This is a genomic window from Parapedobacter deserti, assembly GCF_042646065.1.
Taxonomy (GTDB): Bacteria; Bacteroidota; Bacteroidia; order Sphingobacteriales; family Sphingobacteriaceae; genus Parapedobacter; species Parapedobacter deserti.
Window position 1 is genome coordinate 230,686 of record NZ_JBHRTA010000038.1, and the last position, 115,343, is coordinate 346,028.

Below are 115,343 nucleotides of genomic sequence, written 5' to 3' on the forward strand. Positions count from 1 at the left end.
CCTGCACCCCACCACGCTTTCGCGTGTCAGCAATAGCAGCCTGTATGGCAACGAATATTCGGTAGCTGAGGTGATGCACGATTTGACCGCGAATATTTTTGATGCTGATCTGGCCGGCTCCGTGAGCCTTATCCGCCAGAATCTGCAGACCGATTATGTGGCGGCGCTGAGCAGTATTCTGGAAGCCAAAACAGGGTATGACCATGCGAGCAAAGCTGCGGCACTGGCCACGTTGACAGCGATTAAGGCAAAGCTAAACGGGGCTTCATCAGGTTCGGATCTCCAAACGTCTGCCCATCGCAAAAATTTGCAGTTTTTGATTGACAAAAGCCTGTCCGTGAATAAGGCTTAGTTAGGGCTGAAAAAGATAATCCTTTTCTGCCCACGCATTTACGCGTGGGCATTTTTTTTAACGGCACGTAAAATCATCACCTTTTCTTATTGCTTGTGTGATTCTACAATTAACTAATTCTGGTAGAAATTATTATTCTAATTGTTATGCTTTTTTATGGGCATGTAAAGATTACTTCACGTTTGGGTCAGGTGCGCACACTCATCACGCATGTTGTGTATATTTGGATATCTTAACTCGCTTTTCCTGAACTGTCTTGGGAATGGTTTGTGGTTGAATGAGTAGGCGGATAGGAAGGCCTTAGTCTGCATAACTTCATTTAACAAATAACCATGATGAAACCCTTAACACACCTAACTGTTTTTGGCATTTTGCCGACATTGTTGCTGTCCGCTTGCAAAAGGGATATTCCCATACCACCGATCAATACGGAACATACCGTTACGTTTCGCGTATCCGGCTTTGATGCGAAGATATCACCTTTGGGCGACGTTCAATCGCGGAGTCGCCTGCACGCTGCTTCAGGCGGCGGCACGCAGGCGGTGAAAGGCATTGAGCCAAGCTTGGAACCACAGCATTTATATTACTGGTCGTTTAATGAAGAAACGCTTGAGCCGGATATTGCAGTGGATGAAGTGGGAGCAGGAATTACGTTTGAGGCGAGCAATACAGCGCTGGATTTCGGCGCCGGTTTCGGTCTATCGCCATTTCCCGCGGGCCGGGCATTAAGATTGGTCGGTGCACGATCAATAACGGTCAGCTTACCTATGGGTGCCATTGAATCGTTGACTAACTTTGAATTTGATGTAAGCAGCTCCAATACAGGTCCGAAGGATTTTATATTGTCTTATTCGGCCGACGGTGGAGCCACTTATGAGATATTGAGCTTAACGAACCAATTTGAAAATATGGGGTCGCAATCTCGCAACCGATATATGTTTGATGTCAGTGGGCTTTTGGAATCTTCGGCGAACAATTCCCTGAAATTGAAATTTGAGTTTCTCTCCGGGGACCGCGCCGGGGCAGGGGACTACAATGAAAATGCGGGCGTCGTTCTCCTTGACAACATCCGCCTGTCCGGCGTCTTCAACACGGAGGTGGAACCTGGTGATCCCTTGGTGCCGAGCAAGCTGCATTACTATATATTCTCATCTGCAGACGGCGGCTTGGTCAGCCAAAAGGAAATGTCTTTGGCTGACCTGGGAGACGACGGTTCTCTGGAGGTTAAGCTAGCCGAAGGGCAATATGATGTCGTGTTTGTGGCCTACCGGTCGGACAAGGGAATTCTCCTGCCTGAGACGATGACGAATGCCAATGCGTTTTATTTTGGACAGCATTTCGACGACTATAAGGCGGTTACGTATGCTGCATTGCTGCATGGCGTCGAAGTAGACGGGACAGACCGGGAGGCCGCTGCAACCTTACACCGGTGTTATAGCTTGGTGGAGTTTGATTTTACCGATTTAGCGGACGATTTGCAGGCCGTCAAAAAAATCGTCGTCACGAAAGATCATGACCACTACCTGTACACACCATTTGGATTTCCGGCCAGTTCACCCATATCAGATGCCCAATCCATCACATTCACCGGCTTTACAAACAGGGACGACTACCGGATCGCACTGCACCAGTTTTTCGGTTTGCTTGAGCATACCTATGGTGTAAACTACGTGTTGACAGCATATGGCAACGATGAAGAAATACTCAACACCTTAACCATATCGCAAGACATCCGCAACAACGTCCGCTTGCGCCTCACAGGCCGGTTGCTTGGGAACACCGGAGCCATTAATGGTTTTGCCATTGAACTTCAAACAGCGTGGGATGAAACCCTGACCGATGAGTTCTAATTTAAAACGCTTCGCTGAGGGATAGGTAAAAGCCGCCTTGCCTGTTTTCGCCCGGTCGGCGCTCACCGAACCCGTAATCAAGGCGGATGCTGCTGTTGTGTTCGAGGTCAAAGAAATAGCGGAGCCCGCCGCCGTAGGAAGGTACGAACCGGGCATCGCTTAAGCGGTTGCGATAGGTGGATCCGGTGCCGAGAAACGCGACAGCGCCGATGCGCGGATGGAATCGGTAGCGAAGCTCGCTTTGGGCGGCGAACAGGCTGCGGTCGCGGTACCTGCCGGTATAGTAGCCGCGCATCATCATATCTCCGCCCAACTCACGGTTTACGTAAAAAGGTATGCGCGAACCGAACGATGTCTTAAAGTGGGCATTGAACCCGAGGGTGAGCTGGCTCGTTGCGGGGAAGAAAGCGCGGAGGTCGAGATCCACCGTGCTTCCCTTGAAATGGCTGCCGCCACCGACCCCGGGAGAATAGGCATACTTTGCTCTTACATAGTAACCTTTGGTCGTATAGGTATTGCGGTTGCGCGTATCGTAAAGTTGTGAGATACCAAGCAGGACATGGCTTCCCCCTGCCTGGCCATAAGGGGCCATGGTCTCAAAGATGCCTCCGCTTTCCTTGTCGGAAAAGACAAAACGCTCATAAGCTACATTAACACCAGCATAGTAGTTTGGCGCAAACCGACGTTCTCCTTCCAGCCGGATCCGGATCAGTTGCATAAGCAGGAGGTCTTCATCTCGCTGGGCTGTTTGGTTGCCGAGTCCGTAGAAGTTGAATGGGAAGTCGCGGAAGCGCAATTCGCTGATAAAATGGTAAAGGTTGCCGGTGGTCCATGTGTCGGATTCCAGCTTGATGTTGGTCTGGCGTTCGGTGGTGAATGTGCCGATGAAAGTAATATTGGATGTACGGATGGAAGTATCTGCTTTGTTTAAGTAGAAGTTGTAAACACCGGCTAAACCGAATTCCAATCCCGTTTCCTGGGCGTAGCCCAATGCAGGGACAACAACAAAGCCCGCGGAACGGCTGCTGTCTTTTTCTGGAGATACAAACCGTTTGATAAGCTTGTGATCCCAGAACGTCCTGTTTTCCTGCGCAAATGAGGCAAGTGCTGATGCCCCTGTGAAGAGACAGACTATATAACGTAAAACAGCTCCCATAGTATGTTTCGCGGCGAAGATACGGATATGCGGCGGAATGCAAAGATGCTAAAAAGGCGGGCGAAACGGCAAATTTTAGATTTTTGCAAATAATTTTTGTATTAAAACAAGTTTGTATATCTTTGCAGTCCCTAACGGAAAAGGGGTGATTTTTAAGGGTTTTTGACCTGGTGTTTTTTGAAATATTTTGCCTCCTTAGCTCAGCTGGTAGAGCAACTGACTTGTAATCAGTAGGTCGCTGGTTCGATCCCGGCAGGGGGCTCAGGTTTGGGGGGATTCCAGAGCGGTCAAATGGGACGGACTGTAAATCCGTTGCTTCGGCTTCGAAGGTTCGAATCCTTCTCCCCCCACAATCTGATTTTAGATTGTATAGTTTAGGTTATAGATTTTGCGCTGGCTGTCGGTAAATCTAAGATCACAATTTTTATATCTAAAATCGGCAAGCGGAAGTAGCTCAATTGGTAGAGCGATAGCCTTCCAAGCTATAGGTTGCGGGTTCGAGACCCGTCTTCCGCTCATCGCGTGTTTACTTTAACCCTGTCACACCAAAGGCTGGTGAATTGACAGGGATTTTGGGTTATAAGCGCAAAAGCCGATGTAGCTCAGCGGTAGAGCACTTCCTTGGTAAGGAAGAGGTCATGGGTTCAAGTCCCATCATTGGCTCGTAAGAGTAACATATATAAATTTATATAATACACTAAAATTTTAAATTACTAATTCGCATAAAACATGGCAAAAGAAAAATTTGACCGCAGTAAGCCGCACTTAAACATTGGTACGATCGGTCACGTTGACCACGGTAAGACAACCACTACCGCTGCAATCACAAAAGTATTGTCAGATAAAGGACTTTCTGAAGCCCGTTCATTCGACTCAATTGACTCCGCTCCTGAGGAAAAAGAGCGTGGTATCACCATTAATACAGCACACGTAGAATACCAAACAGCCAGCCGCCACTATGCGCACGTTGACTGCCCCGGTCACGCCGACTATGTGAAGAACATGGTTACAGGTGCTGCCCAAATGGACGGTGCAATTATCGTGGTAGCCGCCACTGACGGCCCGATGCCTCAAACCCGTGAGCACATCCTTCTGGCACGTCAGGTAGGTGTGCCTGCATTGGTCGTATTCATGAATAAAGTGGATTTGGTCGACGATCCGGAATTATTGGATTTGGTTGAAATGGAAATCCGCGAGTTGTTGTCGTTCTACGAGTACCCTGGCGACGAGATCCCAGTAATCCGCGGTTCTGCTCTTGGTGGTTTGAACGCCGAGCCTCAATGGGTAGACAAAATCATGGAATTGATGGATGCGGTAGACAATTACATTCCGATCCCTCCGCGGCTGACCGAACTTCCGTTCTTGATGCCTGTGGAAGACGTATTCTCTATCACTGGTCGTGGTACGGTAGCTACCGGTCGTATCGAGCGTGGTGTGATCAACTCCGGAGATCAGGTTGATATTTTAGGCATGGGTGCTGAGAATTTGAAATCGGTTGTTACGGGTGTCGAAATGTTCCGTAAGATTTTGGATCGTGGCGAAGCCGGTGATAACGTAGGTCTGTTGTTGCGTGGTATTGAGAAAACCGATATCCGCCGTGGTATGGTAATCTGTAAGCCAGGTTCCGTAACGCCGCACACGGAATTCAAAGCTGAGGTTTATGTACTGTCAAAAGCAGAAGGTGGCCGCCATACACCATTCTTTAACAAATACCGTCCGCAATTCTACTTCCGTACCACGGACGTAACTGGAGAGATTGCACTTCCAGACGGCGTTGAAATGGTAATGCCGGGTGATAACGTCACCATCACGGTTAAGTTGATCAACGCTATCGCTATGGAGAAAGGCTTGCGTTTCGCTATCCGCGAAGGTGGCCGTACCGTAGGTGCCGGTCAGGTGACAGAGATCATAAAATAAATTCAACACCCCTTGGGGATTGTGAATTTCCAACCGATTAGCTAATCGGCTTCGAGCTGATTAGCTAATCGTGTCTAATAAATGGATTTCACACGGGCATAGTTCAACGGTAGAATAGAGGTCTCCAAAACCTTTGATCCGGGTTCGAATCCTGGTGCCCGTGCTAATTACAACAGGACAATGGCAAACGTACTTGAATTTATCAAAGACTCCTATACAGAAATGAGCCAAAAGGTCACTTGGCCCACTTGGTCGCAGCTGCAGAGTTCTGCCGTGGTGGTGTTAGTGGCTTCGATCATCATCGCACTGGTTATCTTTGCGATGGATAAGGCATCGAGTAACGCGCTGGAATTGTTCTATAATATTGGGTCTTAATTGTTGGGAAAGAAGAAATGGCAGATCAAGCGCTGAAATGGTATGTGGTACGGGCCGTAAGTGGTAAAGAGAAAAAGGTAAAGCAGTATATTGAAGCTGAGGTAAACCGTTTAGGCATCAACCACCTTGTACCACAGGTGTTGATACCGATGGAAAAATATTACCAAATGCGCGACGGGAAGAAGGTTGCCAAAGAACGCAATTTCTATCCTGGCTATGTATTGCTCGAGGCTGCGTTGGATGGTGAGCTGGAGCACGTGATCAAGAACATCAACAGTGTGGTCGGGTTTTTAGGTGATAAAGATGGTACGCCCATTCCCTTGCGTCCTGCTGAGATCAACCGCATTCTCGGAAAAGTAGATGAAATGTCGGAGCAGGGTGAGCTGATGAATGTACCGTTCTACGTAGGTGAGCTTGTGAAAGTAAACGACGGGCCCTTCAATGGATTCACCGGAGAGATCGAGGAAGTGAACGAAGAGAAGAAGAAATTGAAGGTAATGGTGAAGGTGTTCGGTCGTAAGACTCCGCTCGAATTGAACTATATTCAGGTAGAGAAAGAATAGAAGCATATGCCCTAATAGGGTTTTATTTTTTAGTTATGCTTGTTTTTAGAAATTTTTTTGTACCTTTGCACTCCATTTTGGGGTGCTTGTGCATAAGTTCATAAGGTCTTCAAAATCTAAATGTTACGTTAAATGCTTCCAACTTACTAACAAACATTTATTAATTAAATTCAACATCAAAGATGGCAAAAGAAGTCAGTGCGTTAGTAAAATTACAGGTGAAGGGCGGCGCTGCAAATCCGTCGCCTCCGGTAGGGCCCGCATTGGGTGCCAAGGGGGTGAACATCATGGAGTTTTGCAAGCAGTTCAATGCACGCACCCAGGACAAGCCCGGTAAGGTATTGCCCGTTGTCATTACGGTGTACAGCGACAAATCGTTCGATTTTATCATTAAGACCCCACCAGTTGCCGTGCAATTGATAGAGGCTTCTGGGGTGAAAGGTGGCTCGGGTGAGCCCAACCGCAAGAAGGTGGGTTCGATTACTTGGGAACAAGTGGAAGCCATTGCCAAGGATAAGATGCCGGATTTGAATGCGTTTACACTGGAATCTGCCATGAAGATGGTAGCCGGAACGGCGCGTAGTATGGGTATTACCGTAAGTGGCAGTGCGCCCTGGAACAATTAATTAACGAAATCAGTTTAAGAAAGTGGCAAGATTAACAAAAAATCAAAAAGCGGCACTATCCAAGATCGAAATTGGCAAGGCGTATTCTTTGCAGGAGGCTTCTGCCTTGGTAAAGGACATTACCTCAACCAAATTCGATGCCTCGGTAGATATCGATGTGCGCCTCGGCGTGGATCCCCGTAAAGCCAACCAAATGGTACGTGGTATCGCCACATTGCCACATGGAACGGGCAAAGCCGTTCGCGTGCTTGTGCTTTGCACTCCTGATAAGGAGGAGGAGGCAAAGGCAGCCGGGGCGGACTATGTGGGATTGGACGACTATATCAGCAAGATCGAAGGCGGATGGACCGACGTTGATATCATTATTACCATGCCCAGTGTGATGGCAAAAGTGGGTAAGCTCGGGCGTATCCTTGGCCCTCGCAACCTGATGCCAAACCCGAAGACAGGAACCGTGACAACCGATGTCGGCAAAGCGGTGGCAGATGTGAAGGCGGGTAAAATTGATTTTAAAGTGGATAAAACCGGGATCATCCACACATCCATCGGCAAGGTCTCTTTCCCTCAGGAAAAGATCTATGAGAATGCGCTGGAAGTGTTGCAGACGATCTCCAAGTTGAAGCCCTCAGCGGCTAAAGGGACGTACTTCAAGAGCATTTACCTCTCTTCAACCATGAGTCCGGGCATCCAAGTAGAAACCAAATCAGTAGCAGGAATTTAATCATGAAAAGAGAAGAAAAACAGGAGCTTGTTAAAGCTTTGGCTGAGCAGATTAAATCTTACGGCATTTTTTACATTACCGATACTGCTGATTTGACTGTGGCTGCTGTCAATGGGATCCGCCGTAAATGCAACGATAAAGGCATTGCCATGCAAGTGGTGAAAAACACGTTGATCAAGAAAGCACTGATTGAGGCCGGAGTGGATTCGGAAGAATTGCTTGGTGTACTTAAAGGGTCTTCGACGATGCTGTTTTCTGAAACGGGCAATGCACCGGCCAAATTGATTAAAGAGCTCCGCAAGGGAGGCGATAAGCCGGTCTTGAAAGGAGCTTACATCGATTCGGCTATTTTTATCGGCGACAGCCAGGTTGATGCATTGAGCAAGCTCAAATCTAAAAACGAGCTCATCGGTGATATCATCGGATTGCTGCAGTCACCCGCCAAGAATGTGGTTTCTGCACTTCAGTCCGGAGGCAATACATTGGCTGGATTGGTTAAAACTTTACAAGAACGAGGAGAATAGGGCGACTCCAAATCAAAATGCCCAAAGGATTGTTAATAATTTTTACAAAGTAAATTCAATAATTTAAAATAAAATGGCAGATTTAAAAGCGTTTGCTGAGCAGTTGGTAAACTTGACAGTAAAAGAAGTTAACGAGTTAGCTCAAATCTTGAAAGATGAGTATGGCATCGAGCCTGCTGCTGCAGCAGTTGCTGTTGCTGGTCCTGCTGCTGGTGGTGAAGCACCGGCTGCCGCTGAAGAGAAGACATCTTTCGATGTCATCCTCAAAGAAGCGGGTGGTCAGAAGTTAGCTGTTGTTAAGCTGGTGAAAGATTTGACAGGCCTCGGTCTGAAAGAAGCGAAAGACTTGGTTGACGGCGCACCAAAGGAACTTAAGTCAGGTGTGGCTAAAGACGAGGCTGAGGCTTTGAAAAAGCAACTTGAAGAAGCGGGAGCTGTTGTTGAGATCAAGTAATTTCGATCATACAACGTACCTGAATGGGTTAGACTCTGACGTGGATTTCGTCAGAGTCTATTCCCGTTTATGACTTTTCCTTATACCAATATCCAAGCTGTATATGGATGCCGCCATGGCGGCGAAAACAGCACTGAAAAGCGCAGTTTAAATAGTTAAACTAAATTCTTATTCCCTTGGCTAACAAAAGTATTCAAAACGAAAGAGTAAACTTTGCAAGCAGTAAAAAGGTAATTGATTACCCCGATTTTCTGGATGTGCAATTGGAATCTTTCAGGGAGTTTTTTCAGCTTGAAACAACTTCGGACAACCGCCACCAGGAAGGGCTGTTTAAGGTATTTTCCGAAAACTTCCCCATTTCTGATTCAAGGAACATTTTTGTACTTGAGTTTTTGGATTATTTCATTGATCCGCCGCGCTATGGTATCCAGGAGTGTATCGAGCGTGGGCTGACGTATAGCGTTCCGCTTAAGGCAAAACTCCGCTTGTCGTGCAACGATGAGGAGCATGAAGACTTCGAGACCATCGTGCAGGATGTTTACCTGGGGACCATCCCCTACATGACCCCGAAGGGGACGTTTGTGATCAATGGCGCTGAACGTGTCATCGTATCTCAATTGCACCGTTCGCCGGGCGTATTTTTCGGCCAAAGCCGCCATACGAATGGCACCAAGCTGTATTCTGCACGCGTGATCCCGTTCAAAGGGTCATGGATCGAATTCGCTACGGACGTCAACAACGTGATGTATGCTTACATAGACCGGAAGAAAAAATTTCCGGTAACTACGCTTTTGCGTGCAATTGGCTATGATTCGGACAAGGATATCCTGGAATTGTTTGAGTTGGCTGATGAAGTGAAGGTGAGCAAATCCGGACTTAAAAAATATGTAGGGCGCAGGTTGGCTGCGCGGGTATTGAAAAAATGGATCGAAGACTTCGTGGATGAAGATACGGGTGAGGTCGTGTCGATTGACCGGAACGAAGTGGTGTTGGAGCGGGAGACCGTGTTGGAGGATGATCATATCGACCTGATTATTGATGCCGGCGTGAAATCGATCATTCTGACGAAAGAAGACACCGCTAATGCAGCCGACTACTCCATCATCTATAATACCCTGCAAAAGGATACTTCCAACTCGGAGAAGGAAGCTGTTGAGCACATATACCGTCAGCTCCGTAATGCGGAACCACCTGATGAGGAGACCGCACGCGGCATCATCGAGCGGTTGTTCTTTTCCGATAAGCGGTATGACCTCGGTGATGTAGGCCGTTACCGGATTAACCGCAAATTGCAGTTGGATACGCCAGACGATACCAAAGTGCTTACCCGTGAAGACATTATCGCCATCGTGAAATACTTGATCAATCTGATCAACTCGAAGGCTGAGGTGGACGATATCGACCACCTGTCCAACCGGCGGGTCCGTACGGTGGGCGAGCAGCTGTATTCTCAGTTTGGCGTTGGGCTTTCCCGTATGGCGCGTACCATACGTGAGCGGATGAATATCCGCGACAATGAGGTGTTTACGCCTACGGATTTGATCAATGCACGCACGTTGTCTTCGGTCATTAATTCATTCTTCGGCACGAACCAACTGTCGCAGTTTATGGACCAGACCAACCCGCTGGCCGAGATTACGCATAAGCGCAGGCTGTCGGCATTAGGGCCAGGCGGTTTATCCCGCGAGCGTGCGGGATTTGAGGTACGCGACGTGCATTATACACACTATGGGCGGCTGTGTACCATCGAAACTCCTGAAGGCCCCAATATCGGTCTGATCTCGTCGCTTTGTGTACACGCCAAAATCAACAACTTAGGGTTCATCGAGACACCATACAGGAAGGTTGAAAACGGACGTGTCGTGGTTGAAGAGCCGGTGGTTTACCTGTCGGCAGAGGATGAGGATGGGAAGACCATCGCTCAGGCCAATGCTGAATATGATGATAAGGGTAATTTCATTACGCCGAGGGTTAAGGCCAGGTTTGAAGGGGACTTTCCGGTTATCGAGCCGGAAAAGCTTGACCTGATGGACGTGGCACCGAACCAAATTACATCCATCGCAGCGTCTTTGATTCCATTTCTTGAGCATGACGATGCCAACCGGGCACTCATGGGATCCAACATGCAGCGCCAAGCGGTGCCGTTGCTGCGTCCGGAAGCGCCTGTTGTGGGTACCGGATTGGAGGGACGCGTGGCCCGCGATTCGCGTACGCTGATCAATGCAGAAGCTGACGGCGTAGTCGAGTACGTGGACGCGAATGAGATCAAAATCCGCTATGAGCGCAATGAAGACGAGCGTCTGGTGTCATTTGATGATGACATTAAAACATACAGGCTCATCAAGTTCAAGAAGACGAACCAAAGCACCTGTATTAACCTGAAACCGATTGTTAAGAAGGGGCAGCAGGTGAAGAAGGGGCAGGTGCTGTGTGAGGGCTATGCTACTCAAAACGGTGAGTTGGCGTTGGGGCGCAACCTGAAGGTGGCGTTCATGCCTTGGCAAGGGTTTAACTTCGAGGATGCCATCGTGATTTCGGAACGGGTGGTGAGTCAGGATATCTTCACGTCGCTTCATATCGAGGAATTTGAGCTGGAGGTGCGTGACACCAAACGCGGTGAGGAAGAATTGACATCTGATATCCCAAATGTATCTGAGGAGGCTACCAAGGATCTTGATGAGAACGGTATCATCCGTGTAGGCGCAGAAGTGCGCGAGGGCGATATCCTCATCGGTAAGATTACGCCCAAAGGCGAGTCTGACCCCTCTCCGGAAGAAAAGCTGCTCCGTGCGATCTTCGGCGATAAAGCTGGAGACGTGAAAGACGCTTCGCTGAAGACCCCACCGTCCATCAATGGCGTGGTGATCGACACGAAACTGTTCTCACGAGCCAAGAAGATGGCAAAGGATGAAGAGAAAAAAGCGCTTGATCAATTGGATACGCAGCATGCTAAAGCATTGAAGTCGTTGAAAGATAAGTTGGTGGACAAGCTGTTTGCCATCGTCAACGGCAAAACATCGCAAGGTGTGTACAATGTATACAAAGAGCTGCTGGTGCCTAAGGGAGCCAAGTTTACGCAGAAAATGTTAGCTGACCTGGAATATACGAATATCAATCCAGCAGGGTGGACTACCGATGATGACAAGAATGAATTAATCAAGCAAGCACTTCACTTCTATAACATTAAGTTGAACGAGGAGCTGGGTGCTTACAAGCGGGATAAATTCGCGATCAGCGTCGGTGACGAACTTCCGTCAGGCATTGTGCAGATGGCCAAAGTGTTTATTGCGAAGAAACGTAAGCTCAAGGTAGGGGATAAGATGGCCGGCCGCCACGGAAACAAGGGAATTGTGGCGCGTATCGTGCGCGACGAGGACATGCCATTCTTGGAAGACGGTACACCAGTCGACATCGTGCTGAATCCTTTGGGTGTACCATCACGGATGAACCTGGGCCAGATCTATGAAACGGTGTTGGGCTGGGCTGGCCAAAAGCTGGGCGTTAAATTTGCGACACCGATTTTTGACGGTGCTTCTACCGAAGAGGTGGAAGGATGGGTAGCCAAGGCAGGGCTGCCGGCTTCAGGCAGGACATACCTATATAATGGATTGACTGGCGAACGCTTCGACCAGCCAACGACTGTGGGTGTGATTTACATGCTGAAACTCGGTCACATGGTGGACGACAAGATGCACGCTCGTTCTATCGGTCCATACTCGCTCATCACGCAACAACCACTTGGTGGTAAAGCGCAATTCGGTGGGCAACGTTTCGGTGAGATGGAAGTGTGGGCATTGGAAGCCTTCGGTGCTTCGAATATCCTGCAGGAAATCCTCACGGTGAAGTCAGACGACGTAGTGGGCCGGGCCAAAACCTATGAATCCATCGTCAAGGGCAATAACCTGCCGACGCCGTCCGTGCCCGAGTCTTTCAACGTACTGGTACACGAGCTGCGTGGCTTGGGATTGGATATCACGCTGGATTAATCCAGCAATAGCGCATTAACTTTTAGAAACGAAAGTATGTCTTACAAAAAGGATAATAAAATAAAAAGCAACTTCACCTCAATAACCATCAGCTTGTCTTCGCCCGAGACGATTCTGGAGCGCTCAAGCGGTGAGGTGGTCAAACCGGAAACCATCAATTACCGGACCTATAAACCCGAGCGCGATGGTTTGTTTTGCGAACGTATTTTCGGCCCGGTGAAGGATTACGAATGCCACTGCGGTAAGTACAAGCGCATCCGCTATAAAGGCATTGTGTGCGATCGCTGCGGGGTGGAAGTGACGGAAAAGAAGGTGCGCCGTGAGCGCATGGGGCATATCAGCTTAGTGGTTCCCGTGGCGCATATCTGGTATTTCCGCTCGTTGCCGAATAAAATCGGCTACCTGTTGGGATTGCCAACCAAGAAGTTGGATATGATCATCTATTACGAGCGCTATGTGGTTATCCAGGCTGGCGTGAAGGAAGACGATGGTATCCATTACATGGACTTCCTGACCGAGGAAGAATACCTTGATATTCTGGATACCCTCCCGAAGGAAAACCAATTTCTCGACGATACCGATCCGCAAAAATTCATAGCAAAGATGGGGGCGGAAGCGCTGGAAGAGTTGTTGAAGCGCCTCGATCTGGATCAGCTTTCGTATGACCTGCGTCATCAGGCGGCCAACGAAACGTCCCAGCAGCGGAAAAATGAGGCGTTGAAACGCTTGCAGGTTGTTGAGGCATTCCGGGGTTCGAGAGATCGAATTGAAAATAGACCGGAATGGATGATCGTAAAAATTGTGCCGATTATACCGCCAGAGTTGCGGCCATTGGTGCCATTGGAAGGCGGCCGTTTTGCTACGTCCGACCTGAATGACCTGTATCGCCGAGTAATCATCCGCAACAACCGGCTGAAGCGACTGATGGAAATCAAAGCGCCGGAAGTAATCCTGCGCAACGAGAAGCGGATGTTGCAGGAGGCTGTAGATTCGCTGTTTGACAATTCACGTAAGGTGAATGCCGTGAAGACGGAAGGAAACCGCGCGCTGAAATCGTTGTCTGACATCCTGAAGGGTAAGCAGGGTCGTTTCCGCCAGAACCTGTTGGGTAAGCGGGTAGACTACTCTGCCCGTTCGGTTATTGTGGTTGGTCCGAACCTGAAATTGCATGAATGCGGCCTGCCGAAAGACATGGCGGCTGAATTGTATAAGCCGTTCATTATCCGCAAGATGATTGAACGGGGCATTGTGAAGACAGTGAAGTCCGCGAAGAAAATCGTAGATCGTAAGGATCCGGTGGTATGGGATATTCTCGAAAATGTGTTGAAAGGGCACCCTGTACTGCTCAACCGGGCACCCACACTGCACCGGCTGGGGATTCAGGCTTTCCAACCTACGTTGGTAGAGGGGAAAGCGATCCAACTGCACCCATTGGTGTGTACGGCATTCAACGCTGACTTTGACGGTGACCAGATGGCTGTGCATCTGCCGCTGGGCAACGCGGCTATATTGGAAGCTCAGATACTGATGCTGGCTTCGCACAATATTCTCAACCCAGCTAACGGGACGCCCATCACCGTACCGTCACAGGACATGGTATTGGGGCTGTATTACATGACGAAAGGTCGGATGACCGATGAGACGCGTGTGATGAAAGGTGAAGGCATGGTATTCTACTCCCCAGAGGAGGTGATTATCGCGCTCAATGAAAAGCGAATCGACCTGCACGCCTTCATTAAGGTAAAGACGAAAGTGAAGGGCAAGGACGGCAATATCGAAGAACGTCTCATCGAAACCTCGGTAGGACGGGTACTGTTCAATCAAGTTGTGCCTGAAGAAATCGGATATGTGAACGAGCTATTGACCAAGAAGTCGTTGCGTGACATTATCGGAGAAGTGGTAAAAACCACCGGTATGGCACGTGCTGCGAAATTCCTTGATGATATTAAGGAGCTTGGATTCCAGATGGCATTCAAAGGTGGCTTGTCGTTCAACCTGCAGGATTTGAATATTCCTGATGCAAAGGCCGACCTGATCCAGCAGGCAACGAGGGAAGTAGAAGAGGTGATGAATAACTACAACATGGGTTTCATCACCAACAACGAACGTTACAATCAGATCATCGACATCTGGACACGGATCAACAACCGGTTGACGGCAAATGTGATGGAGATCCTTTCATCGGACAACCAAGGTTTCAATTCCGTATTCATGATGCTCGATTCCGGTGCGCGTGGTTCCAAGGAGCAAATCCGTCAGCTTTGCGGCATGCGGGGCTTGATGGCTAAGCCGCAGAAATCGGGCTCTTCAGGAGGTGAAATCATCGAGAATCCCATCCTTTCTAACTTTAAAGAAGGGCTGTCGGTACTGGAGTACTTCATCTCTACGCACGGTGCGCGTAAGGGACTTGCGGATACGGCGTTGAAGACGGCGGATGCGGGCTATCTGACCCGCCGTCTGCATGACGTCGCTCAGGATATGATCGTAGTGGATGCAGACTGTGGCGGCTTGAGGGGAGTGTTTACCACGGCGCTGAAGGATAATGAAGATATCATCGAGCCGCTGTATGACCGTATCCTTGGGCGTGTTTCTTTGCATGACGTGTATGACCCCGTCACCGGGGAGCTGCTGGTCGCTGCTGATCAGGATATCGACGAGGAAATCGCGAGGAAAATCGAGAACTCAACGGTTGAAGGGCTTGAAATTCGGTCTGTGCTCACGTGTGAGAGCAGGCGGGGGGTATGTGCCCTTTGCTACGGCCGTAACCTGGCGACAGGCAAGCGGGTGCAAAAAGGGGAGGCTGTCGGTGTAATTGCTGCGCAATCGATCGGTGAGCCCGGTACACAGCTTACGCTCCGTACCTTCCACGTGGGCGGTACAGCATCAAACATTGCTGCTGAATCCCAGATTGTGGCTAAGTTTGATGGTATTATCGAATTGGAGAACATCCGCTCGGTGCCGCATGAAGGAGAAACAGGGCCTGACCAGGTAGTGATCGGCCGTTCAGGCGAGGTTCGTATCATCGATGCCGAGTCTAAGAAGGTATTGATGACCAATAATATTCCTTATGGCTCTTACCTGTATGTCAATGCAGGTGATAAAGTGACCAAAGGTGATCGTATTTGTTCTTGGGACCCCTATAATGCGGTGATCATCTCCGAGTTTGGCGGTAAGGTTGAATTTGAGGCGATCATCGAGGGAGTGACATTCCGTGAGGAATCGGACGAGCAAACCGGACACCGCGAAAAAGTGATTATTGATACGAGGGATAAGACGAAGAACCCGGCCATCAAAATATTGGACAGCAAGGGAGCGATTATCCGTACATACAACATTCCTGTCGGGGCGCACGTGGCGGTGAATGATGGCGCTACGGTGAAAGAGGGTGTGATTATTGCCAAGATACCGCGTTCTACCGGTAAAACCCGGGACATCACGGGTGGTCTGCCGCGTGTTACGGAGCTGTTCGAGGCCCGTAACCCTTCAAACCCCGCTGTGGTGACAGAAATCGACGGTGTGGTAACCTTGGGCGGCGTGAAACGTGGTAACCGTGAAATCTCAATCGAGTCGCGCGATGGGCAAATCAAGAAATACCTGGTTCCCCTGTCTAAGCATATCCTGGTACAGGACAACGACTTTGTGAAAGCTGGTATGCCACTATCTGATGGGTCCATTTCTCCTGCCGATATCCTGAATATCAAAGGCCCGTCGGCAGTTCAGGAATACCTTGTAAACGGTATCCAAGAGGTTTACCGTCTGCAGGGGGTAAAAATTAATGATAAGCACTTTGAGACAATCGTGCACCAGATGATGCAGAAGGTCGAAATCGAAGATCCGGGTGATACCCGGTTCCTGGAACGCGAAGCTGTGAATCGGTGGGATTTCGTGGAAGAAAACGACGCAATCTACGACAAGAAAGTGGTGGTAGATGCCGGAGATTCCAACGAGCTCAAACCCGGTCAGATTGTTTCTTTACGTAAACTGCGTGATGTCAATTCGAGCCTGAAGCGTCGTGATCTGAAATTGGTGGAAGTGCGTGACGCCATTCCGGCTACTTCCAGTCCATTGCTGCAGGGGATCACCCGGGCATCATTGGGAACCAAATCGTTCATCTCTGCGGCTTCCTTCCAGGAAACGACCAAGGTGTTGAATGAGGCTGCCATTGCTGGCAAGCGCGACAACCTGCTGGGCTTGAAAGAGAACGTAATCGTAGGTCATTTGATTCCTTCTGGAACCGGTCTGCGCGACTACGAACGAATCATCGTTGGCTCCCAGGAAGAATATGATCAGCTATTAGCTTCCAAGGAGGAAGACTAAGCAGCCATCAGCTTCCAGGTATCAGCAGTCAGCCGCCGGCTATGCCGATACAGTTTTATTCATAACCTACCAGTATAACGCTGGTAGGTTTTTTTGTTTCCCGCATCCGCTGTACAGTGCGAACCGGAGCCGATATCTGAAATCTATCTTGTATCTTTGCAGTATGGGTACCTTGTTGGACATCGGGCAAAAGCCTTACAATCATTACGGTGCATACCTGCGCGCCAAGTATGACGGAAAGCGTGTTTTCAAAATCATTGTGGATGGCAACTTCACTTGCCCTAATCGTGATGGAAGTAAAGGCTATGGGGGGTGTTCCTATTGCAATGTAGACTCATTTACGCCAGATTCAGCCCGTAAGCTGCCTACCATCCGTGAACAGGTAGAAGAGGGTATACAGCGGGCGATAAACGGTTATGGAGCAGAGAAATTCATCATCTATTTCCAGCCAAATACCAATACATATGCACCCACTCATTATTTGAAAGCTTTGTATGACGAGGCATTGAGTGTAGCCCCCGAACATGTGGTGGGCCTTTCGGTAGGGACACGGCCAGATTGCATTGACTTTGAAAAGGTAGCGTTATTGGAAAGTTATGCCGATCGGTATGACGTGGATCTGGAGATGGGCATGGAGTCTATTTACAACGATACGCTCGACAAAATCAACCGGGGATGTTCGCATGAGGAATTAGCGACAGCGCTCGGGTTGGTTCAAAACAGCCCGTTGGATATCTGCGTCCATACCATATTCGGATTTCCCTGGGAGACCCGCGACATGATGCTGCGTTATGCCGATGAAATCAACCGGTTTCCCCAGATTAAGTTTGTGAAACTGCACCACCTACATATGGTAGAGGGATCCATTATGGGAGTGCAATACAAGCGGAATCCTTTCCACGTTTTTACTTTAGAAGAGTATACCGATTTCCTGTGCGAATTTATTCCATTGCTTCGACAGGACATCGTTATCCAGCGGCTATTTGGGCTTGCCGATCAGGAACTGCTGATTGCTCCGAATTGGGGTTTGGGGAAATCAGCTATCCAGACGTACATTGATAAGGAACTGGAACGCAGGGGAGCGTTTCAGGGCAGCAAATTCCAGCCTTGGCCGCACAGTTAGTCCGAGAGGATCCGTTCCAGGTCGGCAGGTGAATAATAAATGGACTTAAGTGTCTTGTGGTCTTCCTTGCGATAAACTAAGAAATGCCCATCGGCTTCTTCATAGAAGCACTCAACACCTTTTTGCTGGTAGTGGGCTACGGTGTCTTCTGCTTCCTGCCGGGTTTTACAAGCTTTGCTCATGTTAGAACGTTGCACTTCATCAAACAGCTGTGCAAACTTATTAGCCAGCCCGAATTCCAGCACTGCTCCGGACAAAACATATTGCAGGTCACATAGCGCGTCAGCCACTTCGGTGATATCCTTACCGGCTATGGCCTCTTCAAGCTCTTTAAGTTCTTCGGCAAGAAGCGCTACCCGCAGACGGCACCGCTTCTCATCGGGGATGGCCGGATTGTCCAATATGGGGTGCTTGAATGTCTTATGAAACTCAGCAACGGATGTAAGTGTGTTCGGGTCTGTCATATTTTACCTTAGTCGTTGTTTTATCGTGGGTGATTCCTGGCTAAGTGAAGATGGCCTTACTTATTTGATGAAATGCTTAAGTTGGATGATTTCTTTTTCTTCGAGGTAGCGCCACCGTCCGCGGGTTAGATCCTTTTTGGTCAGGTTGGCGTAGACCACCCGGTCCAATTTTACCACATTATAGCCCAGATGCTCGAAAATACGTCTTACAATACGGTTTTTTCCACTGTGGATCTGGACGCCTATTTCGCGTTTGCTTCCTCCCTGCACATAACTTATCGCATCTGGTTTTACAAACCCGTCTTCGAGCTCTAAGCCGAAAGCAATTTTGTTGAAGTCGCCCTGATTCAGGTTTTTATCCAATTCTACATTATAAAGCTTGACCACGTTGTTACGTGGGTGAGAAAGCTTTTCGGCCAGATTGCCATCATTTGTCAACAACAGCAGCCCGGTGGTGTTCCGGTCGAGCCTACCCACGGGGTATATCCGCTCTTTGGTGGCTTTAGCTACGAGCTGCATCACCGTCCGCCTTTCCTGGGGGTCGTCTGTGGTGGTGATATAGTCTTTTGGTTTGTTCAGTAAGACGTAAACCATTTTTTCCCGTTTGAGCCGTTCCCCATTGTACCGTATCTCGTCTTTGGAAGGATCCACTTTAACGCCCAGCTCATTGACGACGTTTCCATTTACGGTGACTACGCCGGCTTGTATCAGTTCATCGGCCTTGCGGCGTGAACAAATTCCCGAATTAGCGATATATCGGTTGAGGCGTATTAATCCATCTTCTTCGGGCATCCGAGTGGATGGCTTGGGTGCATCCGCTCTCCGGTCACGTGGTTTCCATGACGAAGGGCGGTCTGATCTTTTGTTGTCGAAAGGCCGTTTATCGGTGCCGAAATGAGCTCTTTTTCCGGCTCCATATTTCCTTTCCCGATTATCGCCTGATTGACTATCGGTGCGTCGTCTATTGTCGTCAGCCTGGCCGCTTCCCTCAACATTGCGTCTTTTTGCAGAACCATATGTTGGTTTTGTTCCCGACCCATATTTCCGTTCCCGATCATCCCCTGAGCGCTGATCAGCCGGTCTTCGTTCGTCGGGTTTATTGCGGTTGCCTGACTTATGGCTGCGGGAGGGAGAATGGTCGGTGGTGGGTTTGCTGAAGCGCTTGGATTTGTCGTCACGACTGTTCCGTTTGTTACTAAATGGCATGATTTTTACCGTAAAATATGTGAACTGCAAAGGTAGCCAAAAATATGGCTTAACGAGTCGGCAGGCGTCGTTTTTTACACAAAAATAACCCGACAAGTTAGGTTAAATTATGTTAAAAGTCAATAGGTATTTATATAACTGTTTGTATATTAACCTTATAATGTTTACTTTTGTCGTCGACTTTTTGGATCAAGTAGTGCATGGTAAAGAATATTGCATCCGTGGGCTACAGAAAAGGTAATGAATGATAAAAAAACAACTGCTCTGTTGTAGTGCGGTTTTAGTCTTAGTGTTGCTTTCGAAACTGTATTCATATCAGGTAGCAGCCCGCGTAGAATCAAAGCACCCACTACCTCAGGACTCCCTATCCCAGGGGGCATCGTTGCAAGAAGATATCACCGGTATCCGCAACACTCCATACTTTGCATCATTGAATTTTGCGGATGAGAACCTGCCGTTGGGCGATAGGCAGATCGAACGCAAAATGATGCGCCATCTTCAAGAATATTCGTATGCCAAGCGGCGCTCACACCTGCTGCATCATAAAGCGGTGAGGGCTTTACCTAGGGTTGCTGCGATTTTGCGGCAGCACGGGGTTCCTGAGGATTTTAAATACATACCATTGGTGGAGAGCGGATTTACCAGCGGCACCACGTCGCACCGCGGGGCTTCCGGTTATTGGCAGTTCATGCCGAGCACAGCGAGAGCGTTCGGGCTGCGTGTCGATCTTGAAGTGGATGAACGGCAGGATATTGAAAAATCTACCGTGGCTGCTGCCAAATACTTAAAGGCGTTGTACCGCGAGTTCAATAGCTGGACGTTGGTCGCTGCAGCGTTCAATATAGGTGAAGGAAACCTTCAGCGTGCAATCAACAGGCAGCGTGAAGATAATTATTTCAGACTTAAGCTCAACAAAGAAACGGGCAGTTACGTATACAAGCTCATTTCCGTCAAGGAAATTATCGAAAATCCGACGCAGCATGGCTATAGGAAACCCGGTGCGCTGATAGCAGAAACACGTACAGAGACATCCTCTCCTGAAGGGCAACATTTTTAGGGGCCCAGGGCACGAAGCGTTACTACCTCAGGTCAACGATTTCCATCCCCGGATAATTGCTTTGCTTGAACGAGAACTTATCCGCGGGAATTTGCGGATTGCCTTTTGTATTTCTGATTGCATAGGTATATTGGACCCCTCCTTTGTCAAAGATTGTCGCATCGTGTATCAGGTTGGTGGTCTTGTTGATACGCAATTTGATCTTGAAATACGACGTACGCGTATCTTCCGGAGAAAGTTCCACTACGGCCAATTGGTGATTGCCCACACGTTCATCGGGCGCCGATATGTATTTGTAACCGGTGTTATAGAACGAAAAGATATTGACCGGGGAAAGGGCTGTCGATGAATTGTCTGCTTCAGTCACTTGGACCTCGTTTTCCTCTTTGAGCACCGTCCACTGCGTTTTTCCGTCGCTGATCAGGTCCTGACTGCCCGTTGTGATATGGTATTTGCCGGTCGGCCTGTCCATGTAAAGGGTCCCTGTTTCCGTATAATTGTTCGTTTGCTGAGGCTGTTTAACCGTAAGTGTAAAATCTGCTTGGATGGTCTTATACCCTTCATAGGTTTTACTCACTTTACTGAGCAGGGCTTTTGCTGCGGCGTCTGTTTGCGCGCTGGCCTGAGTTACATCCGCGAGCAATGCAGAAAAAAATACAAAGCTGATATATGCTGACTTGTTCATTTTGTGTCAATCTTTCTTCAATCCATCCAAAAACTGTTCCAATGAATATTCATCGGGAAACAGCACCTCACGCGCCTTGCTTCCTTCAAACGGCCCTACAATTCCGGCAGCTTCCAACTGGTCGATGATACGCCCAGCGCGGTTATAGCCGAGCTTCAGCTTGCGCTGGATCAAAGATGTAGAACCCTGCTGGTGGAGCACTACTAAGCGTGCAGCGTCCTCGAACATGGAATCCCTATCGCGCATATCGAAGTCTTCAGCACCCCCCTCGCCGTCCTCGCCTACATATTCCGGCAGAAGCATTGCCGACGGATAACCGCGTTGGTTGCCAATGAAATCGGATACGTCCTCTACTTCCGGCGTATCTACGAAAGCACATTGTATTCGGATCAGGTCACTTCCGGTAGCTAAGAGCATATCTCCACGGCCGATCAACTGGTCGGCGCCTCCTGAATCAAGAATCGTCCGTGAATCTACTTTGGACAGTACGCGGAATGCCAATCGGGCAGGGAAGTTGGCTTTAATGGTACCGGTGATGATGTTTACCGACGGGCGCTGCGTGGCAATGACCAAGTGGATACCGACGGCACGGGCCAATTGTGCTAAGCGGGCAATGGGTGTTTCGACTTCTTTTCCCGCTGTCATCATCAAATCCGCAAACTCGTCGATGACGAGCACAATGAATGGCAGGTAGCGGTGACCTTCCTCGGGGTTGAGCCTACGGTTGACAAATTTGGCGTTGTATTCCTTCAAGTTACGTACTTGCGCGTTTTTCAGTAGGTCGTAGCGCGCGTCCATCTCGATACATAGCGAGTTGAGCGTATTGATGACTTTTTTGGTGTCGGTGATGATGGCATCTTCTTCACCGGGCAATTTAGCCAGAAAGTGCCGTTCGATCTTTTTGAATAAAGACAATTCGACCTTTTTGGGGTCTACCAACACCAATTTGAGCTCGGCGGGATGTTTCTTGTAAAGCAACGACGTAAGGATCGCGTTGATACCTACCGATTTACCCTGACCAGTGGCACCGGCAACCAGTAGGTGAGGCATTTTGGCGAGGTCGGCTATGTACACTTCGTTGGAGATGGTTCTTCCCAGCGCAATGGGTAGGTCCATATCGGTATGCTGAAATTTCTCTGTTGCCAGCACGGACCGCATGGACACCATTTCCGGGTGGCTGTTCGGTACTTCGATACCGATGGTACCTTTGCCGGGCATCGGGGCAATGATCCGGATGCCGAGGGCAGCCAAACTTAACGCGATGTCGTCTTCCAGGTTTTTGATTTTAGAAATACGCACACCGGGTTTGGGTATGATCTCATAGAGGGTAACCGTAGGCCCGATGGTAGCTTTGATCTTGGCAATCTCGATGTTATAATTGCCCAGGGTTTCCACGATTTTGTCTTTATTGGCTTCCAGTTCGTGGTTATTAACCGTGATTTTGCCGGAGCCGTAATCGCGGAGCAAATCGAGGGTGGGATGCTGATAGCCGGATAGATCTAATTTAGGGTCGTATTGCCCCACCTTTTCCACCAGCTCGTCCGCCGTGCTGACCTTCTCATCTTTTATGGGCGCGACGGTGAGCTGAGGGGATTTCACTTCATTTTTCGTTTCGGTTTTTTCCCGCATCGTCTCGACGGTAAACGCGGGCGACTCCTTGTCTTCGGCAGGCAGCGGCTTCGATACGCTTACATGCTGGGTTAGCTTTTCCTCATTTTTCGGTTCGGCCTCTTTTACCTTGTTGAGACTGAACTCGACAGGATCGACCCGGTATTCGGATTCTTGCAGGTAGCGCTCATCGTCACGGAAGGCATTGGCAGGTGCTTCATCGATCGGGACCGCCGGACCGTGATCCTTGGCGTGCTGGCGCGAGCCCAGTTTAAAATCTAAATTATAAGCGACAATCAGTATGGTGAGTATGGTGAAAATCAATAGACCTGCGATGCCCGGTACACCTATTTGGGCCTCGAGCAACCGGTTTGTCCAATATCCGAATTCGCCTTCCAGGAAATGCGGATAGTCATTGATAAAACCGTGTATAAAGCCCAACGTCACGGAGATGAGCACCAACGCAAACGTGGCGTATCCAAGGACCTTCCACGTAGAAATAATTTTTATCTTAAACAGTAATCGGTATCCGATGACGAACAATACCGTCACAAACAGAAATGAGGCGATGCCAAACCATTTATAAATAAACTGGTGGGCGAGGAGGGCACCGAATTTCCCCATCCAGTTCTGTACAACGGGTGGATCAATACCAGCAAGGGAGAGTTCTTCACGGGTTCGGAATAAGGTCTGCCACCCGCCGTTGGCGGCGGAGACATAACTCTGGTCTTCCTTCCACGTAAAAAGGTAGGAGATGAAGGCAATGAAAAAATACACAGAAAGTATCAGGAGAAAAAGCCCTGCTATTTTCACCAGCTTGCTGCTCCAGGCGCTGCCGGATGGCGAATTCAATTTTGATTTCCGCTCGCTTTTTTTTCTCAACGACGGCCTGCCTTCGGTTTCATGCTGTACATTTTTTTTAAACGAATTCCCTTTTCCAGACATTTAAAGGCCCCCTTTTATTTGAGACAAACTTACGGATTTTTTGCAGATAATCGGTTCTGGCCATAGCCCGATGGTTTTCACAAAAATAGCCACGGCATGTAGCAATCGGTTTGAGAATGTCGTTTACTAACACAAAGCAGCTGCTAAAGGAGATGGAAGTATAAGCTCACACGGGAATCAGAGATAGAATGGAATGAGACGATTCGAAAGCAAGAGAATAGGTCGGTTGTTTCTGGGCCTAGTGCTAAGTGTAGCAACGTTCAGCGCATGCCTTAAAGATGAGGCGGAAGTCGATCAAATTTCGGCGGTGCGGGCGCTAAATGCGGTGCCGGGATCTGGGCAGTTTGACATAGGGTTAGACCAGAACCAACTGAACTTTGATCGGCATGCCATGAAAGCTGAGGATTTTGCATATGGAGATACGTTGCCCTACAAAAATGCTTGGCCCGGCAACAGATGGGTACGGGTATTTGAAACGGGTAGTGGGGCGAGCACACAGCCTGTGGTCCAGGGGACAGTGCAATTCTTGCCGGGCCGGTTTTATTCGCTGTATGTGGTCGGGCATGAGGAACTTGAAGTGATGATAACGGAGGATGATCTGTCTGCACCGGAGGAAGGGAAAGCAAAAATCCGTTTTGTGCACTTGAGCCCGGACGCACCGGCGTTGGATTTTGGAATTGCGGGAGAGGAGGCATTTATTGCATCGAACAAGGCGTTTAAAGGAGTCGAAGATTTTTCCAGCATAGATGCGGGAGAGACATACAGGTTCAATATACTTGAACACCGCAATGGCAATGTTATCCATACCTTTGAGTTCGCCCCGAGCAAAGGCATGATTTATACCATATGGGCGAAAGGACTAATTGACCACGACGGTGATACTGCACTGGATTTCGGGCATGACATAATCGTTCATTAGACTATAAAAGTTTCTCCATAAAGTTTAGGTTGATTGAAGTCCGTCTGCCAGTCTTGGCGGGCGGATGCCGCTCCCTCCCCGGGAGCGGCTTTTTTAATTGAAGCGAATGCGCGTGAACTGTTATTCAACGATAATGAGGTAGTAGTTCTTCTTACCACGCTGAACAATCAAATATCGATCGTTGATCAGATGGTCAGGCTGGAATTGCTGATCAATGTCGCTGATTTTCGACCGGTTTACGGCCACTCCGCCTCCTTGGATCATCTTGCGGGCTTCTCCCTTTGAAGCGAACACGGATGATGAGACGGCTAATAAATCCAACACATTTATTCCGGCAGCCAATTGATCCTTTGGGATGCGGAATTGAGGCACGCCGTCAAATATATCCAGCACCGCAGCGTGGGGCATACCGCTAAGGAATTCTAATGGTCCATTTCCGAAAAGGAATTCGGAGGTTTTTACCGCTGTTTCGTAATCCGATTCGGAATGAGTGCGTATGGTGATATCCTTCGCCAGCGCCTTCTGAACCACACGGAGGTGCGGGGAGGCATCATGTTCGGCAATGATCGCTTCGATTTCTTCCCTGGATTTTAAGGTGAAGATTTTTATCCAGTTTTTGGCATCCTCGTCGCTAGCATTGAGCCAAAACTGATAGTACCGGTATGGTGATGTTTTGGACGCGTCTAGCCAGACAGCGCCACTTTCTGTTTTGCCAAACTTGTTGCCGTCAGCCTTCTTTATGAGCTGTGTCGTGAGTGCATAAGCCGTGCCACCATCTTTGCGGCGAATAAGTTCTGTGCCGGTGACTATATTTCCCCATTGGTCTGACCCGCCCATTTGCAGCAGACAACCATGGTGCTTCCACATGTAGTAAAAGTCGTAGCCCTGGATCAATTGGTACGCGAACTCTGTAAACGATAAACCGTGCTCTCCGTCCAGGCGTTTTTTGACGGAGTCTTTGGCCATCATATAGTTGACGGTGATGTGCTTGCCGACGTCGCGTATAAAATCCAAGAAGCGGAAATCCTTGAACCAATCGTAGTTGTTGACCATCACAGCGCCGCGCTCAGGGTCTGACACATCAAGGAATTTAGCCAATTGTGCTTTCAAGCAGGATACGTTGTGGTTTAATGTGGCCTCGTCCAACAGGTTCCGTTCCACGGACTTTCCGGACGGGTCGCCTACCATGCCGGTGGCGCCCCCGACTAAGGCTACGGGCCTGTGGCCGGCACGCTGAAAATGGATCAGCGTCATCAGCTGGGTAAGATGACCCACATGCAGCGAATCGCCGGTGGGATCAAAGCCAATATATCCGATTGTTTGCGCTTTAAGTAATTGCTCTTCAGTCTCGGGCATGATGTCGTGTAGCATGCCGCGCCACCGTAACTCCTCAACAAAATTCATTGTTATTCCTTTTTAAAATGGCACAATCATTACGGCCGCAAAGATAGGAGAATATGCCGTATTTGTCAGCGCAATTCGCTATCTTGGCACAATAAGTGTTCACCTGTCCGAAAGTGGGTTTCATGAATTTCCTGTCACATTTTTACTTTGAGCGGTATAGCCACAATCCTGAACTGGTGCTGGGAAGCATTCTACCCGACCTCATTAAAAATGCCGATAGAGATATCAACGTGCTGCCCCATAAATATGAAGATCGTTTCATAACTAATCCTAAGCTGCAAAGCATCTACCATGGTTGGATGCGGCATATGGAAACGGACCGTTATTTTCATAACGCTCCCTTTTTTTATAATCATACCCACGATCTGAAAGTGTTGCTGGCACCGGCTGTTGTGGAGACACCCATCCGGCCCTCGTTTTTATCACACATTGCGCTTGAATTGCTTTTAGATCATTTGTTGTTGCGCCACCAATTGGTGCAAGAGCTCGATTTTTACGAGCACCTTGCGGCGGCCGACCGGGATACGGTTGACCGGTTTTTGAAACGCTGTGAAGTCGAGGACACGCAGTTCTTTTTCACCTATTTCGACCGCTTTATGAGCGCACGGTATGTAGGTGGCTACCGGGAATTTGCACAAATTACCGAGGCGATGATCAGTATTTGCCGCAGGCTTTGGGACGTGCGTCTGAGTGGTGAACAAAACGCATGGGTAACGGCGATCATTGGGGATTATGCAGCGAAACTTGACGGCAGCTTTCACGTAATTTTTGACGACATACGGTTGCACCTTCCGTAAAGCAACCCGGCAGTTCTAAAAAAATCGGGTTGGGAATCCGCTTCATTAGTTTTTTTTTATATGTTTGGCCGGTTGATGGCTTACCCTAACCTGACAGTTACGCATATATGGCAAACAGACTTTTCCGCAAAAAATCCGTAGAACAAATTATTGACGCATCGAGGTCAACCGGTAAAGGAGGGCTTGCCAAGGTATTGGGTGTCCGTGATCTTGTGTCTCTGGGGATAGCGGCAATCGTGGGGGCCGGTATTTTCAGCACCATTGGTTTGGCCAGTTTCAACGGCGGCCCTGCGGTTTCCCTGTTGTTTGTTTTTGTCGCGATCGCCTGTGTGTTTACTGCATTATCCTACGCGCAATTTGCCAGCACGGTGCCGGTGTCGGGTAGTGCCTACACCTACGCATATGTGGCGTTCGGCGAACTGTTTGCGTGGATTATCGGCTGGGCACTTATCCTGGAGTATGCGGTATCCAATATGGTTGTCGCGATATCTTGGTCGCAGTATTTTGTGAGTATGCTTGAAGGCTTTGGTATACGTCTGCCCGGCTGGCTTACCATGGCTCCTGCATACGCATCTGAGGCTTATGCCGAGCTGCAGGCACATGGAATGGCATCACTGTCGAGGGTCGATCAGCTGGCTGCAGCTGCTTACCAACAAGCCCCAAGGGTGGGAGATATTCCCATCATCTTCGATCTGCCCGCCGGGTTGATTACATTTTTGGTCACCTGGCTGGTTTATACCGGTATTAAGGAATCGCGGACGGCAAGCAACGTCATGGTAGTTATTAAGATCGGTGTGATTCTGTTTGTGATTTTCGGCGGGGCGTTTTTTGTAAAGCCGGAAAACTGGGCACCTTTTGCGCCCAACGGTATGGAGGGTGTTGCAAGCGGAGTTGCGGCAGTTTTCTTCGCTTTTATTGGCTTCGATTCGATATCCACTACGGCGGAGGAGTGTAAAAACCCGCAACGGGATTTGCCGAGGGCGATGATTTTATGCCTCTTGATCTGTGCGGTATTATATATTTTAATTACGTTGGTTTTGACAGGCATGGTGAACTATACGGAACTCAACGTAAAGGATCCTTTGTCTTACGTATTTCAGTATATAGGAATGGATTACATGGCGGGGATCGTCTCGGTTACCTCTGTGGTGGCCATTACCAGTGCATTGCTTGTTTTTCAGCTTGCCCAACCGCGGATTTGGATGACTATGAGCCGTGACGGCTTGTTATGGAAGCGGTTTGCCACCATACATCCGAAATATAAAACCCCATCGTTTGCTACGATTGTTGCGGGGGTTATGGTAGCTGTGCCCGCCTTGTTCTTTAAAATGGATTTTTTTGTGGATTTAACAAGCGTAGGTACGTTTTTCGCTTTTATATTGGTGTGTGCCGGTGTTTTATATATGGATTATGCGGGCATTTCCAAACAATCCAAGTTTAGGGTGCCATACATCAACGGGAAATACCTGATTATACTCGGGCTGCTGCTGGCGGTATTTGGCATTTACTTTTATGGGCAGGATACTATTGCCGAATGGCGCCAGTTGTCTTTTCTAGAAATCATTGAACATAAGCTGCTGCTCATTATCTTCTGGCTGGTATGGCTTGTGCTTTGCGTAATGGGGTATATCCATCGGTTCTCTTTGTTGCCTGTGGCGGGAATCCTTATCAATCTTTACCTGATGTCCCAGCTTGGCGCTAGCAACTGGTTTATTTTTCTGGTTTGGCTGGCGATTGGCTTGCTGGTTTACTTCGGGTACGGATATAAACACTCCAAGCTTAACAACCAAGCGCGATGATATAGCCAGCAGTGCGCGATTTTTCCGGTGTGGGTGCGTAATTAGGCTAAGATAAAGACGCGCGGCAGATTGCAACAAATATGTGACAAATTTTTAACGACAGAACCTGTTAAAAATTGTTAAATAAATCAGAAAAAGGTAGATTTGCTCATGTGCATTGGGCACTTTATCCTACCTTTGTAAGAAGGAAATTATTGAACCGGATACTATATGAGGAAGTTTTTACACCAAATCGTCGTTGTACTTACAGTAAGCGCCATGATGCTGATAGGAGGGAGCGCTGATGCTGCATGGGTATCTTCGGTTATGGCGGCAGGGGATAGTACCCGTGTAGTAAAAAGCAGCGATACCCGGACGGGACTCCTTCAGGCATCCTCAACAGAACGGCGGGGGCAGCGTACATTTCTCTCATCATTCAAGAATTTTTTGCCATTTCGTAATAGCCCGCAGGACAACGATAAGTTGCTGAGTAGCGTAAAGGTTTTTCCAAATCCAGTGGTAGATCAAATAAGCCTTTCATACCGGCTTGGCAAGCAAAGTCAGGTATCCATTAAGGTAATGGATGCTTTGGGCAATGAAGTGATGACTTTGTTAAACCAGGAGCTGGAGGCGGGCCCGCAAAGCCATGTCTTCGAAACCAACAATAAACTAACCAACGGCTTTTACTTCATCCGGGTTTCTGCAGGTGCCGAGACGGTGGTGAAGCGGATTTCGGTATTATAACGAACGGTTTTATTCGGGTTCTATCCAACGACCATCTTTGCGTATGATTTCGATCAGTTCGTTTAAAGCGTCGGCTGAGTTGACGTTGCGTTTGACCATTTCCTTGCCTCGGTAGAGCGTAATTTTACCGGGACCTGCGCCTACATAGCCATAATCAGCGTCGGCCATTTCGCCTGGCCCATTCACAATACAGCCCATTATCCCTATTTTAAGCCCTTTGAGATGGTTTGTGCGGCTCCGTATTGCTTGGGTGGTTTCCTGCAGGTCGAAAAGCGTACGTCCGCAGCTTGGGCAAGAAATATATTCTGTTTTAGAAATGCGCGAACGGGTAGCCTGCAAGATCCCAAAGGATGCAGATACCAACTTGTCGGTAGGGGTGGCAGGTGAGTCGACCCATATGCCGCTTCCCATGCCATCTACCAGCATTGCGCCAATATCAGTTGCAGCGTACAGCTGAAGCTTCGACAGCGGTTCTTCGGGGTCCATCAGATTGCCGAAAGGACCGGAAAACGCTTCCGCCGGATACTGACGCCGGATGATAACCGGATTGGTCAGGCCCAGTTCTGACAACGCGGAAAAAAACATCCGCTGATCGGCCATGCCATGTGGTTTGTCGGTCTCCAGTACAAATATAATAGTTTTGTCCAATGGCAACGCCTCGAAAAGGGATGTATTTAGATCGTCATATTCAATCCGCACAAAATTGAGGTTGGCGTCCTTTATGCGCGCCTCCACAAATTCGCCTAATGTATATAAGGGGTGAATATTAGCTTTATCCTTGATGTCTAGCCAAGTGCCATAGCTATATAATTGTTTAAGGTTGCCCGGCATTGAAAACGACGGCAGTTTATCCGCGAGGTAAACAAAATCTACCGATTGCTCACCCATGTGGTACTTGTCGAGCAGGTAGTCATATTTATATCCCACTTCGGTAAGAATGAGCGGGTCTTTCAGATTTTTATGTGAGATATCGACAACTATCCGGGGCACCAGTGCTCCACCGATAAAAGCATTGGTTTCGGCAGAGACGTAAGGCCTGATGGCCGGCTGCACGATTGCAGTAGCAGCCCCGCTGGCTGCCGTTTTCCGCTGGCTTGCTTGCTGCCGTTGGGTGTACCGGTTGACTAAAGCGATGGCTACCGGTGCTTCGTATTCAGGTTCTTCCGTAAGCGATACGCGCACCGTGTCACCCAGCCCGTCTTCGAGCAGTGTACCAATGCCCACAGCTGATTTGATGCGCCCGTCTTCGCCGTCGCCAGCCTCCGTTACACCAAGGTGTAAGGGATAATTCATTCCTTCAGCCACCATCTTTTCAACCAGCAATCGGTATGCACGCACCATCACCTGCGGATTGCTTGATTTCATGGAGATGACAAGGTTGTAATAATTGAGGTCTTCGCAAATGCGGATAAACTCCAGGGCCGATTCTACCATGCCTTCCGGCGTATCGCCGTAGTGGCTCATGATGCGGTCTGAAAGAGAGCCGTGATTGGTCCCGATACGCATAGCGGTACCGTATTCCTTACAGATTTTTACCAGTGGGGCAAATTTGGCGTATATGCGCTCAAGCTCCGCCTGATATTCCGCGTCGGTATAGGTGAGTTGGTTGAACTTCTTTTTATCGGCGTAGTTGCCAGGATTGATACGAACTTTTTCAACGATGCGTGCCGCCACTTCTGCGGCATTGGGTGTGAAGTGGATGTCTGCAACCAAAGGCACATCATAGCCCCGTTTGCGCAATTCCTTTTTGATTTCGGCGAGGTTCTGGGCTTCTTTGATACTGGGCGCCGTGATGCGTACATATTCACATCCTGCATTTGCCATTCGTATGGTTTGCTCCACAGAACCCAGGGTATCCATGGTGTCTACGGTGGTCATGCTTTGGATGCGGATGGGATTTTGCCCCCCCATAGGTATATTACCGATGGGCACTTCGCGGGTCTGCCACCTGGAATATTCTGTAAGAGAATTGCAATAGCCGCCTGGCAGCGTATTTCTTGTTGTCACATCCATAGCAGTGCAAAGTTAGGGATAAATGATTAATATAGAGTAACTATCTTTGCAGGATGGCTGGCATTTATTTCCATATTCCCTTTTGCAAGCAGGCTTGCTACTACTGCGATTTTCATTTCAGTACCTCGTCAAGGCACCGGAGCCAGATGCTGCAGGCCATGCACCACGAGCTTGCGTTGCAAGCCAACTACCTCAGCCAGCCCGTTGAAACCATTTACTTCGGTGGCGGCACCCCTTCGTTGCTTGCCGCGGATGATCTACAGCGGCTTGTTGACAGCGCTGCCAGCCATTTTGATATCCTGCCCGGTGCAGAGATAACCATTGAGGCAAATCCGGATGATCTCGACGATGCCAAAGTACGCGCATTGCGGGGTACCGCAGTAAATCGGTTCAGCATCGGTATACAGTCCTTTTTTGAAGAAGACCTGCGCTGGATGAACCGTGCACATGACGCAGCGGAGGCCCATGGCGCCATCCAGCGTGTCTTAGATGCAGGTTATGTAGCTATTACCGCGGACCTCATCTATGGGTATCCATTGCTTTCCGACGATAAATGGCAGTATAATGTAAACAGACTGCTGGATTTTGCAATTCCGCATGTTTCGGCCTATAGCATGACTGTTGAACCACAGACGGCCTTGGCAGCTTTTGTCCGCAAAGGTATTCAGGCCCCGATGGACGAGACGCAGAGTGCGGCTCAGTTTGAATATTTGATGGATACCCTTATCGCTAAGGGCTATGTACATTACGAAATATCCAATTTTGCCAAGCCGGGTTGCTATGCGCGGCACAACAGCGGCTACTGGAAGGGAACACCTTACTTGGGCATTGGTCCTTCGGCACATTCCTTTGACGGTGATACGCGGCAATGGAATGTGAGAAACAACGCCAGATACATTGCTAAGGTAACAGCTGGTGTCTTGCCTTGCGAAAAAGAAGTGTTGAGTGAGCAAGACAGACTCAATGAATACATCATGACAGCACTCCGGACGATTTGGGGGGTGGATTTGGACCATGTAGCCAAGCAATTCGGACACGCGCACTGCCAGATGCTCCGCTCGGCGCTTCAGCCCTTTCTATTAAGCGGAGACCTTTTTTTATCCGGAAAGATAGCAACCCTTACGAGAAGGGGCAAATTGTTTGCCGATCACATCGCCGCAGAACTATTTGTTAGCTAAATGGCGGAGGATTGCGGCTGTAGCGCCTGCACGCGCTTGCACGTAGTGCCGTGCCGCCCTTCCCGCGGTTTCCCGTTCCTGCTCCCCGGTCAGCCGCTCAAACACGTCCAACAGGCTGCCCGTATCGTTTACGCTATAACCTGCTCCTTTTTCAATCAGGTCCTTAGCTTCCTGAAATTTATTATAATTAGGTCCAAAGATCACGGGTATGCCATATGCGGCAGCTTCCAATGTGTTGTGGATGCCCACGCCAAACCCTCCGCCGATGTAAGCAATATCGCCATAGCCATATAGGGAGGACAGCATGCCAATATTGTCGATAATCATGATACGGGGCCGTTGTTGTTCACTGTCTGTAGTTTGGCGTCTTGCACTGGAAAACCGGACACATCTGGAAAACAGTTTTTCAATGGACGTGATGCGGTCCTCATGTATCTCATGGGGAGCGATGATGAATGCCCAATCGGGATGCTGTTCTTGAAGACGCACAAGTAGCTGTTCATCGGCTGGCCAGGTGCTGCCTGCCACTAAAACCGCTCTTCCTTCAACGATGGGCTCGATCTCGGGGATGAATTTCCATACGTCCGGTAACGTCACCACCCGGTCGAAGCGCGTGTCGCCCGCAAGGCTTGCCTGTGTAATGTCGAGGTGGCCCAGGAGCTTGAGACTTTCCTCATTTTGCGTGAAAAAATGGGTTACGCACTCAAGTGTTCGCCTGAAGAATCCCCCGTACCATTTGAAGAATACTTGATCCGGCCTGAATATGGCGGAAATCAAATATAATGGTATTTTCTTGGAAGCCAGTGATCTGAAATAAAATGGCCAGTACTCATACTTGGTAAATATGGCCATTTGGGGGTTTATCGATTGAATGAACCGGTGCGCGTTGCGCGGTGAGTCGTCAGGCAGGTAAAACACGTGGTCGGCAAGTGGAGTCGTTTTCCTTACTTCATATCCTGATGGCGAATAGAAGGTAACCACAAACGTATTATCGGGCCGTTGCGCCCGGAGCGCTTCAAGCACAGGACGTCCTTGCTCAAATTCACCGAGCGACGCGAAGTGGAACCATATACTGCCCCTGCTACTATCTACCTCACGGGCGATCTGCGCAAGCAAGCCTCGCCGGCCGGAAAGCCATTTTCTGGCCTTGTCGTTGAACGGTGACAATAACCAAATTAGTAACCGATAAATTTTGACACCAACGAGATAAATTGTCCGCATCTTGCCTATAATACTTATATTCGCACCAAACTTAGATAAATTTACGCTATAAAGTTAATTTATCGGTTTCTCCTCCACCTCAAACAGGCGTTCTTTACGGAGGAGATGCGTCAAAAGTATTTTCTTATTGGTTACAACACGTAAATATGTCTAGAAAACGCATACTCATCACCGGCGCCGCAGGCTTCCTGGGATCACACCTATGCGACCGCTTCATTCGGGAGGATTACCACGTAATCGGCATGGATAACCTAATCACAGGCGACCTCCGCAACATCGAACATCTGTTTGAGCTTGAAAATTTCGAGTTCTATAATCATGATGTGTCCACGTTTGTGCATGTTCCGGGCAAGCTGGACTACATCCTCCACTTCGCGTCTCCGGCGAGTCCGATAGATTATCTGAAAATTCCTATACAAACGCTGAAGGTTGGGTCGTTAGGTACGCACCATTTGTTGGGTCTGGCCCGAGCGAAGGGTGCACGGATATTGGTGGCCTCTACCTCTGAAGTATACGGCGATCCCACTGTGAGCCCCCAGCACGAGGAATATTGGGGCAATGTAAACCCAGTCGGGCCACGGGGTGTTTACGATGAGGCCAAGCGTTTTCAGGAAGCCATCACCATGGCCTATCATACCTTTCACGGCTTGGAGACGCGCATTGTGCGTATATTCAACACTTATGGCCCACGGATGCGGCTCAACGACGGGCGGGTACTGCCGGCGTTTATTGGCCAGGCCCTGCGAGGTGAAGACCTCACGGTATTCGGCGACGGTTCACAGACGCGTTCATTTTGTTATGTAGATGATCAAGTGGAAGGCATCTACCGACTGCTGCATAGCGACTATCCCTATCCGGTGAACATCGGCAATCCGGATGAAATAACGATCAAGCAATTTGGAGAGGAAATCATCAAACTTACCGGAACAAACCAGCAGCTGATATATAAAGAGCTACCGGTGGATGACCCTAAGCAGCGACGGCCAGATATCAGTAAAGCCAGGGACCTGCTGGGTTGGGAGCCCAAAGTAGGGCGCGCTGAAGGATTGCGGATAACCTATGAATACTTCAGGTCGCTATCCGATCAGGAAATTAAACACAAGGATTTCACCTATTACAATAAACGATAAATGAGTAAAATCTTGGTTACCGGCGGAACCGGTTATATCGGATCACATACCGTCGTCGAGCTTCAGAACGCAGGATACACACCCGTGGTGATAGACAATCTCGTAAACTCCAACGCGGGTGTGTTAAATCAAATTGAAAAAATTACCGGTGTCAAGCCGGAGGCACATCATTTCGACCTTTGTGATGAGCCGAAGGTAACGCAATTCGTTACAGAAAATCCGGATATCGCTGGTGTTATCCACTTTGCGGCATACAAGGCTGTTGGTGAGTCGGTTCAGCAGCCGCTCAGATATTACCACAACAATTTCTTTTCATTAATTAACCTACTGAATGCCTATGCAGGCAGGCCGGTGAATTTTGTGTTTTCTTCGAGCTGTACGGTATATGGTCAGCCGGACCAATTACCTGTTACAGAAGCGGCACCGGTTAGAAAGGCGGAATCACCTTATGGCAATACCAAACAGGTATCGGAAGAAATCCTGTCCGAGACGGCCGCTGCTTTTAGCAACTACAACGTCATTTCGCTCCGGTACTTCAATCCGGTCGGAGCCCATGAACGTGCGCTCATCGGCGAACTTCCCTTGGGCGTGCCACAGAATCTTGTGCCGTTCATCACGCAGAGTGCCATCGGTAAACGTGGGCCGATCACCGTTTTCGGCGATGACTATAACACGCCCGACGGTTCGGCTATCCGCGATTATATCCATGTAGTAGATTTGGCTAAAGCCCATGTCGCAGCCATTCGGTTACTTGAAAACGGTAACCCCAACGGCAACTTCGATGTGTTTAACGTTGGGACCGGACGCGGATATTCAGTGCTCGAGGTTATTGCGGCTTTCGAAGAGGCCACCGGCGTAAAACTCGACTATCAGATCGGGCCGCGCCGTGCCGGCGACGTGGAGCAGGTGTGGGGCGATGTATCCAAGTCAACTAAAGAATTGGGCTGGAAAGCGGAGTTGGGCATTGCTGAAATGATGCAGTCGGCATGGAGATGGGAGCAGTATTTGAAGGATAACCCACTGAATGGTTGAAATCGTATGATGAAAAAAATTATTGTCACCGGAGGTGCAGGGTTTATCGGTTCGCATGTCGTGCGCAGGTTTGTTTCCAACTATCCGGCCTATGAAATCGTGAACTTAGACAAGTTGACTTACGCCGGCAATCTTGCGAATCTCCGCGATATTGAGGACAAGCCGAATTATCGATTTGTAAAGGGAGATATCACAGACGCGCGGTTTATCAACGACCTGTTCGCTAAGGAGCGACCCGACGCGGTTATCCATTTGGCCGCGGAGTCGCACGTAGACCGCTCTATCAGCAACCCCATCGAATTTGTGCTTACCAACGTAGTAGGCACCGTAAATCTGTTGAATGCTGTACGCGGTTGCTGGCAAGGAGCATACGGCAAACACCGGTTTTACCATGTATCGACCGATGAGGTGTACGGTGCGTTGGGAGATACCGGTATGTTTACGGAAGAGACCAAATACGATCCGCATTCACCATATTCCGCTTCAAAAGCGTCATCCGACCATTTTGTAAGGGCTTATCACGACACGTACGGGATTGATACCGTGATCTCTAATTGTTCGAACAACTACGGTTCTCATCATTTTCCCGAAAAACTGATTCCACTGGCTATTAATAATATCAAAAATAACAGACCGGTGCCGGTGTACGGCAAGGGTGAAAACGTGCGCGATTGGCTGTGGGTTGAAGACCATGCACGTGCTATTGACGTCATTTTCCATCAGGCGGCTTCGGGCACGACCTATAACATCGGCGGGCACAACGAATGGAAAAATATAGACCTCATCCGGCTGCTATGCCGCATCATGGACCGCAAACTGGGGCGAACGGAGGGGGAGTCGGCTAAATTGATCACATTTGTGAAAGACCGCGCCGGGCATGACTTGCGCTACGCTATTGATGCGGGGAAACTGAAACACGATCTTGGGTGGGAGCCGAGTTTGCAGTTCGAAGAAGGGTTGGAGAAGACCGTGGATTGGTACCTCGCCAATGAGGAATGGCTACAGGACGTCACATCAGGGCATTACCAGCAATACTACGCGGAGCAGTACACGCAGCGTTAACGAAGCAATCCGCTTTTAAGCAGTTGGGCGGCGTCTATTTTCTTATCGACGCGTATATAGCCGGGATAGTTGATCGCTTTATTGCCCAAGGCCAGTGTGGGTTTAATGCTGAATGTAAGATTTACCTGTTCATCTGTTATTCCTTCCCGCGTACGCTGTAAGAATGTCAGCAGCTTATTGAGCGTCTGCCTGTCTGAAAGAAACTCATATATGTTGGTTTGCAGTTTTAGCGGCACTACAATTGTTTCGCCCGGAGGTACCTCGATAGGATAGTCCGAGGTGCCTTCAACCAACTCGTTCCCCTCCACGGCTATCTTATAGGCGAACTGCCGGATGCCGGCCAGGTTAGTTGTTGGATTTGTTATCCGGACATTCAGCACACCTGACAACGGGATGTCGCGGTTAAAGAAGCCTAAGGCAACACCGGGCATTCGGCTGATATCAACCTTGCCGTCGGCAACGAGTTTCGTCACATCTGTACCAGCCAAGAATATGCTGTCGGCTGAAACCAATTCATATCGGCATTTTTCAAGCGCGCGGAGCGCCTTAGCCTGTTTATCTATGCTACAGGAAGCAGATATTGTTGCTATTACTGCGAGGAGTATTATTCGATTCAGCATAAAACACTACAGCAACATTGACGCCAAAATTACAACTACCCGATACCGGAATGTATTTTTCCGGGACAGGCGGATTGCTTCGCTGAATTTTTAATACGATATAATTTGCTTACACCTAAGAAAAGGCAACGGCTGTGCCAAGCGTTAGGTGGTAACCTTGAAGTTGCCCGCAACCGCCCCGAAAGATCGCATCAGTCGATTCCACGAATTGATTTGAGCCACCGCCAATGACAGGACGGCGATTTCCTGTTTTGAAAAGTGTTGTGCCAACGCTAGGTGGATATCGTGGCTGCGTGTTTCAGGGGCCATGTGGGTGAGATTTTCGGCAAATTCAAGTGCAGCCTGTTCTTTTTCGGTATAGTATGGTGCCTCGCGCCACGCTGACACGGAAAGAAGCCTCAATGCTGTATCGCCATAGTGCAACCCTTTCTTGTAATGCATGTCGATGCAATAGGCGCAGCTGTTAATCTGTGATACACGCATATATACCAGTTCAAGCAGAACATGGTCAAGCCCCGAATGGTCGATGTAATCTTGTGTTTTCCGCATTCCGTCCAGCAATCCTGCCGGGTAATCTTGAATTGCAATTCGTTCTTCCATTTTGTTTATCGTTTTAAATCATAGACAAACAATCTACGGAATACGTGACATTGGCCGCGGTTTTTTTTCTGCCAATCGGTTGAGCTTATCAGGGTTTCTAACGAAGTAGACATTGCTGATGCCCGCTGCGTTGATATCAAAAATCTGGCAGTTCACCAATATATCGTCCTTCCAATACAAGATGGCCGGTTGGCCGTTGATAATGAGCGGTTCGGCCAAAGCATCCCGATAGAATTTACGGTATAGACCGGTAAGCATTTTGGCGATGGATAGGCGCCCGGTAACCGGATGTTTTCCGGCGGGGACCTTGCCGCCACCATCTGATATAACGGTGGCGTCTTCCCGAAGCAAGGCTTCCACCTGCGAGGTATCACCGCTCCAGATGGCTTGAAGGAACCGCTCCAGAAATGCTTGTTGCTGCTCAAGCGAAACTGGTTGACGTTTATCTGTGGCTAACCGTGCTTTGGCCCGGCTAAGTAGCTTTCTGGAATATACTTCGGCGATTTCCAGCACCTGTCCGATCTCATGATGCTCGTAGCCAAACGCTTCCCTTAAGATAAAAACGGCGCGTTCTTTGGCCGACAGCGATTCCAAGAGTACAAGCAGCGAATAAGAAAGGCTGTCTTTTCCTGCAGCTAATTTATCTGAAGAATCACTGACCGGCTCAGGCAGCCACTGGCCGAAGTAAGCCGCGCGCTGCCTTTTCAGTTTTTCCTTTAGATTGATCGCCATGTTGGTGACGATGCGCATAAGATACGCCTGTGGGTTTTTGATGTGCTGGATATCAAGCGTACTCCATTGCAAATATGCGTCATGCACGACGTCTTCCGCATCGTCCATAGAACCCGTGATGTAATAGGCCTGCCGGATCAACGTCGATCTTAATGATTCGATGGAGAAACCTGTTTTCATAAAAATATCAAGTCAGCAACCTGCTCCGCCAGCGTTAGCATGTCTTCCTCCTGTGGCTGGTTGCGGTTGGTCAGTAAGATGATGCTGAAGCGGCGCGACGGTATGCGGTAAAAGATATTACGGAAGCTGGTGCTGCTTCCCGTGTGGTACACCACCTGTTCGCCGCTGTTCGTCTTCTTGAGGTGCCACCCATACCCGTATGGTACGTTGTCGCCATTCGCCAGCTTATGGCACGCGAAAGACTCATTTATCCAATGGGCCGGGAGGACGTCCTCGCCGTACAGGGCTTGGTCCCATATAGCCAAATCCATCACATTACTGTAAATGCCGCCATCACCAAGCACTGCGCTCGTTGCGCTCTGATCCCTGCGTTTCCATTGTCCGTTTAACAGGCTATAACCGAAAGCGCGGGCGGGCACGGTCGTTTTTTCGGCTTCATGGGCCACCGTGGAGGTCATACCCAGCGGAATGAAAATGTGTTCCCGCAAGTAGGCAGCAAAAGACTGGCTGCTGTAATGCTCAACCATGAGTGCCAGGAGGGCATAGCCCGAGTTGCTGTACCGATGCTGTGTACCCGGCGCGAAATACCCGCTATCCAGTTGGATGAGGATGTCCAACACCCCACTATCTTTAATTTGCGGATTAAAGGCAGTGTCGGCGACATAGTCTTCGTAGTCGGGTATACCCGATGTATGGGTGAGGAGGTGTTTCACTGTCACGGCGTTACCGTAAGCAGGAAATTCGGGAAACGCTTCGGGTATCGTAGTGCTGAGATCCAGCTTTCCCTGATGAACAAGCTGCAGGATGCAGGCAGCCGTAAACTGCTTGCTCACCGATGCCAGCCGGAAATTTGTCGCCGCCGAAACCGGCTGTTTATTCTCCAGGTCGGCATAGCCGTAGTGGCGTTGCAGCAACACTTGGCCATCCCGGACGATGAGTAGTGAGGCGCCTGGGCTTTCTCCGCCGTAGGCGGCAAGTATGCGGTCAATAGCCCTGACATCTTGGGACGAGGAAGGTTGTAATAAGGTGCATAACATAATGCCAGTCGCAACGAAATTTTTTCGGATATCCATAGCTGATGGTAAAAATAGCTATTTTCTGAAAAACGGATGTGCTTTATTTTCTTTACCTTTGCCTCCGTTTTACGATTGTGGGCATAGGTGATATTTTAGCAAAATACGAGCAGAGCGAAAAGGTAACTGCTTTAGCAAGGGCATTGCAGGGGAAAAACCCGAAAATTCAACTCCGTGGATTGATTGGGTCAGCCGATGCGATGGTGGCTGTGGCATGCTATCAGTTGCAGGAGCGTCCGATGGTATTTGTACTGCCTACACATGAAGATGCATCCTATTTCTTAAGTGATCTGGAGGGCTTATTGGATAAACAGGTGTTGTTTTTTCCAGCATCATACCGCCGGGCATTTGACTTTACGCAAACCGATAGCGTCCACGTTTTGCAGCGGGCGGAAACGCTCAGCACACTTAACCACAGCAGTGAATTGCCCAAGATGGTGGTCACCTATCCCGAAGCATTAGCCGAGAAGGTAATCAACCGCAGCGATCTGGAAAAAAACACCCTCGAAATTACGCAAAACAGTAATATTGATATCGATTTTATCAATGAGTTTCTGCAGGAGTACGAATTCGAACGGGTAGACTTTGTGTATGAACCCGGACAGTACGCTATCAGAGGGGGCATTGTTGATATTTTCTCATTCTCCAATGACCTCCCGTACCGTGTAGAGTTTTTCGGTAACGATATTGAAAGCATCCGCACATTCGATATCGAAAGCCAGCTTTCGGTAAGCAAGATCCATACTGTCACGATTGTGCCCAATGTGCAGGCCAAGTTCCTTACCGAGGGCAATATCTCGTTGTTGGAATACATAACGGCTGATTCGGTCATCTGGTTGGAAGATGTGCAGTTTACCTTGGACGTTGTTGCTAAAGGCTTCAAAAAGGCTGCAGAATTATGGAAAGCTTTGCCTGCGGCGGACAAACAGCAAAACCCTGAGTGGGTAGACCCGAAATATAATTTCACCGACGATAAGAATTTGGCGGCAATGCTGCATGACTTTGCCGTGGTCGAATTTGGAAAGCAGTTTTTTTACCAGCCAACGCAAGCCATTGCTTTTGATCAACGGCCCCAGCCGTCGTTTAACAAGGATTTTAGCCTGCTTATTCACAATTTCAGGGAAAACGAGAAGGCTGGACTGCGAAATTGTATTTTCAGTGACTCGAATAAACAAATTGAGCGATTGACGTCCATCCTTGACGACTTGGACAAGTCTGTCATGTTTACGCCCATTCACACGGCGTTGCGGGAAGGTTTCTCTGATTTAGAACTGGGCTTCGCTGCTTATACCGACCATCAGATATTTGATCGCTACTACAAATACAAGCGTAAAAAAGGATATGAACGTTCGCAGGCGATCACGCTTAAGGAGCTCCGCGAGCTGAAGCCTGGCGACTACATCACCCACATCGACCACGGCATAGGCAAATATGCCGGACTTGAAAAGGTGGAAGTAAATGGAAAGGTACAGGAGATGATCCGGCTGGTATATGCCGACAATGATCTGCTGTATGTCAATATCAACTCGCTCAATCGCATCTCTAAGTATACCGGCAAGGAAGGCTCGATTCCTAAGATGCATAAACTGGGTACAGACACGTGGGATAAGCTCAAGAAAACTACTAAAAAAAAAGTTAAAGACATTGCGCGTGATCTGATCAAACTCTATGCGCAGCGTAAGGCCCAGACCGGCAACGCTTATAGTCCCGATACATACCTGCAGACCGAATTGGAAGCGTCATTTATTTACGAAGATACACCCGATCAGGAAAAGGCCACGCTTGACGTCAAGCGCGACATGGAATCGCCTCATCCGATGGACCGTCTGGTATGCGGCGATGTGGGCTTCGGCAAAACCGAGGTTGCTATCCGAGCCGCATTCAAGGCAGTGGCCGACAACAAGCAAGTGGCAGTATTGGTGCCGACCACTATCCTGGCGATGCAGCATTACCGCACCTTTTCGGAAAGGCTCCAAGGCTTTCCCTGCACCATAGACTACATCAACCGTTTTAAAAGCAACAAAGAAATAAAAGACACCTTGGCACGGCTTGCCGAAGGGAAACTTGACATCATCATCGGTACGCACCGTCTGGTCAGTAAGGACGTGAAGTTTAAAGATCTTGGGCTGATGATTGTCGATGAGGAACAGAAGTTTGGCGTGGGGGTCAAGGAAAAGCTTAAACAGCTTCGTGCTAACGTAGACGCGCTTACGCTTACGGCTACGCCCATTCCGCGGACACTGCACTTTTCGTTGATGGGAGCCCGAGATCTGAGCATCATCCATACACCACCCCCAAACCGCCAGCCCGTGCAGACAGAACTGCACGTCTTTAACGAGACGTTGATACAAGAGGCCGTTGCGTACGAAATAGAGCGCGGTGGACAGGTGTTTTTTATCCATAACCGCGTGGCAGACCTGCCGCAGCTGGGCAATATGATCCGAAAGCTGGTCCCCCATGCACGTGTGGGCGTGGCCCATGGCCAACTCGAAGGGGATGCGCTTGAAAACGTTATGCTCAAATTCATTAACCACGATTACGACGTGCTGGTCGCTACCACAATCATTGAAGCTGGTTTGGATATTCCCAATGCAAACACGATCATCATCAACCACGCACATATGTTCGGGCTGAGCGATCTGCACCAGATGCGGGGCCGTGTGGGGAGGTCCAATAAGAAAGCTTTTTGTTACTTGCTGAGTCCGCCGCTTTCGACGCTCACCTCCGAGGCTTACAAGCGGCTTAGCGCCATTGAAGAATTTTCCGAGTTGGGCAGCGGCTTCAACGTAGCGATGCGCGACCTCGACATCCGTGGCAGCGGCAATCTGCTTGGAGCAGAACAGAGCGGTTTCATCGCCGAAATCGGTTTTGAGATGTACCACAAGATCCTAGACGAAGCTATACAAGAATTGAAGGACGATGAGTTTTCTGGCCTTTTCGAGGATGTGAAGCCACGTGAGTTTGTTTCCTTCACCCAGATTGATACTGACCTGGAGGTGCTCATCCCCGATGAATATGTGACCAATGTCGCCGAGCGGTACAACTTATATAATGAAATTGCCAAGTTGGAAAACGAACAGCAGCTGGATGCGTTCAGGCAATCGCTGCGCGACCGTTTCGGTCCGGTGCCACGGCAGGTAGAAGAACTGCTCAATACCCTGCGCCTTCAATGGCTGGGGAAGGAAATCGGCTTCGAGAAGATATCTTATAAAAAGAATATTTTGCGCGGATACTTCGCAAGCAACCCCAATTATTTCGAGAGCGACAAATTTGGCAGGGTACTGCAATTCGTACAGCAGAATCCCACGTTCTGTAACCTTAAGGAAGTGAGAGGGTCTTTGCGTATTGCTTTTGAACAGGTAGGCGATATCAGGCAGGCCATCCGCGTGCTGAACGACATGGCAGCGCCTTAGCCGTGCTATGTTAGCGGTTTTGACGTGCTGCTTCGGTAAAAGTTGATTTTAGAAAGGAACATAACGGCCATTTTTTCGCCTCGCCATTTTGCCTCCTCCGCTTTTTCACCCTCGAAAAATCGATCTACGGTACTGCACCACAGGCCAAGCCAGGCATCGAAATGCCGCTTTTCCACCGGCAGCTCGGCGTGTGGCGGGAACGGCCGGCCAAGATAGGTGTGCTCACCGAAAAGGGCAGTCTGCCAGAAACGGTACATCTTTTGAAGGTGTTCGGGCCATCGGTTGCCGATTACCCCTTCGAAAATCGGGCCGATCAATTGGTCCCTCCGCACGTTGCCGTAAAATGTGTCCACAAGCAGGCGGATATCGTCTATCGTTGTGATGTCCTTCTTTTTGTCCATTGCTACCAATGTAACGATAATCCTGTTTTTATCCAAATTTTTCGTGCGTATGCCACACCATCTCCTTACCTTTATCCATACAAATTTAAAAAAAAGCATGAGCCATATTGAAACGGATTTGATCCATTCGGGTAAAACATTCAATAACACCCCTGCTGTTGTTCCGCCAATATACCAGACAGCCACATACTATGCAGCTGACAATGCGGTGGACTACGCTAAGGCGGCGACGGAGGCGCGCCACCCCTATTTTTACCACCGCCACGGTAATCCGGTGAGCAGTCAGACGGCGGAGCTTATTGCCAGGCTTGAAGGTACCGAAGCCGCACTGCTGACCGCTACGGGGATGGCGGCAATTAGCACTGCGGTCTTGTCTGTAGTAAAAGCTGGCGACCATGTGGTGGCTCAGCATTCGCATTACTCCGCGGCAAATATATTGCTGAAAGAACTCTTGCCGCAATTTGGCGTGGAAGTGTCTTTTGCCGATCAATCTGATAATGCATCCTTTGACAAAGCAATAAAGGCTAACACGACGCTGATTTATCTGGAAACTCCTTCCAATCCGAATCTCGCGCTTACTGATCTTGCCTATGTTGGGGCGTTGGCACAGAAAGCAGGGATTACCACTGTTTGCGATAATACGTTTGCGTCTCCCATTAACCAGCGGCCGGGCGATTTCGGCATTGACATCGTCGTGCACAGCGCCACCAAATATCTTGGCGGGCACAGCGACCTCACCGCCGGCGTGATTTGTGGCAGCCAGGCGGTGGTGGATAAAGCTTGGAAAAAACTGCTATCGTTGGGTGGTGCGCTCGCACCCTTTGATTCTTGGCTGCTGCTGCGGGGATTGCGAACCCTTTCCCTCCGCGTAAGGCAAATCAATGAAAATGCGTTGGCTTTGGCCCGGTGGTTTGAAAAGCAGCCGCTCGTTAAACGCGTCTTGCATTGCGGCCTGCCCTCACATCCGCAGCACGGGTTAGCCAAGCAGCAGATGCGCGGTTTTACGGGCATGCTGTGCGTAGAGATAGACGGGGAGGATGAACAAGAACAATTCGCTCGTGCACAGACCGTACTGAACCACCTCCGTATTTTTGCAAATGCCGCAAGCTTAGGCGGAGTGGAGTCATTGGCGGTGCACCCTGCTAGCATGTGGGGAATGCACCATTCACCCGAGCAGAAACAGAAGGCAGGCATCAACGATGGCATGTTGCGTATTTCCGTGGGGATAGAACATATCGAAGACCTGATTGCAGACTTCGAGCAAGCCCTTGCCAAATGCAGTGATTAGCAAAAAACAAATTTGCGCAGAAATGAAACCGCAATAGTTGTATTTTAGCAGACCATGACTAAACATAAGATACTTTCATTCGGCGAATTGTTGCTTCGGATGAGTTCATCGGGGGAGTCCTTCCTGGGGGAACACAATCAAGTGACGGTTTTTCCGGGCGGATCTGAAGCCAACGTCGCAGCATCCCTGGGGCAATGGGGCGTTGCATGCAGTTACTTGAGCCGTATACCCGATAACGAATTGGCGGCACAGGCGCTGTCAACACTGCGGAGTCTTGGCGTAGACGTATCGCCGATAATAATGAATGGCGACCGGCTGGGATTATATTTTTTGCTTTCAGCCAACGGGCTGAGCAAGGGTGAGGTAGTATACGACCGGCACTATTCGGCCTTCAGCCAGTTGAAGCGGGGCAGCATTGATTGGGACAAGGTGCTTGAAGGCTATAGTTGGTTTCATTGGAGCGCGCTCACTCCAGCTTTGAATGCTGAGCTGGCAGCGGTTTGCAGCGAGGCACTGGAGGCAGCACACAGGAAAGGGCTTACCGTCTCGGTTGACCTCAACTATCGAAGTAAATTGTGGAACTACGGAAAGCAGCCTATCGAGGTGATGCCCGCTTTGCTTCAGTATTGTGACGTCGTAATGGGTAATATTTGGGCGGCCAACAAAATGCTCGGTACCGCTGTACTGGAAACGTTGTCAAGGGACACAGCACCCGCGGTATACTTCGAGCACGCTAAGGAGTCTGCGCATGCAGTGTTCGAATTGCTGCCCCGATGCAAACACATCGCTTACACGTTCCGGTTCATGGATTCGGCAACCCACAACCTCCTTTACGGTACTTATCATATGAGGGAAGGTGATTTTATGTCTGCGGTCAATGAAACGAATCAAGTGATCGATCGCATCGGTAGCGGTGACGCTTTTATGGCAGGACTGATTTATGCGTTGGTCAATGAACGATCCGCACAGGAAGTTATTGACACCGCCACGGCTGCTGGATTCAAGAAGCTGTTTGTCAGGGGCGACTTTGGAAACGGAGATTTATAAAGGAAGGGTCCGGACACCGAAAATTATTAGCTCAAATCTCACATTTCAAAAATGGAAAAAACACTTGACCACATATCAAGGTACCCAGCGCTACCAGTATATTATAATGACGACATTCAAACATGCACCGAAGTCGTAAACGCCTGCTATCACGGCGGCATCCGCGTTTTTGAGTTCGTGAACCGCGGTGATAAAGCACCGGAAAATTTTTCGAGGCTGTTGGCTTATCAAAAAGAACATTGGCCTGACCTGCTGCTCGGAATTGGCACCATCAAAACCGCTGCAATGGCTAAGGTGTTCATTGAGCTTGGTGCCCGGTTTATTGTGAGCCCCGTGGTCAAGGCGGAAATAGCAGAGGAAACTTTGCGACGAGGAATCTTATGGGTGCCGGGATGTATGACACCTACAGAAATAAGCATGGCCGAGGATTTGGGAGCGCCTTTGGTGAAGCTGTTCCCCGGTGATGCCTTGGGGACGGGATTCCTAAAAGCCATCAAGCCGCTTTTTCCCGGTATGCGGTTTATGCCAACGGGCGGGGTAAACCCTACATCCGAAAGCATCAGGGGATGGCTTGACGCTGGAGTCAGTGCAGTGGGGCTTGGCTCTAAGCTGTTCGCTGCACCGGAAGGCGCTTCGGGTTATAGTTGGCTACAGGAACGATGCCGCGAGCTGATGGAATGGGTGGCCGGCTACAATGAGCAGCGGTAGCACTTGGCTTACCCCCCTCAATCTCCGTTGCCCGATTTTTTTGAAAATCCCACAATCGATTGCGCTGATTGAATATGGAATCCGTTGCCTATGTTTGCAGGATACACACTAATTATGAGCAGACTGACTATATTATTATTCATTATTGCCGCCCTATCGCAGTCTTTCAAAATACAGGCTCAGGAGCGACAGTTTTCCATTATTCCTCAACCGCAACAGCTAGAACCGCAGCACGGTGCGTTTTCATTTCGGAAGACGACCACTATCCGGTTGGATAACAGTAATGGAGAGTTGCGCGCATTGGGCGAGCTGCTCGCGCAAGGTTTATATGAACGTACCGGAATACGTCCGCGCATAATATCCGGTGGTGGGGGTAATAATACAATTACACTGCGACTGGCTCAGGACACGCTTGGCGATGAAGGCTATCGCCTTAAGGTAGATAAGGGCGGAATCATGGCGCAGGCCGCAAAAGCCAATGGCTTGTTCTACGCCATACAGACTATTTACCAGCTTATGCCTACGGGGAATCCGGTGGCTAAGGTGTCCATCCCTGCTGTGGACATTGTGGACAAACCCCGGTTCGGTTGGCGGGGCCTAATGCTTGACGTGGGCCGATACTTCTACTCGGTAGACTACATCAAGAAATACATCGACTATCTGGCCATGCATAAAATGAATGTGTTTCACTGGCATTTGGTGGAAGACCATGGCTGGCGCATAGAGATCAAAAAATATCCGAGGCTGACCGACGTGAGCGCCTGGCGACCGAGCACAAATTTTCAACGAGGGCCCTATATTACCCATAACCCACACGGTGGCTTTTATACCCATGATGACATCAGGGAAGTCGTTGCCTACGCACAATCGAAATATGTCACCGTCGTACCCGAGATCGAACTTCCGGGCCACGTGCTTTCCGCGTTGGTGGCTTATCCCGAGCTATCATGTACGGGCGGACCTTTTGCTATCCCTGAGCAGTGGGCTATTCAGCAAGACATTTATTGCGCCGGCAAAGAGGGAGTATTTACTTTTCTGGAGGGGGTGCTCTCAGAAGTAGTCGAACTGTTCCCAAGCGAAATCATCCACATCGGGGGTGATGAAGCCCCTAAAGACAGGTGGAAAGCCTGTCCGCATTGCCAAAAACGTATTAAGGATGAGGGGCTGAAGGATGAACATGAGCTGCAGAGCTATTTCATTACACGTATCGAGAAGTTTTTGAACAGTAAAGGTAAGCGCATTATCGGGTGGGATGAGATATTGGAGGGCGGTTTGGCACCGAACGCGGCAGTAATGTCGTGGCGGGGCATTAAAGGGGGGATTGAGGCCGCACGGATGCATCATCCGGTGGTGATGAGCCCCACCACACATATGTACCTCGACTATTTCCAAGGCGAGCCCTACCACGAACCCAATGCTATAGGCGGTCACTTGCCGCTCCGCAAGGTGTATTCCTTTGAGCCCATACCGGAAGAATTGGTCGGCAGGGAAAGGGATTTCATTCTGGGTGTGCAGGGCAATGTTTGGTGCGAATATATCCACTCGCCAGATAAGGCCGACTACATGACCTATCCCCGCGGTGCAGCCGTTGCCGAAATCGGGTGGAGCAGTCCCGAAAATAAAAACTGGGAAGATTTTATCCGACGGATGGAAACCCAGTACGTACGCTATGAGCGGGCGGGCATCAACTATGCCAAGAGTGCCTACCAGGTGTATTTCGAGGTGGAAGACAACGTGGCGGGCAACACGTCCAAAGTAATGCTAAAAACGGACAGTTACCAGCCGGAAATCCGTTATACAATGGATGGCAGTGAGCCATCATCCGGTTCGCCGCGTTATAACGGACCGTTTGAAGTGCCTGAACATACCACGGTGCGGGCAGCCACATTTAAAGAAGGTCAGCGGGTCAGTCCGGTCAGTATATATTCGATCGCACATTTTTGAAGAGCCTAACTGATCTGATTATCTGCAAGGACACCGTATTGCGCTTCCAATTCTTGGCACTTCGATAATGCAAATGTTTGCAGGCGAAAGACAGCTACGAAAAGAAAGCAAAGACCTAAGCAAAGAATGCTGAACATGACAGCCCATTCCCAGGTTTGGGAGGTGTGATGCCCGAGCTGGAGCCAGTATTGAAAAGCGATCGTAGGAACAAAAGCATATGCGCTCACACCCCGCATCACCATCATTTTGCGGTACCGCTTTTTCATCCGGAGGTGGTTAGTGCAAACCACGATGGAACCCATTATATTTAACAATGCGCAAGCAGTGAGCAAGGGGGTGGATGGTGCCATCAGAAACAGATAAAACAACAGTATACCAAAGCCAATGGGTAAGATAACAGAAGGGAAGCTGATCCAGCGTCGAAATTCCTGAATAATAACTCCACGATATTTCCGGTTAAGGGATTTGGCCATGGCTTCTTCCAATGTGCTAAAGCCGAAGATGCCGAACTCAGCATGTGTTTGTTTCAATGCCTGTTCAAAAGTCAAACTTGGGTTTTCAGTCAGCTTGTCCTCGATGCGGCAGGCTACATGGTCGATGATTTCCATTTGGAGGTCCATGGCGGTGAAGCCGCGTTTGCTGATGAATGTCTTGATTTGATCGAGATGTGCTGGGGTTAGAGTCATCAGTTGTTAACTTAGTAGATAATGGATCTCCGGTAACTCGCGTTGACGATCTTATCGGATGATGCGATAGAAGCGGCATCTGCAAAAATAAAAGGTAGCAAAGTGGTGGCATTGATATCACAGCTGATACGATTATGTGCCATGTGTTAGCGTAAAACCATTAAGGTGCTCATGAGATTGACGGTTTAAGGTTCAGCACCAGCTGCAGCTTTTCCATAAACGTTGCGGCTTCGCTCATTTTTTCCTTTACCTCTCCTTTACCCTTAGCAGATAATGTATAGTATTTACGGACACGGCCGCCCACCAGTTCGGTGCTGGTATCTAATAAGCCCTCAGCTTCAAGTTTATGCAAAGCAGGGTACAAGGCGCCCTCGGTAAGTTTAAACTCACCATTGCTCAGTTCCTTCACCTTTTGGGTGATTTCGTAACCGTACATCTTGTCGTGGTCTTCCAGCAATTTCAGAATAATGGTCTGCAGTGTGCCCTTCAATAATGTCGCCGAACTCATGAGGCAAATATACATAATTTTTCGATATACATAAGAAAACTATGTATAAGATTGTGGGTAACTGGCTTAGAAAATTGCATTAAGTTTGGTGTGCAACTATTTTTTTGGCTATCTTCATCGCCTGTTTGACGGTCATAAACCGGGCAAACATCGTGTAATAAGCTATCACAGCATATGAAGATAGGCATCGCGGCGGATCATGCCGGTTTTGAACAGAAAAAGCAGTTGCTGGTTGAACTTGCCGGGGCAGGTTTTAATGCGCAAGACTATGGCGCAACTACGTATGATTCGGCAGACGACTATCCCGATATCATTGTCCCATTGGCGCGCGCGCTGGTCAACCGTGAGGTCGACCGCGGCATCGCGGTTTGTGGCAGTGGCGTAGGCGTATCGATTGCGGCCAATAAATTTCCCGGTGTGCGAGCAGCCTTGATTACAGATACCTATTCAGCGCATCAGGGCGTAGAGCATGACGACATGAACCTGCTGTGTATCGGTGGGCGGGTCGTCGGACCGAAGCTGATGTGGGAGCTGGTAATGGCGTTCCTCAAGGCAGAATACGACGGGGGAGAGCGATTCGAACGGCGGCTGCAGAAAGTCATCGCGCTGGAGCGGCAAGCAGCGATGGGCTACCAAACTAAGTAATTGTACATTAAACGAGCAGCTAATATTTCATGAAATCAGGCAAAAAAATCGCGCCCACCGTTATCGTAATCTTCGGTGGTACGGGCGATCTCACCAAGAGAAAACTGATCCCGGCATTTTACAACCTTTATATTGATGGTTGGATGCCTGACAAATTTGCGGTGATCGGTCTCGGACGGACCAAGCTCAGCGATGAAAGCTATAAAGACCACTTGTATGACGGGTTGGTTGAATTTTCAAGGAAAGGAAGGCCGGATGATGCACAGTGGCAGCAGTTTAACACGGCGATCTCCTATTTCGAATCCAACATCAACGATGACGCCGCCTATGCAGGGCTGGCGGCGAAGCTTGAAGCATTTGATGAAGCATGGGGCGTCCGGGCCAACAGGTTATTTTACTTATCCATTGCACCGCAATTTATCGAAGCGGCAACGGTGCACATCAATAAATATAACCTGGCGAATGTGCCCGCGTCAGATCGTATTATCATTGAAAAGCCTTTCGGCTACAATATGGAAACGGCGATAGCGCTCAATAGATTGCTTGCGCAGACTTTTCAGGAAGAGCAGATTTATCGCATAGACCACTACCTGGGCAAAGAGACTGTGCAGAATATTCTTGCATTCCGGTTTGCCAATGCGCTTTTCGAGCCGCTGTGGAACCGTAACTATATAGATTACATCCAGATTACGGTAGCTGAGCAGGTAGGCGTGGAGGACCGCGGGGCCTATTACGAACATTCGGGCGCGCTGCGCGATATGATACAAAACCACCTGTTGCAGGTATTGTGCATGATTGCGATGGAACCGCCCATTTCCTTTCAGGCCGAGGAAATCCGCAACCGCAAGGCCGATGTGATGCGGGCTATTCGGCGATTGCGACCTGAGGAAGTACACAAATTTTCCGTCCGTGGCCAATATGGCCCGGGTTGGATCGGCGGCAAGCAAGTCCCGGGATACCGCGAAGAAACGGGGGTAGACCCCAAGTCGAACACTGAGACCTACGCCGCCGTGCAGTTATACATTGACAATTGGCGGTGGCAGGGTGTACCGATCTACCTGCGTACGGGCAAGCGCATGCAGGAGAAGACCTCGTCGATTACCATCCAGTTCAGGCCGGTGCCACATTCCACTTTTTCGCCCACGCAGGCGGGCAACCTGATGCCAAATCGGCTAACGATCAATATTCAGCCAACCATGGATATACGGCTTCGGTTTACCGCGAAAAAGCAGGGGCTGGAGATGAGCCTCAATCCCGCAGAAATGGTGTTTGATTACGACACATGCTCCACGCAGACCCCCGAAGCGTATGAAACGCTTTTACTGGATGCTATGCGTGGCGATGCCACGCTATATATGCGCTCGGATCAGGTTGAAGAAGCGTGGGATGTAATCACTCCGATTCTGGAATCTTGGGAGAGCAGGGATTCACTGGATTTTCCCAATTACGCTGCGGGGACGTGGGGACCGGAGAGTGCCGAGGCACTGATTGCTCGGCAGGGACATGTCTGGGCATTAAATCTACATACATAGCATGGTTAGGAAGTTCAATGAGTTAAATCAACTTAACGAAGCAGCTGCTGAGTTATTCATACAGACGGCGAGCGACGCCATCGCCCGGCAAGGTCATTTTACCGTAGCATTGACCGGAGGATCTTCCCCCCTTGGGCTATATCAATTACTGGCCACGCCGCCATATCGCGAGCGGGTTCAATGGAAGCAGGTATATGTGTTTTGGGGTGATGAGCGCTGGGTGCCGTTGGATGACGAACGCAGCAATGCGCGCATGGCCTTCGAGACACTGTTGGAGCACGTTCCGGTTCCGGAAGAGCAAATTTTCCCGATGTGGGCCGAGGGGATTTCACCCGACGAGTTTGCCCGCGAATACGAGCAGTCGCTCAGGCTTCATCTCCATCCTGACGGGCGTTTCGACCTCATCCTGCTGGGTATGGGCGGTGATGGCCACACGGCATCGTGGTTTCCGCATACGGCAGTGTTGCATGAACGGAACAAATGGGTCGTTGGCTACTACCTTGAGCCGCAGGAAATGCACCGAATCACGCTCACCGTCCCGGTAATCAACCGCGCAAGGCACATCGCTGTTATCGCTTACGGGCAGAATAAGGCGGATGCGTTGTATGAAGTACTGGAAGGCCAACGCAACGTTGAGCAATATCCTGCCCAGCTCATTAGTCCGACGGATGGACAGGTGGTATGGTTTGTCGACGATGCTGCTGCCGCAAAAATATAAGCAAAGCCCAGCGACGTCCTCAATCGTCTTCGGTCAGCGTGGCCAGAAAGCTTACGACATCCCGTATTTCGCGTTTCGTTAGTATCCCTTTCATATCCAGCATGCTTGACGGCGAGAAGGTCTTTTTTGCAATCTGATTCTGCGGAATCAGCTGATCGCCATCTTGGCCTTTTCTGATTTTGACGCCTCGTTCGTCTTCGCCCTGGAAAATACCCGAAATGCTTTGCCCATCTTTCAACTCAAGCATTACGATGCCATAACCGGGAGCAATGCGTTTACTGGGTTCGATAAGGGCTTCAAGCAATTGCTCTCGCGACAGCTTCTTGCCGATGCCGTTCAAGCGGGGGCCTGCGTTGCTGCCTCGGTCATCATAGGTGTGGCATTTCATGCATTGCGCTTGTTGGTGCTGGAAAAAAATGCGTCGACCGGTTTCAGGATTGCCCCCTTGTAAGCTGCTTGCGAAGGACGCCAGCAGCTCATCAGGTGATAGACCCTGGCTGATGGCCCGGTACCGCGCATTAAGGGTTTCCGATCGAGTGCTGTCTATCGCCTCGCCCAATTCAAGGTAAACATCCGAACTTAGCCGGCCGCTTTCCATCTCATCCAACAGCCTGTCGAATAGCTGGCTGGAGTTTTCGAGTGGTAGTTTGCCAAGCGTAACGATGGCAGCTTGCTTCTCTTCCACCGTCTTTGTGCTGATAACATCGGCAAGCAGATCAACCATGATTGGGTGGGAGATTGTCATATTTTCCAACAAATCAAGCCCCGCCACACGCACGGATTTCTCACGGTCGGCAAGTGCCAGTCTGATGGCTTCTTCCTGATCGGGGTCTTTCAGCATCACGATTGCCTTTAGGCATTCCACACGCATATCGGGCGCTTTGTCCTGCTTCAGTCCTGAAAGCAGAGCAGGCGCCGCCTGTTTTATCTGTAGTTTGCCGATGGCTTTGGCGGCGCTGAGCCGTACAGCAAGTTCACGATCGGTAAGCAGGCCGGTAAAGACATTGGCCGTTTGGTTTTTCAGTTCGGTTTCATTACGTGTGATTCTTCCTCTGTATCGGCCGTCTACACGGTCCAGCACAGACGGCTTAGCCCACGTACTCAGGGCGTCAACGGCTTCCTTGCGCATCGGACCAGGTAGGTTACTGTTTTGCGCATAGCGGATAAGGTTTTCCAGGTTTTCTGGTTCTCCTACGCGTAGGTTGGCATTTATTGCCCGGCGAGTCAACGCTTCATTGGTAAATGGCGTTTTATTGAGCAGGTCGGCTAGCGCAGGCAGCGCATCTTCGATAGACTGGTCGTCGTTTATGGCACGTGCGGCCTCTGTTACGATATATTCATCCTGATCGTGGAGGAATTGCGCCACACCGGGGTGCTCCATCCGTCGCAGTGCGACGACGGCTGCAATGCGCAGTGCCCGTGACGGGTTGCCGGCGAGTGCCGCGATTGGCTCTGCGATGCCAATACGGGATAAGGCAAGTGCACCGGCATGCCTTAAGTAGGCGTCTTCGTCGTCATTAGCTTCCAACATGGCGATGATTGGTGTGATTGCTGGTTCATAACGGATGCGCCCCAGCGCTTCAGCCGCGAAAAAACGCGTTCTGCTGTCTGCGTCGGTTAATAGTGGGAGCAGGTCGGCTCCCGCATCTACATATCGGATGTCGCCCAGCCATTTAGCGGCTTGCGCCCGTATCTCTGGGTCGTTGTCGTTCAGCAAGGGCAGCAATGCCGTGGCAAATCTCCCGTTTTTCCGGGCTAATTGGCTGATGCCCCAGATGGCGTGAACACGTGCCAACTGATGGTCGGTCTGCGCGAGGGCTTGCCGGAAGATTTCCATGCCTTTTTCGCCGCGCTTGGCCAGCGCAAATTGGGCTTTTTGCCGGATACGCATATCTTCATGCCGGAGAAGATTACCCAATGCTGTGATCTCCGTTTTATCAAAATCGGCGGCAAGCAATGTTTTAACTTCTTGGCGGATGGTGCTGTTTGCAGCACGCTCATCGTCCATCTTCCAGATCCGACCATAGTCGTGTGTGCCCCAACCGTCTATCCAGTCCGCTACATACAATGCGCCATCCGGCCCGAAATCGAGGCCAGTGGCCAATATACCGCCCAGTACTTTTTTATGCTCACCCAATTCAAATGTTGCGCCCTTGGGTTTCAGCTTGAAGCTGTGTATTCCGGAATTGGATGGGCTGCCCACAAATTCCGCTACAAAAAATGTATTCTTATACGCCGGACCTAACGCCGTGCCGGGGTTGTAAACCAAGCCGGCAGGGCCGCTTACAAAGTTGCTTATACAAGGCGTGATGTATGCCGCTTGACCATCAAAGCGTGGCAGGTACATTTTTTCGTCCATCCACACCTTATAACTATTGTTGTTGGGGTCGCGGTATTTTCCGTATTGCCAGTTGCTGCGCCATCCGGCGTCTGAGCCATTTACGATATATACCAGTCGCTCCTTTTCACCGGGATGGTCGCCGTCGTTATCTTCGCTGATGATATTGCCGTACTCGTCAAATACAAATTGATGCGTGTTTCTCAGGCCATGGGCAAAGATTTCAAAGTCACTGCCATCAGGGTTGGACCGTGCGATTACCCCGCAATTGGGGTATTCCCATTTTTTTCCATCGGGCCCGGTGCCGTTGAATCCGATATCACCGATTTGCCAATACAGGCGGCCGTCCGGCCCCATTTTAACGCCGGACATGCCGTGGCCGCTAAAGCCGATATGTATGCCATAACCATGGGATATGGATTTTTTCACATCGGGAATGCCATCCCCATTTTTGTCGGTCAGTCGCCAGAGGTCGGGGGCCACGGCCACATACAGGTCGTTCCCATCGGCAAATACGCCTCCAGCCACGTCGGTGACTTCGTCGTGGAAATCATCAACCACCAATTGCGATCGATCCGCCACCCCATCCCCGGAAATGTCTTCAACACGGTATACCTTTTCCCGCTCTACCGTCAGGTCGCGCCAGTCGTGCGAGCCATCGCCGTTCATGTCCGGCAACCATGTGTTGCGCGCACTGTTTTCCGGAGCCAATTCGGTGCGTAAGAATTTCCGGCGGTCCTCCACGGTCTGCAAGCTTATCGAGCGTATTTCCCAATCGCGGTGGCCCCGGATGTCAAATTCCGAGTTTTTTTGCCGGTCTGTCGTCGTATAGAACAACCTGCCATGGTCGTCAATATGAATGGCAATGGGCGAGATCACCAACGAATCGATTCCCCAGAGTTTAAGCGTAAGACTGCTGTCAAGCTCTGCCTTTACGCGTTTCTCGATATCGGCCGCCAGCTGGGCGGTTACTGCCGGGTCCATTTCCTTATTAGGCAAATCGGCTTTTTTAGGTTGGCAGCTCAAAAATAACGTGATGGCAATTAGGATAATAATGGTTTTGTTCATAACAATCGTCAAGCTAACATTTACGGTGGATAGTGCCGTTAAATATAAGGAGGATTATGGAATCTGTAGGAGTAAATGGCCAATTTTGTTTTAAAATAGAATATCTTTGCCACATACAAATCAATCCAATGAAGGAAGATATCCTCATTCAGATCGCCAACAAAATCAGGGAACGCCGAAAAAGTAAGGGCATCACCGTGCAGGAACTGGCTGACCGGGCTTCTGTCAGCAAGGGGTTGATCTCTCAGATTGAAAACAGCCGTGCGGTACCGTCGTTAATCGTTTTGATCGACATCATCAAGGCGCTTGATATCGACTTGAACGGCTTTTTCAAGGAAATTGATACGGACAACGGCACGAAAACCGTGTTGGTCAAACGCCGCGATGAATACTATTACTTCGAAAAGGAGCAAGCCATCGGCTTCCGTTACCACCGGATTTTTACCAAGAACTTAGAGAAGTCGACCGTGGATATTGTGTTGCTGGAATTGGAACCCAATGCTAATCGCCCCATGGTAGAGACCGAAGCATTCGAATATAAATATGTCTTGTCCGGGGAGATCGAGTACCAGTTCGAACACGAGAACATCCGGTTGAGTGCCGGTGACTCGATGCTCTTTGACGGGCGTATCCCTCATACCCCGAAAAACATCGGCTCCTATAATGCCGTGATGCTGGTCATTTATTTTTTTGAGGACTAATGTTCTTTTAGAAAACTGGTCTCTGCCTCCGCTTTTCCGGCCTAAAGTACGCATGTTAACAGCTGCACTCCCCGCAGCTTTAATGATTATTTAATTCTTACTACCCATCAATTTAATAAACATCGTTTAATATTGCTTAACTTTTAAGTCACGAAGTTGATGAGCTCAATCGTGGACCTAAAGGCTCAAAATTGCAAAATAAATTGATGGGTGACTATTAATGGTTGATAACTAGGTAATGTGCAACTGATAATTTGGCGCCACACCGACGATCGTGGGCAGGTAAGCGAATGTTAATTATTTAGTATTGATAAACTAATGCGATTAAGAAATCATATGACTATGAAAGTGCCACGCAGAAGCGTCTGGATATTACTCATCAGCTTATTCTCTGCTTCGCCGCTTGCCGTCAGCGCCCAGGAACTATTGGTGATGGACAGTCTGGTAGTGTCAAACCGAAGCGGGTTGGAAAACACATTACAGGGAAATGTAGCGGGGCTGCGGGTAAAAAGCTGGTCAGGTACGCCTGGAACGCAGGCTATTATAAATATCCGTGGCTTGAGCTTGGACCCGACGGACGACTCCACGCTGCCGCTGATACTCATCAATGGGATACCGATCATTGCCGGCCCCTCGCCCGTCACGGCGATCAACCCGTTGAGCTACTATTCGCCTGAGCAGATAGAGCGGATTGAGGTGATCAAGTCCATTGATCAATTGGCAGCCTATGGGGTGCAGGCACCCAATGGAGCAATCAATATTGTAATGAAGGAAGGGACGGCCGGTCCGTTGCATGTACGGGCATCAGCGTTTGCGGGCGCTAACTTTTTGAGCGACTTCAATTACAGGAAAGATGCCTTTTATGATTTTAATACCATCGCCCGCCGCGAAGTGTATCGCAGCGGTTCCATGGTACAGGAGCAGCGTGTGTTGGTCGATGGTGGCGGGGATTTCGGATCGTATCTTTTCGGATTGGACAACCATCAGGACAAAGGCGGATTCAGATCGGCTACCTTTGGCCGCCAATCCCTATTCCTCAATGCCCGGTACAACATCACGCCAAAACTGGAAGCCCATTTCTACAACAATCTTGCGTTGGCCGACCGGAATGGACGCTATGCGGGGGAGTATGACCGCAGGCTACCCCTGTCGGTTATTGATGAGGAAACGGCTTTCATGGACAAAAAGCGGAACGTGGCGCTCCTCTCCACGATGGGCCTCACCTACCGATTTCATCCCAACCTGAGCATCCGTTCGTTGGCTGGCCTCTCCTACGAAGGCGCCAGCCGGGATACGTACATCCCGTCGGATATCCTCAACGGCAACATTTACGCATCGAGCGAGGCTTATAAGAGGCAATTGATTACCATCAACACATCATTGAACTACCGAACATCCCTTTCCGACCAGTGGAAGATGGACATGACACTGGGGCATGAACTCCGAAATACAGACAACCGGCTTACTTCCGTGGATGGGGGGCGCAGCCTCGAAAGCGGAGGCTCCAACTTCGTGAAGGTGGTAACCGGTTATAACGCCAACCAAACGGAGGCGCTGTCTGACCACAATGTGGAGCGCCTGCTCTCATTTTTCGGCGTTTGGAAATGGGATTACCGGGACGACCTGCAGTTGAACCTGACATTACGCACAGATGGAAGCTCGTTGTATGAACGCAAGTGGGGCCTTTATCCGGCATTGGGTTTTAGCTACCACTTGAAGAATGCATGGAATGTACCGTTAACAGTCAGTGCTTCGGCCGGCAAAACCGGCGTACTGAACCGGCCTGAAGCCTATCGGGGCGAGTTGATCGGTATGGGGGATTATTACAACGCCAACATGTTGGGAGTAGGACAGTTATATCCAGCATTCCGCGATGCCAAGAGTGCAGATGTGTACCAATTCGATGCCGGAGTGTCCTATGCGCTGACACCGTCGCTGACGCTCTCGGTAGACTACTTCAGCAAGACATATCAGGACTTTGCATACCTAAGGTATCTGCCAAATATCCAGGGAGTGGATTATCAATACGAAACCGGAGCAAAGCTCGGCCTGTCCGGCTTTGAATTTACACTGGATGGAAGGTGGGTGCAAACCGAACGGTTTTCCTGGTCGACCAACCTGAACCTGGCGGCCTATCGCAACCGGGTAAAAGAACTGCCTCAAGATCTCGCCAATACCAGTCTTTCGCACTTGGTAGCGTTGGGTACCGGCGACCCGATTACTTCGCTCATTGCCTATGAGGGAGGACAGCAGAAAGTGGTCGGCAACAGCGAGGCAACGCGCTTTGGCGGGTTTAGCAATTTCCTGTCGTTTGGAAATATAACCGCCAGCTTCACGCTTACCTATGCAGCAGGCGCCGATGTCATCGCCGAATCTTTCAGCAGCCGTTATGCCGTGGCGTCCATTGGGGGGGCGTTCCCGTTGAAGCAGGCGGAAACCCCCTATTATTTTATGGAAGGGGATGGGGTGAATGCCGTATACCAAGGCATCCGGACGATTGAAGACGGCAGTTTCATCCGATTGAGCCGGGCTGCGGTGGCCTATCGCTTGGGGTCGGTGCTGAAAAGCAGCCTGCCGTTGAGTGATGCAGAGCTGTTCGTTCGGGGAGATAACTTGCTGACCCTCTCGAAGTACGGCGGCATCAATCCGGAGGAAAATGTAGCGGGCATCCGGGCCTCAGACCTGCGCCATACCGGTACGCCGCTGCCGGCTGCCATTGTTTTGGGGCTCAAACTGGTGTTTTAAAGTCGGTTATGATGAATACAATGAAATACATGAAATTTTGGAGGCTTGTCCCCGCGGTCATGCTGGTATGTTCGTCCTGCGCAGATTACCTGACGTTAGAGCCGGACAACCGGACGGTCGAGGAAGGGTACTACGAATCGGCGAGACGGGTGGAACAAGCAGTAATCGGCTGTTATGTCGACCTTCGGAGAGCGTTGCTGAGTAATCATGCTTGGCTGATGTATGGGGAAGCCCGTGCCGGCGATTTGCTGGTAGAGGCAGCCTATTCGCCTTACGTGGTAAACCAAGCGCTTACTGCACCCGATTATCAGCTGATCCGGCTGACCGACTGGGGATATTTCTACGATGCAATCAAGCGCGCCAACGATGTGCTGGATATTGTGGATGCGGCAGATGCAGCAGTGCTATCTGCTGATCAGCGGAATCTATATAGGGGCGAAGCCTTAGCGGTCAAATCGCTGACCTATTTTTACCTGGCCAGGATATGGGGCGATGTTCCATCGGCAGAAGCGGATGATTTCGGTCAGCGGATAAGTGCTGTGGAAGCGGTTGAGCGGGCGGCAGTCTGGGCGCGTGAAGCTCAGGGGCTGCTGCCTTGGCGGTTGATGAACAACGATGGTATTGAGAGTGCAGCGCTCACGGCGATCCGGTTCAACAAAACCGCCGCCACGTTGCTGCTGGCACAGGAAGAACTGTGGCAGGGCAGGGGGCGGGAAGCCCATAACCTGCTCGAGCAAACCTTTACCGCGGATAACGTCGACAGCCTAGCGGGCTTCGGCCTATCCATGGGCACGGACAGGCGTGTGGACATCCCCAATGCCCCCCTGAGCGGCAGCATGGTGCGAATGTCCCTTGACCGGTTGAATGCCATTTATCCCGAAGGCGACGCGCGCCGAACCAACCTCCTTACGATCTCAGCAACGCAAGGTGCCGCGACGCTGATTGTGCCAGACCAGACGGTGCTGGAGTTGCTGAAGTTAGCCGAGTTGCCGCTATTGCAGGCCGAAGCGGCTTGGCGGGCCGGTTTTTTGGACAAAGCCCGCAATCACTTGGTGACAGCGGCGCAGGGAGCCACCGAAGATTACATCAACCTACCGGCACAGGCTTTTGCTGATGCCCTGCTGCTGGAGCGGCAGCGGTTGCTCGTGGGTACCGGACAGCGCTTTTTTGACCTGATGCGGTTTGGTCAGGTGAGCCGGAACATTCCCGCATTGGACGAACTCGCCGTGCAGAACGGGGCCGCTTATTGGCCGGTCTCTGCCCGCGGCATCAGTGGTAACTCATGGAGTCAGAACAGTTATTGGTCGCGTTAACCTAATAATAGTACAAAATTCAAATCTAATGAAGACAGTAATACAGGGCGTTTATTTTCTTCTTGTGGCCATGATGGTGCCGGCGTCGCTGCTGGCGCAACGATCGGTCACCGGCAAGGTTACCGATCCGCACGGGGTAGCGGTGGCGGGCGCGACCATAGGTGTGAAAGGTGCCACAGTCCGCACCATCACCGACGAGTCGGGCGGTTTCCGTATCCAGGCACAGACCGGCGATGTCCTTGTTTGCTCATTCGTCGGCTACATCACCCGTGAGGTAACCATAGGCAGCGAAACCGCATTGACCATCCGGCTGGAAACCGACAGCAAGCTGCTTGATGACGTCGTAGTGGTCGGTTATGGTTCGCAGTCACGCCAGAAAGTCACCGGCTCGGTTGCCACCGTCAAAATGGAAGAGCTGACCGAGACCCAAGCCGCTGAATCGTTCGAGTCGATGCTGCAGGGCCGGATTGCGGGGGTTAATATCCAACTGAATAACGGAGAACCGGGGGCTGCGCCTACCATCATTATCCGCGGGCTCGCTGCCGTAAGCCGCGACGACGCCTCGGCCGTTTCCGAACCGTTGTACGTAGTGGATGGGGTACCCATTATTGCGCGGACGAGCGACGAGTTTTCGATTACCAGCACCAATGTGCTGGCAGACCTCAACCCAAGTGACATCGAGGATATCACCGTGTTGAAGGATGCCTCCGCTGCGGCAATTTATGGCTCCCGGGCTGCAAATGGGGTCATACTCATCACTACCCGCAAAGGTAAGCGGGGCAAACCACAGATAGGCTTCAATGTCCGTACGGGTGTCAACTTTGTACCGCAGCTGCAGGATGTAGCCGGCGGGCAGAAGGAACGCGAGCAGGTGGCCCGCCTTTATGAATTATATGCCCCTTATGGTGTATTCATGCCTGCCATGTACACAGATATCACGAATCCGTTCTATAACAATTCGTCAGACTGGCAAGGGTACCTGTATAATACGGCCGTGACACAGGACTACAACGGTTCTGTACGCGGTGCGGGCGACTTCGGACAGTACAGCATCAGTACGGGATATATGGATAGCGAGGGCATCCTGTTTAACACAGGTTTCCAGCGCTACAGCCTGATGGCGGGCACCAGCTTCAACGCGCTGGACAACGCATTGGTTATCAATAATACGTTGGCCGTTTCGCGGACGGACCAAAGCCGAAACCCGGATGAACTTTCTGTCAACTATTCTTCCCTGCTGCCGCTCCCGAATAACCCAGTGGTCAAAGGGGCCGACGTGTACCGGCTGGGCCATGAGGCCAACCTCAATGACCGCATCCGCTTCAGCTCGGATGCCACGCTAAACGTCATCAAGAACCTAACCTATAAAGCAAGCCTAAGTTTGGAATACACACGGGCTGTACAGGATTCCGTAGCGACATCGCGGCGCACACTCTGGGCCGGCAACCAAAACGGCACCGGCGAAAACCGCAACCTGCTTTTTCAGAATACGCTGACTTATGCACCGACATTCGGCGATGGCCACGGCATCACGTTTCTCGTGGGGCAGAGCGTCGAGAAGCTGGAATCGAAGGTTACCAAGGTGAGCAGTGTGGCTGACGCCCCGACCTTATCGCAAACCGTCAACTGGCCAAGGGGCAACAGCATCGGGTCGAGCGACTATACCGCCAACACCATGTTGTCTTATTTCAGCCGGCTTGAATATGCCTACAAGCAGAAATACTTGCTGGGCGGCTCGCTGCGGGCAGACGGCTCATCCAAATTCGGAGCGGAAAACCGCTGGGGCATCTTCCCTTCGGTATCGGCAGGGTGGAACTTTTCCCAAGAGAAATGGCTCGCCGGAGCGGATTGGCTTTCCAGTGGAAAAATCCGTGGGAGCTACGGCATATCCGGCACTACTTGGAACAATGACTACCTCGCCCTGGGCATCATGGATGGGGGGGCGCTGGATCGGTATAACTCCCTGCTGGAAATCTCCTACGGCGGCATATCCGGATTTACGCCTACGTGGTACAATGGGTTCCGCAACGAGCACCTGACCTGGGTGAAGAGCCAGATGGGCAATATCGGGCTGGACTTGTCGCTGTTCAATAATAAGGTGGAGTTCATCTTCGACGCCTATGAGAAGCTGACCAAAGGCCTGCTGATGACGACGGCACTACCCACCACCTCGGGTTACAATGAAGTATACCGCAATGCCGCCGATGTCCTCAACCGCGGGTTGGAATTTACGCTCAACACCAACTTTGATACCCGCCGGGCCTTCAGCTGGAATACGGGACTCAATTTTGCTTACAACCAAAACCGCGTGGTGGCGCTGCCCGACGGCAATGCCGATATCATCAAAATCAGCACCTCAGGGCAAGACTTCGGCTCTATCGTCCGCACAGGCGCGCCGCTGAACGGCTTTTTCTTCTATGAGTCGCAGGGAGTTTACCAAACGGAAAGCGAAATTCCGGTTAACCCCAAGACAGGTGCCAAGCTGGCTGGCCTCCAAAACAAACGCCTCGCTGCGGGCGACCGTAATTTCCGCGATCAGAACGGTGACTATATCATTGATGTCAACGACCGCGTCTATGCTGGAAATCCCAATCCGCTGTGGACGGGCGGGTGGACCAACGTCTTCACGTACAAACGGTTTAGCCTGAATGTCATCTCGACGTTCGTGATTGGTCGGGATATCGTCAACACGGCGCTCCTCAACCGGTTGAGACTGGACAAGGACTTTGCCGGTTCTACCTCCCTGCCTAATTTCAATAACTATTCCATTTGGGAAAAAAGTGGCGATAACGCCAAATACCCGACACTCAACCCCTGGGGTGACGCCTCGCAGATCACCGCGCTTGATTCAGAATACGTCGAGGATGGATCGTATTTCAAAGTCAAGACCATTACGCTTTCGTATACCCTCGGACAGCGACTCTTAAGGCGCCTGCCTATGGACCGGGCACGGTTATACTGTACCATGGACAACGTAGCCACGTTCCAGCGGTACAGTGGGCCCGACGCGGAACTGGTAACGGTTGATGGATTTGACAATTCCGGTGGATACCCCATGCGGCGGATGCTGTTATTCGGTATCTCATTGGGATTATAATACAATAGCAAATAGTTATTCATATGAAGCACATCGCAATCATTACAGGTGTAGTCATCCTGCTCCTTGGCGCTCAAGGTTGCAAGAACTGGCTGGATGAACTGCCCATCAACACGGTGACCGAAGACCTGGCTTGGCAGACCGGCAGTGATGCAGAGGGGGCCCTGGCGGCGGCCTTTTCGATATTCCGAAGGGCACTGTCGGGATTGACCAAAGACGACACGCCATCCACCACGCGGAACGGATCATGGGGCGACTACTACTTCTGGGGCGATTCGCGGTCGGGCGACTGGATTACGCCGAACAACGACGGCGACTGGCAGGCTGGCTTTGAAAACCGCTTGATACAGCGCACGCAGCTCGAACCGATGACCAACTGGCGCCTCTATTACCGCACCATCGAGCAGTGCAATCTTATCTTGGAAAATGTACCGGATATCACCACCAACTTCGCCGAAGATCGGAAAGCCGAATTGCTGGCCGAGGCTCGTTTCCTGCGCGCCATGGCCCATTTCTATGCCGCCCGCATCTGGGGCGACATCCCCATCAACCTTACCGCCCGTAATGTGGCACCGTTGGGCCGAGAACCACTTGCTGACGTGATGCGCATGGTGGTCGAAGAGGCGGATGCTGTTATCCCTGTGCTTCCCTGGATGTATCCCTACCCCACACGGAAAGCATCGACCTCACGGGGCACCAAGGGAGCTGCTTTGGCCATGAAGGCCCACGCCTTGATGTGGCTGACCGACTATCAGGGTGCGTCCGACGCGCTGCAACGCATCATCAGTGACGGCCCCTTTGCATTGGCGCCCATTAGCGGATTCAGAGACCTGTTCGACCGTGGCGAAACCGACGAGATGATTTTCCAGATGTACTACAACAAAGGGTTGGGCGAGTTTTCGGATTACTACGGGCACATCCTAACGTATTACCTCACCAACCCATACACCGATCGCGGTAACCTATCACTGGCCGTCCCGCGGTCGCGCATTCTGGAAATTTTCCACCACTACGCCCAAGATGGCTCGGACCGGCGCGTATCCGAATTTTTCGAGAGCATTGATTTCTCGGTCAGCAACAGCGAAATACGGCCTGTTTTCACCGATCCCTTACAAAACGGCGAACGGGAAATCATGTTTGCCAAATTCCGGAAACCCAAAGATCGGTCGTATCAGCAGATGGATGGTCCGGTTCCGATCTTCCGGTATGCGGACGTGTTGTTGCTGAAGGCAGAGGCCGATGCACGTCTCAACCGTATCGACGAAGCATTGACCAACCTCAACTTAGTGCGTGAAAGGGCCGGCATCCCGCGGTATACCCGCAACGAGCAGCTTCCGCTCATCGAGGAAATCCTGGATGAGCGGAACCGTGAACTCATCGGCGAATTTCACCGCGTGTACGACCTGGTGCGGCTGGGCAGGCTGCATGAATTCAATCCTTTCATCAGTGAGCGGGATGAACGCGAGGGAGCCGGGTTTTTTCCGGTCAGCGACGAGGCGTTTGCCAATAACCCCAACATGACTCAGACGTATTACTGGCAGTTTAACCAATAATCGTACAAACAAGCAGTAGATATGAAGAAATTGATGGTTATCACGTGTGTTGCAGCCCTGTTCGCTTGGGGATGCGACGACAACTATTTTACCGACGGGGGCGTGCTGGATGAGCGTCCCGGTGTCTTAGGCGTTTCTACCATGGACTACCTGGAAAGCCGCCGGGAACTATTTGATACCTTGGCTACGCTGATTAGGCTGTGCGGGCTGGAAGAAGCGGTCAATCGACCGGGCAGCACGTTTCTGGCACCACAGGATTATGCCATACACAACTTTTTCGAGTTGGCGTTTCCCAATCCGGACGAACGGCCAGCGACCCTCGCTGAGCTCCCGGAGGAGCTACTGGCGGAGATCGCCGAGATCATCAAAAACTACATTATTCCAAACGAGGCGATTGTCCGCACCGGGCTGTCTACGGCGTATAGCCATACGGAGACCCTCGGCGGCAAAAAAGCCCGTTTCAACCTCGTACGCGGCGACTACCTGGGTAATGTAAATATGGGTGCTTCTGTCATCGTCTTCTCATTGGATGTCAGCGGTGGCATCGGAAGGGAGCGGTACCAGTCGGTACATGTAGTGACCTCAGACCTGCAATCGACCAACGGAATCATTCAGATACTGCGATCAGACACGCACATCTTTGGGTTTAACTAGTAAAACATGAAAGGTTACAACACAATGAAACGATTAGCTACTGCAATGGTGATTGCAGGCTGCGCGGCGCTTTTTGCCGGTTGCGTGGATATCCCGAAGGAAGGAAGTATTGCCCCTGACATCGGCTATCGGAACCGGAAACAATATGCAATGTCCGGCCTGGAGCAATATATCGGGGATTTTTTAGCATCTACTTCTTCTTTGCCGCTGCATTTCGAAATCATGAACATCCGCGAAACCAACGGTCAGGATGTATCTGCCTTAAGCAAGCAGATACCCGTAGTCCGCTATACAAAAGCGATCACGGGAGGCGAAAGCGAAGAAGAACTGCGGCTCAAGACCGATACCATAGCGCTGCCAGCCGTGACCATCAACCAGCATACGGGTGTGATCGAGGTGCTGGAGGGCAACCACATCCCCGCCGGGGAATACCGTTTTGATATCAAGGTGTCCAATTCGTCCGGCAGCAGGGTATTACAGGATGCGCTTATCATCGAATTTATGGAGTATGAAGTCATCAGTTGGTCCGCGGGCATGGCGCGGCGGCCCGAGATCGAGCGGGTGGCCGATGCGCCCAATCAGATCCGGTTTGTTGGCTACCTGAACGGTGAAGCGCTTCCGGGCGATCGGATTGACTTTACCAGGAGCCGTTCGGTCGGATTCAGGGGAACGTTTGTGGATGATACGGACGATGGGGAAATCTGGGACGTCGATTTTCCGGTCATGGAATCCAACACGTATTGCAGCTGGAAGATCCTGGGACAGACCGGAGAGGTTAGTTACATGAGCGAGAACTTCAATTTCGTTTTAGGGCTTCCAGGTAGTTACGTCATACGGCTATATAAATGAAGGATATGAAAAAGAAACACGCTTTTAAGTATTTCAAACGGGCGCTGGCCGTTCTGTTGTTGATCGGCCACAGCGCGATGGCACAGACCAATAAAACCAAAAAAATCTTGGTCATCGGTGTAGATGGCGTCATCCATACCGCATTTGGTTATGCAACGACACCGGGTATCGACCAGTTGGTTAATAACGCCTCATACAGCATGAACGGCTACGGCGGTGTGCCGGCCTACGCCAGCACTGGCTGGGCTACCCTGCTCACCGGCGTATCCGCAGAGAAACACGGGGTGACGCTGAAGAACTCATTTTCCAGCCACGCTTTTGATCGGTATCCCTCAGTGGTGAGCCGCATCAAATCGGCCAGTCCAGGTACGGTCATTACCTCAGTGGTGCGTAATGCCGCGCTAAACGCCATGCTGAACCATGAAGCCGACCACCTATTCCACTATTCATCGGATGAAGCGGTATACACTCAATCGTCCGAACTGTTGAAGCAAGCGGATATAGGAGTGGCATTTATCCAGTTCAGCAGTCCGGCCGAAGTTGGCGAATCGGTGGGTTACCAGTTGCGCGAAGCCCGGTATGTACAGGCCATTCAGCAGGTCGACCAGTATGTGGCCGGTTTGCAGGCAGCCATACAAGCAAGAGAAACCTATGCCAATGAAGATTGGGCCATCTTACTGGTATCTACCCATGGCGGCACCGAGTCTGGCATACACCTGAACAGCAGTGAAGAAGAAATCAACGTGCCCCTGATCTTTTCGGGCAGCGGCATTGATAACCGGGAGCTGATCGCGACCTCGATGGCTGCCCGCGAAAACACCGACAATACCCTGACGTTTCGCAAAGCCGCGTCGGGCGACCGGACTTATGTACGTATTCCAATCAACGGCACGGCGTTGCAAGGCATGGATAGGTTTACCATGGAGCTGTGGGTCAAGGCCGGGGTCAACTCCAGCGATCCATCGATCATGGGCGACAAGAATTGGGATTCGGGCGGCAATCCGGGATTTACCATCTGCCGGGCCGGCTCTTCCTGGAAAATTAACTTTGCGAACCACAAGCGGGAACGGTATGACATCGGCTCTTCCCGGTCGATCGAAGATGGCAACTGGCACCATTTGGCCGTCACCTTCGATAAAACCCGGGAGTGCGTGGTGTATCAGGACGGGGAAATCATGGAGCGGTCAGCACTGACCTACAAGCCGGAAGACGACATGACCTCGCCGTATCCCTACATTTGCCTGGCTCAGGAGGGGACGGAGCGATACGGCGGTGGGGCACCCAATTGGGCCGGGTCGGTCAACGAGGTGCGGATATGGACGGATGTGCTGGATCAGCAGACCCTTAAAAACTACATGCACCTGCGCCATGTCGAAACCAGCAGCCATCCGCACCTCGCATCCCTGAATCTCTACCTCAAGCTGGATGAAGTGAGGGGTAACCAGGTACGAGATTTTAGCGGCAGGGGTAACCATGGCGAACTGGTAGGGCCGGCCAGCGAGCGTAACCCCTACTATCCCATCGGTCTTACCGATGTAGCGGTAAATGTATTGAGCCATTTGGGCCTGCCGGTCAATGGCAGTTGGGGGTTGGAAGGAAATCCTATGCGTTCTAATGTACCTTACCGGCTGTTTAAAGTAAATTAATGCAACAAACATGAGAATGAACTTGAATTTGAAAGCAGGTATCATGGTGCTCCTCGCCGGAGTGATCGGCTGCGGAATGAGCGCCTGTAAGAAGGATGCGATTAGGCAGCATGGATTGGATGCTGAGCAGTTGGTGGCCGGGCGATTGGATGGTACATGGGCAAACCCGTCCAGCATTATAACACCAGATGACGTGCCGGCTGAGGTGTTCGGCGCCATGCGTTTAGTGTTTACGACCGATGATGCGGGATATCCGGCGCAGTTCATTGCGAAGGATTGTCCCATTGTGTTTAGCGCCACCGCAGGAACATGGGGGGTGTCTGGCAATGAAAATGAGGCGAAAGTGACACTAACCGGGGTTGAGCCGGTCAACGAGTTTACCGCGCGTCTATCAACGACTACTCTCACCCTCTCTTTTTTCATGGGATGGGAAAATACAGATACCGGCGATATGGGCAAGGGGAATTTCAGCGTCACGCTGACCCGTCAATAGCGCCTAAAAATGAAACTTACTATACGTTTTGATATGAAAATCTTCACTTATACACCTCTTCTCTGGTTATGTACTGGGCTTATCGTGGCTGTGACCTGCCTGCAATCCTGCAAAGAAGAATATGACCACACCGTTGATGTAGCCAACCCGACGGTGGTTAGCTATAACCCCGTTCCGGGCGTAGAAGGCGTGGCCGTGAGCAGCAGCTTGGTGCTCACGTTTGACGAGCACGTCAAAAAAGGAAGCGGAAACATCATCCTCTCTAGCACTTCGGATACGCAGACCATTGACGTCACGTCCGCAGCGGTCGTCGTCGGGTCGGATGCGCGTGTCGTCAGTATTAGTCCCGCGGAACTACAAGCCGACGAGGAATACACCGTGGTGTTGGAACGGGGAACGTTTACCGACTTAGTGGGCAACGAGTATATGGGGACAATCGGCGACACACCGTGGACATTTGTCACCGCCGGTGACATCGGTCCGTTGGTCATATCTCGTGTGCCCCAAAATGCCGGCACTGATGGGTCTCTTTTCAAACTGGAACTAAATTTCATAGACAACGTAAGCAAAGGCGAGGGCAACATCGCTGTTTACGCTGCCGATAACAATACCAAGATAGCAGAGCTGCCCGTGAGCAGTTCGGCCATTACTGTGACCAACAGCCGGGTGTCGATTACCTTGGGCAGTCCGCTGGCTTTTGCCACCGCGTATTATGTAACCATAGACAACGGCGCCTTTATCGACGGCAACGGAAAGAAGTTTAATGGATTTACCGGAAATACCGACTGGCACTTTACCACGACCAGCGGCAGCGGCGGCGACCTGGTGGTGCACCTGCCGCTTGACGACGATCTGACGGATGCCAGCGGTAACAAATTCGACGCGGAGTTAGGCAGTACCGCTACGGCAATGGTCGCGTTTGTCACAGACCCGATTCGGGGTAGGGTAGCAAATTTCGTGGCGGGTTCATATGCCGTATTACCCAAGCATGATTTGCTGCGACCTTCGTCCACACAAGATTTTAGCTTCAGTCTCTGGGTAAAGCTGCCCGGTATCGGATCCGATCCTGCACTCTTTTCTAATTCCGACTGGGGTAGCGGGGGCAATCCGGGTTTTGTGCTGTGCACGGACGGCGCACTTACGTATGCAGGCCCCGGCACAGACGGCAGGGGATGGATTGTGAAACTCGCCGGTGGTGGCAATCGGATGGACTGGCGTGCCGGACAGATGACTCCCCAAGCCCCTGCTTTGGCCGACAACCAATGGCACCTGGTGACGGTAGTCGTCAATCGAACCACCAAGCGTCTGCACGTATACATAGATGGCAACGAATACACACAGGAGGAAAACCCGGCCAGCTACGACCTGAATATGTTAGCCGGAGCGTTGTGGGATGAAACCAATGACTACCCCTTTACCATATGGGAAGACGGTACCGGGTCTTACAACGCAGGAAGCAACACGCGTAAGGAGCTGGCTGGATGGGTAGATGATGTTCGGATTTACAGCAAAGCGTTGTCTGCGGCGGAAGTATCCGCCTTGTACAACCATTGAGATACCTGCTACTTAATTTTATAACAAACATAATTATCCGTCATGAAAAAATACCTTGTCCCGTTCATTTGCCTGCTTATCATAGGCCAGCAACCGAGCTTCGCGGCCGACCGGCCCAGTTTTGTTGTACTGCCTTACCTTCAATGGGCTACACAAACCAGCATTGAAATCAAATGGGAGACCGAACAACCCACCACAGGCTGGGTGCAATATGGCCCGGCCGAATTCGGTGCGAAAGCCCCCAACCTGTCGCTCACCAGCGCGATCAGCGCTGACACGACGTTCCATACCGTACGCCTCACCGGCCTGGCGATACAGACGGAGCACTTCTACCGTACGGTGAGCGTGAGCCAAAGCGGCGACACGCTGTACAGCAACGTCTATCCATTCAAGACGGCCGTCAAAGACGATAGCCCCATCGGGTTCATCGTGTTTTCTGACTCACAGGGACGGCCCAACCCGAATGTCTGGGGACAGATCGCCACGCTTGCTGAAGCAGAGCGCCCGGATTTTGCCATCCATGCAGGCGACCAGGTGGACAATGGACACCGGCTCAGCGATTGGATTGGCCAGTTCCTGCCGCAAGGGCAACCCTTCATGAGCAAGTACAACGTGTATGCCACCATTGGCAACCACGAGGGCGACGCCCCTTACTTTCATAAGTACCTTGGTCACCCAGAAGGCAGGGACAAAAGGGCCTATACGGTCACCTATGGAAATGCACAAATCATCCTGTTCGACTCCAACCAAGACCTGTCCGAAGGCAGCAAACATTACAAAGAACTGGAGGCCGAATTAGCCAAATCGACCGCCCGTTGGAAGATCGTGGCCCATCACCACTGCATTTATTCTTCAGACAATGATGACCACGGCAATACCCATGTGGCCAAGTCTACCCTGGGCATCCCACGTCTGGCCCATCTGCCAGCACTGTACGAAAAGTATGATGTAGACCTTGTCTTCTACGGGCATGTACATGCGTATGAGCGCACGTGGCCGCTCCGTAACAATGCGGTAGACACACAAAACGGCATCGTCTACGTCCAGACCGGCGGCAATGGCGGCGGACTCGAAACGCCTGCGCTAATGCGTTCGTGGTTTACCAACAAAATCAAGTATGGCCACCATTTCAGCTATGTACGCATTGCCCAAGGGCAATTGCAGTGCCAGGCCATCGACCTGAACGGAGCGGTGTTTGATCAGTTCGAATTGAAGAAGGATTATTAACGGATCGGAATTCAGGTGTTCATCATTTCTTAATATAGAATTGTGCGCTTTTTAACTAAACAATGTTTAGTTTTGCTAAACATTAGCTTAAAACAGCCGTATGGGCCACAGGAATGAACATCTACAGACAGAGGGGGACATCAATATCAGCCAGCAGCGGCAGCAATGGTACGATGCCATACACGATGAAGCAACGCAGAAAGCGTTGGCACGGGATGCAGATCACTTTCTTCACCAGGCGCTGTCCACTCCGTGTCTGGACGTGCTGGCATCCAGCTCCGGAGTTAGGTTGACGAGTTTAGCCGGCAAGTCGTATTACGATTTCCATGGCAACAATGTTCACCAACTGGGATATCACAACGAGTATATCCTCAATCGGGTAAAACGGCAGTTGGATGTACTGGCGTTCTCCCCGCGGCGGTTTACCAACCTGCCGGCCATTGCGCTTGCCGAGCGGATTGCCACGCTGACGGACCAGACCTTGCCCCGTGTGCTTTTTGCGCCCGGGGGTACCTCTGCCATCAGCATGGCGCTGAAGCTGGCCCGGCTGGTCACGGGTAAGTATAAAACGATAGCGATGTATGATTCGTTCCACGGTGCATCGATGGACAGCATTTCGCTGGGAGGTGAGTATGTCTTTCAGCAGGGCCTTGGCCCCTTGATGGCGGGGAGTGTCCATGTGCCGCCAATAAACACCTATCGGGGCATGTGGTTCGACCACGACAATGAGCCAGGCGATCTGGCATATGCCGACTATCTCGAGTATGTCATTGAGAAGGAAGGCGATGTCGGCGTACTGGTAGCTGAAACGGTCCGCAGCACGACCGTGCACGTGCCCTCTGTACCATATTGGCGGCGTGTCCGGGAACTATGCGATCGGCATGGGGTACTGTTGGTTCTGGACGAAATCCCCATCGGTATGGGACGCACGGGCAGCGTGTTTGCCTACCAGCAATATGGCATCATACCGGATATATTGGTTTTAGGCAAAGGATTGGGGGCCGGTATCATACCCATGGCCGCCATCGCCTGCAGAGCCGAGCTCAATGTGGCCGCTCGAGGATCCCTCGGACACTTTACGCACGAAAAAAATCCGCTTGGGTCGGAAGCAGCATTGGCGGCTTTCGATTACATGGAGGAGCAGGATGTATTGGCCCACGTGGCCACGCTAAGCAAGTTGCTCAAAAGCCGGTTGCACGCTATGCAAGCAAGGTTCGATGTCATTGGCGATGTGCGGGGTGTCGGACTGCTTTGGGGAGTGGAGCTCGTGACGGATAGGCAGACCAAGGCAAAAGCAAGCGAGTTGGCCGAAAATGTACTCTACCGTTGTTTGGAACTAGGGTTAAGCCTCAAGGTGTCTGACGGGAATGTACTATCGCTCTATCCACCGCTAGTTATCACCGAAGATGAACTAAACGAAGCGCTGGATATTTTGGAAACAGCGCTGAATAATGAACTTAAAGAAAATTAATAAATAACAACTACAGCTAAATGGATATCGCATTAATTGTTTTTGACATCGCAGGAACCACAGTAAAAGACGACAACAAGGTAGGCGAAGCCTTTCAGGCAACGCTACAGCATTTCGGATACGACATTCCGCTTGAGCAGATCAATCCTTATATGGGCTATGAAAAACATGAGGCCATCAAAGAAATATTGAAAACGAAAAATAGCGATGCGGCAATTGATGATGCACAAATTTCGGCAATCCACCGGTTTTTTGTAGGACGGATGATCCGCTATTACGAAACAACCGATGAAATAGCGGCTTTGCCTGACGTTGAGGACACCTTTGCCATGCTTCATGAAAAGGGCGTAAAAGTAGCGATTAATACGGGCTTCTCGCGCAACATAGCGAATGTCATCGTTGACAAGCTGGGGTGGCATAAACGTGAGCTCATTGACGATGTCATCGCATCCGATGAGGTGCCAAGAGGCAGGCCCTATCCTGACATGATTCATCAATTGATGCAAAGAGCCGGCATCGCAGATCCGCTGAGCGTGGCCAAGGTAGGTGATACCGAGGTAGATATTAATGAGGGCAAAAATGCCGGGTGCAGGTACGTGATCGGTGTTACAACCGGCGCGTATACCCGGGAGGCTCTTGAGCCCTATACCCCTACTCACATCGTCGATAACGTCAGCGAAGTACTGAATATTATTTACTCCTGACATGACTTCCCTCATCGTCATGCTGCGCCGGAAACTGCAACAGCTACCGCTGGTGCAAATAACCCTGATCACCGCATTTGCTGCATTCGGATGTTATACGAGCATGTATGCCTTCCGTAAGGCGTTTACGGCAGGCACCTTCGAAGGTCAGCCTCTATTCCTGGGGGTTGATTATAAAGTGTGGTTGGTCATTGCGCAGGTATTCGGTTACATGCTCAGCAAATTTTACGGCATCAAATTTATCGCGGAACTGGGGCACCGGCGCAGGGGTCAGAAAATACTACTGCTCATCGGCGTGGCCTGGTTCGCGCTACTCGGATTTGCGCTCGTGCCACCGCCATACAACGTAATATTTTTGTTTGTCAACGGATTGCCTCTCGGTATGATTTGGGGGCTGGTGTTTTCATACCTTGAAGGGCGCCGCACTACTGAGTTTCTCGGGGCTGTTATGAGCGTGAGTCTCGTCTTTGCTTCCGGATTGGTCAAGACCACCGGGCGCACGTTGATGGATACGTTCACCGTGAGCGAATACTGGATGCCCTTCTGCACCGGCCTGCTGTTCGTCATCCCGCTGCTCTGCTGCACCGCAATGCTCGAAGCTGTGCCGCTTCCGGATGCCCGCGACGAAGCGGCGCGAACCGTGAGGGAGCCTATGGGCGCACATGAGCGGAAACGATTCTTTTTGACTTACCTACCCGGGCTGGCGCTGGCGATCTTCGCGTATCTACTGTTTACTATCCTGCGCGACATGCGCGATGCGTTTGAGGTTGAAATATGGGCAGATGTCGGGGTTACTGGCAAACATATCTATGTGCAGACCGACTCCGCCATTGCCCTCGCGGTGCTGATGATGATGGGACTGCTTATGTTTGTCCGGAACAACCTGTACGCGTTTACGCTCATTCACCTGATGATGATAGCGGGCTGTGTACTCATCGGCGCTTCGACCTGGTTATTTCAGTTGGGACGTTTAGGTAGCGTTGCCTGGATGAGTCTTGCGGGTCTCGGATTATACATGGTCTACATTCCCTACAACGCCATTTTTTTCGAACGGCTGCTCGCCAGTTTCCGGCACAAGGGTAACGTCGGGTTCATCATGTATGTGGCCGATGCGGTAGGCTACCTCGGCAGCGTAGCGGTGCTGGTTGTACATGAATGGGGATTCGTACATTTAAGTTGGGGCAGTTTCTTCCAACAGGCCGTATTCCTGTCATCTGTCCTGGGCGCAGGTTGCATCGGCATTTCATTGCTGTACTTCCGGCGTAAACATGCCGGTCGCGAGACTGCCCTACAGCGAACGTCATTGGACGGAACCATTAACTACTCGGAATATGAATATCAAAAGCCATAAAACAGCCATTGTCATCGGAGCCGGTATCGTCGGACTGGCCACAGCGAGGGTACTGACCCGGAAGGGCTATTCGGTGACCATGTACGAGCGGCATCCGAAGGCAACAGGCGCCTCCGTTCGAAACTTCGGAATGGTGTGGCCCGTTGGCCAACCGGAAGGTGTCAGCTACGAGTGTGCCGTTCGCTCGCGTGACGTATGGAAAGCGATCGGTACCGCCGCAAAAATGTGGCATGAACAGGTGGGCTCTCTGCATGTAGCCTATCACCCGCTGGAACTGGCGGTACTCGAACAGTATGCGGCACAATATGGGCACACGCGCGACTGCGCGATGCTTACACCCGACCAAGTGCTGTCAAAGTCGCCTGCTGTCAATCCCACAGGTTTGCTTGGCGGGCTTTGGAGTGCGGATGAAGTGATTGTAGATCCGCGTGAAGCCAGTGCTAAGGTGGCTGGCTACCTCGAAGAACAGCATGGCGTCTCGTTCAGATGGAACACTAACATCAGCCGCATCAACGGTACAACCGTATTTACCGGCGATGGTACGGCTCACGAGGCTGACCTTGTGGCCGTATGCAGCGGTGCTGATTTCGAAACGTTATATCCCGAGCTTTATGCGGCTTCCCCCATCACCAAATGCAAGCTGCAGATGATGCGCCTCGTTGCCCAGCCCGACGGCTGGCGTATTGGTCCCGCCCTCTGCGGTGGGCTCTCGCTGCTGCATTACGGCTCCTTCCTGACGACCCCGGCCAGCGCAGCGCTTCGCCAATGGGTTGAACAGGAAATGCCAGAATACCTGCATTGGGGTATTCATGTGATGGCATCCCAGCACGGCAGCGGCGAGCTGACCATTGGCGACTCCCATGAGTACGGGCTGGCACCCGATCCATTTGACAGGCAGTTCATCAATGACATGGTGACGGGCTATCTGAAAACGTTTACCCGTTTTAAGGATTATCGGCTCGCGCAGTCTTGGAACGGCGTGTATGCCAAGATGACCGATGGCAACAATTACCTGTTGGCTCAGCCCGAAGAAGGGGTGTTCGTGCTGAACGCGCTGGGCGGAGCCGGGATGACGCTGTCCTTCGGACTGGCAGAGCATGTTTTTGAGCAATAAGTTGCAAAATTCAGAAAACCGATCCCTTGGGGGGCGGGCAGGTACAGATATAACAATTTGATAATGTCAGTGACTGCACGTGACTAGTTTTTTTGAATAATTTTGATGCCGAAAAAGTACCTAAGGCATAAAAAGGGTGAAAATGAAAAGCACGCTCACCGAATTGGAAGAAGTGGCCGAGATGGCCAATGGCAATATCAGTGCCTTCAACCGACTGTATGAGCGGTATCACCGACGTGTCTACGCCAATATCCTGAAAATGGTTAAGGCCCCTGAGTATGCCGAAGAAATTCTTCAGGATGTTTTTGTTTCACTCTGGCAAAACCGATTCAACATACGTACCGGTGAATCCATAGGAGGATGGCTATTTGTCGTCAGCTTCAATAAGTCGCTTACCTTCTTAAAGCGCCACCTAAAAGATTCCATTAAATTCGTGGCGGCCTATCCTTTTGAAGTTGCTGAGCAGGACGATACGGTGGAAGAAGAAGCCTATCGCTTGCAGCTCGCTATTTTGGAGGAAGCCATCGACGAATTACCGAAGCGAAAACGGGAAGTCTTCAGGCTTTGCCGGTATGAAGGCAAATCCAAGGAAGCCGTAGCCGAGCAACTGGGCATTTCACCCAAATCTGTTAAGGACTACCTCAAGCAATCCAATAAAGCCATTAAGGCTTATGTTTCCATGCGCTACCCCTATGCCGGCGAGACGACCTTGCTGTTGACATGGTTGGGTATGTGGTGATACGGGCGCTGCATAGCCGTCATCCCCCTTCCTCTATATTTATTTGCAATTAATTGATGATTTCTTAATACGGCAAGCATCCCCTTTGGGCGGTCCGCAGTGTATTTATTGGTGTATATGGACAGTATTCGCAAAGCTATCGCAGCCTTTTGGAATGGAACGGCTACAAAAAACGAACAACAGCAGCTGTTGTCTGATTTGACAACCCACCAAAAGGAATGGCGATCAGCATTAGCTGAGGAGTTTGACGATGCGGCAAATCATGCGGATGCTCCATTAGGCGAACAGAAATCTGCGGAATTGCTGCAACATATCCATACCCGGCTTGACGTGCGCCGGGAACCTGTACACATTCAGTGGTGGAAAACCAAGTGGGCAGTGGCAGCGACGGCTATCTTGTCGTGTGCCGTCTCCTGGTACTTGTTGAATGTTACCGGGCAGGTGAAGGAAAGTACGCCTGGCTATGCCGAAGCCGTTATGCGCCAGGTAACAAATCCGGGATCGGACACTTTACATTTTAAGATGCCGGATGGTTCCAACATCTCCCTGTCACCAAGCAGCACCGTATCGTATACTGATGACTACGGCCTGACGGCGCGAGCATTGACATTGGAAGGTGAGGCCAAATTCACGGTCGTGCGCGATACGGCACTGCCCTTTGTCGTATCAGCAAACGGCTACACCACAACAGCGCTGGGCACCGCATTTGTCATCGATGCTCGGCAGGCGGGTAAGACGCTGGTGCGGCTTCTTACTGGTAAAGTGGTAGTGCGTTCCACGGAGGCAAGCTTAGTTGCGATGGAAGATGCATTTCTCTTGCCGGGGGATGAAGTCCAAGTTAATGGTTTCGAAGGCGCAGTAGCGGTAAAACGTAAACCCAAAGCAGCGCAAACGTCGAAGAGTCCCATCAAAACGCTGCGGCCCGCAGTCCCTTTGGATACCACCGGAGCGCTGCGGTTTGAGCAGACACCGCTGGTCGCGGTATTTGATCAAGTGGCTGCCCGAATGAAAACCACAATTGTCGTGACGAAAGCCGACCTGAAGGGGCTGTCCTTTACCGGTAGTTTTGAACCTACCGACTCGTTGGAGGTGATGCTGTCCGTTATCTGCCAAATGAACGATTTGGTTCACGAATATGAGGATGGTCAGGCTGTTATTCGAAAAAAGCAGGCCGGAACCCAATAAAAACTAGTATGACACAGATTTTTAATAAATAGAACATGAAACAAAACAGACTAATTTTTAACGTTCGGTGGTGGGTGACGATATTGGCGCTATTCGCCACCATATCGGCCAGCGCGCAAAACGGAGGACAGGTTCGAGGAACGGTTATGGACAATAGCGGTATGCCGCTAAGCGGAGTCACCGTCGCAGCGCTCGGCGCTGACGGTACACAGGCTGCTACCACAGCCACGAACGCCGATGGTATGTTTGTATTACAGGGGCTGCAGACTGGCACCAACTACACCATCCGCTTCAGCTTGATTGGGTATGAAGTGCATGAGATGGCAGATTTTACGGTGAGACCTGGCGACAACAACTCTATCCTGGTGCGAATGGCCGAACAGACATCGGCGTTGGATGAAGTCGTGGTGATTGGCTACGGCGAACGGCAACGGGAAGACTTGACCACCGCTATCGCGTCGCTGCCTAATGTGGCGACCAACGTAGCACGGCCATTGACCAATGTCTCTGATATCCTACAGGGAAACATTGCCGGTGTAACCGTGGTATCCGGGGGAGGCGATCCGTCGTCTTCACCGAGGGTGTTGATACGGGGCATGGGAACGTTAGGGAGCGAACAACCGCTGTACGTCGTTGATGGAGTGCCTTATTATGGCGGCCCCATCAACCCTAACGATATCGAGCGCGTAGACGTCATGAAAGACGCAGCCTCTGCGGCTATCTATGGTGCACAAGCGGCGTCAGGCGTCATCGTAATCACCACCAAGAGCGGGAAAATCGGTAAGCCTAGGTTTGCGGTAGATCTTTACCAGGGTTGGCATCAGGCTAGTAACCTGCCTGCTTCGCTCAATGCGGCGCAATATGCGCAGGCTTATATCGATGCGTCTGCCCATGCGGGCGTTGTCCCGGCAGACGGTCACAACGCCGAACTGAACCCATGGGGGCAGGTAACCCGCACCAACTGGATGGATGAGATCTTTCAGACAGGGTCAATCACCAACCTGAATTTACAGGTTTCCGGAGGCACCGAGCATGCTCGGTATTCATCGTCGTTTGGCTACCACGACAAAGACGGTTTGCTGATCAACACGAATTACAAGCGCTTTGCCTACCGATTGAAGTCCGAATTTGATCTATCCGACCGCATCACAGTAGGCCAGAACTTCTATGTCAATCAGATGCAATCGCGGGGTATTAATACCTCCAGCAGCTATAGCGGAGCTATTATCAACGCCATATATATGAACCCTGCGGCTCCTGTATATGACGAAAATGGGCGGTTCCACGGTACTGTTCCCTTTGATTTAGCGCAATTTTCGGCGGCATATGGCGATACGTACAATCCAGTGGCATTGCTAAAAAGGCCCAATATCTCTAACCCGGCGTTGAATTTAAATGGTAACGTCTTTGGAAAACTGGAAATTATCGATGGACTGACCTTCAAATCCAATTTTGCCATTGATTTGAACCGTTATTCGTACAAACGGTTCGACCCCATCGCTCCTGAAATTGGAAGACCGAGTTCCGAGAATTACTTGAATCAAACCGAATCCCGGACCAACCGGTGGATATGGGATCAACAGTTGAACTATCACAAGCGGTTTGGCAGCCATGGGCTGGATGTGCTTGCTGTCTATTCGGCGCAGAAAACCGCCTACGAATCTTTTAGCGTAGAAGCCCGGGGATTTGAACGTGAGGATGACTGGTACCAGTATATTGGTAATGCGGGCTCAACACCTAACCTACCAGCAAGTGGTGTATACGAAGATGCCCTGACGTCCGCGATTGGCCGGGTCAGTTATGATTTCAATGACCGTTATTTTGTGAGTGCCAGCATCAGGCAAGACCGTACATCGAGACTGGCAAAGGAAAACCAATCCGATGTCTTCCCAGCAGTATCTGGCGCGTGGAAAATATCGTCGGAACCCTTTTTCAATCTTCCAGCGGTGGATCTGCTGAAAGTGCGTGCGTCTTGGGGACAAATCGGCAATATTCAGTCGGTTGGTTACTACGCTTACAACATACCGTTGTCTACAGGCACTGTTACGCCTATCGGAAATTCAGGGCAATTGGTGCGGCATTTTGCATTGACGCAACAGTCCAACCCCAATCTATTGTGGGAAACATCAGAAACATTTGACATCGGCTTGGATATCACCTTGTTCAATCGGTTAAATATCACCGCAGATTATTATACAAAAAAGACCTTAGGTCTGATTCAGACTAACGATGCTGATCCGCACGTCGGGGTCAACCAAGGTCCCACGATGAATGTTGGCGACGTATCCAATCGCGGATTTGAAGTTACTGCTGGTTACGAAGGCCAATTCGGCAATTGGAAGTTGGCGGCTACTGGTAATGTGCAGGTCAATCGCAATGAGCTCCTTAACCTTAACGGTTATTCCAATGATTTTATCCAGCATGGTGATAATGTGCGCAGCGTATTGCTTCCCTATCGTTCCGAGCCGGGTCAGCCGTTATATTCTTATTATTTGATTCAATCGGCAGGTATTTTTAATTCTGAAGAAGAGATACAGAATCATCGGCAAGGCGATCGGCTGATACAACCTAACGCCCGCCCAGGCGATTTAAGGTTTGTGGATCAAAATGGTGATGGCCAAATCAATGATGAAGATCGCGTGTTTATGGGCAGCGCCATTCCAGACTTTACCTACGGCTTTTCGTTGCAGCTCGAATATAAAAATTTCGATCTCAGTATGTTGACCTATGGCGTTGCGGGGGTTAAGCTGTTCAACGGTTACAAATACACCGCATACAACGCCGGGCTGCAAGGGTATAACCTAGACAGCCGCGTATTGAATGCCTGGCGCCCGGACAATACTGGTTCAACCATTCCGGTGCTTTCCCGTCAAGATCCGAATGCCAACTTCGGCACGGCCTCAGACTGGTATCTGGAAAGCGGTGATTACTTCCGGATAAAAAATATCGCATTGGGCTATACCTTGCCCGGCCGGCTGTTGTCAAGAATAGGTTCCCAGCTAAGGTCGCGGATCTATGTATCTGCCGAAAATCCATGGACCATCACTTCCTATTCCGGAATTGACCCCGAAGTGGGTTCCACGGGTTTGGATGTGGGTAATTACCCCTTGCCAAAAACGTATACGATAGGTTTAAGTGTAAATTTCTAAAAGTGTAAATGAAGATCATGAAAAAGATAATCATCAATAAGGTAATAGGTGCCGCGCTTATCGTACTTGCCGCACAGGCTTGCTCCGAAAGCTTCACGGACTTAACACCTAAGGGGAGCGTGACATCCGGCAACTATTGGAGTACGGAGTCCGATGCGGTTTCTGCAGCCAACGGCTTGTATGAGCACTGGCGCGACGATAGCATGTTCGGCCGGGGTTTATTTTGGTTCGTCAATGCGTCCGACGATATGGTCACGGGGCGTACGGATGCCGGCTCGGCTGCCGTGCGCGACTTCGTCGCTACAGGAAATGAAAGCCGCGTCAACAGCATGTATAAGAAATTTTACCAGATTATCCAGCGCGCCAACAGCATTTTGGTGAATGTGCCGGATATGGCGATCAACGAAGAGGTAAAACGCCGGGTGTTAGGAGAAGCCTACTTCATGCGGGCCTACGCCTATTTTTATTTGACCCAATATTACGGTGATCACCGGGCAGGTCTGCCCATTGTCACCGAAGCGAATATGAATGAAGCACGGTTTGCCCGCCCAACCCATGTCAGCGAAAATTACCAGCAGATGGAGCAGGATCTGCTTGCAGCGGCCGAATTGCTTCCCTTGGTTACCACCTATGGTGCGAATGATCTTGGACGTGCGCATCGGGATGCTGCCTATGCTTATTTAGCCAAGATGTACCTGCACTGGGCACGCTATGATGCCAGCAAGTGGGCCGAAGTGGTACGGTATTGCGATATGGTGACCAATTCGGGCTCGGGGCGCGCCCTCATCAACACCGGTAATCCACAGGAAGATTTCGCCAGCGTATTTTACGTGGAAAATAATTTCTCGTCCGAGTATATCTTCTCCGTCGTATCCAACACTGTACGTGGATGTATCCTGCCCGCCGTATTGTTTGAAAATACCGGGTATGGCCTGTACAATGGATGGGGATATTTCCACCCTACGCTTGAACTGTATAATCACTTTGAAGCAGGCGACCACCGCAAGAAGGCGACCATCTTGGAGTTTGGCGATACCTTTACGTTATTCGGAGAAGAAAGAAAATACTATTCGTCCAATTCGTGGACCGGTTTTCAGTTCAATAAGTACATGCAACCTTTCCGGTTCCCCCAGGAGGTCCATCTTAACCCGAATGGAGATTACCCCACGTCTAACTTGAGCGTGCCCTTGGTGCGGTATGCCGATATCCTGCTGATGAAGGCAGAGGCGTTGATCATGCAGAACCAGAATGCCGATGCGCCGATCAACCAAATCCGAAATCGTGCCGGACTCCCATCAATTACCGGAGCTACCTTGGCCGACCTGAAGCGCGAACGGCGCTCGGAGTTCGCCGCAGAATACACCGACCGTCACGTCGATTTGGTGCGTTGGGGTGATGCACAGGAGGCGTATAGCAAGCCAGCCACCGGCAGACAACATGCAAATAGGGACAACCCCAATTCGCCATACACCGTTACGGAAGTGTGGCCGGCCCGCAATTTCAATCCTGCTATCCATCATGTGTGGCCGATCCCGCCGGCAGATATCACCAACTCCGGAATTAGCCAGAACGAAGGGTGGTAAAATTGCTCAAAGCCATGCTCCCGATCAAGGAGCATGGCTTTTTCATCTCGGTTGTACGTTTTATTTATTGTCCACTAATTTATATCGCTATGAAACGTTTTTCAAATCTTGTCGCCTGTTTTCTCGTTTTTTTGGCCGGATCATCCTGCCAGAAGGGTGGCACCCCAGCTGAACAGTTTGTTGCCGAATCGTTGGCTGATGGCCTTAGTGAGGCGTTGCCACTGTCCTACAGTTCGTCCAATTGGATGAGCGCGTTGCCCGATCACTCGATGCTCCACCACCTCAGTATACCTGGAACACACGATAGTGGAGCACGGCATGAGCCGTTTCCGGGCACTGCCAAAACGCAGAACCTGAGCATCGGCGATCAGCTTAACGCCGGTGTCCGTTTCCTGGATATCCGATGCCGTCATTTTAATGACGCCTTTACTATTCACCATGGAGCCGTCTACCAACACCTTAATTTTGACGATGTGATCAATGCTTGTAAGTCTTTTTTGGCGGCCCATCCGTCTGAGACGATTGTCATGAGTGTAAAGCCTGAGCATACTGCCGAAAATAATACGACCACATTCGAGGAACGGTTTCTTGCCTATGTAGCCCAAGACCCGGCGTTGTGGCACTTGGAAGACGAGATTCCATCATTGGGAGACAGCCGTGGAAAGATTGTACTATTCCGTCGATTCGGATATAACGGAGCACTTGGAATAGCAGCTACCCCAGGCTGGGCAGACAACGCCACTTTTACGATCAATCGGCCAGGTTACCAGTTGGAAATACAGGATGAGTATCAAACAACCCCTCAAAATAAATGGTCGCGGGTCTCTCAGTTTCTTGAGACCACAAAGTCGACCGGTTACCCGGCGAATAAAGTGCTTTATGTCAACTTCAGTAGCGGCTATCGCAGTATTTTAGGAATCCCCAACATTACTTCGGTGTCTAACTACGTCAACCCAAGGTTAAACGATTACTTAAACGGACAGTCAACTGCTAAGTTCGGAATTATCGTGGCGGATTTCATCAACGAAGATCTTTCAAGGGCGATATATGAGACAAATTTTTAGCAGTAAAGAAGCGTGGTATTTATATTGGCAACCCAATGTAGACCGTTGGGGAGAACGCAAAGCCTAACGGTAGATAAGGGAAGATGGTGCTACTGTACCTGAATCCGATGTACCGTTGCGGTGGTGGAAGCATTGCAAAATTAACCGCCACTTAACATTTGCATCGTAGCTTTGCTTTCGAAGCGATGGAAGCGATAGACGCCATATTACTTAACCGCCTGGGCCAGGGAGATGCACATGCCTACACGGTATTGTTTGAGCGTTATTGGAAATTTCTTTATGCCGTAGCCTACCGTCGCCTGCATGATGAGGAGCTCGCGCAGGACATTGTGCAGGAAGTGTTTATGCAGGTATGGGACAAACGGGATAAACTTACGCTGACACCGGAGTACATTGAATACTACCTGCTTAAGGCTGTCAAAAACCGGATTATCAATCACTATACCTCACAACGGGCAAAAGCTGAAGTATTGCAGCGGGTCATGCACCGCATGGAGGCGGTCGTGGAAGAATCGGCTTATCAGTCGAGCCGTTACCTCGAACTGGAACGTTTCCTTGACGAACAGGTGCAACAATTGCCGGACACCATGCGGGCTGTCTTTTTGATGCGGAGCGACAGTCTTTCTATCCAGGAAATAGCCAAAAAGCTACACATTGCTGAGCAGACTGTAAAGAATCACCTCACAGAGGCCTCCCATAGGCTGCGTAGTTCACTGATTAAAAAATTTTCGGACGAAGAGCTTGCGGGATTGATCATAGCTATTGTGGTCTTAACAAACAATTAACCTATTCTTCTTGCAAAATTAAGGTACTTGCGGCTGGTCGACTTGTATTCCTTATAAACACGCGAAATAAGGTCTGTGGACAAGAAACAATTTAAGCGACTGTTGCGGGACTACCTCCACGACAAGTTAGGTAAGGGCCAAAGAAAGCGGGTAGACGAATGGTTTGATTCGTTCGGGTACGGGCAGGATGTCGAACCGCTTCGTGACGAAGAAAAGGCGAACCGTATACACCAGGAACTTGCAAGTCGCCTCCAAACGCACACACGACCACCACGGCGGGCATCTCGGCTTTATGGTTGGTTTCCCAAAGTAGCCGCGGCTGTACTGTTGATGCTCATGGCTGCTTGGTGGATATGGCGCCCGCACGAGCGACTTGGGAACCCTCTGGAGCTAAGTGCTATCCTGCCGCCATCATATGACACCATACGCACTGATGCAGGCAAAATGAAGCGTGTGGTCTTGCCCGATCAGTCGGTGATATGGCTGAATGCCAGTACTCAAATCCATTACGCTAGCCGGTACTTCGGGCAGCACCGGGAACTGGTCGTCGACCATGGCGAAGTCTTTTTTGAGGTGACGAAAAATCCGGATAATCCTTTTATCGTACATTCAGGCGCGGTAAGTACCAAGGTATTAGGTACGTCGTTCAACGTAAAGAGTTACCCGGAGTTGGACTACGTAAGTGTACACGTTAAGACGGGACAAGTATCGGTATCTGCACAAAACGGTAACCTGCTCGATACGGTTGGTGCTGGCCATGGCCTGAAGTACCATAAAGAAGGGAAAGCCTTCCAAGCAGACGATCGCTTTGCGGCAGATGCGGGAAGCTGGATGGAAGGGCGAACCTTGCTGGACAATGCAACGTTTGCAGAGTTGGCCTTAGTAATGTACCACCGCTTTGGCGTAACATTACAGACCCAATTGCCCAATGCTCCCCATTTCCGATATACCATGACTATCCTGCAACAAACTCCGCTCGATGAAACCATGCGGCTTATCTGCGATATTCACCAAACTAATTATAGGAGGCAAGAAAATGAAATAACGATATACTAACTATCCGCAAATAAAAAAGGGGGCAATGCCCCCAAAAGTTGCTGCCAGTCAACAGACCGCTAAATCAAGAGACTGGCCACAAGGAATCCGAATAATTTAACTTAATCGAATGTACAAATATATGAATATAAGTGATAAGCTATTTCAGTTCATGATGAGAACATTTTTAATCATGGCTTCTTTCCTCACTTGCACACAGTTACTTTGGGCCTCCTATACCAGCGCTCAAGGGATGCAAGACAGGGTCAGCATCTACTTTAATACCGAAAGTCTTTCTGATGCCTTACTGAAACTAAGCAAGAGCCTATCTGTGCAGATGGCTTACGATGCGACGGCATTGAAGCTAGCCGACCACACGGTACAAGCAAAACGTTTTAAGGAAACGGAAGCGGAGGAAATACTCCAATACTTATTGGCCAATACGGATATCACCTACATCGAAAGCGAGGCAGGGATTGTGCTCACCACCCAAACGGCTGTCCAACAAATGGGAACCATTAGTGGCCGCGTTGTGGACGACCACCAAGAGCCGCTGGCGGGAGCGACTATCCGGGTGGTCGAATTAGGCCGCAGTACGGTCTCCGATGCCAACGGTTACTTTTCCGTCAACGTCCGTCCGGGTACCTACACCGTGGAAGTCACTTATCTGGCCTACGGGAAAACCAACCGGTCGGGCATCGTCGTCACCGGCAACCAAAAGGTGGCGGTTGACTTTAGGTTGTCGGCTTCGTCAGATGAGTTAAACGAGGTGGTGGTGACGGCGTTGGGCATTAAGCGAGAAGAACGCTCATTAGGTTATGCGGTAGGCCGGGTGAAGGGCGATGACCTGAGCCGGGTGGTCAATGACAACGTGCTTACCGGAATTGCCGGTAAGGTGCCGGGTGTTTCGATCAGTTCCACTGGTGGTACAGGGTCCTCGGTAAGCATGGTTATTCGTGGCGCCACGTCGTTAAACAACGACAACCAGCCCCTTTTCGTCATTGATGGGGTGCCCGTGGCGAATACACTAAACAACATCGGGCAGATTGGTAGCGATAACCGTGTGGATTACGGCAATGCGATTTCCAGCTTGAACCCGGATGATATTGAAGAAATCTCGATCCTGAAAGGGCCGAGCGCCGCGGCGCTGTATGGATCACGTGCTGGCAACGGTGTGGTGCTCATCACCACAAAGTCTGGCAAGAATGCGGACAGGATGACTATTTCGGTGACCAGCAACACCGTATTTGACGTGCCGTATAAATTCCTCGACATGCATTCAAAGTTTGCGACCGGCGTGCTGCCGCTCACGCCGGACAATCCGTTGACCGGGGGCAGGCTCGTCATCGAAGAAGGATCGGCCGCCGGTATGGGTCCAGAACTTGATAAAGGATATCTGGCTGTGCAATGGAACAGTCCTGTAGACGAAAACGGGAATAAAATTCCCACGCCATTGGTTTCTCATCCAAACAATGTCCGAAACTTTGTGCAAACCGGCATTACCTCCACAAATGGGATGTCGATTGCAAACAGCAACGGCCGGATGGATTACCGCATCTCCTATGCAAACATGAGCAACCGCGGTATCATCCCCAATTCAGACCTTTTCCGCAATTCATTAAACATCAACTCTACCGTTAAGCTCCATGAAAAGGTCTCGTTGGGCGCGCAGGTAGATTTCAGCCGGAATAACTCCAATAACCGCCCGGCTAACAACCGAGGCGCCAATCCGATGGAATGGGCATATAAAGTTTCGCCCCACATCGATATACAGGATTTGCGAAATTACTGGGTAGAAGGCAGCGAAGGCGTGCAGCAGCTTTCGCAGGCGCCTGGTAACTACAACAATCCTTATTTCCTCGCGTATGAAGTGAACAATGCATTTGTGCGTGATCGCGTGTTTGGAAACCTGCGTGCTGATTGGCAAATCACGCCTGAGCTGAGCTTCATGGCTCGCTATGCCCTGGATCTTTATAGTGAAGAGCGCGAATCGAAAATCCCGTTCAGCTACACGAACGAACCGCGGGGAGCTTATGGCATCGTCAACCTCAGCCGTCATGAGCAAAATGCCGATTTCCTCGCGTCATACAAAAAGACGTTCAACACGTTTAACGTATTGGCTTCCGTCGGTGGAAATTTGCGTTACCAGCGCAACAGGGATGTCATGACGAAGACGAAGAATGAATCGGGATTGATTACCCCCGGTCTCTATGCGTTGGGCAACATTGCGCCGGCGAGCCTGGACTATAGCAGCTACCTTGCGGAAAAAGCGGTAAATAGCGTGTATGGTTTGGTAAACGTGGGATATCGCGATATGGTGTACCTGGATCTAACGGCTCGGAATGATTGGTCAAGTACGTTGCCCGTAGACAACCGTTCGTACTTTTATCCATCGGCATCGCTGAGCTTATTGTTGGACAGGATGTTGAAGCTGCCCAGCCAGCTTAGCCTGCTAAAACTGCGCGGTGGCGTTGCGCAGGTGGGCAACGATGCGAATCCTTATCAGCTAACCAATGTGCTTGGCAATGCCGGTGCGTGGGGTGGAGAAGTAATTCAGCTCACGAAACCGGGTACGATGTTGACACCTACCTTAAAGCCGGAAAAAGCCACTTCATATGAAGTCGGCTTGGACATAGCCGCCTTGCACAATCGGCTTCGGCTTGAAACAAACTATTACAAGGTGGAAAATGAAAACCAAATCATCCCAACCTTACTGCCCGGATCCAGTGGCTCCACATCGATGAACGTCAATGCAGGGTTGCTCGCCAGCAGGGGCGTGGAAGTGGTCCTCGGCGGTACGCCGGTAAAAACGGCCAATTGGATGTGGGATATCAACCTGAATTGGTCACGCAACCGTACCCGCATCGAACGACTAAGCGATGGCATGGAGTTTTTTACCTTTTGGACAGAGGGGCGGGGTGGTGCCCGTACGTATGTCGGTGAGGAAATCGGGGACCTCTATGACTCCAAGCTGGTGACTGTGGAAGATCAAAACTCTCCGTACTATGGTTTTCCCATTTTGAATGACCGTGGTTCATGGCAGGCGATACGCATCAACAATACCCGCAATAAAATTGGCAATTTCAACCCTGATTTTGTGATGGGCATACAGACGGCATTGACTTATAAACGCTTTACATTCAATGCAGCATTTGACATGCGCTTCGGAGGCGATTTTATGTCCCAAACTTACCGGTATTCCGAATCGGACCTTAAGACCCAGCGGTTCTTGGACAACCTGATTAATCCCAACGGGCTTAGTGGTCAAGACTTGCGCGATTACTTGGTAAACAATGATCTGGTGCGTGTCAAAGGCAATAGGTTCAACATCGTCGGCGGACCGACGGCCGAGTACGGCGCTTTCCCACTAGTCATGGACGGAGTCAATTATGGCAATTTCGCTGTCTTCAATCCGGGTGTCATCGCCGTGTACAATGATGCAGGCGAGGTCGTTGACTATGTAGAAAACCTTGGCGGCCCAGGCACGAGGTATCTGCCATACGCAGACAATTATCCGTGGGACTACATGCTGGCCTCCACGTTTGACGCTTCCTATATCAAACTGCGTGAACTTTCGATCGCCTATGCTTTGCCCACCGCTTTCGCGAAGAAACTCGGTATGCAAAATGCATCGCTATCTGTATATACCCGCAACCTGATTTTGTGGACGAAGGCGAAGATCGGCGTCGACCCCGAAATGGCGTTCCAGCCAGAAAGCGGTGTGCAGGGCGGCGGTATCCAGTTTAAGCAAGGCATAGAACGGTATAACGTAACACCGTGGGCGATGCCTATCGGATTTAGATTGGCGGTTACATTTTAAGGTAAAATGACTTGAATTAAAAACACAGCAATGAAGAAAATAATAGCTATCGCAGCACGATTTGCATGGGTGGTTGCACTGGTAGTCATCAGCGGGTGTAAGGATCTTACTGAATTGAATATCAATCCCAACGGAACCGATGAAGCTACGGTAAACCCCAATTTGATTATGCCTACGGTATTGACCGAAGCAGCAAAGCGGTACCTTGATTTAGGGTTCCAGGACATCGCCGGTGTGGTGCAGCATACGCAAAAGGACGCATGGGCGGGCTCGCACAATAATTATGAATGGCTGGGTAACCAAAGTTGGAATGGAGACTACGGCATTCTGCGCAACAATGCACTGCTGATGAAGCGTGCAGAAGAGGAAGGAATGGACTTCCATCGGGGAGTAGCGTTGGTGATGAAGTCATTTATGTTCGGTTTGATTACCGATTTATGGGGCGACGCACCGTATACACACGCGTTGAAAGCCGAAGAAGGAGGCGTGGTCAATCTATTGCCAGCCTACGATAGTCAGGAAACAATTTACCGGGGTATCCTGGCAGATTTGGAAATCGCAAACACCTTGCTTTCGAGGCCATCGGGCGAATACCAGTCCGTGTTGAGCAGCGCAGATGTCTACTTTGGCGGAGACCCCCACCTTTGGCGGCAGTTTGCCAACGCCCTCCAGCTGCGTTATTATATGCGCATCTCCGAAAAACTCCCGGAAGAGGCCAGGGCCGGTATTGAACGTATTGTGGCAAATCCCACACAGTACCCGCTCATTTCGTCGAGCAACCACGACGTCGCGATGTCGTATCGAGGCACATCCGCACTCGACTCATGGCCGTCCAACACATTTACGGATGTCAGCGGCAGTAATTACCGCCGTGTGAAGATGTGTGCCACACTGGTGGAGCACCTGCAGCAACGGCATGACCCACGCTTGGCCATTTGGGCAAAACGGGTAGAGATTCCTTTGGTGGTAAGCGGTGCCTTCCCGGCTGGTACGGATGAGGTGGTTAACGGGAGACGGCACCTTTCACCCGACGTGGTGGCGGGAATCACGATAGATACAGACCCAGATTATGTCGGGTTGCCGCCGAGCCATTCAGCACTGCCATCGGCATACAACCTCAATCCCACGCCTGGACAGACATCTTTTAATCCACACGTCTCCTACCTCAACGAAATGTATATGGATGCGAGTGGTCCGTTGCTAAAGGCGAGGTTACTCTCTGCTGCCGAAGTTTCGTTTATCCTGGCCGAAGCGGCGTGGAAAGGCTGGAATGTCGGCGATGCGGAAGCGCATTACAACAACGGCATCCGGGCATCGCTGGAAAGCTGGACGGTAGGCAGCGCTTATGCAGACTACATCGCCGGCGCAGACGTATCGTACAACGGTACGCAGCAACAGATCTTGGAGCAGAAATGGATAGCCAGCTGGACAGCAGCCACTGAAGCTTGGTTTGACTACCGCCGTACCGGATACCCGGCGCTCCAGGCAGGCCCGGCAGCCCTGAGATCCGTATTGCCGGTGCGCTATTATTATATGCAAGATGAACTGAATATCAACAGGGCAAACGCCGAACAAGCATTGCAACGCCTCGAACGGACGGGATACTCACAAGCCGACGGGAATAACAGTGCTTGGTCTAAGCCCTGGTTACTTCAGGATACAGGCAAACCGTGGTAATTGCAATAAACACGTTATATTTGTTTGGCCGGTAGGTCAGGATACTAAAAAGAGAATGACACGAACGTATCGCAATAATCAACCTATCCGGATGGTCGCCCTGGCGGCCATCCTTTCATTTTCGATCACGAACATTTTTGCTCAAAGCTTCATAACCCCTGCGACGGCGCTGCAACGTTACGTGGATAAGCCGGATTTGACGTTTCGGTGGGAAGTCAAGGATTCGGTACTCAACCCGTCAGAAACGGTTTATCAACTGCTACTGGTCTCCCAAACCTGGAAAGATACGGTGTGGACGCATCAACTTTCCGTGGTCGTGCCGAAGCACCTGGAGCATAGTGGAGCCCTGCTTTTCATCACAGGTGGCTCGGTACGTGACGGCTTGCCACGTTGGAATGATAACCCCGAAGACCGGCAGCTGGCTGCTATGCGCATGATTGCTACATCCAATCGTGCGGTCGTAGCTATACTGCGGCAAACGCCCAACCAACCGTTGTACGGCGGCCGCACCGAAGACGAGCTTATCTCCATGACCCTGCACCGGTATAAGCAAGACAAAGATTACGAATGGCCGCTGCTCTTCCCGATGGCGAAGAGTGCCGTCAGGGCCATGGACGCTGTGCAGGCGTTCACCGCTGGACGGCTGACTGCGCCGGTGGATAGATTCATTATTTCCGGGTTTTCCAAACGGGGATGGACTACATGGCTCACGGCCGCCGCCGATGGGCGTGTGGTTGCCATAGCGCCTATGGTGATCGATGTACTCAATATGCCGGTGAGCCTGCAGTATCAGATAGAAACCTGGGGCGACTACAGTGTGCAGATTCAAGACTATGTACGCTTGGGTATCCCGCAAAGCGCCACTACTCCCGATGGTCAAGAAATCACCACGATGGTAGACCCTTACGCCTACCGCAAATCGCTCACCATGCCCAAAATGCTGTTCATGGGCACCAACGATCCGTATTGGGTAGTCGATAATGTAAAAAATTACCTGGACAGCATCCCCGGTGAAAACCGGCTCCATTATGTGCCCAATGCGGGGCACGACCTGGGTGATGGCCAGCAGGCGATGAAGGCATTAAGTGCGTTCGTAGGAACGACGTTGGGGAACTTGCCCTATCCGGAAACCGATTGGACGTTGAAGGCCAGACGCCGTAAGGTAAAACTCCGCGTGGCGGCTACCCCAGAGCAGCTGACCGACGTGGTGTTGTGGACCGCCACGTCTGCTGATAAAGATTTCCGCGAAGAGCATTGGACGAGTACGCCATTGGGGATCCAGGGCAAACCGACCATCAAGCTTAACCTCCCCGTGCCGTCCGAAGGATACCAAGCGTATTACGTAGACCTCAAATACCAAAGCCCCGTGGGCGGTGAATACACGCAAAGTACACGGGTGTTTGTGTTCGGGCCCAACGGAGTATTGTAAAAAGGGGGTAATATAGAAGCATGTAAACAAAACGTTCACCATCATGAAAAGATTAGTAAAACCGTTGATCCAATTGGCGCTGACTTTTGCGCTTGGATTCGCTTGGCTTCCAGTCGCATGGGCACAGCAATTTGAGCCGGGTGCATACCCTGACCGGGTGGTACTCACCTGGTCCGCCAACCCGGCAACCACCCAGACGGTCACCTGGCGTACGGATGCGTCGGTCACAAGTGCCAAAGCGCAGGTGCGGCTTGAAGATGGAACACCGGATTTAGAAACCGGCGCGGTGGAGTACCGCGCCGAAACGCGACCGTTCACAGGAAAGGAAGGGCGGGAAGATCGCTACCACCATGTAACGTTCACCGCACTGAAGCCCGCTACGGTATATGTATACCGCGTGGGGGATGGCACGCACTGGAGTGAGTGGTTTCAATTTCAGACAGCTGCTACCGGCCCTGAACCTTTCTCGTTTATTTATCTTGGCGATGCCCAAAATGACATCAAATCAAGATGGTCCAGGACCATCCGCCAAGCGTTTCGCCAGCAGCCCGATGCGCGGTTTATCATCCATGCCGGCGACCTGATTAACCGGTCGAATACCGATGCCGAGTGGGGCGAGTGGCATTATGGTGCAGGATTCATCCATTCGATGATTCCAGCCCTACCCGTCCCGGGCAACCATGAGTATTTCCGGGACGCCCAGGAAAAACCCACACTTGATCTGCATTGGGCCGCCCAGTTTACATTACCACGCAACGGACCAGCGGGCCATCAAGAATCCGTCTACTATGTCGATTATCAAGGCGTGCGGCTCATTGGTCTTAACACACAGCAAATGGGTGTGGAAGAAGGCTCCTTTGATGCCCAAGTAGCCTGGCTCGAAAGGCTGTTGCAAGACAATCCGCAGCGATGGACGGTGGTTTTCTTCCATCATCCGCTGTATTCAACCTCCAAAAAGCGCAGTGATGATAACAAGGAAGCAAAAGCACGGCTTAAGGCATTGTTTGACCAGTATCGGGTCGATCTGGTATTTCAGGGGCATGACCATACCTACGCGCGTGGCAAGGGGCCAAACGCAACAGCGTCGGGACCCGTTTATGTCCTGTCTGTCGCTGGCCCTAAAATGTACAAATCGGATTCCGAACGGTGGATGGATGTCTCCTTGGTAGATACCCAGCTTTACCAAACCGTACAGGTGGCTGGCGACAAGTTGCAGTACCAAGCCTATACCGTGGCCGGCAAACTTGTAGATTCGTTTGAATTGATCAAACAATAAAGTATATGAACAGATTAAGGCGGTTATTGCATTGCAGCCCTATGCTGACCATAGCTGTGCTTTTATTTGTCGCGTGTAAATCACCGATGCGGAATCGCTCTGTCGCTGAGACGATGGATGGCATTGTAACCCGTTTATATGCGCAATATAATGCGGAACGGTTGGACACTATTGGCGAAGAATTCATTTTGAATTTCATCAATCAGGAAGAGCGCGAGGCACTGGCCACCAATTATTGGCAGTTTCATGTAAACGTTCCAGTAGTGGTTTCGATTATGCGTGATACAGCGCAGAAAACGGTGCCGTTTTGGCTGGAGCCTGCTGGATTCAAAAAAACCAAAATGGAGGTCAGCAACGGCCGTTACCGCTACGAGGTCTGGCAAAAACGTTATTCTGCTGGTGAAGTGAAGCTGGGCATCAATGGCTTTGATAAGCATCGGCCTGTGTACTTCGTGAGTGTGGCACCCCAAGATGCCAACGCGCACCTGACCATCGATCCGATTTATCCTGTTATGCAGCATATTGACAGCTTGGATGTGGGGGCATTTACCTACCACGATTGGGATGGATTGAAATTAACCGAAGTGCCGGAAGCGTTGCGCGGGCAGTTGCTGCTGACGACCATCCGGGGTCGTGCACGGGAGGCACATTTAATCAACGCGTTCCGGAAGACGGCATTTCCGGCTGGCGGCGTTGCAGATCAAATTACCTTGACGCTAAGTGACGATCCAGCAACTCAAATGGCTGTACAATGGCGAACGGATACGACGATTAAAAACGCAAGGATAGCTTACTGGCGTGATGGATTGACCGATACGGCGATGCGACATGCGGGTGTACAGCGACTAGCGGACCGCTTATTGATCAACGACCGCTATAATCAGCGGTTTATGGCTAAGCTAACCGGCTTGTCCCCTAATTGCACTTACCGCTATCAAATCTATAGCGAATCAGGAGCAATATCGGATGTCTTTCAGTTTAAGACGGCGCCTTTAGCAGACACCTTCTCTTTTCATTGGTTTGGTGATATCCACAACGATGTCGAAGCGGGCAAACTCATACAGCTTGCCTATGCTCAAGATTCAGCGGCTGCGTTCAACCTTTGTTCCGGCGACTTGGTTAATACCGGCCTTCACAGAGATGACTGGGATAGACTCTTTCACGTTGTGGGTGAAGTGTTCGCCAAACAGCCTTTAATGGCCGTGCCGGGCAATCACGACAGTCAGGACGGCCTCGGCGCGTCCCTGTTTCGGTCATTACTCGACTATCCTGCAAACGGGCCAAAAGGGATGCTTGCCGGGCTAAGCTATTCCTTTAACTATAAAAACGCCTTATTTATTATGATTGATGCCGCAAGTTTTCCGGTGTCTGAACAAACGCTTTGGTTAGCCGAGACGCTGGCTTCATCTCCTGCTGCTTGGAAATTTGTAGTATTGCACTTTCCTCCTTACAACGAAAAGGAACCGTATGCTGAAATCGTTAGTCAATGGGTTCCAGTGTTTGAAAAAAATCGGGTAGACATGGTGCTGGCTGGCCATTTTCACTATTATATGCGAACAATGCCGCTGAAAGCTGGCAACCCTGATGCGGATGGCGTCACTTATCTCATGTCGGTAGCCACAGCAGCGGGGCGCGAGGCAGATGAACCGCAACCCTTCGTAGCCAAACGCATTGAAAATGGTAACTTTTACCAGCATTTCCGGATCGAAGGGAACCGGCTTACTTATACTTGTTTTGACGCGGCGGGATTGGAAATGGATAAGCTGGTTGTTAATAAGTGAAACGAGTAGCTTCATCATGGCTTAATGTTTGTTTAACGCGGCGGCAATAGCTTTGTAAAAAGCTAAAACCATGCGTTACATTTTTACGTTTTTTCTCGCATTGCTGGTCGTCTCCAGCGTTTGTGGCCAGCAGGGAGAACTTTCCGGCCGGGTTACCGATGAGGCCGGTGCTCCGTTGGCCGGGGCCACGGTAGTGTTGGAAGGCACCTCTTTCCAAACGACGACCCGGGCTGACGGCACTTTTCAGTTGAACAAGTTGCCTGCAGCTGCCTACCGCTTGGCGGTCACCTATCAAGGTTTCATCACGTATCAACGGTCGGTCAATGTGGATGCTGCTTCCGCGGCGCTCGGCGACATCCGGCTTCAACCAGATCACGTTGCACTTGGTGAAGTATTGGTCAGCACGCAGCGGCGTACACAGACCAGTGTTGAAGTGCCGCTTACGGTGAGCACAGTCTCTGGAGCCCTGCTCAGCAGGCTGAACATGCGGCAGATGGATGAGATGGCGGAGTTCGTCCCCGGTATGCAGGTGCAACTGCAGAGCCCCAATAATCCCGGATATGTGATCCGAGGCATCACCTCAGATGACGGGGATTCCCGATCTCAGCCTCGAATATCGCTTTTTCAGGATGGCATCGCCATTTCACGTTCCCGAGCTTCCGTAGTTGAACTGTTTGACATTGAGCGGGTGGAAGTAGCCAAAGGGCCCCAAGGCACCCTCTTCGGTCGCGGAGCACAGATCGGGGCGTTGCACATCATTCAGAACAAAGCGCAGAACAGGTTCGGCGCGGAAGTATACGGCGGATACGGGGCATACAATCACCGGTTTGTAAACGGCTACATCAATACGCCGATCATCGATGGGAAGCTGGCCAATCGGCTGGCACTTAATTTTGAGGGACGCGACGGATTTATTGGCAATAATGCCGGCGGTCGGCTTAATGGCAAGGAGGTTATCGCCTTGCGCAACAGTACCCGCCTGTGGGGCGGATCTGGCACGACGGCGGACCTGATCTTAAATTACCAATACGACAACTACCCCGGCACTAGCTTCAAAAGCAGGCGATTTGCGCCTGTCGGCGGTGACACGGATCCTAACACGTTCGCCGACTTGGAGCAAGGCGAAGGTCTTTACATAAAGCGGCACGTGGGCGGGGCTACGTTATTGGTAGACCATCGCCTAAATGACGCCTGGCGCTTGTCGTCTCTTTCGGGCTTTCGTGCGTTCAACGCTGACGAATCATTTGATGCCGACGGTACGCCTGCCCAGATGCTGTGGGTTTCTGAAATTGCTAAAGGCACGCAGTACAGCCAAGAGTTGCGATTTACGTATGAAAATAACAGCCGGTTCAACGGATTTATAGGTGCCGGTTATTTTTATGAAAACTCCTCTCAGGAGGTGCCGATGCGCATCGATGAACGGGTGCTGTATCCCGGATACGTCGCGCCGCTGTTAGGCGGTCAGCTATCGGCGCAGATCGGGCAACTTGGTCAATCGTTGGGATTGCCGGCCGAGCAGGTGCAGGCACTCAGCGTGCAAGTACAGCAACTCTTCCAGACGTCGCCTGTGGTTGTCAATGGAGCTGCCCAGCCGGTACAAAACCTGCCCAACCTGCAGCCGCTGGCCATGGGCTTAATCAATCAGTTGTTGGGTGGCGGCCTGCCACCCACGATGACCTGGGACCAACTCATCGCATCGGGTATGTTGCCCCCGGGTACCTTGCCGGAAGAATTGATTGCACTGGTTACGTTGCTGAACGGTAGTCCAATCAATGGTATGCACCGTGAATCGGCGACCAACTACGGCCGGAACCAGGCCGTCGAATTGTTCGCTGATGGTACTTTTGACCTCACCGAGCAGCTCAGATTGACGGCTGGTTTACGCGGAACCTATGAAACGCAACGCGGCGGTTACCGGGCCGATGCGGCCTCGCCGCCCAGCGTGTTCGGCCTGATTGCCAACAATGGGTCGCCCAATCTGCTCAACCCCGTATCGGAAGGGACGATATATGCGAGCAAAGACTATTATTCCTACGTGGGGCGCTTGGCATTGAACTACCTATTCGGCCGTAACAACGTGTATGCCAGCGTGTCACGCGGCCGGCGTCCCGGCGTCATTTCCATATTGCCGTCGGCTACCACCTACTTAAACCCCGAGGTGGTATGGAGTTATGAAGCAGGGCTGAAGGGTTTGATCAGCGATGGGAAATTGGGTTATGAGCTGGCGACTTACTACTACGATTGGTCAAACTTCCAGACCTTGTCTTTGCAGACCATCGATGGCAGTATTACGCCCCAGCTGATGGCCGACGACGGCGGCAAGGCACATAGCTTCGGTGTGGAAACAGGCTTGCGTTACTTCGTTTCACCTGCTTTCAATATTTTCGGTAACTATGCCTTTGTGGACGGCAAATTCAACGATACAGATGAAGATGGCAATGCTCAGGAGTACGCAGGCAACCGCTTTCGACTCACGCCCAAGCACAGCTTCGCACTCGGCTTTGATGCCGATATTCCGCTGACAGCGCGGTCATCGGCCTACGTACGGCCGTCGTATTCTTACAAGTCAGGGGTGTATTTCGAAGACAACAACCGGGAAGACTTGTATCAAAAAGGGTATGGGCTGGCAAACTTCACCTTGGGTTACCGGTTTTCGGCCGGCCGGGCCAGCTATGACATCGGGGCTTATGGAAAGAATGTGTTTGATACGAAGTATATTATTGATGCAGGCAACAGCGGCGACAATATCGGATATCCGACTTTTATCGGTGGCAGCAGAAGCGTGGTGGGCGCCCAACTCCGGATCACATTCTAAGTAAGCGATGAAGACGATTGTCTGGATCATCGCCGTCATGCTGGCCATACTGCTGGGGGTATTCGCCGCTTTCTATTTCTGGGCCCGGCAGGGTAGCCTTCCTGTTGATGCGCATGTATCGCTCCGCATCGACAGCATGCGGGTGGAGAGCCGGCTCGCCGTGACGGATTCGGTTTTTTCTGTCATGACCTATAACATCGGCTACCTCAGCGGGATGACCAACAACGAGGCCGTGCAGCGGGATTCGGCCCTATTTCAGAGCAATCTCCGCGACGCCGCCGCGTTGCTTGTGGCCCTAGCGCCTGACGTGGTATGCGTGCAGGAGATCGACTATGGAAGCCGACGCAGCTATTGTGTAGATCAGGAAGTTGCGCTTGCGGATGGGGCCTATCCATTTGTGGCGCGGGCGGTCAACTGGGATAAGCGCTATGTTGCCTTTCCGTATTGGCCGCCCAGCGCTCACTTCGCCAAGGTCGTTTCAGGTCAGTCCGTGCTATCCAGGTTTCCCATCGTCTCCCATGCCGTAGATACCCTTGCTACCGTCGCATCAGCACCCTTTTATTACCGCGCGTTTTACCTGCACCGGTTAGCGCAAATTGCTAAACTGGAAGTGCTGGGCAGGGAGGTTATGATTATCAATGTGCACCTCGAAGCGTTTGACCGTAATACACGCCAACAGCATACAGAGCGAGTGCTGCAGTTGTACAGGCAATACGCTGATCGGTATCCAACTATTATGCTTGGCGATTTCAACAGCAGTCCAGATGAAGCGGATCCGACCATTAATACGATACTTAGGGAAAATCTCAGGACGGTCGATTTGGGCGATGTGTTTGACATACCCTATACCTATAACAGTGAAAGCCCTTCATCACGTTTGGACTATATCTTCTATAGTGACGCTCTTGAACTGGTTGAGGGCCGCGTGGCAGTAGAAGCCGGCCAAATTTCGGACCATTTGCCCGTATGGGCGGCTTTCCGGTTTGCCAACCCTTCAGGTCAATGATTTGCCATAATCAGTAAGATGGAAGCCATTACGCCGTTTACAACAAGTTATCATTAAGATGACCATTCATTTTTCTTCACTTAACGATCTGTTAGTATTCCAAGTTTACTTTCGTGAAGAATCGAAAATGTCAACCATGGTTAAAAATCTTCAGCGTAGCGGTGCTTTGGCGTTCTATGCTACCTATCCAGCCTTCACGCTTTGCTTTCTGCTATTTGTCCTCTCAGCAGTGGTGTTGTTCATCGCTGTTCCGCAGAGTAATCAATTTTTGTTTGTGAACCGGCTACACCATCCTATTGGAGATGCCGCATTCCAATACATTACCTACGGTGGGGACGGTCTGTTTATGTTGCTGCTGGCGGTTATCCTGCTGTTTGTACGTTTCAAATATGTGGTATATTCAATAGCTTGTTTCGTGTTGACAGGCCTTGTCGCCCAAGTCATAAAGCGAGCCACGAAATTGCCGAGACCAGCAAAAGTCTTTGCAGGCACCCATGATATCCATCTGCCACAGGATTGTGTCGTTCATTTCCACAACAGCTTTCCTTCTGGACATACCACTACGGCTTTTGCGATGATGGCCCTTCTTTATTACCTCTTTCCCAACCAGCGAAATTCACCGTTTCTATTTGTCATGGCGTTGCTTGTCGGGTATTCCCGTATTTACCTGGTCCAACACTTCCCGCAGGATGTTTGCGCCGGTGCGGTGATTGGAAGCTTGCTGACGTTTTTATTGATATGGTGGTTTGATAGCAGTTCACTATTTAAGGCTGGGTGGGCCGACAGGCGATTGCATATATCTGTGGCCAGATGCAAGCCCGCCGAATCAGTTTCTACACGTATAAATCCGGTCGATTGACGATGCTGCTTATTGCGCCCCAGCATCATGGTCATCATATAAACAGGTGCTTGCTGTTTGTGTTGGCGATTCACTTTCTTATTCGGTTGGCGATCCTGTTTTCACTGAACTTAGGGGTAGATGAAGCGTACTATGTATCCTATGGTCAATATCCGCAGTGGAGCTATTTCGACCATCCGCCCTTGGTGGGGTGGATGGTTTGGCTGACTACCATGAAGTTGTCCGAAACCTCGGTTTTTTTTGTCCGCCTCGGGCCCTTGGTGATCAATACGATTGTTTTAGTCGTCGTCTATCGGATCGGTATCCTGTTAAAAGACAGGAAGGCCGCCCTGATTGCGGTATGCCTAGTCGCAGCGTCCTTTTATCACTCCGTTATTTCCGGAGTGTTCCTGTTGCCAGACGCTCCGCTGGTCTTATGTTGGATGCTGGGCATCTGGGCCTTTCTTTCCTACGTCAAAACCGAACAGCATGGTTTTTTATGGCTGCATGGCAGCTTTGTCGGTATGGCCATGTTGTGCAAGTATCAAAGTGTTTTTCTTGTGTTTGGAGCAGCGGTATGGCTGTTGAAATATAAGCGCAATGAGCTACTGGTACGTGGGTTTATGCCCGTATTTGTGTTGCCGGCGTTGTTTTTCCTCCCTGTACTGCTATGGAATATACACCATGGCATGGCGAGCTACGATTTGCACAGCAACCGCGTCGGCAACGCTGACTGGGACATCAAGTGGCATTTCCTGCTGGCAGAGGTAGCCGGGCAATTGTTTTATAACAATCCGGTCGTCGTAATCGTGGTGGCCACCGTGCTGTGGCGGATTTTCCGCCATCAGCGCGCGCTCGTTATGGCACCTTATCATTTTTACCTCCTTTCGATGAGCGTTCCGCTGATTGTTCTGACGATAGCGCTTTCGTTTTTTAACAAGACGCTGCCGCATTGGAGCGGGCCAGCCTATTATGCGCTCATTTTGTGTGCGGTATGCACCGGACCAGCGTCCGGCCGCCGCCTATGGAAATGGACACGATACGCACTTGCTTTTTTTCTATTCATAGCGGCCGTTGGTGTGTTGCACATACAGACCGGGTTGCTGAACACAGGCCGTGCCCATATCAGCGCTAATCAGTTAGGATCAACGGATTTTACGCTGGATGTCTACGGATGGCCGCAGTTGCGGGATGCGTTTGATAAACTAACCGAGGCAGACCTGCGGAACGGACGTATTGATGCAGATTATGCGATGATCGCGGGCAACTGGTTTCCCGGCGCTCAAATCGACTATTACCTGGCACTTTCCCGCGGCCGTGATCTCTTTGTCTACGGAGATATCCACCGGCAGCACCAGTATCAATATACCAATAGCCGGCGGGGAGGAATTTCTGCACGGCGCGACGCGTATTATTTGACCACATCGCGCTACTTCTTTCCGCCCGATCCATCACTGGTTCGCCAGTATGCGCAAGTAGATGAAGCGGAGCGAATTCCGGTATACCGACGGGGTGAGGTGGTATATTACCTGTATGTATACCGGATGAGAGCGAGCCATTGACCATGAGGCGGCAGGGCGACCTTCGATCAGCAAGGGCGTTACAGATGACTGCAACCTTACCGTTGACACCTGAAGCTTTAAAAGTAATGAATCTATTCCTGGAAAGGTTTCTTGAATGGCTGGACTGGAAAACAACACAGGTAATGGCCGCGCCTTCATTGGTTCCGTATCGGGAACTGCTCGCCTTCTTACGTATGGCCAGAGTGCGGTATAACGAGCCGGATCTTCGATGCGATGTGCCGTTGGCAGCGTAACTTCACGCAGCTTCCCATGCTAATGGCTTAAGTCAGCCTTACCCAAGATTTAGAAAAAACAGTGGATTAGTATAAATATAAGTTGTCTTTCCTTTGGGGTTTATTCGGTTCGCAACCGAGTAAACTCCGAAGAAACTCCGAAGAAACCTCGAATAAAACCCGAGTGAAATGTAAAATCTGTGTAAGGACAAGGTCGGAGAGAAGTACAGCGGGGAGGCGCTATTTTCATCTTGGCGTAATGTTCACTTAATTCCGCAAGTATAGCTTTGTGGAAAGCTATGCTAAATGGAACCATTGATCACCAAAGGAATGCTTGCCAAGGCGGCCGGAATCCACAAGGTTCCGCTGCCCGGCATAGATCGCGTGTTGATGTCAATCATGCAAGTTGACCGTTTTAACAGCACGTTTGACCAGGTTCGTCACTTACAGGGCTTGGCGTTTGTCGATGGCGTATTGGATTTGCTTGGGATACGCATCAATGTTGACGCGGAGGAATTAAAAAGGATTCCTGCATCCGGGCCGTTCATCGCCGTAGCCAACCACCCATACGGCGGTATCGAAGGCCTGATTTTGCTCAAAGTGCTTTGCACCGTACGGCCTGAAACGAAGGTGATGGCGAATTATCTGCTGCAACAGATTCCCAATCTGAGCGACTTTTTCATTGGGGTCAATCCATTCAATGACGAGCCGAACCAGTCCAACATCGCCGGCATCAGACGGGTTCTTGCTTCGGTAAAACAAGGAAATCCCGTTGTCATATTCCCTGCAGGTGAGGTGTCGGCCTACCAACCGGCACTGCAACGCATTACAGATAGGCGTTGGCACCCCGTAGTGGGCAAGCTGCTGGTCAAAGCCGCTGTACCGATTATTCCCATCTATTTCCACGGGCGGAACAGCTGGCTATTCAATGTGCTGGGCATGGTGCACCCGAGGTTGCGCACGGCGCGGTTGCCGGCCGAACTGTTTAACAAGGGCGGTCAGGAAATACGCCTTCGGATCGGTAAACCTATCCGGCCTCAGCGAATACCGGACGTTATGCAGCAGCCCAAACGGTTGTTGGATTACGTACGCGCGAGGACCTACGCATTGGGAATGGGTACTCATCAGACACGGTGGCGGTGGTTGGAGCGGGGAATATTCAAGCGGCCTCCTAATCCGGAAGAGGTTATAGCGCCGATCGCCGTATCGGATATGGAGCAGGAAATCGCCGTCTTGGCGGAAGCCAGGGTGTTGTCCGTTGCTGATTTCGAGGTCTTCCTGGCTGAAGCGCAGCAGATACCTTCACTGATCCGCGAAATCGGCCGGCTGCGTGAACTGACGTTCAGGGATGTGGGCGAAGGCAGCAACCGGTCGATAGACCTGGATGTGTTCGACCTCTACTACCGGCACCTGTTTATTTGGGATAAGCGGGAGCGTAAAGTGGTGGGTGCTTACCGCATCGGCTTGGGAGAGGAGTTGTTGTTTGGCCATGGGAAGCGGGGATTTTATTTGGCCCAACTGTTCAAAATGGACAAAGCCTTCTGGCCCGTATTAGAGAAAAGCATGGAGCTCGGCCGCAGCTGGATACGCAAGGAATACCAGCAGACCGCCATGCCGCTGTACCTGCTTTGGAAGGGGGTCGCGCATTGCCTGGAGAAAAACCCGCAGTACCGTTACCTTATCGGGCCAGTCAGCATCAGCGGTGAATTTTCCCGGTTTTCCCGTTCGGTCATCGTTGCGTTCATCCGGCGTAATTGTTACGACAGCGACCTTGCCGCCTTAGTGCGGCCGCGGAAGCGTTTTAATCCCAGCCTGATGAAGATGAACCTGGATGCGCTGTTGGACGATCCGACGTCGCTTGCCTCGTTGGAGCGACTGGTCATGGATATTGAAAAACCGAATAGGCGATTTCCGGTGTTGTTACGGCATTACCTTCGTTTGGAGGCCAAGATCATCGCCTTCAACCTGGATCCGAAATTCAACAATTGCCTGGATGGCTTTTTAGTGTTTGACCGCGAGCAATTGGACAAAGTCGCTGAAAAGCGGTTTTTCGAAAGGCCGGACGGTGTGTTTCGGTGAACAACTCATTGACCTATCGTATAAAGACGGCATGCTATACTGCTAGAATGAAGACAGGCTTGCATTAGCTTTTGCGGTATGATAGAGACGATGTAGGCTCAGCCGATTGCATTGATCATCACAGACAACCAACTGATTGCTTATCGGGAGTGAACGAAGATAGATTTAACAATGGCTTAATATAGCAACCCTACCTTTGTCGGGACAATCGTCTCGCATAATGGATCAAAAGTTGGAATTTAGCTGGTGGGAGGCTGTCCGAAAAAACGATGATAGGAAACTGTTTGGCCGACTTTATCGCCGGCATTGGGAAAAACTGTATGCTCTCGCCTGGACCCGGACCAAGGATGAAGCGGTAGCCCAGGATATTGTACAGGATGTTTTTGTGAACTTGTGGGAACGACGGAAGGATATTGTCATCCAGACCAGCATCGTGCAATACCTCACCGGAGCGCTTAAGTATCGATTGATCGATTACTTTCATTCTGAACAGGTCAGGTTACGGGTATTTGATCACGTCATGGCACAAATGGATACGCTGATGGGCCAACCAGACAGCGTTTGGTCACATCAGGAGGTGGAGACTATTTTTGATGATGAGTTGCAACGAATGCCAGAAAATATGCGCAAGTCTTTTCTGTTGCGGTTAGACAACCAAAGCACCCCTGACATCGCGCGGCGGCTAAACTTGGCCGAACAGACCGTGAGCAATCTACTGACCGAAGCGACCAAGCGCCTACGGAAGAACCTGCCCCATAGGTTCCGGGGCAATACCGCACCATGGGTCGTGATGGTGCTACTGAATGTGGTTTACGATTTGTTAACAAACAGGTAACGATTTGTAGAAGTAATTTTCGGCCCTTTTCTGGACGTGTTCATAAAGAACGAATACGTGCGGCCAAAAATATTTAGAGAACTATTGCGGAAATACCGCGAAGGGAAGACCACCTCAAAGGAAACCAAGCTGGTAGACGATTGGTATGAATCTTTCGGCGAGCAATTGCCGCCAATGGGTGCCAAACAGAAAAGAAAGGTCCGGAACGCGCTCTATAATCGGATCGTCAGCACAATTCAGCCTATTGGTGACGGAAAAAAGCGCACAATTAAAGTCAGGGTATGGGTATCGGGTATCGCTGCCAGTGTGCTGCTCGTTACGGCGATCGGATTCGCCGTGCACCACTCCATGGATCGGATGGAATCGAGTGAAAGCGCACAACGCGAATATGTCGAATGGGCCGCTGAACCAGGTAAGCTAAAAAAGCTACTGCTTCCCGATAGTACAGAAATCTGGTTGAATGCGGCAACGAAAGTGGGCTTTTTTATGCCATTTGGCGATGGTGCCATGCGAGAAATCACCCTGATTGACGGCGAAGCGTTTTTCCAGGTAATGCCAGATTCGACTAAACCATTCGTCGTTCACGCAGCCGGTATTCGTACCGAGGTGTTGGGGACATCGTTTACCGTGAAGTCGTATGCAGAACTGGATGAACTAAGCGTCTCGGTGTCTACGGGCAAGGTCCAGGTAATCGATCGCAACAAACAGGTGCTGGGAGTATTGCACCCGGGCCAGGAAGTGATATATAACAAAGTAACCGATAAGCGGATCATCCGGTCTTTTGATGCCGAAAGCCGCAATGCTTGGATGACCGGCACGACGTACCTCAGTGAGGTATCTTTCAATGAACTTGCGTTGGTTTTTCGCCGTATATATGGCGTGCAACTGGTGACTGGTACCCCCCAAGTCGCAGGCCAGCGCTATAGCATTCAATTAGATAGAAATAGTCGGCAAATGGATGTAGTACAAGCCATTTGTGCCATTCATAGAAATAAATACAGAAAGGAGGGAAATGAGATTATAATCTATTAAGCAAACTACTGAAAAAATCGGGTGGCGACCATTCAATCGCCACCCAAATTTGTAAAAACCGGACGGTATACCTTGGAACCGTTACCGCCCACCAATAGCAATGAAGTCAAACCCCAAGCTACTTTCTGTGGGTAAAAATAGGTATTAGGGATCAATTCACCTACTGTTTTTGCCCAATGGAAAATAGCGTTAGTTATAGAATTAATGGAAATTGATAAATGGTTCGTTAAACAGGCAATGAAAATTTCTTCAATTATCGTGCTCAGTGCGCTGTTGGCCGTCCAATTGCTGTCAGCCGAGGAGGCGATAGCACAGTTACTGAAAAAGCAGGTAACCCTTCGTTTAGCAGAAGACAATGCTTGGTCGGCTATTCAACAATTAGAAAAGCAAGCAATACGGTTTGCTTATCACGCCGAAGCCCTTGGCTTAAGCCGCATCAGCGTGGGCGACCAAACATTCGAGGGAACGTCTGTGGAACAGGTGTTGCGCCACATGTTCCATCAAACAGATGTCACCTACACAGAGGCAAATGGGTTCATCATTCTAAACAAAAAGCAACAGCCCGGCCGGATTGTCGGGAAGGTTTTAGACGACGAAGGTAATCCGCTGGGCGATGCAACGGTACGCGTGGTTGAAACAAATCGCAGCGTGATGACGAACGGTGGAGGCAGTTTCACCTTGCCGTTGCAGCCCGGCACGTATACCATCGAGGTAACCCACCTGGCCTTCGAGACCGAACAGCGTAAAGTGACCTTGGAAGCAGGGAGAGACCAGTCGTTAACCATTGCGCTGACGGTAAAGTCCAGTGAGATCAGCGAGGTCGTCGTAACGGCCTTGGGCATTAAACGCGAGGAAAAGGCCCTTGGCTATTCCGCAACGGTGGTAAAAGGTGAAGATCTGACGCAAGCGCTATCCAACAACTGGATGGATGCGTTGTCAGGTAAAGTGGCAGGCGTAAACTTATTGCGCTCGAATGCGGGGCCGGTGGGTGGCACCAAAATTATCCTGCGCGGTGAAAATAACCTGACCGGCGAAAACGAAGCATTGATCGTAGTGGATGGTGTCGTGATCAATAGCGGATCCGGTCGCCGATCGGGGGAAACCGGTGCTGTTTATGGAACGGGTAGTGACAACATGCCGGTCGATTACGGCTCCAACATGGATGACCTCAACCCCGAGGATATTGAAAGTGTAACGGTGCTAAAAGGTCCCGGGGCAGCCGCACTCTATGGACAACGCGCAGCCAATGGTGCCATTATCATTACCACCAAAGCCGGCTCAAGAAAGGGAAAGGGAATCGGCATCACCGTCAATTCCAATGTTGCTTTTGAGAGCGTAAACCGCTGGCCGGATATGCAGTATGAGTATGGGCAGGGGCTCAATGGACAAGCCACGTACTTGTTCGGAAGCGGCTCCGGTACCAGCTCAGCCTACGGGCCAAAGTTTGACGGACAGTATTTCTATCAGTTTGACCCGCTAACGCAAGCCCGTGGCGAAGAACCTACCCTGTGGCGTCCGTATAGGAACATCACCGATTTCTTCGAAACCGGACAAACCTATACCAACACAGTAACCATAGACGGAGGATCGGACAATACGACCGCGCGTTTTTCGGCAACTAATGTCAACAACACCTGGATCACACCGAACACCGGTTTCAAAAGAAATACAGTCGCCATTTCGGTCAACTCAAAAATCACCGACAAATTGACGGTGAGCTCCAAAGTAAACTATGGCAATAGGTGGAGTGACAATTTACCCGGTGCGGGCTATGGCAATCAATCCATCATGTATTGGTTTATCTTCTGGCAACCCAGTGCCGATCTCAACTGGCTGAAAAATTATTGGGTAAACGGAAAGGAAAATCAGGAGATCATGTACCCGTATTCCTCCTACCCGGAAAACCCCTATGCGGTGTCCTATGAGTTTATCAACAGCAACAACCGCCATACCGTTGTCGGAAGTGCGCAAGCGACGTACCAGTTTACCAAAGAATTCAGCGCCCAAGTCCGTGCAACCATCGACCTGGGCACCGAAAGCCGTTTCCAGAACCGTCCATGGGACGCCGGCTCTCGGCTCAGGGAAGGCAGCCACCGTACGCAGGATATCTTTTCAAAAGAAACAAATGCCGACTTTTTGCTGCGGTATGCCAAGCAGATCAATCCGGATTTCGACTTTTCTGCCACCTTGGGAGGAGCCACGATGCAAAACAACTACCGCATCCAACGGCTGGCTTCCGACGGGCTCGAGTTTCCGGCGGTGTTCAACCACAACAACTCCAAATACGGGGTGCAAGCGGTGCAGGGCATCGAGAATATGGAGGTAAACAGCTTTTACTACCTGTTGACGGGCGGCTATAAGGATTTCCTGTTCTTGGATGCAACGGGCCGCATAGACTGGACCAGTACTTTGGCGTCTCCCCAGTTTCCCGATAAGAGGAAGGGATTTTTCTACCCTTCGGTGAATGCTAGCTTCGTGCTATCGGAAGTGGCCGATTTACCTGCATTCATCAGCTTTGCCAAACTAAGGGGCTCTTTTGCCGAAGTAGGGTCGGGCGTGCAGAACCCGTACCGGACCGAATTTTACTATGCGTCTCCCAATAGCTTAATCGGCGGATCGCTGGCCAACCCGACCTCCTTGTCCAACCCCTTGATCGAACCCTTGCGTACCCGCTCCATTGAGTTCGGTACGGATATCCGCATGTTTGCCAACCGCGTGAATGTGGATGTGGCGGTCTACCGGGGCAATTCATACAACCAGCACTTGTACCGCATCGTTGATGCCGCGTCAGGCGCACGGAATCGGTTAACGAACATCGGTGAGGTAAGCAACCAGGGTATCGAAGTGGGCGTAAACACCCAACAGATCGTTAACAAAGGCGGGTTCAACTGGTCATCGATGATCACCTTTACGTCCAATCGGAACCGGATAGAGCAACTGGCCGATTCGTCCATTGTACTGCAACAACGGTCCATTGGCTCCAGCCAGATTGTGGGTAAAGTGGGTGGAAGCATGGGCGACCTGTATGGCATCGGTTATCAGCGTTCGCCCGATGGTCAGGTTATGTATGATGCTGAAACAGGGTTTGCGTTGTTGACTTCGGACGTGGTCTACCTGGGCAATACCATCCCGAAAGGCCGGGCCAGCTTCGGCAATACGTTCACTTATAAGGGGTTGAAGCTCGATGTGCTTTTCGATACCCAATGGGGCGCCGTGGGCCATTCACAGACCAACCATAAAATGTCTGAACAGGGAAAGCTAACACAGACCTTGCCGGGTCGTTACAGCGGTATCATCGGGAATGGTGTGGTGCAAAATCCGGACGGCACCTTCCGTAAAAACGATGTAATTGCCACCGACATCGATAATTACTACCGCTCACATTGGGGCTCTAACCAGGGTGAAGGAAATACCTTTCCCACGGACTTCATCAAATTCAGGGAAGCTCGGCTGGATTATACCTTGAACAGCAGGCTGACTTCTCGCCTGCGCTTGCAACGGGCCACCTTAGGCGTATATGGCAGGAACCTTTTCATCTGGTCAAAGTGGCCGGCCTTCGATCCGGAATTTGGTACACTGGATGGATCGGACATCGTGAAAGGGTTTGAAATTGCACAATTCCCATCGACAAGGAGCTACGGTGTTAACTTGGTTGTTGGATTTTAATGAACAGGGACATGAATATAAAACGAATATTTTTAACTGCCGTGATTGCGCTGTTTGTGCTGCAATCATGTGACAGGGGGTTTGAGGAGCTGAATACCGATCCGACAAAAACCACTGAGGCGTATCCGCACCAGTTTATGGCGAATGCGCTGATGAAAACGATGGAGTATAACATGCTCCGGAACCGCAACTTCACGAATGAATTGATGCAGGTAACCGTTGCCATTAATGACGGCGATGGACGGGTGTTCCGTTATGATTTCCGTCGCAATTGGGCCGACTACCTTTGGAACGGGCATTATACAAACCTGTCGAACTACAAGGACATGTATATCAAAGCGCTGGAACCCGTGAATTTCAGCCAGGCTTACCAAGCGGTTTCACTGATCTGCCAATCGTGGACCTATTCCATACTTACCGACACGTATGGAGATGTTCCCTATTCAGAATCCAACCTCGGGCGCGATTCGCTTATCCTGGAGCCGAAATTCGATCTGCAAAGGGATATCTATGTCGATATGATCGCGAAACTGGATTCGGCGAATACGCTGTTGCGTACCTCGCCTGGTAGCGAGACGATTCTGGCAACTGCCGATCCGGTGTTCGGCGGCGATAAGGCAAAATGGCGGAAATTCGGCAATTCGCTGATGCTGCGCCTGATTTTGCGGATAGCCCATAAGCCTGAAATGGCAGCTTACGTAGATAAGCTGAAGGACATGTTGGGTGCCAATGCTTCGCTGTACCCGATCATGACCAGCAATGACGATTCGGCCATCTTACGTTGGACAGGAGAGGGAGCTTATGTTTCGCCACTCGCCTCGGTGCGTGTGCAGGACTTCAGAGGCGTTTCCCTTGCTTCATTTTTCATTGATTTCCTACGCGATTCCAATGATCCGCGGATTGATATTGCCTTGTACAATTCGCTGTACGGCACCTCAGGGTCATCCAACAATCGCTGGGGCGTTGCTCCCATTGCCGGAAACTATGTAGGCATCCCTTCGGGGTATGCGCCCAATACAGGCGAGTATACCAGGCAGTCGTATTTCTATGCTGCCGACCATGCTGCCGCGGTCAGTCTGCAAAGAGAGCCTCTGACAGGCATGATGATGAATTTTGCCGAAGTTGAATTTATCAAAGCGGAGTTGGCGCTAAAGGGAATCATTTCCGGTGATCCGAAGACCTATTTCTATTCGGGAGCGGAGAACAGTATTACGCTGTGGATGCCCGGTTGGACCAAGCCAGTCCAACAACATTTGGCTGACGCCGATATCGACTGGTATGACGACGAGACATTTGAGCAGAAAATGGAGAAAATACACAGGCAAAAGTACTATGCACTGTTCCTGGTGGATATGCAGCAATGGTTTGAATACCGCCGGACGGGATATCCGCGTTTGCCCAAGCCCGAAGACTATGGGGTGCCCAACGGACTGCGGAACAACGGCGAGATGCCCGCGCGGTTGTACTATCCCGTGTATGTGCAGTCATCCAACCCGACGAACTACCGCATCGCCGTAGAACAGCAAGGCCCGGATGAGATCAACACAAAAGTTTGGTGGCAAAAACCTTAAAAGGAAGGAAAGATGAAATCTACGATTAATAAGCTATTGACACTGTTCGCCGCATCCGTAACGCTGGCGGGTTGTTACAAGACGGAACTGAACTATCCCGGTGGCGTGGTCAGTCCGTACATTGCCATTTACGACGTCAGAAATTTATACAAGGGCGCACCATTAACCTTGGATCAGAACAAGCTTGGGGGCTCTGCCAAAATTGCCTGTGTGGTCGTCTCTGATCACCGTGCAGGCAACCTGCCTCAGGGGTTACTGATCGTGCAAAACAAGCCCCGCTTGGACTTTCTCAGGGGACTCGCCGTTTCCATAGGCGATGCGGCCGGCAACTATTTGCCGGGCGACTCGCTGGTGATTGACTTAGTGGGTAGCCGGATGGAGCGCGTTGATGGTATATTGCAAGTTACCAACATCACGACCGATAAGATCGAAAAAGTGGATTCCGGTAAGCCGGTGCCGGTGTCGCGGGTAAACATTGATCAGATACTCGCAAACCCGGGCGACTATGAAAGCACCCTGCTCGCTATTGTAAAAGGCGGATTCTTGTATGAACCACAGCCCGGCCAGGTATTGGAAGGCGAGCAGCAGGTTACCGATGGTTTTGGTGTTTTGGATGTGGTTACAGCGTCTGAATCTTCTTTAGCCGGCTTGCCACAGTACAAGATGGCCAATTATTACGGAATTATTTTCAGCAAGGAGGAAGAGGGACAGCTGATCCCTTACCACAAATTGCGGTCGGAAGACGATTTGGTAGAATTGACGTCCGTATACAAAACGCCGCGCATCATCATATCCGGCTGGATCAACGATCCGGCAGGGACAGATGCTAACTACGAGTATATCCAGTTTCTGGCTACGGAAGATATCGATTTTTCCGAAACACCGTTCTCAGTAGTTACCACCAACAACGCCAATGCCGCGGCACCAACCGGCTTTCCGGTAAATGGTTGGGCAACGGGGCAGGTGCGTACTTACAAATTCAATATTACGTCTGGCCGTGCTGAAAAAGGTACGTTTTTTTATGTGGGGGGGACAAGGAAGATGATAAACGGCCCCAATTCAACCAGTATTGCAGATGCTAACTGGGTGACAGCGCATCCATACAACACCCAAGACGGGCATGATTTTGGATCGGCGACCACCAACTTGCTGGCCAACTCAGGCAATGCCTACGGAGTAGCTGTGTTTGAAGGCACGACTGTTACCCGTGAATCCATACCGGAAGATGTAATGTTCGCTGCTACCGGCGGTTCGCTAGTGGGTAACGGCTACGGCTACAGGATCTGCAACAACGATTACTACGATATCATCAACCCGCTTTCGGCTACGCTGGTAGAGCAGCCATTTTATCGTTCGGGAACAAACCTGAGTGCCATGGCTCATAATACGCCTGCAAATGTCGGGTTTTTCAACATCTTTGGCGGTGAGTTTGACCTGCGTTTGGGAAGGTGGACCAAAGCCCGTTCTCAGCACGCCCGTCTGCTCACAAAGGAGTCTGCGCTGGAGGAGATTGAAGATCCTGAAATGGTGACCCAATTGGTGGATTGATGATCCTTTAACAGCATTGATAACACTAAATTTACATTTTGGCTTTGTCTCCTGGAATAAACCAACGTTCAGGAGACAAAGTTTTTAACAAAATCATAACATATTGTACCTGATTTGATTGCATTGCTTCGTTAACTTAGCAATGTGGAAAACCTCATTGATCGAGAATTGATTGCCCGTATTCGCGGTTCGGATGAAGAAGCGTTTTACCAATTCTGCAACCGTCACTGGAAATCCGTATACGTACCGATTTTGATGGAAACAGGCAGAAAGGACGAGGCGTTTGAAAGGGTGAAGGGGTTATTTGCCGGGATCTGGGACAGGCGGAGACAGTTGCCCGAACTGACAACAACGGTTGAGCAATATATCATTGCTAATGGACTTGCCAAACAGCCGAAGGACGGTTTGGCTTGGACTATGGTGATGCTCATCGATGAAGTGGCGTCATTCCTGAAAAAAATGTCCGGCTCATTAGGCGTACTTTTGACTGACAAACGTTTAAAATACAAATGACAAATCGGACGGAGCGGAACGGTAAGGGCGTGGTAAACACGACAAGCCCGGATAACAGAGAAGAGCTAAAGATGGGGCACCGGCTGCTTGTCGGCCTTCGGTACCATATCCAGGCGCAAGACCTGCTGACGGCCCGAAAAACCAAGCAACGTGCCGTGACATGGATTGCAGTCGTCGTTTCTGTACTGACCATGATCCTGGCAATAACACGGTGACGAGCGTGTCATGGACGGCGCCCGCCGGAACGATTCAATCCGGTTCATCAGATTTGAAGGCAGCTTATTTATTCGTTAACGCGGGTTTAATATATCCATGTTAATTTTGTGATATGAGGAACACACGACAAACAGGACCGGTTTTTTTGAAAAATATCCTGGATGATTCGTATCTGTTTAAGCCACTGCCCTGCCCAACAGGGATGGCGCCGTACCGGTTGCCTATCAGCAATGTAATCGGGGATGCCGCTTGGTTTCTAAACGAACGGATGCGCTTTCATATGATTGGCGATACGGGCAGCTTGCGCCATTCGGTGTTCCAGCCGCTCGTCGCCTCGGCACTGGCCCAGCAGGCCAAAGCTGGATACCCGGCGGGGGAGCGGCCGGCTTTCCTGTATCACCTGGGTGATGTCGTTTATAATCATGGCGAGGCCAGCGAATACCACAAGCAATTCCTTGGGCCGTATGAGGATTATCCGGCACCCATATTTGCCATCGCCGGTAACCATGACGGGGATATCAATCCGAACAGCGAGCTGGTGTACCAGAGCCTGGATGCATTTATGGATGTGTTTTGCGACACCTACCAACGGCGGATTCCGTTTGGCAATGGTAGTAAGCGGCTGAGTATGGTACAGCCCCATGTATATTGGACACTCGAGACACCGCTTGCGCGATTTATCGGGTTGTATGGCAATGTGACGAAACATGGGGTGATAGACGCCGA

86 protein-coding genes and 5 tRNA genes (2 of these 91 only partly in view) are annotated in these 115,343 nt (G+C 50.7%); 75 read left to right on the top strand and 16 right to left on the bottom strand.

Annotation, left to right across the window (positions count from 1 at the left end; genetic code table 11):
* A protein-coding gene (locus ACFOET_RS13660; protein WP_379023574.1) for a zinc-dependent metalloprotease crosses the window boundary here: on the top strand, positions 1–352 show its 3' end. 2,348 nt of this gene lie to the left of the window's left edge; 352 of the gene's 2,700 nt are visible here — the last part of the coding sequence; the start codon falls outside the window, past its left edge; it ends in the stop codon at positions 350–352.
* Between the two features lie 332 nt (positions 353–684).
* Positions 685–2,202, top strand: a complete 1,518-nt coding sequence (locus tag ACFOET_RS13665) for a hypothetical protein (RefSeq protein WP_379023576.1) — start codon at positions 685–687, stop codon at positions 2,200–2,202.
* Between the two features lies 1 nt (position 2,203).
* Here the strand turns inward: ACFOET_RS13665 and ACFOET_RS13670 are convergent, their stop codons facing one another.
* Positions 2,204–3,358, bottom strand: a complete 1,155-nt coding sequence (locus tag ACFOET_RS13670; protein ID WP_379023578.1) for a BamA/TamA family outer membrane protein — start codon at positions 3,356–3,358, stop codon at positions 2,204–2,206.
* A 189-nt stretch (positions 3,359–3,547) separates the two neighbouring features.
* Between ACFOET_RS13670 and ACFOET_RS13675 the strand changes: the two genes are divergently transcribed.
* From ACFOET_RS13675 to ACFOET_RS13745, 15 genes are all read left to right on the top strand, one after another.
* Positions 3,548–3,620: transfer RNA gene (locus ACFOET_RS13675), tRNA-Thr, on the top strand.
* Between the two features lie 7 nt (positions 3,621–3,627).
* Positions 3,628–3,708, top strand: a tRNA-Tyr gene (locus tag ACFOET_RS13680).
* Positions 3,709–3,801: 93 nt separating this feature from the next.
* Positions 3,802–3,874 (top strand) — tRNA-Gly (locus ACFOET_RS13685).
* Positions 3,875–3,949: 75 nt separating this feature from the next.
* Positions 3,950–4,021, top strand: a tRNA-Thr gene (locus ACFOET_RS13690).
* Positions 4,022–4,087: 66 nt separating this feature from the next.
* Complete coding sequence (gene tuf / locus ACFOET_RS13695) at positions 4,088–5,275, top strand: elongation factor Tu (protein ID WP_379023580.1); 1,188 nt, start codon at positions 4,088–4,090, stop codon at positions 5,273–5,275.
* A gap of 92 nt (positions 5,276–5,367) precedes the next feature.
* Positions 5,368–5,438, top strand: a tRNA-Trp gene (locus ACFOET_RS13700).
* Positions 5,439–5,455: 17 nt separating this feature from the next.
* Positions 5,456–5,650 (top strand): preprotein translocase subunit SecE, encoded by a 195-nt coding sequence (gene secE / locus ACFOET_RS13705; RefSeq protein WP_379023582.1) that lies wholly within the window; start codon positions 5,456–5,458, stop codon positions 5,648–5,650.
* A 17-nt stretch (positions 5,651–5,667) separates the two neighbouring features.
* A complete protein-coding gene (gene nusG, locus ACFOET_RS13710; protein ID WP_090971527.1) occupies positions 5,668–6,213 on the top strand; it encodes a transcription termination/antitermination protein NusG in 546 nt (181 codons plus the stop codon).
* 182 nt (positions 6,214–6,395) lie between these two features.
* Positions 6,396–6,839, top strand: coding sequence for a 50S ribosomal protein L11 (gene rplK / locus ACFOET_RS13715; RefSeq protein WP_379023584.1), 444 nt, complete (start codon positions 6,396–6,398; stop codon positions 6,837–6,839).
* A gap of 22 nt (positions 6,840–6,861) precedes the next feature.
* Positions 6,862–7,560, top strand: coding sequence for a 50S ribosomal protein L1 (rplA, locus tag ACFOET_RS13720; protein WP_379023586.1), 699 nt, complete (start codon positions 6,862–6,864; stop codon positions 7,558–7,560).
* A 2-nt stretch (positions 7,561–7,562) separates the two neighbouring features.
* Positions 7,563–8,084 carry a 50S ribosomal protein L10 gene (gene rplJ, locus ACFOET_RS13725; RefSeq protein WP_379023588.1) on the top strand — a complete coding sequence of 174 codons (522 nt, stop codon included), beginning with the start codon at positions 7,563–7,565 and terminating at the stop codon, positions 8,082–8,084.
* A gap of 73 nt (positions 8,085–8,157) precedes the next feature.
* The gene (rplL, locus tag ACFOET_RS13730) at positions 8,158–8,538 is read left to right on the top strand and encodes a 50S ribosomal protein L7/L12 (RefSeq protein ID WP_379023590.1); all 381 of its coding nucleotides are present in this window, start codon (positions 8,158–8,160) and stop codon (positions 8,536–8,538) included.
* 176 nt (positions 8,539–8,714) lie between these two features.
* Complete coding sequence (rpoB, locus tag ACFOET_RS13735) at positions 8,715–12,524, top strand: DNA-directed RNA polymerase subunit beta (protein ID WP_379023592.1); 3,810 nt, start codon at positions 8,715–8,717, stop codon at positions 12,522–12,524.
* A gap of 36 nt (positions 12,525–12,560) precedes the next feature.
* Entirely contained in the window at positions 12,561–16,841 is a 4,281-nt protein-coding gene (rpoC, locus tag ACFOET_RS13740) for a DNA-directed RNA polymerase subunit beta' (RefSeq protein ID WP_379023594.1), read from the top strand.
* Between the two features lie 163 nt (positions 16,842–17,004).
* Positions 17,005–17,964 (top strand): TIGR01212 family radical SAM protein, encoded by a 960-nt coding sequence (locus tag ACFOET_RS13745; RefSeq protein ID WP_379023596.1) that lies wholly within the window; start codon positions 17,005–17,007, stop codon positions 17,962–17,964.
* Here the strand turns inward: ACFOET_RS13745 and ACFOET_RS13750 are convergent.
* Together ACFOET_RS13750 and ACFOET_RS13755 are read right to left on the bottom strand one after the other, a co-directional pair.
* On the bottom strand, positions 17,961–18,428 hold the full coding sequence (locus ACFOET_RS13750) for a pyrophosphohydrolase domain-containing protein (protein WP_379023598.1): 468 nt from the start codon (positions 18,426–18,428) through the stop codon (positions 17,961–17,963). The two genes, ACFOET_RS13745 and ACFOET_RS13750, sit on opposite strands and share 4 nt — an antisense overlap.
* 60 nt (positions 18,429–18,488) lie before the next feature.
* The gene (locus ACFOET_RS13755; protein WP_379023600.1) at positions 18,489–19,634 is read right to left on the bottom strand and encodes a pseudouridine synthase; all 1,146 of its coding nucleotides are present in this window, start codon (positions 19,632–19,634) and stop codon (positions 18,489–18,491) included.
* Between the two features lie 244 nt (positions 19,635–19,878).
* Between ACFOET_RS13755 and ACFOET_RS13760 the strand changes: the two genes are divergently transcribed.
* On the top strand, positions 19,879–20,691 hold the full coding sequence (locus ACFOET_RS13760; protein ID WP_379023602.1) for a lytic transglycosylase domain-containing protein: 813 nt from the start codon (positions 19,879–19,881) through the stop codon (positions 20,689–20,691).
* A 22-nt stretch (positions 20,692–20,713) separates the two neighbouring features.
* On the opposite strand, the gene ACFOET_RS13765 is transcribed toward ACFOET_RS13760, so the two are convergent.
* Together ACFOET_RS13765 and ACFOET_RS13770 are read right to left on the bottom strand one after the other, a co-directional pair.
* Entirely contained in the window at positions 20,714–21,376 is a 663-nt protein-coding gene (locus ACFOET_RS13765; RefSeq protein ID WP_379023604.1) for a LolA family protein, read from the bottom strand.
* A 6-nt stretch (positions 21,377–21,382) separates the two neighbouring features.
* Positions 21,383–23,929, bottom strand: coding sequence for an FtsK/SpoIIIE family DNA translocase (locus tag ACFOET_RS13770; RefSeq protein ID WP_379023606.1), 2,547 nt, complete (start codon positions 23,927–23,929; stop codon positions 21,383–21,385).
* Positions 23,930–24,122: 193 nt separating this feature from the next.
* On the opposite strand from ACFOET_RS13770, the gene ACFOET_RS13775 reads away from it, so the two are divergent.
* Positions 24,123–24,848 carry a DUF4397 domain-containing protein gene (locus ACFOET_RS13775; RefSeq protein ID WP_379023608.1) on the top strand — a complete coding sequence of 242 codons (726 nt, stop codon included), beginning with the start codon at positions 24,123–24,125 and terminating at the stop codon, positions 24,846–24,848.
* A 120-nt stretch (positions 24,849–24,968) separates the two neighbouring features.
* On the opposite strand, the gene tyrS is transcribed toward ACFOET_RS13775, so the two are convergent.
* The gene (gene tyrS, locus ACFOET_RS13780; protein WP_379023610.1) at positions 24,969–26,252 is read right to left on the bottom strand and encodes a tyrosine--tRNA ligase; all 1,284 of its coding nucleotides are present in this window, start codon (positions 26,250–26,252) and stop codon (positions 24,969–24,971) included.
* 122 nt (positions 26,253–26,374) lie between these two features.
* Between tyrS and ACFOET_RS13785 the strand changes: the two genes are divergently transcribed.
* The 3 genes from ACFOET_RS13785 (at position 26,375) to ACFOET_RS13795 (ending at position 29,571) form a co-directional block, all read left to right on the top strand.
* Positions 26,375–27,049, top strand: a complete 675-nt coding sequence (locus tag ACFOET_RS13785; protein ID WP_379023612.1) for a hypothetical protein — start codon at positions 26,375–26,377, stop codon at positions 27,047–27,049.
* Between the two features lie 107 nt (positions 27,050–27,156).
* Positions 27,157–28,848, top strand: a complete 1,692-nt coding sequence (locus ACFOET_RS13790) for an amino acid permease (protein ID WP_379023614.1) — start codon at positions 27,157–27,159, stop codon at positions 28,846–28,848.
* A 210-nt stretch (positions 28,849–29,058) separates the two neighbouring features.
* A complete protein-coding gene (locus ACFOET_RS13795) occupies positions 29,059–29,571 on the top strand; it encodes a T9SS type A sorting domain-containing protein (protein ID WP_379023616.1) in 513 nt (170 codons plus the stop codon).
* A gap of 9 nt (positions 29,572–29,580) precedes the next feature.
* Here ACFOET_RS13795 and ispG read toward each other — a convergent pair whose 3' ends face one another.
* Positions 29,581–31,584 (bottom strand): (E)-4-hydroxy-3-methylbut-2-enyl-diphosphate synthase, encoded by a 2,004-nt coding sequence (ispG, locus tag ACFOET_RS13800; protein WP_379023618.1) that lies wholly within the window; start codon positions 31,582–31,584, stop codon positions 29,581–29,583.
* Positions 31,585–31,637: 53 nt separating this feature from the next.
* Between ispG and hemW the strand changes: the two genes are divergently transcribed.
* Positions 31,638–32,762: a radical SAM family heme chaperone HemW gene (hemW, locus tag ACFOET_RS13805; RefSeq protein WP_379023620.1), complete on the top strand. Its 1,125-nt coding sequence runs from the start codon at positions 31,638–31,640 to the stop codon at positions 32,760–32,762.
* On the opposite strand, the gene ACFOET_RS13810 is transcribed toward hemW, so the two are convergent.
* On the bottom strand, positions 32,748–33,983 hold the full coding sequence (locus ACFOET_RS13810; RefSeq protein WP_379023622.1) for a 3-deoxy-D-manno-octulosonic acid transferase: 1,236 nt from the start codon (positions 33,981–33,983) through the stop codon (positions 32,748–32,750). The genes hemW and ACFOET_RS13810 overlap by 15 nt on opposite strands.
* A gap of 146 nt (positions 33,984–34,129) precedes the next feature.
* Between ACFOET_RS13810 and ACFOET_RS13815 the strand changes: the two genes are divergently transcribed.
* The 3 genes from ACFOET_RS13815 to rfbB are packed head-to-tail and all read left to right on the top strand — an operon-like array spanning position 34,130 to position 37,207.
* Positions 34,130–35,113, top strand: coding sequence for a UDP-glucuronic acid decarboxylase family protein (locus ACFOET_RS13815; RefSeq protein WP_379023624.1), 984 nt, complete (start codon positions 34,130–34,132; stop codon positions 35,111–35,113).
* Positions 35,114–36,145: a UDP-glucose 4-epimerase GalE gene (gene galE, locus ACFOET_RS13820; RefSeq protein ID WP_379023626.1), complete on the top strand. Its 1,032-nt coding sequence runs from the start codon at positions 35,114–35,116 to the stop codon at positions 36,143–36,145.
* A 9-nt stretch (positions 36,146–36,154) separates the two neighbouring features.
* Positions 36,155–37,207 carry a dTDP-glucose 4,6-dehydratase gene (gene rfbB, locus ACFOET_RS13825; RefSeq protein ID WP_379025118.1) on the top strand — a complete coding sequence of 351 codons (1,053 nt, stop codon included), beginning with the start codon at positions 36,155–36,157 and terminating at the stop codon, positions 37,205–37,207.
* Here the strand turns inward: rfbB and ACFOET_RS13830 are convergent.
* The 4 genes from ACFOET_RS13830 to ACFOET_RS13845 all read right to left on the bottom strand — a co-directional run bounded on the left by ACFOET_RS13830 (position 37,204) and on the right by ACFOET_RS13845 (position 40,412).
* Positions 37,204–37,827, bottom strand: a complete 624-nt coding sequence (locus ACFOET_RS13830) for a hypothetical protein (RefSeq protein ID WP_379023628.1) — start codon at positions 37,825–37,827, stop codon at positions 37,204–37,206. The two genes, rfbB and ACFOET_RS13830, sit on opposite strands and share 4 nt — an antisense overlap.
* 144 nt (positions 37,828–37,971) lie before the next feature.
* Positions 37,972–38,427, bottom strand: a complete 456-nt coding sequence (locus ACFOET_RS13835) for a carboxymuconolactone decarboxylase family protein (protein ID WP_379023630.1) — start codon at positions 38,425–38,427, stop codon at positions 37,972–37,974.
* 33 nt (positions 38,428–38,460) lie between these two features.
* Positions 38,461–39,339: a sigma factor-like helix-turn-helix DNA-binding protein gene (locus ACFOET_RS13840; RefSeq protein WP_379023632.1), complete on the bottom strand. Its 879-nt coding sequence runs from the start codon at positions 39,337–39,339 to the stop codon at positions 38,461–38,463.
* Positions 39,336–40,412 carry a serine hydrolase domain-containing protein gene (locus tag ACFOET_RS13845; protein WP_379023634.1) on the bottom strand — a complete coding sequence of 359 codons (1,077 nt, stop codon included), beginning with the start codon at positions 40,410–40,412 and terminating at the stop codon, positions 39,336–39,338. Before ACFOET_RS13845 ends, ACFOET_RS13840 begins: the two co-directional genes overlap by 4 nt.
* 77 nt (positions 40,413–40,489) lie before the next feature.
* Between ACFOET_RS13845 and mfd the strand changes: the two genes are divergently transcribed.
* Entirely contained in the window at positions 40,490–43,825 is a 3,336-nt protein-coding gene (gene mfd / locus ACFOET_RS13850) for a transcription-repair coupling factor (protein ID WP_379025120.1), read from the top strand.
* Positions 43,826–43,830: 5 nt separating this feature from the next.
* Here mfd and ACFOET_RS13855 read toward each other — a convergent pair whose 3' ends face one another.
* A complete protein-coding gene (locus ACFOET_RS13855) occupies positions 43,831–44,226 on the bottom strand; it encodes a group III truncated hemoglobin (protein ID WP_379023636.1) in 396 nt (131 codons plus the stop codon).
* A 97-nt stretch (positions 44,227–44,323) separates the two neighbouring features.
* On the opposite strand from ACFOET_RS13855, the gene ACFOET_RS13860 reads away from it, so the two are divergent.
* The 4 genes from ACFOET_RS13860 to ACFOET_RS13875 all read left to right on the top strand — a co-directional run bounded on the left by ACFOET_RS13860 (position 44,324) and on the right by ACFOET_RS13875 (position 49,213).
* The gene (locus tag ACFOET_RS13860; RefSeq protein WP_379023638.1) at positions 44,324–45,514 is read left to right on the top strand and encodes a trans-sulfuration enzyme family protein; all 1,191 of its coding nucleotides are present in this window, start codon (positions 44,324–44,326) and stop codon (positions 45,512–45,514) included.
* A 54-nt stretch (positions 45,515–45,568) separates the two neighbouring features.
* Positions 45,569–46,561, top strand: coding sequence for a PfkB family carbohydrate kinase (locus tag ACFOET_RS13865; protein ID WP_379023640.1), 993 nt, complete (start codon positions 45,569–45,571; stop codon positions 46,559–46,561).
* A gap of 51 nt (positions 46,562–46,612) precedes the next feature.
* Positions 46,613–47,269: a beta/alpha barrel domain-containing protein gene (locus tag ACFOET_RS13870; protein WP_379023642.1), complete on the top strand. Its 657-nt coding sequence runs from the start codon at positions 46,613–46,615 to the stop codon at positions 47,267–47,269.
* Between the two features lie 114 nt (positions 47,270–47,383).
* Positions 47,384–49,213: a beta-N-acetylhexosaminidase gene (locus ACFOET_RS13875; protein ID WP_379023644.1), complete on the top strand. Its 1,830-nt coding sequence runs from the start codon at positions 47,384–47,386 to the stop codon at positions 49,211–49,213.
* A gap of 5 nt (positions 49,214–49,218) precedes the next feature.
* Here ACFOET_RS13875 and ACFOET_RS13880 read toward each other — a convergent pair whose 3' ends face one another.
* Complete coding sequence (locus tag ACFOET_RS13880; RefSeq protein ID WP_379023646.1) at positions 49,219–49,899, bottom strand: hypothetical protein; 681 nt, start codon at positions 49,897–49,899, stop codon at positions 49,219–49,221.
* Positions 49,900–50,068: 169 nt separating this feature from the next.
* Positions 50,069–50,407, bottom strand: coding sequence for a PadR family transcriptional regulator (locus ACFOET_RS13885; RefSeq protein ID WP_379023648.1), 339 nt, complete (start codon positions 50,405–50,407; stop codon positions 50,069–50,071).
* Between the two features lie 174 nt (positions 50,408–50,581).
* On the opposite strand from ACFOET_RS13885, the gene ACFOET_RS13890 reads away from it, so the two are divergent.
* Genes ACFOET_RS13890 through pgl form a run of 3 tightly spaced genes read left to right on the top strand, consistent with a single transcriptional unit; the run spans position 50,582 to position 53,302 of the window.
* Positions 50,582–51,052 carry an RpiB/LacA/LacB family sugar-phosphate isomerase gene (locus tag ACFOET_RS13890; protein ID WP_379023650.1) on the top strand — a complete coding sequence of 157 codons (471 nt, stop codon included), beginning with the start codon at positions 50,582–50,584 and terminating at the stop codon, positions 51,050–51,052.
* Between the two features lie 29 nt (positions 51,053–51,081).
* Positions 51,082–52,584 (top strand): glucose-6-phosphate dehydrogenase, encoded by a 1,503-nt coding sequence (gene zwf / locus ACFOET_RS13895; RefSeq protein ID WP_379023652.1) that lies wholly within the window; start codon positions 51,082–51,084, stop codon positions 52,582–52,584.
* Between the two features lies 1 nt (position 52,585).
* A complete protein-coding gene (gene pgl, locus ACFOET_RS13900; RefSeq protein WP_379023654.1) occupies positions 52,586–53,302 on the top strand; it encodes a 6-phosphogluconolactonase in 717 nt (238 codons plus the stop codon).
* 19 nt (positions 53,303–53,321) lie between these two features.
* Here the strand turns inward: pgl and ACFOET_RS13905 are convergent, their stop codons facing one another.
* Positions 53,322–56,708: a HEAT repeat domain-containing protein gene (locus ACFOET_RS13905; protein WP_379023656.1), complete on the bottom strand. Its 3,387-nt coding sequence runs from the start codon at positions 56,706–56,708 to the stop codon at positions 53,322–53,324.
* Between the two features lie 128 nt (positions 56,709–56,836).
* Here ACFOET_RS13905 and ACFOET_RS13910 point away from each other — a divergent pair, with 128 nt between their 5' ends.
* The 41 genes from ACFOET_RS13910 to ACFOET_RS14110 form a co-directional block, all read left to right on the top strand.
* Positions 56,837–57,409: a helix-turn-helix domain-containing protein gene (locus ACFOET_RS13910; protein WP_379023658.1), complete on the top strand. Its 573-nt coding sequence runs from the start codon at positions 56,837–56,839 to the stop codon at positions 57,407–57,409.
* A 342-nt stretch (positions 57,410–57,751) separates the two neighbouring features.
* Positions 57,752–60,154 carry a TonB-dependent receptor plug domain-containing protein gene (locus ACFOET_RS13915; protein ID WP_379023660.1) on the top strand — a complete coding sequence of 801 codons (2,403 nt, stop codon included), beginning with the start codon at positions 57,752–57,754 and terminating at the stop codon, positions 60,152–60,154.
* A gap of 20 nt (positions 60,155–60,174) precedes the next feature.
* On the top strand, positions 60,175–61,467 hold the full coding sequence (locus ACFOET_RS13920; RefSeq protein WP_379023662.1) for a RagB/SusD family nutrient uptake outer membrane protein: 1,293 nt from the start codon (positions 60,175–60,177) through the stop codon (positions 61,465–61,467).
* A 28-nt stretch (positions 61,468–61,495) separates the two neighbouring features.
* Positions 61,496–64,564 (top strand): SusC/RagA family TonB-linked outer membrane protein, encoded by a 3,069-nt coding sequence (locus ACFOET_RS13925; RefSeq protein WP_379023664.1) that lies wholly within the window; start codon positions 61,496–61,498, stop codon positions 64,562–64,564.
* A gap of 23 nt (positions 64,565–64,587) precedes the next feature.
* Positions 64,588–66,117, top strand: coding sequence for a RagB/SusD family nutrient uptake outer membrane protein (locus ACFOET_RS13930; protein ID WP_379023666.1), 1,530 nt, complete (start codon positions 64,588–64,590; stop codon positions 66,115–66,117).
* 21 nt (positions 66,118–66,138) lie between these two features.
* On the top strand, positions 66,139–66,771 hold the full coding sequence (locus ACFOET_RS13935) for a fasciclin domain-containing protein (RefSeq protein ID WP_379023668.1): 633 nt from the start codon (positions 66,139–66,141) through the stop codon (positions 66,769–66,771).
* Between the two features lie 24 nt (positions 66,772–66,795).
* Positions 66,796–67,620, top strand: a complete 825-nt coding sequence (locus ACFOET_RS13940) for a hypothetical protein (RefSeq protein WP_379023670.1) — start codon at positions 66,796–66,798, stop codon at positions 67,618–67,620.
* Positions 67,621–67,625: 5 nt separating this feature from the next.
* Entirely contained in the window at positions 67,626–69,266 is a 1,641-nt protein-coding gene (locus ACFOET_RS13945) for a LamG-like jellyroll fold domain-containing protein (protein WP_379023672.1), read from the top strand.
* A gap of 10 nt (positions 69,267–69,276) precedes the next feature.
* The gene (locus ACFOET_RS13950) at positions 69,277–69,759 is read left to right on the top strand and encodes a hypothetical protein (RefSeq protein ID WP_379023674.1); all 483 of its coding nucleotides are present in this window, start codon (positions 69,277–69,279) and stop codon (positions 69,757–69,759) included.
* Positions 69,760–69,768: 9 nt separating this feature from the next.
* Entirely contained in the window at positions 69,769–71,313 is a 1,545-nt protein-coding gene (locus ACFOET_RS13955) for an Ig-like domain-containing protein (RefSeq protein WP_379023676.1), read from the top strand.
* A gap of 42 nt (positions 71,314–71,355) precedes the next feature.
* Positions 71,356–72,540, top strand: coding sequence for a metallophosphoesterase (locus ACFOET_RS13960; protein ID WP_379023678.1), 1,185 nt, complete (start codon positions 71,356–71,358; stop codon positions 72,538–72,540).
* A gap of 100 nt (positions 72,541–72,640) precedes the next feature.
* Positions 72,641–74,011, top strand: coding sequence for an aspartate aminotransferase family protein (locus ACFOET_RS13965; RefSeq protein WP_379023680.1), 1,371 nt, complete (start codon positions 72,641–72,643; stop codon positions 74,009–74,011).
* A gap of 20 nt (positions 74,012–74,031) precedes the next feature.
* A complete protein-coding gene (locus ACFOET_RS13970; protein ID WP_379023682.1) occupies positions 74,032–74,715 on the top strand; it encodes an HAD-IA family hydrolase in 684 nt (227 codons plus the stop codon).
* Between the two features lies 1 nt (position 74,716).
* The gene (locus tag ACFOET_RS13975) at positions 74,717–76,066 is read left to right on the top strand and encodes a DUF5690 family protein (RefSeq protein WP_379023684.1); all 1,350 of its coding nucleotides are present in this window, start codon (positions 74,717–74,719) and stop codon (positions 76,064–76,066) included.
* A complete protein-coding gene (locus tag ACFOET_RS13980; protein WP_379023686.1) occupies positions 76,047–77,180 on the top strand; it encodes a TIGR03364 family FAD-dependent oxidoreductase in 1,134 nt (377 codons plus the stop codon). The genes ACFOET_RS13975 and ACFOET_RS13980 overlap by 20 nt, the downstream gene beginning before the upstream one ends.
* 142 nt (positions 77,181–77,322) lie before the next feature.
* Positions 77,323–77,919, top strand: a complete 597-nt coding sequence (locus ACFOET_RS13985) for an RNA polymerase sigma factor (protein WP_379023688.1) — start codon at positions 77,323–77,325, stop codon at positions 77,917–77,919.
* 117 nt (positions 77,920–78,036) lie between these two features.
* Positions 78,037–79,104, top strand: coding sequence for a FecR family protein (locus tag ACFOET_RS13990; RefSeq protein ID WP_379023690.1), 1,068 nt, complete (start codon positions 78,037–78,039; stop codon positions 79,102–79,104).
* 35 nt (positions 79,105–79,139) lie between these two features.
* Positions 79,140–82,253 carry a SusC/RagA family TonB-linked outer membrane protein gene (locus tag ACFOET_RS13995; protein WP_379023692.1) on the top strand — a complete coding sequence of 1,038 codons (3,114 nt, stop codon included), beginning with the start codon at positions 79,140–79,142 and terminating at the stop codon, positions 82,251–82,253.
* A 17-nt stretch (positions 82,254–82,270) separates the two neighbouring features.
* Positions 82,271–83,836: a RagB/SusD family nutrient uptake outer membrane protein gene (locus ACFOET_RS14000; RefSeq protein ID WP_379023694.1), complete on the top strand. Its 1,566-nt coding sequence runs from the start codon at positions 82,271–82,273 to the stop codon at positions 83,834–83,836.
* Positions 83,837–83,925: 89 nt separating this feature from the next.
* Positions 83,926–84,900: a phosphatidylinositol-specific phospholipase C gene (locus tag ACFOET_RS14005; protein WP_379023696.1), complete on the top strand. Its 975-nt coding sequence runs from the start codon at positions 83,926–83,928 to the stop codon at positions 84,898–84,900.
* A 185-nt stretch (positions 84,901–85,085) separates the two neighbouring features.
* Positions 85,086–85,685, top strand: coding sequence for an RNA polymerase sigma factor (locus ACFOET_RS14010; protein ID WP_379023698.1), 600 nt, complete (start codon positions 85,086–85,088; stop codon positions 85,683–85,685).
* A 75-nt stretch (positions 85,686–85,760) separates the two neighbouring features.
* Positions 85,761–86,741 (top strand): FecR family protein, encoded by a 981-nt coding sequence (locus ACFOET_RS14015; RefSeq protein ID WP_379023700.1) that lies wholly within the window; start codon positions 85,761–85,763, stop codon positions 86,739–86,741.
* Positions 86,742–86,892: 151 nt separating this feature from the next.
* On the top strand, positions 86,893–90,540 hold the full coding sequence (locus ACFOET_RS14020) for a SusC/RagA family TonB-linked outer membrane protein (RefSeq protein WP_379023702.1): 3,648 nt from the start codon (positions 86,893–86,895) through the stop codon (positions 90,538–90,540).
* Between the two features lie 30 nt (positions 90,541–90,570).
* Positions 90,571–92,217, top strand: coding sequence for a SusD/RagB family nutrient-binding outer membrane lipoprotein (locus ACFOET_RS14025; RefSeq protein WP_379023704.1), 1,647 nt, complete (start codon positions 90,571–90,573; stop codon positions 92,215–92,217).
* A gap of 55 nt (positions 92,218–92,272) precedes the next feature.
* Positions 92,273–93,646 carry a PhoPQ-activated pathogenicity-related family protein gene (locus tag ACFOET_RS14030; RefSeq protein ID WP_379023706.1) on the top strand — a complete coding sequence of 458 codons (1,374 nt, stop codon included), beginning with the start codon at positions 92,273–92,275 and terminating at the stop codon, positions 93,644–93,646.
* A gap of 43 nt (positions 93,647–93,689) precedes the next feature.
* The gene (locus ACFOET_RS14035) at positions 93,690–94,922 is read left to right on the top strand and encodes a fibronectin type III domain-containing protein (protein WP_379023708.1); all 1,233 of its coding nucleotides are present in this window, start codon (positions 93,690–93,692) and stop codon (positions 94,920–94,922) included.
* A 5-nt stretch (positions 94,923–94,927) separates the two neighbouring features.
* Positions 94,928–96,703: a fibronectin type III domain-containing protein gene (locus ACFOET_RS14040; RefSeq protein WP_379023710.1), complete on the top strand. Its 1,776-nt coding sequence runs from the start codon at positions 94,928–94,930 to the stop codon at positions 96,701–96,703.
* A gap of 70 nt (positions 96,704–96,773) precedes the next feature.
* Complete coding sequence (locus ACFOET_RS14045) at positions 96,774–99,518, top strand: TonB-dependent receptor (RefSeq protein ID WP_379023712.1); 2,745 nt, start codon at positions 96,774–96,776, stop codon at positions 99,516–99,518.
* A gap of 7 nt (positions 99,519–99,525) precedes the next feature.
* The gene (locus ACFOET_RS14050) at positions 99,526–100,524 is read left to right on the top strand and encodes an endonuclease/exonuclease/phosphatase family protein (protein ID WP_379023714.1); all 999 of its coding nucleotides are present in this window, start codon (positions 99,526–99,528) and stop codon (positions 100,522–100,524) included.
* Between the two features lie 58 nt (positions 100,525–100,582).
* Positions 100,583–101,383 carry a phosphatase PAP2 family protein gene (locus tag ACFOET_RS14055; RefSeq protein ID WP_379023716.1) on the top strand — a complete coding sequence of 267 codons (801 nt, stop codon included), beginning with the start codon at positions 100,583–100,585 and terminating at the stop codon, positions 101,381–101,383.
* Positions 101,335–102,924, top strand: coding sequence for an ArnT family glycosyltransferase (locus ACFOET_RS14060; protein WP_379023718.1), 1,590 nt, complete (start codon positions 101,335–101,337; stop codon positions 102,922–102,924). Before ACFOET_RS14055 ends, ACFOET_RS14060 begins: the two co-directional genes overlap by 49 nt.
* 44 nt (positions 102,925–102,968) lie before the next feature.
* A complete protein-coding gene (locus ACFOET_RS14065; RefSeq protein WP_379023720.1) occupies positions 102,969–103,178 on the top strand; it encodes a hypothetical protein in 210 nt (69 codons plus the stop codon).
* 285 nt (positions 103,179–103,463) lie between these two features.
* Entirely contained in the window at positions 103,464–105,236 is a 1,773-nt protein-coding gene (locus ACFOET_RS14070; protein ID WP_379023722.1) for a lysophospholipid acyltransferase family protein, read from the top strand.
* A gap of 220 nt (positions 105,237–105,456) precedes the next feature.
* On the top strand, positions 105,457–106,071 hold the full coding sequence (locus ACFOET_RS14075; RefSeq protein ID WP_379023724.1) for a sigma-70 family RNA polymerase sigma factor: 615 nt from the start codon (positions 105,457–105,459) through the stop codon (positions 106,069–106,071).
* Between the two features lie 57 nt (positions 106,072–106,128).
* Positions 106,129–107,103, top strand: a complete 975-nt coding sequence (locus ACFOET_RS14080) for a FecR family protein (protein WP_379023726.1) — start codon at positions 106,129–106,131, stop codon at positions 107,101–107,103.
* A 237-nt stretch (positions 107,104–107,340) separates the two neighbouring features.
* Positions 107,341–110,769: a SusC/RagA family TonB-linked outer membrane protein gene (locus ACFOET_RS14085; RefSeq protein ID WP_379023728.1), complete on the top strand. Its 3,429-nt coding sequence runs from the start codon at positions 107,341–107,343 to the stop codon at positions 110,767–110,769.
* A gap of 11 nt (positions 110,770–110,780) precedes the next feature.
* On the top strand, positions 110,781–112,340 hold the full coding sequence (locus ACFOET_RS14090) for a SusD/RagB family nutrient-binding outer membrane lipoprotein (RefSeq protein ID WP_379023730.1): 1,560 nt from the start codon (positions 110,781–110,783) through the stop codon (positions 112,338–112,340).
* Between the two features lie 12 nt (positions 112,341–112,352).
* Entirely contained in the window at positions 112,353–113,888 is a 1,536-nt protein-coding gene (locus ACFOET_RS14095; protein WP_379023732.1) for a DUF5689 domain-containing protein, read from the top strand.
* A gap of 144 nt (positions 113,889–114,032) precedes the next feature.
* Positions 114,033–114,401 carry a hypothetical protein gene (locus ACFOET_RS14100; RefSeq protein WP_379023734.1) on the top strand — a complete coding sequence of 123 codons (369 nt, stop codon included), beginning with the start codon at positions 114,033–114,035 and terminating at the stop codon, positions 114,399–114,401.
* The gene (locus tag ACFOET_RS14105) at positions 114,398–114,616 is read left to right on the top strand and encodes a hypothetical protein (RefSeq protein WP_379023735.1); all 219 of its coding nucleotides are present in this window, start codon (positions 114,398–114,400) and stop codon (positions 114,614–114,616) included. The genes ACFOET_RS14100 and ACFOET_RS14105 overlap by 4 nt, the downstream gene beginning before the upstream one ends.
* A gap of 113 nt (positions 114,617–114,729) precedes the next feature.
* Positions 114,730–115,343, top strand: the 5' portion of a protein-coding gene (locus tag ACFOET_RS14110; RefSeq protein ID WP_379023737.1) for a metallophosphoesterase family protein. 571 nt of this gene lie beyond the right edge of the window; the window shows 614 of its 1,185 coding nt (coding positions 1–614); it begins with the start codon at positions 114,730–114,732; its stop codon lies beyond the right edge, outside the window.

What these genes read in the sequence shown, in the direction of transcription:
- ACFOET_RS14090 (WP_379023730.1), top strand. Translation starts at nt 110,781, where the DNA reads ATGAATATAAAACGAATATTTTTAACTGCCGTGATTGCGCTGTTTGTG.
- rfbB (WP_379025118.1), top strand. Translation starts at nt 36,155, where the DNA reads ATGAAAAAAATTATTGTCACCGGAGGTGCAGGGTTTATCGGTTCGCAT.
- rplJ (WP_379023588.1), top strand. Translation starts at nt 7,563, where the DNA reads ATGAAAAGAGAAGAAAAACAGGAGCTTGTTAAAGCTTTGGCTGAGCAG.
- ACFOET_RS13750 (WP_379023598.1), bottom strand. Translation starts at nt 18,428, where the DNA reads ATGACAGACCCGAACACACTTACATCCGTTGCTGAGTTTCATAAGACA.
- nusG (WP_090971527.1), top strand. Translation starts at nt 5,668, where the DNA reads ATGGCAGATCAAGCGCTGAAATGGTATGTGGTACGGGCCGTAAGTGGT.
- ACFOET_RS13815 (WP_379023624.1), top strand. Translation starts at nt 34,130, where the DNA reads ATGTCTAGAAAACGCATACTCATCACCGGCGCCGCAGGCTTCCTGGGA.
- ACFOET_RS13790 (WP_379023614.1), top strand. Translation starts at nt 27,157, where the DNA reads ATGGCAAACAGACTTTTCCGCAAAAAATCCGTAGAACAAATTATTGAC.
- ACFOET_RS13880 (WP_379023646.1), bottom strand. Translation starts at nt 49,899, where the DNA reads ATGACTCTAACCCCAGCACATCTCGATCAAATCAAGACATTCATCAGC.
- ACFOET_RS14030 (WP_379023706.1), top strand. Translation starts at nt 92,273, where the DNA reads ATGACACGAACGTATCGCAATAATCAACCTATCCGGATGGTCGCCCTG.
- ACFOET_RS13670 (WP_379023578.1), bottom strand. Translation starts at nt 3,358, where the DNA reads ATGGGAGCTGTTTTACGTTATATAGTCTGTCTCTTCACAGGGGCATCA.
- ACFOET_RS13920 (WP_379023662.1), top strand. Translation starts at nt 60,175, where the DNA reads ATGAAATACATGAAATTTTGGAGGCTTGTCCCCGCGGTCATGCTGGTA.
- ACFOET_RS13770 (WP_379023606.1), bottom strand. Translation starts at nt 23,929, where the DNA reads ATGTCTGGAAAAGGGAATTCGTTTAAAAAAAATGTACAGCATGAAACC.
- ACFOET_RS14010 (WP_379023698.1), top strand. Translation starts at nt 85,086, where the DNA reads ATGGAAGCGATAGACGCCATATTACTTAACCGCCTGGGCCAGGGAGAT.
- ACFOET_RS14050 (WP_379023714.1), top strand. Translation starts at nt 99,526, where the DNA reads ATGAAGACGATTGTCTGGATCATCGCCGTCATGCTGGCCATACTGCTG.
- ACFOET_RS13875 (WP_379023644.1), top strand. Translation starts at nt 47,384, where the DNA reads ATGAGCAGACTGACTATATTATTATTCATTATTGCCGCCCTATCGCAG.
- ACFOET_RS13810 (WP_379023622.1), bottom strand. Translation starts at nt 33,983, where the DNA reads ATGCGGACAATTTATCTCGTTGGTGTCAAAATTTATCGGTTACTAATT.
- ACFOET_RS14085 (WP_379023728.1), top strand. Translation starts at nt 107,341, where the DNA reads ATGAAAATTTCTTCAATTATCGTGCTCAGTGCGCTGTTGGCCGTCCAA.
- ACFOET_RS13935 (WP_379023668.1), top strand. Translation starts at nt 66,139, where the DNA reads ATGAAGAAATTGATGGTTATCACGTGTGTTGCAGCCCTGTTCGCTTGG.
- ACFOET_RS13910 (WP_379023658.1), top strand. Translation starts at nt 56,837, where the DNA reads ATGAAGGAAGATATCCTCATTCAGATCGCCAACAAAATCAGGGAACGC.
- ACFOET_RS13855 (WP_379023636.1), bottom strand. Translation starts at nt 44,226, where the DNA reads ATGGACAAAAAGAAGGACATCACAACGATAGACGATATCCGCCTGCTT.
- secE (WP_379023582.1), top strand. Translation starts at nt 5,456, where the DNA reads ATGGCAAACGTACTTGAATTTATCAAAGACTCCTATACAGAAATGAGC.
- ACFOET_RS13990 (WP_379023690.1), top strand. Translation starts at nt 78,037, where the DNA reads ATGGACAGTATTCGCAAAGCTATCGCAGCCTTTTGGAATGGAACGGCT.
- ACFOET_RS13745 (WP_379023596.1), top strand. Translation starts at nt 17,005, where the DNA reads ATGGGTACCTTGTTGGACATCGGGCAAAAGCCTTACAATCATTACGGT.
- ACFOET_RS13795 (WP_379023616.1), top strand. Translation starts at nt 29,059, where the DNA reads ATGAGGAAGTTTTTACACCAAATCGTCGTTGTACTTACAGTAAGCGCC.
- ACFOET_RS13860 (WP_379023638.1), top strand. Translation starts at nt 44,324, where the DNA reads ATGAGCCATATTGAAACGGATTTGATCCATTCGGGTAAAACATTCAAT.
- ACFOET_RS14025 (WP_379023704.1), top strand. Translation starts at nt 90,571, where the DNA reads ATGAAGAAAATAATAGCTATCGCAGCACGATTTGCATGGGTGGTTGCA.
- ACFOET_RS13885 (WP_379023648.1), bottom strand. Translation starts at nt 50,407, where the DNA reads ATGAGTTCGGCGACATTATTGAAGGGCACACTGCAGACCATTATTCTG.
- ACFOET_RS13970 (WP_379023682.1), top strand. Translation starts at nt 74,032, where the DNA reads ATGGATATCGCATTAATTGTTTTTGACATCGCAGGAACCACAGTAAAA.
- ACFOET_RS14075 (WP_379023724.1), top strand. Translation starts at nt 105,457, where the DNA reads ATGGATCAAAAGTTGGAATTTAGCTGGTGGGAGGCTGTCCGAAAAAAC.
- ACFOET_RS13755 (WP_379023600.1), bottom strand. Translation starts at nt 19,634, where the DNA reads ATGCCATTTAGTAACAAACGGAACAGTCGTGACGACAAATCCAAGCGC.
- rplL (WP_379023590.1), top strand. Translation starts at nt 8,158, where the DNA reads ATGGCAGATTTAAAAGCGTTTGCTGAGCAGTTGGTAAACTTGACAGTA.
- ACFOET_RS13835 (WP_379023630.1), bottom strand. Translation starts at nt 38,427, where the DNA reads ATGGAAGAACGAATTGCAATTCAAGATTACCCGGCAGGATTGCTGGAC.
- ACFOET_RS13950 (WP_379023674.1), top strand. Translation starts at nt 69,277, where the DNA reads ATGAGAATGAACTTGAATTTGAAAGCAGGTATCATGGTGCTCCTCGCC.
- ACFOET_RS13785 (WP_379023612.1), top strand. Translation starts at nt 26,375, where the DNA reads ATGAATTTCCTGTCACATTTTTACTTTGAGCGGTATAGCCACAATCCT.
- ACFOET_RS14045 (WP_379023712.1), top strand. Translation starts at nt 96,774, where the DNA reads ATGCGTTACATTTTTACGTTTTTTCTCGCATTGCTGGTCGTCTCCAGC.
- ACFOET_RS13840 (WP_379023632.1), bottom strand. Translation starts at nt 39,339, where the DNA reads ATGAAAACAGGTTTCTCCATCGAATCATTAAGATCGACGTTGATCCGG.
- ACFOET_RS13980 (WP_379023686.1), top strand. Translation starts at nt 76,047, where the DNA reads ATGAATATCAAAAGCCATAAAACAGCCATTGTCATCGGAGCCGGTATC.
- ACFOET_RS13995 (WP_379023692.1), top strand. Translation starts at nt 79,140, where the DNA reads ATGAAACAAAACAGACTAATTTTTAACGTTCGGTGGTGGGTGACGATA.
- ACFOET_RS13830 (WP_379023628.1), bottom strand. Translation starts at nt 37,827, where the DNA reads ATGCTGAATCGAATAATACTCCTCGCAGTAATAGCAACAATATCTGCT.
- ACFOET_RS14105 (WP_379023735.1), top strand. Translation starts at nt 114,398, where the DNA reads ATGACAAATCGGACGGAGCGGAACGGTAAGGGCGTGGTAAACACGACA.
- tuf (WP_379023580.1), top strand. Translation starts at nt 4,088, where the DNA reads ATGGCAAAAGAAAAATTTGACCGCAGTAAGCCGCACTTAAACATTGGT.
- ACFOET_RS14060 (WP_379023718.1), top strand. Translation starts at nt 101,335, where the DNA reads ATGCAAGCCCGCCGAATCAGTTTCTACACGTATAAATCCGGTCGATTG.
- ACFOET_RS13870 (WP_379023642.1), top strand. Translation starts at nt 46,613, where the DNA reads ATGGAAAAAACACTTGACCACATATCAAGGTACCCAGCGCTACCAGTA.
- ACFOET_RS13890 (WP_379023650.1), top strand. Translation starts at nt 50,582, where the DNA reads ATGAAGATAGGCATCGCGGCGGATCATGCCGGTTTTGAACAGAAAAAG.
- ACFOET_RS13960 (WP_379023678.1), top strand. Translation starts at nt 71,356, where the DNA reads ATGAAAAAATACCTTGTCCCGTTCATTTGCCTGCTTATCATAGGCCAG.
- ACFOET_RS14020 (WP_379023702.1), top strand. Translation starts at nt 86,893, where the DNA reads ATGATGAGAACATTTTTAATCATGGCTTCTTTCCTCACTTGCACACAG.
- ACFOET_RS13760 (WP_379023602.1), top strand. Translation starts at nt 19,879, where the DNA reads ATGATAAAAAAACAACTGCTCTGTTGTAGTGCGGTTTTAGTCTTAGTG.
- ACFOET_RS13975 (WP_379023684.1), top strand. Translation starts at nt 74,717, where the DNA reads ATGACTTCCCTCATCGTCATGCTGCGCCGGAAACTGCAACAGCTACCG.
- ACFOET_RS13965 (WP_379023680.1), top strand. Translation starts at nt 72,641, where the DNA reads ATGGGCCACAGGAATGAACATCTACAGACAGAGGGGGACATCAATATC.
- ACFOET_RS13905 (WP_379023656.1), bottom strand. Translation starts at nt 56,708, where the DNA reads ATGAACAAAACCATTATTATCCTAATTGCCATCACGTTATTTTTGAGC.
- ACFOET_RS14095 (WP_379023732.1), top strand. Translation starts at nt 112,353, where the DNA reads ATGAAATCTACGATTAATAAGCTATTGACACTGTTCGCCGCATCCGTA.
- ACFOET_RS13845 (WP_379023634.1), bottom strand. Translation starts at nt 40,412, where the DNA reads ATGGATATCCGAAAAAATTTCGTTGCGACTGGCATTATGTTATGCACC.
- ACFOET_RS13775 (WP_379023608.1), top strand. Translation starts at nt 24,123, where the DNA reads ATGAGACGATTCGAAAGCAAGAGAATAGGTCGGTTGTTTCTGGGCCTA.
- ACFOET_RS13925 (WP_379023664.1), top strand. Translation starts at nt 61,496, where the DNA reads ATGAAGACAGTAATACAGGGCGTTTATTTTCTTCTTGTGGCCATGATG.
- ACFOET_RS13955 (WP_379023676.1), top strand. Translation starts at nt 69,769, where the DNA reads ATGAAACTTACTATACGTTTTGATATGAAAATCTTCACTTATACACCT.
- ACFOET_RS13865 (WP_379023640.1), top strand. Translation starts at nt 45,569, where the DNA reads ATGACTAAACATAAGATACTTTCATTCGGCGAATTGTTGCTTCGGATG.
- ispG (WP_379023618.1), bottom strand. Translation starts at nt 31,584, where the DNA reads ATGGATGTGACAACAAGAAATACGCTGCCAGGCGGCTATTGCAATTCT.
- ACFOET_RS14000 (WP_379023694.1), top strand. Translation starts at nt 82,271, where the DNA reads ATGAAAAAGATAATCATCAATAAGGTAATAGGTGCCGCGCTTATCGTA.
- pgl (WP_379023654.1), top strand. Translation starts at nt 52,586, where the DNA reads ATGGTTAGGAAGTTCAATGAGTTAAATCAACTTAACGAAGCAGCTGCT.
- zwf (WP_379023652.1), top strand. Translation starts at nt 51,082, where the DNA reads ATGAAATCAGGCAAAAAAATCGCGCCCACCGTTATCGTAATCTTCGGT.
- ACFOET_RS14070 (WP_379023722.1), top strand. Translation starts at nt 103,464, where the DNA reads ATGGAACCATTGATCACCAAAGGAATGCTTGCCAAGGCGGCCGGAATC.
- ACFOET_RS13985 (WP_379023688.1), top strand. Translation starts at nt 77,323, where the DNA reads ATGAAAAGCACGCTCACCGAATTGGAAGAAGTGGCCGAGATGGCCAAT.
- ACFOET_RS14055 (WP_379023716.1), top strand. Translation starts at nt 100,583, where the DNA reads ATGACCATTCATTTTTCTTCACTTAACGATCTGTTAGTATTCCAAGTT.
- ACFOET_RS14040 (WP_379023710.1), top strand. Translation starts at nt 94,928, where the DNA reads ATGAACAGATTAAGGCGGTTATTGCATTGCAGCCCTATGCTGACCATA.
- hemW (WP_379023620.1), top strand. Translation starts at nt 31,638, where the DNA reads ATGGCTGGCATTTATTTCCATATTCCCTTTTGCAAGCAGGCTTGCTAC.
- ACFOET_RS14035 (WP_379023708.1), top strand. Translation starts at nt 93,690, where the DNA reads ATGAAAAGATTAGTAAAACCGTTGATCCAATTGGCGCTGACTTTTGCG.
- ACFOET_RS13765 (WP_379023604.1), bottom strand. Translation starts at nt 21,376, where the DNA reads ATGAACAAGTCAGCATATATCAGCTTTGTATTTTTTTCTGCATTGCTC.
- ACFOET_RS13940 (WP_379023670.1), top strand. Translation starts at nt 66,796, where the DNA reads ATGAAACGATTAGCTACTGCAATGGTGATTGCAGGCTGCGCGGCGCTT.
- ACFOET_RS14005 (WP_379023696.1), top strand. Translation starts at nt 83,926, where the DNA reads ATGAAACGTTTTTCAAATCTTGTCGCCTGTTTTCTCGTTTTTTTGGCC.
- ACFOET_RS13930 (WP_379023666.1), top strand. Translation starts at nt 64,588, where the DNA reads ATGAAGCACATCGCAATCATTACAGGTGTAGTCATCCTGCTCCTTGGC.
- galE (WP_379023626.1), top strand. Translation starts at nt 35,114, where the DNA reads ATGAGTAAAATCTTGGTTACCGGCGGAACCGGTTATATCGGATCACAT.
- rpoC (WP_379023594.1), top strand. Translation starts at nt 12,561, where the DNA reads ATGTCTTACAAAAAGGATAATAAAATAAAAAGCAACTTCACCTCAATA.
- ACFOET_RS14065 (WP_379023720.1), top strand. Translation starts at nt 102,969, where the DNA reads ATGACTGCAACCTTACCGTTGACACCTGAAGCTTTAAAAGTAATGAAT.
- tyrS (WP_379023610.1), bottom strand. Translation starts at nt 26,252, where the DNA reads ATGAATTTTGTTGAGGAGTTACGGTGGCGCGGCATGCTACACGACATC.
- ACFOET_RS13945 (WP_379023672.1), top strand. Translation starts at nt 67,626, where the DNA reads ATGAAAAAGAAACACGCTTTTAAGTATTTCAAACGGGCGCTGGCCGTT.
- ACFOET_RS13665 (WP_379023576.1), top strand. Translation starts at nt 685, where the DNA reads ATGATGAAACCCTTAACACACCTAACTGTTTTTGGCATTTTGCCGACA.
- ACFOET_RS13915 (WP_379023660.1), top strand. Translation starts at nt 57,752, where the DNA reads ATGAAAGTGCCACGCAGAAGCGTCTGGATATTACTCATCAGCTTATTC.
- rplK (WP_379023584.1), top strand. Translation starts at nt 6,396, where the DNA reads ATGGCAAAAGAAGTCAGTGCGTTAGTAAAATTACAGGTGAAGGGCGGC.